We start from the raw sequence: 111,591 nt of genomic DNA on the forward strand, positions 1-111,591 counted from the left end.
TTCCGGGGGGGGGGCTCCCCGGCCCCGCGCGGCGGGGGGGGGCCCCCACCCCCCGCGTTGTGGGGCCCCCGGCGCCCGCGGGGGGGGGGCCCGGGGGGGGGGCCGCGCCCCCCTTCCGGTGCTGCGATCAGCTGCAGCTGATCAGCGGATCCGCCCAGTCGGCGCGGTCGTTGTATCCGCCGTCTCCCGCGTCTCCGACGTGGAGCACGAGCTCACGGGCGGAGGTCAGGTCGACGTCGAACGGAACGGCCGTGCCGCGGCTGACCACGCCGCTGTCCCAGACCGTCTTGCCGTCGGCGACGATCGAGAACGTCGCCGTCCCGCCCTCGGGGCCGACGTTGTTGACGACGTCATCGATCCCGACGACACCGGTGAGCTTCGTGCACGCTCCTCCGATGTAGTACCGGATGTCCGACGGGCTCGCAACGCCGATACCCGTCGGATGCACGGTTCCCGCCACCGCAATCGGGTTCCCGCCGCCGACGCTCTGGTCGATCGTGGGCTCCATCCATCCGCTCGTGCCCGAGATCCACGGCTGGTGCGACAGCGGTTGGTCGGCGCCCGACGGCGGCGCCGGAGCGATCGTCACCTGGAGGGCCGGCGACTGCACCGTCACGGTGCCGTGGAGGCCGAGGAAGCGAACCGCGGCCGTGACCGACTGGCCTCCTGCAGCAGCGGACGCGGGCACGGTCACGACGAAGTCGAACCGCGCGGTGTGCCCCGGGTTGACGAGCAGGGGTGGCCGGCCTTGGGCCGACACAGCCCATCCGGACGGGACTGTCAGCGTGACATTCGGAGCCCCCGCCGGTGTGCTGCCGTCGTTCCGGACGGTCACACTCGTCGTGAGCTTCGCGCCGGCGGAGACGAGCGCGTTCGAGGTCGGAGCCACAGCGGCACCGTCGATCGCGGTGACGGTCGGTGCACCGGCGAGAACGCGCGGCGTCTGCGGCATGCCCTTCGACTTCGACACGACGACGAGCCCGACACCGTGCGCCGGGACCTCGGATCGCACGTTTCCGACGGCCTCGGTGACCGCGTGCGTCCAGGCATCCTTGACGGTGACACGGTCGGCCATGACGCCGACCGCCGCGGGCGTGGTCGCGATCTCCGCCGGAGCGTCGCCCCGGTTGACGAGGGCGACAGCGACGGATCCGTTCGCGAGCGGCTTGGCCCAGGTCTCTGTGGTGCCTGCGGCGCCGACCCGCACGGCCTGCTTACCCAGCGGGTCCTGGTCGATCGCGAGGACATCCGGGTTCTTCAGCGTGCTCAGCGTGGAGGCGGTGAGCGTGCGGGGGTCGCTTCCGATCACCAGGGGCGCTGCGGAGATCGACCACAGGGCCATCTGCGAGCGGAACTCCTCATCGGTCATCCCGAGCTGGGGACCGAGGTAGTCCGGGTCGTTCCAGTGGCCGGGGCCGGCCGCCTCCGGATGACGCGCGTTCGCGTCGAAGTTCCGGAGCACGTCGCTGTACTTGATCAGTCCGACGAAGCCGACATCCGTGTAGGTCCGCCACGACTGCGCGATCTGGGGCGCGAACGACCACGAGTTGGTGGACTGCTGCGATTCGGGGTAGTTGCCCCAGTCCGGTGAGGTCACCGGGTTGCACAGGTTGAAGATGATGGGCCGGCCGCTGCTGTTGTGCCGCAGCGCGTCGGCGAACTGGGTGTAGACGGTCTTCGGATCGAGTCCGGCCGTGATCCCGCACAGGAAGTCGACCTTGACCGCGTCGTACCCCCAGGAGGCGAACGTGTCGGCGTCGGTCTGGTAATGGCCGTAGCTTCCGAGGCCACAGCTCCCCGGAATGTACGGACCGGCGTCGGTGTAGATGCCGGCCTTCAGGCCCTTGGCGTGGATGGCTGCCGCCAGCGCGGCCATGCCCTCGGGGAAGCGGGTCGGGTCGCCCCGGAGGAGGCCGTCTGCGCCGCGTGGGTCGGAGGCCTGCCAGCCCCCGTCCAGCCAGACGATGTTGTAGCCGGCCTTCGCGAGCCCGCTCGAGACAAGATAGTCGGCCACGTCCAGCACTTTCGCGCTGGTGTAGTCGCCACCCAGGCCGAAATAGGTGTTCCACCCCTGGTACGGCGTCTGGCTGAGGGCCGGATCCGCCGTCGGTGTCGGCGTCTGCGCCTTCGCCGAAGCGGGCGACGCTTTCACCGGATCCGCCGCTGCAGGGGGCGCCATCGACACCGAGGTCCCCCCGACGACGAGGAGCGCGGCGACGCCCCAACTCACCAATTGCTTGACTGACATCGAACACTCCTGACTTCGTTGTCTTCCCACGAAAGGGGGTGGGAAATCGATCACCTCCATGAAACTGCGGGGCGGGGCGGCAGCGGTATGCAGGTCCGACGGAAAACCTGGACATACTGACGACCTCCCCGGATCGGGCGGCAATGCGGGTCCGGGGTTGCCCGCGGGCATCCCCGTCAGCGACACTGAACTGCTGGGGAGGTTCGCATGAGCCAGTCGGACGTGCAGCGGGTGTGGGACGAGATCGACAGCGCCCTCCGGGAGGAGAGCGGCCTGAAAGACCTGTGGGCTCAGAAGCCGGACTGGTACGGCCGGCTACTCACGGGGCTCGTGCTCGCGGCCGGTGACGACCCGATCTCGTACATCGACGCCGGAGTCCAGCAGGGAGCCGACGGGATGGCGTTCCGGGCGGTCATCTTCACCGAGCGTTCGGTGGTGCTCGGGACGGCCGACAGCCGTGCATCCGGCCCTCGCGTGAAACTCGAGACGCGGCTCTACGCCCGCCGGGGGCTCGCGTATCTCAACATCGCAGGCAGCGCCTCCGAGTACTCGACGAGTGCGGACGCCTGGCCGGGCAGGGTCACGGTGCATGCGGTCTTCGAGTCCGGCGTCGAAATGACGATGCCCGCCGGCGACATCACGTCTCCCGAGAAGCGCGCGCGGTTCCTCGAGCTGCTCGAGTCGTTGCGCGTCGACCTCCTCCGTTAGCCGTTAACGACCGCTGAGCTCTCCTGCCGCGAAGAGTGCGGCCGTGGAGGCGCTCAGCAGCGCAGGCCGGCGCCGCCGTGCGTCGACGGCGGCAAGACCCACCATCGACGCTGCGTGCGTGAGGTCGACCATGCCGCCCAACGGCCCCAGCCGGCCCCGGGTCGCCAGCGTCGCGACGCCCTGGACGACGTTCCGCGCCCCCAGAATCCGCAGCGCGATGAGCATCCGCTTGTCGGGAACGTCCTTGAGCACGGCGCCGGACAGGGTGCCGGGCATGGTCAGTTCGGCGAGCCCGTAGGCGATCCGCAGAAACTCCAGGAACATCAGCGGGCCGCTCGTCTCCACAGGGCCGCCGTGCCGATGAGGGCCGTCGCGGCGGCGCTGCCGAGTGCGAGGAACGACGCGCCGTGGTGTTCGGAGAACCACGATTGCGTGCTCCGGGCGAGCGAACGGTCGCCGAAGATGCCCCGGAAGCCGAGGTCCTCCTTCTCGTCGGCCGGCTCCCACAGGTTCGCGGGCTGATCCTCCGGACGCTTCTGGTCGGTCTGCTGTGCCGAGAATCCGGTCTTCGCCAGGTAGCGGTCGAGCAGGCCGGGCACCACGGAATTGACGATCATCGTCGCGACCGTGCTCGCACCGACCCAGTACTCACGCCGCTGCGGATGCGCGGCCGCCCAGACGATGGCACGCGCGGCCACCTCGGGCTGGTAGATCGGGGGGACGGGCTGCGCCTGGTGCGGCAGCCGGGAGAGCACCCAGGTGAACTGGGTCGTGTTGAGCGCCGGCATCTGGACCATGGTGGTGCGGATGGCGCTCTTCTCGTGCAGGAGCTCGCAGCGGAGGGACTCGTTGAACCCCTGGATCGCGTGCTTTGCTCCGCAATACGCGCTCTGCAGCGGGATGCCGCGGTACGCGAGCGCGGAACCGACCTGGACGATCGTTCCCCGGCCGCGGGTGCGCATCCGTTTCAGTGCGGACATGGTGCCGTACACATAGCCGAGGTAGGTCACCTCGGTCGCCCGTTTGAACTCGGCCGCCGTCACGTCTTCGAACGTCGCGAACACCGACGAGAACGCCACGTTGACCCAGACATCGATCGGCCCCAGCTCGTCTTCGACCGCCTGGGCCGCGGCCTCGACCGCCTCGGCGTCCGCGACGTCCACGCTGACCGTCATCGCCCGCCCGCCTGCCGCCTCGACCTCGCGGGCGGCGCCGTCGAGTCCGGCTCGTCCGCGCGCCAGCAGGGCGACCTGTGCGCCCTGCCGCGCGAATTCGATGGCGGCCGCCCTCCCGATGCCTCCGCTGGCGCCCGTCACGACCACCGTCTTGTCCCGAAGTCCGTCCATCCTGGCTCCCATCGTCGATCGGGCGCGCCGTGCTGCGCGACCGTGCGCGACGGTACGCCTCAGCGGCCGTCCTGTGTACGGGTCGAGCATCCGGATGCCGGCTGCCGCTTCGATCTCAGCCCGGGCCCGGACGTACCCTCAAGGGTGACCGAATCCACGCCCGCCCTGCCCAAGCAGGTTCGGCGGCTCCGAACGGCCGGGATCGGCCTGGAAGTCGTCACACTCGCGTGGAACGTCGTCGGTGTGGTGCTGATCGCCGTCCTCGCTGTCCAGAGCGCATCCGTCGCACTGGCGGGCTTCGGGTTGGACAGTCTCATCGAGATCGGAGCGAGCGTCGTGGTCATCTGGGAGCTGACCGGCTCGGGAGCGGAGGCCCGGCAGCGCTTCGCCCTGCGGCTGATCGGCTGGGCGTTCGTCGCTCTGGGCGCCTACCTGTTCGTGCAGTCGATCGTGGCGCTGGCGGTCGGGCACCGTGCGACGCCGGGGGTCGGCGGAGTCTGGTGGACCGCGGCGACGGCGGCCGTGATGTTCGCGCTCGCTTTCGGCAAGTGGCGCGTGGGGCGCGCGCTCGACAATCCCGTGCTGACGACCGAGGGCCGGGTGACCCTGATCGACGGGATCCTCGCGTGCGCCGTGCTCGCCGGTCTCGTCCTCGATCTGGCTTTCGGCTGGTGGTGGGCCGACCCGCTCGCCGGTCTGGTGATCGTCTTCTACGCGAACCGCGAAGCCGTCCAGATCTTCCGAGGCTGACGGATGCTCCGCTGAGCGTCATCCGGCGCTGGATGCCTTTCAATCGGTCGCACCCGGTACTAACGTCGCCTGTGTCAACCCGGGAGGAACAAGACCATGAGCATCATCGACGACGCGCTGAGCGCCAATGCGACCATCGCCACCGATCGCGATCCCGACCGCGAGAAGCCGCCGGCCCCTCGAATCGCGATCGTCACCTGCGCGGATCCCCGGCTCAGCGACATCGTCCGGATGCTCGGACTGGACGACGCCGATGTCGACATGATCAGGAACGTCGGCACCGTCATCGACGACGATTCGATCCGGTCCCTGGTCATCTCGACGCAGGTTCTGGGCACCAGGGAGATCATGATCATCAACCACAACGGCTGTGGGCTTACCACGTTCACCGACGACGAGCTGGAGGACCGGCTCCGCACGGAGACCGGGATGTCTCCGATCGCGCCGGCCAGGTTCTACAGCTTCACCGACGCCGAGCAGAACACGAGGAAGCAGCTTCAGAAGGCCCGGTCGCATCCGTGGATCTCTGCGGATGTGCCGATCAGGGGGTTCGTTTACGACCTGGCCTCTCGCCGGCTGAGCGAGGTGCTCCCGCTCGAGGCGACCCACTCCGACCCGTCGCACTAGCGGGGGCGTCGAAATGCCGAGTCAGGCGATGGGGGATGTGATGGGGGTGTTGCGTGACCGGCAGCACTCCAGCGCCGCCGGCGCTCCTGTGCCCGTCGCCGAGGCGCGCGCGGGCTTCACCCCGGCCGGCTTCGTTCACCCGCTGCCCGACGATGTGCTGGTGAGCGAGGTGTCTGCCGGCGGGGTGCCGGCGCACTGGCTCGATGCCCCAGGGGTGGACGCCGAAAGGGTGCTCCTCTTCGTGCACGGCGGCGGCTATCAGTTCGGGTCGCTGCGAAGCGACGGTGAGCTGGCTGCCCGGCTGGGACGGGCCGCCGGGATGCGGGTGCTGTTTCCCGAGTATCGATTGGCGCCTGAGCATCCGTTTCCTGCCGCCATCGTCGACGTGCTGGCCGTGTGGCAGTGGCTCCGCGTCGATCAACACGTACGCGCGCGCTCGCTGGCGGTGGCCGGCGACTCGGCAGGCGGAGGACTCACCGTCGCGCTGCTCGTGGCAACGCGCGATGCCGGGGACGAATTGCCCGCAGCCGCCGTGCTGATGTCCCCGACGGTGGACCTGACCAGTTCGGGCACGTCCATGACCGAGCGCGTCGATCAGGATCCGATCTCGACCCCGGCGCTGCTGCGCCAGTTGGCCTCCGACTACCTGGCCGGCGCCGACCCGAGAACGCCCCTTGCGTCGCCGTTGTTCGCACCGCTTTCCGGTCTGCCGCCGCTGCTCGTGCAGGTGGGGACAGCCGACCTCCTTCTCAGCGATGCGGAACGCCTGGCACAGGCGGCGATCGAGGCGGGGGTCGATGTGCGGCTGGAGATCGGCGACGGCCTCCCGCACGTGTACCAGTTGATGCTCGGCACTCCGGAGGCGGAGGAGGCGACAGAGAGGATCGCGGCGTTCCTTCGGGACCGAGTCCGCTGACCGGCGGCGCCGACGGTTGCGGCCTAGTCGGGCGCTCGCCGGGGGAGTGAGACGACGGCGAGGTACAGTTCGGCGGACTGGCGCGGATCGGACAGGCTCCTGAGGGTCAGTGTCTCGAGCCGCCGCAGACGGTTGCGCACCGTGTTGGGGTGCACGAACATCGTCCGGGCGGTCTCCGCCACCGAGCCGCCCGTGCCGAACCAGGTGCGCACGCTGTCGAGGATCGTCTCCTGTTCGGGTTCGGGAAGTTCGAGGACCTTCTCGAGCACGATCGTTGCGAGTTCGGACGCCACATCGGGCGCACCGGCAGCCATCGTCTGGATCGCGGAGTCGGAGAAGAACCTCACGTGACCGTCGTCCGCCGCGGCGAGCGAGGTGCGCGCAAGCCGGACGGCCTGCGGGGTGTGGCCGAAGTCCTGGGTGACCGGGCTGATCCCTGCTCGCACCTGATACTGCTGCAGGGTTTTCCGCAGGGACCGGATCTGTGCCTCGTTGCAGGACACGATGCCGAGCTCGACGTCGGACCGCAGCAGCCAGGCAGACTCGATGTCTTCGTCCCGCAGCCGTCGGTCGATGCGCGGGGTCGGAACGTGGCCGCCTCCTTGCGCCTCGACCGCGACGACGACATAGGGCCGCTGGCGGGGGAGTCCGAGCCGGTCGACGGCCTGCCAGAGCGTGGCGTTCGGCTGGTCGTGTCCGCTCAGCACGGTGTCGATGAGTGCGTAGCGTTCGCGCTCACCGTTGACGAGGCGGACCTCTTCTTCTTCGCGGTACCCGGCGCTCATGAGGCTGAAGAACTCGTCGCTCATCGACCACACCTGTCCGGCAACGGTCACGAGCTCGGCGTCGGATGCCGTCCCGGAGGATTGCGCGTGGTCGACGATCTCACCCCAGATGAACTCGCAGCCCACCCGGATCGCGTCGAGGACGTCGGAGAGCGGGAAGTTCGCTTGCGCACGGGACGCCCCGATCGCCCGAATAGTCGTGTCGCGTTCGGGATCGGGCCCGCCCAGCGTGGAGATGAAGCCAACGTGCGCGGTGCAGGAGTCGAGGAGTTCCTGATCGGTGACCGGCGACGGCTGGCGGTAGCCAGGGACGCGTTGCGCGACGGATGCGGCCAGCCGAGCCGGAAGGTCGGTGGCGGTGCCGAGCAACGTGGCGGTCAGTCGCCGCAGGAGTTCGGGCTGGGATTCACTCATGGGTCGTCCATCCGGAGCGATCGTGAACGGGTGAGTGGGCGTGCACCGAAACAGTGCACGCCCACCCGCCCGGTCGACTACCCCTGCTGGCCCTGGAGCCGGTCGGCCTCATCGCGGGCGTATGCGGCGTCCAGGATGGCGTACTCCGCTTCCTGCAGTGCGTAGGTCGCGAAGTCGACGGCGTCTTCCGCGTCGAGTTCGGCGTCTTCCGCTGAGCGCTCCGCCTTCTTCGCGGCACGCGCCGCGCGCTTCTTGGCGATGTCGTCCTGGAGCGAGTCGAAGCCGTCGGAGACGGACTTCTGCATTGCCGCCCACGAGGCGGAGAAGTCGTCGGCGTCGGCGTTCATCTGGTCGCCGATCTTGACCTTCGTCGCATCGAGCGACTTCTTGGCTTCCGCACGCTTGGCGCTGATCTTCTCGGCTGTGTCCTGGTTGAACGAGTTCACCGAGTCTTCGACCGACTTGGCCTGCTTCGAGAGGGTTGCGAGGTGATCCGAGAGTGCCATGGTCTTGCCTTTCGTTTCTTGTGGTGTGGTTCGGGGTCTGCGGGTGGTGAAGGGTCAGTTGGTGGTCTGGGTGAGGTGGCGGATGGTGAAGGCGGCGCTGATCTCGGCGATGCCGCGGAAGATGGCGAGGACGCTGACGTAGGTGACGAGGACGAGGACGCTGGAGGAGAAGGAGGAGGAGGCGAGGAAGCCGAGGATGAGTTCGGCGATGCCGGAGAGCAGCTGCAGCCACCAGATGGGGCTGATGGCGATGCTGAAGAGGCTGGAGATGATGTCGTAGGTGCCGATGAAGACGAAGTAGAGGCCGATGACGAGGGCGAGGGATTCGAAGGTGGCGCCGGGGTTGACGAAGGCGATGATCGCGGCGATGACGAGGAGGATGGCGAAGATGGTGTGCCAGACGCGCCAGCCGCCGGGGGTGATCACGGCGCGGAAGACCTCGTTGCCGGCGGAGAGGAGGAGGAGGATGCCGAACACGATAGAGATGACGTAGACGGTGGAGGTGTCGAAGCGGAGGACGACGAAACCGATCACGATCCAGGCGATGCCCACGATGGCCAGGATCCACCAGGAGCTGCCGATCTTCTGGGCGGCAGTGGCGAGGGGGCTGGGGGCGGAAATGCTCATACTGAAAAGGCTCCGATCACAGGGGGGTTAAAGGTGACAGAACCGATATTGGCTGCCCCCTGGCCGGGGGGCAATGGAATCGTTAACACGATCCGGTGCCTCAAAATGTACGCCCGAACAACCGGCCTTGAACAGGTGGAACGGCCAGGTGCTCAGACCGCGGCCAGTTGCAACTCGGTGAGCTCTGCTCGGTCGGAATCGTCCAGCGACACGGTGGCGGATCCGAGGTTCTCCTCGAGGTGATCCACCGAGCGGGTGCCCGGGATGAGGAGGACGTGGGGACCGAGCTCCAGCAGCCAGGCCAGCGCGACCTGCGCTGGAGTCGCGCCCCGTTCCCGGGCGATGCGCTGCACGGTCGGATGGGCCAGTATGCGGTCACGATCCGATCGCGGCCACCCCAGCGGGCAGTAGGGCACGAAGGCGATGCCGCGCTCGGCTGTCAGCTCGAGCACGTCGAGCGATTCGCGGTTCACGAGGCTGAACGAGTTCTGGACGCAGACGATCGGCGTGAGCTCGAGGGCGCGCTCGAGTTGTGCGGCGCTGACATTGCTCAGGCCGATCCCGCCGATCAGACCGTCGTCGCGCGCTTCGATCATCGCCGCCACCTGGTCGTCGAACCGGGTGTCCGGCGCGGCAGTGGGGTCGGGCATCCGCAGATTCACTGCCGCCAGGTGGTCGACGCCGATCGTGCGCAGGTTGTCCTCGATGCCCGCGCGGAGTTCGCCGGGCTCGTCGTAGGGGAGGATCTCGCCTGCGGAGCCGCGTCGAACGGCGACCTTGCTCACGATCGCGATCTCGTCGCGGATCGGGGTCAGGGCCTCGCGAATGAGTTCGTTGACGACGACCGGGCCGTAGTACTGAGCGGTGTCGATATGGTCGACACCCAGTTCGACAGCGGTGCGGAGCACCCTGATGGCCTCGGGGCGATCCGCGGGCGGTCCGAAGACGCCGGGACCCGTGAGCTGCATCGCACCATAGCCGACCCGGGCGACAGCGCGTGATCCGAGGGGGAACCGTGAATTCTCGATCATTGAATTTCTCCTTCAGGCGTTCGCCATATGGTTGCTTGCCGAAGCAAGCGATACTGTGTGCTCATGCGTGATTTCACGGAGGATGAGGACCGACTCTGGCGTACCCTGATGCGCCTCAATGGGGCGCTCCCTCGGCTCCTCGACGACGATCTCCGCGGCTCGGGGCTGACGCTCTCGGAGTTCGCCGTACTGCTGGTCCTGTCCGACGCCGAGCACGGACGGCTCCGGATGGGGGACCTCGCCACCGCGTCGGGCCTGTCGCCGTCGAGGACGACGAGGGTGGTCTCCGAGTTGGAGCGTCGGGGGCTCGCCGGCAGGGCCAAGAGCGACCTCGACGCTCGAAGCGCCGTCGCGACGGTGACGCCGCAGGGACGGAACGCGGTCCGCAAGGCCTACCCGATCCAGGTGGACCGCGCCCGGCGGTTGCTGTTCGACCAGCTCGATCCTGCCCAGGTCACGGCCGCCTCGGAGATGCTCGAGCCGTTCCTGAGTCGTGTTCTGCAGTCGAGCCGCCCCGCGTGATCATGGATGGACTTGGGAGCCCGCGCCGCGATCGAGCCGCATCGACTGCATGATCATGAAGGTGGTCGTGTAGGTCAGTTCCTTCACGTCGGCAGACGCGAGCACGCCCGTGTAAGCGGCGATCACCGGTTCCGCAGCGGCCGCTGTCACGGCGTCGAGGTATCCCCTCACTCCCGCCCAGGCGTTCTCGCCGTAGGTGACGAAGTACGGTGTGGGGTCGACGGAGCCGAGGGCGGTCTGCGCACTGGCGATGATGTCCGCGATGTAGCGCTGGTGCAGTTCGATGTCGGCACGTGTGCCGAGCCTCCCCAGGTGACCGCCGATGTAGTGGGTCCAGGGATACTCCAGTGCTTTCGCGGCCGAGTCGATGTAGCCCGGGGCGTCCTCCGTCAGGTTGAGGTTGTAGATCGGCACCCAGCCGGGGTTCACGATGTCGACGAGCATCAACGCATCATGATCGGGGAAGTGGATGAAGATGTTGTCCGGGGAGTGGTTCGGTCCGTGAAAGCGGAGCTCCGCCCGCTCGCCGCCGACCTCCAGTGTGAGCTGGTCGGCGAACGTGATCTCGGGCGCGGGTCGAGCCGGGTCATCGTCCCGCAGGAGCAGGCGGCGCGTGTCCTCGTGACCGATGCGGACCACGTCGTCTCCGAACAGGCTCGACGCGCCCGCATGGTCGGCATGGTGGTGCGAGTAGACGAGGTGTGTCACCTTGTTGGTCGTGCCTTCTGAGGCTGTGACCTCGTCGACCGCCCGCTGAAGGTTGTGGCCGATCGTGGGCGGCGCGTCGAACAGCACGACGCCTTCTGCGGTGGCGAGGAATGCCGACAGGTAGGTGCCGTCTGTGACCCAGAACAGGTTGCGCTGCACTCGGCCGACGTAGTAGCCGTGCTCGTTGAGTGCCGGACCGAGGGCCGATGCGGGCACCGGTGCGTAGGTCGGCAACACCAGCTCGGGGGATGGTTCGTTGGACATGATGCTCCCTTCTCAGCAGTGGAATCGGGCATCTGATCCGGATGCTCGCTGATACCGTCGAGGCTACTCCGATTTATTTGCGGGCGCAAGCAAATAAAATGTCCTCAGACGGTTGCCGCGGGGCCGATCGCCTCGACGAGCTGAACGATCGTGGGGAGGCCGGCGACTCCATCCGCCGTGAAGTAGATCCGGCACGCGAGCTCCGAGGCGCCGCCCTGGCTCGGGAACAGGTCTTCGCCGTCGAGCATGATCGTCGGGGAGCCCACGAAGTGGACTTCGGCGGCTTCGTCCGCGCTCGTGATCAGGCGGAACGTCACCGGTGTCGTCGCGTCTCCGAGTTGAGCGAGGGCCGCCCGCACGTTGGAGCCGGCCGCCTCCCAATTCGTGCAGTCCTCGATATGCAGCACTTCGATCCTCATGAGCGTCTGACGATGGCGAGGAGTTCGTCGACCGCGGGCGTGCGTGGCGCCGTGCCGCTCCGCCAGACGGCGGTGAGCGGTCGAAGGATGCGCAGCCCGCGCAATCTCACTTTGGCGAGCGTCCCGTCGGCGAGCTGTTCGCGAACGGCCAGGATGCTCAGCACGGCCGGAGACCGCCCGGACGACACCGTCGCGCGGATCGCCGCGGTGGTCGACAGCTCGATCGCGGGGTCGACGGGGGGATGCCCGGCGTTCGTCATCGCCTGCTCGTAGGCGAGCCGGGTTCCCGACCCTCGCTCGCGCGCGATCAGCGGCACGGCGGCGAGCTCCTCGACCGTCACGCCCGACCGCCTTCGGACCCACGGGTGGTCGACCCCCACCACGATGACGAGCTCGTCGGTGGCGAACGACTCGTGCGCGAGGTCGTCCGGGATCTCGGGCGTCTCGATGAACCCCACGTCGGCGGAGCCGGATCGGACCAGCTCGGCGACGTTCACGCTGTTCGCTGCGATGAGTTCGATCTTGGCGGCCTCGTTCTCCGCCCTGAGCGCCAGCAACCAGCGCGGAGCGAGATGCTCGGCGATGGTCATGCTGGCGGCGACCCGGATGCTCGTCCCAGCCGTCGCGCGGAGTGAACGCGTGACCGAGGCGAACCGATCGGCCTCGTCGAGCAGCGGCGTCGCCCATTCCGCCACGAGTGCGCCCGCGTCGGTGAGCCGCGTTCCCTGGGGTGTGCGGCGGAGGAGCGCGACGCCGAGCCGCGACTCGAGCGCGGTCATCCGGGAGGAGACGGCCTGCTGCGACACCGCGCTCTCGCGGGCCACCGCGGACAGGCTGCCCGTCGCCGCGACGCGCACGAGCAGGCGAAGGCTCTCGAGGTCGAGCGGGCGCTCCACGTCACCTCCTGGTACAAGCGACAGTTGTGACCCCACAACCGTATCCCTCTCGCGCGCTCCGAGCACTGTTGCGACGATCGAAGACATGAACGCGACCACAGTCCCGACCGCCCGCCCGCCTGCGCGGCGGTTCTTCGTGCGCGAGCTCTCGCATCCGGGGCTTGCGGTGTCGAACATCACGCCCAACTGGTTCGCCTCGGTGATGGGCACCGGCATCGTCGCCAACGCGGCCGCGACCCTGCCGCTGGTGGCGCCCATCCTGCACGTTCCCGCAATGCTGATCTGGATGCTCGCCGCGCTGCTGCTCGTGGGCCTGCTGGTCGCGACCGCAGCGCACTGGATCCGGTATCCGCAGACCGCGCGCTCGCACCACACGAACCCGGTGATGGCGCACTTCTACGGTGCGCCGCCGATGGCCATGCTGACCGTCGGCGCCGGAACGCTGCTCCTCGGGCAGAACGTCATCGGCCTGCCGGCTGCGGTGATGGTGGATGCCGCGCTCTGGGTCGCAGGGACCGCGCTCGGTCTGCTCAGCGCGGTCGCCGTCCCGTACCTCACCTTCACGAAGCTCGCGACATCGGACGATTCGGCCTTCGGCGGCTGGCTGATGCCCGTGGTCCCACCGATGGTCTCCGCGGCGACCGGTGCGCTGCTCATCCCGTTCGTGCCCGCAGGGCAGGCGCGCCTGACTCTGATGCTCGCCTGCTACGCGATGTTCGGGCTGAGCCTGCTGGCCTCCCTGATCGTGATCACGTTGATCTGGGGCCGCCTCGCCCGCTACAAGGTCGGGGCCGCCGCCGCGGTGCCGACGCTGTGGATCGTGCTCGGGCCGCTCGGGCAGTCGATCACCGCGGCCAACCTGCTCGGCGGCAACGCCCACCTCGTCGTGCCCGGTCCGTGGGCGGAGGCCCTGCAGCTCTTCGGCGTGATCTTCGGCGTCCCGGTGCTCGGGTTCGCGCTGCTCTGGGCGGCGCTCGCAACGGCGATCACCATCCGCACGGCGCGGGAGAGGCTGCCGTTCTCGCTGACGTGGTGGTCGTTCACCTTCCCGATCGGAACCTGCGTGACCGGCATCACCGGACTCGCCCTCCACACGGGTTCGGTCGTCCTCCAAGTGTTCGCGGTGGCCGCCTTCGTGGTTCTCGTGGGCGCGTGGGCGACGGTTGCGATCCGCACCTTCCACGGCAGCGTCATCCGGGGCGGTCTGCTCGCCCCCGCGGCCTGAGCCGCGGGTCAGGTTCCGGCCGCAACCGAACGCCGGAACCGTGCCGGGGTCGATCCGGCTTCCCTCCGGAAGGCCCGGGCGAAAGCCGACTCCGACGCGTAGCCGACTTCGGCGGCGACACCGGCGACCGTTCGTGAGGAGAACACTGCACAGCGACGAGAGGATCGCTGCGGTTCCTTCCCCCTCCTGGGCGGCCGCAGGAACTCATCAACACCGTCGCCCTGGCGATCCGGCAGAACGTCACCGCGACCGAACTCCGCAACGCCATCTACACCCACCCCAGCTCCACCGAGGCGTTCAACGAGGTGTTCGGCAAGATCGTGAGCTGAGCCGGGTTGTCGCAGGTCAGAGGCTGTCGGGGTCCAGGTTCAGTTTCGTCGACGTGTACAGGTACTGGTTGCCGCCGTCGCCCGGCAGGTCCGGGTTCAGCCAGATGAGGTCTTCGACCGAGATCCCGAACCTCTGGGCGACGATCGTCGTGGTGTCGCCTTGGGCGACGAGGTAACCCCTCGGTGCGCCGCCGGCGGTTCTCGAGGTAACCGATCCGGCGGCGAACTGCCGGGCGCCGCTGTCGACCGGGTGCACGTTCGACTGCCGGACCGGGACCGACCAGTGCACGGTGTCGACGGCGAGCACCTTGTTCGGCCCGAGCTCCACCGGGACGCCGTCGGCAGAGGCCACCGACGAGTATGTCACGAGGGTGCTCAGATACGACGGCTGGCCGAGGTCGAGGGATGCCGACGACGCCGGAGCGGTCGACCGGGTCGGGCCGCCCAGTGGATGATCGCCGATGCCGTGGTAGGTCAGCCCGTCACCCACTCTCGGTGGGATGTCGATGAGCGTGACGGACACCGGCACGGGCACGGTCGATGTGAAATGGGAGTACTCGGCGGTGTACGTGTTGTCGCCGTCGGCGATCATCCGGTAGTGGAAGTGGATGCTGCCCTTCGGTGAGGCGACATCGCCCTCGGCCACGACAGTGCCCTTCGGGACCGACGTGATGGTCGGGATCGGGGTGGGCGTGATCACCGGCGTCGGTGTCGCCGAGCCGATGGCGACGCCGGGTCTGATGGCCGACGGCGTCGGGGATGGGGTCGGGGTGGCGTGCCGAGTGCGTGCCGGCGAGGGGTGGCCGGCGCCGCCGAAGAGCGCGCAGCCGGTGAGGACGGCGAGGACCGTGACCGCGACTCCGGCGGCGGCCACCAGCCGGTGCCTGTGCGTGAGTTGCCCGTTATGACCGACGTTTCCCGCCACTGGCCCACCTTTCCCCCGCCCGAGCATACAACACGGTCTACCGCGATCCCGGCAGAAGATTCCCCTCCTTGACGTCGCCGACTCCGGTGCGGCAGGATCGCGACGGGCCCGCGGATCGCCGCGCCCACTTGGGGGGAAGATGAGACGCGCAACAGTCGGTATCACGCTGACTCTGACGGTCCTGGCGCTGGCCGGATGCTCGGCGACCGGGTCCACCGCGCTCGAGCCGTCTGTCACGCCGGTGCGCTACACGATCCCGAGCAGTTCGAACCGGCCGCCCGACCCGGTGAGACACCCGCCGCCGACGGCTCGGTGACACCCCAGGATGCGCCGCTCGCGCAGCTGTGGGCGCTCGTGGACTCGAGTCTGCGCGATGCCGGGGGCTATGCCGACAGCACCCGTGGGGCAGGCGTGATCCCGGCGGACATCCACGACTTCGGCTCGGCCATCCAAACCCGCTGCGTGCCGAAGCGCACGCCACCCGAACGCGCTGAGCTGACCTCGCTCTGGAACGCGATCGCAGCGGAAGCCAAGACGGCGGGAGCCGACCTGACCCCGGCCGTGCGGGCCTACTTCGCCCGCGCATCCGCCCTCTGCATGTGACGGACCGCGCCGAGCCACACGTCGATGAAGAGCGCGACCGGATCGATGCGAGCAGCCAGTAGCCGTAGCGACTGTGGGGCGCCGCGGACCCGTCGGTGGGTGCGTTGCTCACTTCAGCGGCGGGCAGGCCTTCGCCACTGCAGCCGCCTTGTCGGGGTCGGCGATGCCGCCGGCGGTGGGGAACCAGTTCTGATGCGGCCACTTCGCGATGAAGTCGGCGCGTGAAGGTGCCGGCGGAACGACGATTCCGTTCGCCTCGTAGCACGGCACCAGGAACCTGGTGAAGTAGTCGTACGACCAGCCGAGCTGCTGAGGAGTCAGCGGAGAATTGGGCCTGCCCGGGTGTCCGACCGAGCAGACATATAGTCCGATCGCCTCGTGCTCGTCGTCGGCCTCGGCTCCCACGGAGGTCGGCCTGTCGCCCTTTTCGGCGCCAGCGGGGTAGCCATATCCGAACGGCACCCCCTGCTCGGTGTAGCAGCCTTTGAGAACGTCCATTGCGGTCGCCGGGCTGGTGTACCCCTCGAACGTCACCTGTGGTCGAACGGCTGACGGGTACTGAAGCAGGACTTGCTGCCAGGCCTGGTCAGCGTCTTGCTGCCGGAGCTGTTCCGTCCGGGCAGGGGTCTGAGGTGCGGGAGCAGGTGACGGCCCGAGGTCCGGCATCGGAACCGTGACGGCGAGCTGTGTCGGGGTCGGCGTGGGTTTCACCGCCGCGGCGGTGGACGACGAGCATCCAGCCAGCGCCAACAACGCCGCAAGCCCCCCGATGCACATCCCCCACCGCCCCCGCGTCTGTCGACTGACAGCTGCCCCCATCGCTCCCCCTTCGCTGTCGCAAACATACCACAGGGTCTGTTCTTATCGTCTAGCGTGACTTGGCGCTTGAGGCGACGAGCGCCCAGAGGCGTTCGACATCGTCATTCAGGGTCTCGAGCCGTCCCAATTCGTGACCGATCATGTACGCGCCGAAGAAACCTTGGACGGCGACAGTCGCGACATCTCGTGAATGCGTGGCCGGATCCAGGTCTCCGTCTTCGATTCCTTGCTGAACGAAGCCGGCGATCAACTCGATCCATCTGTCATACGGGTTCTCTTCGACGGCTGGAGGCAGAACCGTCTGAGAAAGTCGCATCGCCGCTCGCACTCTCACGTCAGTCACGAATTGCTGACCGACGCGTCTGGTGATCTCCGTCGCGGCGTCGATTCCGCGTAACCCGGTGCTGGTCACCTCGGCGATGAGCACCGGCCAGTTCGTATACTTCCCGGCCACGAGCTCGGCAGCGAGATCGAGCTTCGATGCGAAATGAAAGTAGACGGCACCTTTCGACAGGCGGGTTCGCGCGATGATCCGATCCAGACGGGCAGCGTCGAAACCGACCTCGTCGAACTCAGCTGCGGCAGCATCGAGGATGACCCGACGGGTTTCCTCTGCTCGTTCTTGCCTGGCCAAACCCATCACCTCTTCCCACTATCCGCACTCAGCAAGATACCGTTCGGCCGCGACTCCCGAACTGCACCGCGGCGACCGGGCCCGTGCGGCGTAGAGTGACACCATCGATTGGTTCGTCAGCGCCTGTCGTCCGGGAGACCCGGATCGGACGGACGAGGAGAAGCGGCCACACACCGGCAGATTGCGTTCGCGCGGCCGAGCTCCCACCCTCGGAAGCACTACGTTGCCGTCATTCGGCACGACGCGGCCGCTGTCGCGTCCTGGACGGGATGCTTCCGCCACCGCTGAACCCACGCCCGAGGAGGCGTTCCCCATGCTCAAAGAAGCGCACGCAGTGCTGCCCGCATCCGATCTCAAACGCGCACAGGACTTCTATCACAATGCTCTCGGATTCGATCCGGATGCCGAAGAGAACGGCAACCTCATCTATCGCCTGAACGCCGGCTCGTCTTTCGAGATCTACGAGACGACCAATGCCGGAACCGCGCAGAACACCCAGATGTGTTTTCTCAGCGACGCGTTCGACAGCGACATGGCGCAGTTGCGCGGCCGTGGCGTCACATTCGAGGACTACGACTTCCCCGGTTTGAAGACCGAGAACGGAGTGGCCACCCTCGGCGGCAGCAAGGCCGCGTGGTTCAAGGACACCGAAGGCAACTTCATCTGCCTGACCGAAGCGATGTAGCATCCGGGCCGGTCACGGCAGTGCGCTCTTCTCTTTCGATGGTCGCCCGGGGGAGGCGAATGCACGAGAGCCTGCGCAGTCGTGCGCCCACTATCGAACGGTTGATTCAAGGAGACTGAAATGACTATGACCTCACGCGGCGCCGTCGACGCGCCGTTCGCACAGCTTGCAGCCGAGTTGAGCGGGAGCCTGACGACACCCGATCATCCGGACTTCGACACGGCCCGTGCCGTGTACAACGCCATGATCGATAAGCGGCCGGCCGCGATCGCCCAATGCCAGGACGTCGCCGATGTGATCGCGTGCGTTCGCTTCGGACGCGAGCACGGCCTGGACATCTCGGTGCGGGGCGGCGGACACAATGCCGGCGGGCTCGGGATCTGGGACGATGCCCTCGTCATCGATCTCTCATCGTTGCGCACCATCACGGTCGATCCTCAGGCGCACACGGTCCGCGTCGATGGGGGATGCACGTGGGCTGAAGTCGACGCGGCGACCGTCGCGTACGGGATGGCCACCCCTTCGGGGATCATCTCCTCGACGGGGGTCGGCGGACTGACGCTCGGCGGCGGAATCGGCTACCTCGCGCGTCGCTTCGGCCTCACCGTCGACAACCTCCTCGCTGCCGACGTGGTCCTCGCCGACGGAACCCTCGTGGTCGCGAGCGACACCGACAACAGCGACCTGTTCTGGGCTCTGCGCGGCGGTGGCGGTAACTTCGGGGTCGTTACGTCATTCACGTTCCGCTGCCACGACATCGGCGACAATGGCACGATCATCGGTGGACCGGTGCTCTACGACTTCGCCGACACCGCCGAGGTGATGCGCTGGTACCGGGAGTTGCTGCCATCCCTCCCGGAGGAGCTGAACGGCTGGCTCGGGCTGCTCACCATCCCGCCGGGGCCGCCGTTCCCCGAAGAGCTGTGGGGCCGGAAGTCGTGCGCGATCATCTGGTGCTATACAGGCTCGCCGGATCGCGCCGATGAGCTGCTCGGGCCGATCACCGGCTACGGGTCGCCGTTGCTCGTCGGTCTCCAGCCCATGCCGTACAACATGCTGCAGGGCGCGTTCGACGCCATCTACCCCTCCGGGTTGCAGTGGTATTGGCGGGCCGACTTCTTCAACGAGATCACCGACGCGGCGATCGACGTGCACGTCAAGTACGGCGCACAATTGCCGACCGAGCAATCCTCGATGCACCTGTACCCCATCGACGGCGCCGTGAGCCGGGTTCCCGAGGACGCCACCGCGTTCGCCTACCGCGACGGCGGCTGGGCCGGTGTCATCGTCGGCGTCGATCCCGACCCGGACAACGCGGAACTCATCTCGACGTGGACCCGCGACTACTGGGAAGAATTGCACCCCACGTCGGCCGGCGGCGGCTACATCAACTTCTTGATGGACGAGGGCGCCGACCGGGTCAAAGCGTCGTACCGTGGCAACTATGAGCGGCTCGCGAGGGTGAAGGCTCAGTACGACCCCGATAACATCTTCCACATCAACCAGAACATCCCGCCGGCGTAGGGGCCGGCCTCCGAAGGGGAGAATCCATGGCGCAGTACCTGGTCCTGATCTATGCACCGAACCCCGCCGACAGCGATACCCTCTCCGCCGAGGAGCGCGACGCGCACGGCCGGTACGCGGATGAGCTCATCGAGTCGGGCGCCATGGTCGCCGCGTTCGCGCTGCATCCGGTCGCCACGGCGGCCACCTCGATCCGCGGGGATGGAATCACTGACGGTCCCTTCGTCGACACCAAGGACACCGTGTCGGGCGTCTACGTGATCGAGGCCTCCGATCCGGATGCTGCGCTGGAGGTCGCGCGACGCAACCCGATCACGCAGCAGGGCGGTGGCGTCGAGGTGCGCCCCGTCGAGTCGAGCTTCATCGTCGACCGGGCGGTTTACTCGCCGCCTCAATCCTGAGACGACCGACACGGCCGATGCTGGGCTGGCCTTGAAAGTGGGACCGGAACGTTATTGATGGTCCGATGCACGCGTCTAACCATGCATGGGGAGTGCCGGCCGAAGTCCCTCGGCACAGTCAACTCCCCCGTGTAGGAGTTCGCGGATGGTCGTCAATCCCAGCCTTCAGGTGGTCGCCGAAAACGCTTGTCCACGCTGCGGCTCCTTCGCCGCGTTCCCAGCAATCATCGCCGCGCGTGCCGGTCCCCAATTCGTACTCATCTGCGGCAATTGCGGAATCGACCGCCCGTACTACTACCGAGCACGGACTATCGGCAGCTTGCGGTAGTACCCGTGGGCGCTCCGCGGCCGTCGCCGCCGCTGTCGGGCGGCTGTCAGGGGTGTTCCCCCGGTTTGCGCAGACTGAGGGTCGTTGCCGCACCAGTGGAGTCGTCGAGAACGAATTCCTGTGCATCCCGTCAGTGACTTGCCGCTGTATCCCACGTTACAAACGTCCCCGGAATCGGTCCTTAAGGTGTGGGCACCGGAAAGCGAAGAGCTCGATGCTTCACGAAACGATCGCAGCGGCGAGGTGGGAGAAGATGTCAGAAACAATCGGACGCGTGTCAGCTGAGCAGGTCCGGCGAGCCTCGAACACGCTCCGGCGGGTAATCGTCGGCGAATACATCGCGAAGCTTCCCGAGCAGCTCTCCATTCACCAGACCGGCTACCTGTTGCAGGCATCGGACCACGAAATCCTCAAGCTCATCTTCCGCGGACACATCATCGCCCGAAGGAGCAGGGATGGGATCGTCATCGTTCCGGCGGATAACGCTGACCTGCTCATGGCTACGTCATTGCTCAGGCTGCCGCTGCCGGAACCGGCTGACCTTTCGGACCCCGTCTGGGTCGAACTGGCCCTGACCCGCCGCGCCTGTAAGGAGTTGAACCGCCGGGCTGCACACCACCAGGTCACGCCGTCCGAGCTGGTCGAAGGCATGTTGGGTCGTGACTGATTGCCGATCAGTCACCTTCCCATCAGTGCCGATAAATCGTTTCACGCCTTCTCGATGTCTATATCGTCGGCATGCTTGATCGGGGGTTCAGACCTCGAGCTTTCCGGGCGGCTTTCAGTCGGTCCCAAAGGGGATCGTGTGACGGGATGGAGGATCGATTGAGCGAACTGTGGGAGCAAGCCGTGGCTTTGGGCGAGGCCAGACATCAGGTCGTCATGGTCCTCCTGGCCGGCACCCTTGCGGATCCGAAGAGCATTGGGGAACTCGAAGTCTTCACCGCGGTTGACGAAGTCAACAGGTTCGTCGATGGGATAGACCGCACGAATTCTGCGGCGATATCCAAGGCTCTCGACATACTCAACCGCAAGCTGATGCAACTTCATCGTGAGGCGCGAACTGATCGCGTCTATCGATCAGGCACTCCGGCGCGGAAGGTCAGCGACCCTTGAGCCCGGCTGGAACCGGCGGTGGACCGGTTGTGCTGACGGTAGTGCGCGGGATGGTTTCTCCGAACTCGTGGGTGTAGCGGCGTGATTTCGGCCGCCATCCGTTGTCTGAGCTATGAAGCGGGTCGCACAGGCTGAGCCGGCCCGAAGCCACGAATGGAGAAGCCACATGAAGAAGTTGACAACGGGTCTCGTAGCTGCGGGATGCGGCCTGATCCTGCTGATCGGAACGTCCGGTTCGCTTGCGCTATGGAACGACGCCGCGAACGTCGACGCCGGCAACATCGACTCCGGTGTTCTGACGATCGCCGAGACCGGGGGTGCCTGGACGCAACCCATCCAACAATGGGTTCCTGGCGATTCGGACACGTACACCGCCCAGGTGTCGATCGTTGCGCAGGGCGACAACCTGCATTCGCAGGTGACCATCGACCCCGCCTCCATCACCGGTGATCCCGAGTTGCTGGCAGCGCTCCAGATCGGCCTCAGCTTCGGGACTGTCACAGGTGGCACCCTGACGCCCGTCGCCGGACAGCCGAACGTGTACGACGTCTCACCGACCGATCCGAACTCGGCCACCCCGATCACCGCTCCCGTGACGGTAACTGCGACGTTCCCGCCGGATTCGGTCACCGGCACCGTAGCGCAAGGCCAGACCGTTCAACTCGGCGGAATGCAATTCGTCCTTCAGCAGGTCACCCCCTGATCCCCTGGCTATCACAGTGAGCCACCTGCCGGTGTCATTCTCGCTGAACGGGGGCCGCGGCAATGAGGAACCGCCGCGGCCCTCCAGGAGCGGGATCGTGCGCGTCATCCTCACGCTCACGGTTGCGCTCGGCTCGGTTCTGGCCCTGACCGACACGAGTCTCGCTCTCTGGAACGTCTCAGCCCCGATCGCCTCTACAACGGTCGTGTCAGGCACTCTGGCCGCAACCGTCGCGGAGGGAGCCGTGCCACCTCGATCTCGCGGTCGGGGTCTGTCCGGGGCATCATTCGAACACGATATATCGTGAGTCTGGGAGGTTGCGCGACTGGATGGTGGGCGGGTATCCGATGCGGGTCTCCACAGCATCAGCACTCGGATCGAGGAGACACGCGCTAGTTCCGTCCCGCCATTACGCCGCCATCGGCATTCCAGATGGCGCCGGTCACCCATCCTGCCGATTCGGAGAGGAGAACAGCCACGACGGTGGCGATATCGTCGGGCGTTCCAACCCTGCCGATGGGGTGGAAGGAGTCGAAGCCTGTTATCGCTGCATCCACCTCATCTTTGGGAATGAATCCCTCGTAGATCGGGGTACGCACTACCGCAGGGGCAACGGCGTTCACCCGAATTCTGTGGGCGGCGAGTTCCATCGAGAGGTGCTGAGTCAGCGAGTGGAGGCCCGCCTTCGCCATGGAATATGCGGAAGACGGGGTGGCAGCTATAGCCTGATGTGCCCACATGGACCCAATGTTGACGATGGAGCCGCCGTTGCCGGCCGCGATCATATTAGTGACGATCGTCTGCGTGATGAAATAGGTGGCCCGGTTGAGTCCGAGGTAGCGATCGTAGTCGGACTCAGTGTGGTCAAGGAACTTCTGGGGCGCGAAGACTCCGGCTGAGTTCACGAGAAGTGTCGTATCAGCGTGCTCGGTGGTCAGTTCTTCCCGGAGGCGGGTGACAGCTTCGGGGTCAGAGAGATCGGCGGAGATTCCTTCAACCGATCCGTGTTGACTCAACGCGTCGACGGCAGCGGCGGTTTTCTGCGTATCGCGTCCGACGATCACAACTTCACCCCCGCCCTTCACTACTCGCTCGGCCGTGGCGTATCCCATCCCGCTTGTGCCGCCGACGACGACGAGCTTCTTTCCTGCAAATTCCATGGTGGACATAGTTGTGCCTATCTGTTTGGTGGTCGATGTTCACGGGGGAGACCCCGGAGCATGAAGGTGGATCGTTGGTTCAGGCCTTCAGGCCTTCAGGCGGGAGAGCCCGTCGGTGACCACACGGTCGAAGAACGTGATGTCACATTTGCGGGCCTCGGTGCGACTGCAGCGCTCGCCTCGACTACCGGGGAGATCGAGTACTACGGAAGACGTAGTGTCGTCTGGCGTCCACCCGGTGATTTGCTGGTAGCCATCAGGGGCTACACCGGCGGCATGTACAGCTGGCGCTGTGACCATCACTCCATCAGTGATAACCAGGGCAGCGGCTACGCCAGCGGCACCGATTCGACGCCTTCGATGTCGAATCGGCGGGGCCGTCGTGCTGGAATCCCGCCCTCGTTGAACGTGAATCATAGGTAGTTACTCCCGAGAGGCTCGTGCGAAGGCTCCGAGTATGCCTCCCACTATGAAGACCCAACATTCCGGATGCCATAACGCCGGTTCCTGAAGAAGGCGTGCAACGTAGGGCGGGGAGCTGGGGGTCCTCGAAGGAAGTGAAATTGTCGAGTCCAGCGTCGAGTGGGAGAGAGTGGACGAGGACGACTGGGAGCCGATCGTGACGCTCACCGTTGGGTCTGGCTGTTTCAGCTGCGAGTAGGGCGGCGGTCCCCCGGATTCAGTGCCAGGGTTGCGAAGTAGTCCGCGGCAGATTCGACACAGTCCGGCGCACGCTGGAACCCGCCGCCCGACGTGGTCAGTCAGCGTCTGCTGACTTCGCAGCACGGCGGGTTTGCCACCATTGCCAGAAACTGGCCAGCTGCCGCTTCGTGAATGCCGCAAGTCGCTTGGCCCATGTGAACTGATCGCGAGGCCGAGGAAGACGATGAGCCAGCCCGGTCCGGGCAGCGGCACGAGCAGCAGGCCGAGCATTGCGATCGCGCCGCCGAGCACTGCAACTCGTTCGCCGCCCCGGATCTCGCGGTCGGGGTCTGTCCGGGGCATCATTCGAACACGATGTATCGTGAGTCTGGGAGGTTCGCGTGGACTGCGCTTCCGCGGCTGCGGAGCTCTGGGAGACCTCGACTCCTGCGATAATCTCAGACATGAAGTACTCACCTTCGGGTGTCGGCGGGGTGCACTCGGATGAATCGTCCGACTTCCACACTGCCGATGCGCGACCGGTCGACGCCACCTCGGCCAGGTCATGAACCACCCGTATGAGGACACCCGCGCGCAAGCTCGAGTGACCGGCAGCGGCAGCCACGTGGTCGCGATCCTGGTGTACGACGGGGTCAAGCTGCTCGACGTCGCCGGCCCCGCCGACGTCTTCGCGGAGGCCAACCTGCTCGGCGCCGACTATCGGGTGGTCCTGCTGTCCCCGACCGGCGCAGACGTCACCACCTCGGTCGGCATCCGGATCGCAGTGGACGGCGGTCCGGACTTCCGACCGGAGCCGCGCACCTTCCTCATCGCCGGTGGTGACATCTATCCGCGAACCGCAGTGCCACGAGACCTCATCGATACGGTAGCCGCCGTCGCGCCGGGCGCCCGGCGGGTCGCCTCGATCTGTACGGGAGCGTTCATCCTGGCCGCCGCCGGCCTTCTCGACGGCAAACGCGCCACCACGCACTGGAAGGTCGCTCACACCCTGGCCTCGAAATACCCGGACACGCACGTCGAGCCGGATGCGATCTTCGTCCGCGACGGCTCCGTCTACACCTCGGCAGGGGTGAGCGCCGGCATCGATCTCGCCCTCGCGCTCGTCGAAGAGGACCACGGGCCCGACCTCACCCGGGAGGTTGCGCGCGCGCTCGTCGTCTACCTCCAGCGGTCGGGCGGCCAGTCGCAGTTCTCGGCGCCCCTGCAGGGTTCAGCACCGCGTACGCCCGCGCTACGGCACGTCGTCGATCTCGTCACGGCCGATCCCACGGCACGCCACTCCCTCGCAGACCTCGCAGAGTCCTTGAACCTCAGCCCACGGCATCTCACGCGTCTGTTCCGCGACGAGCTGTCGACGACACCTGCCCACTATGTCGAATCGATCCGGCTCGACATCGCCAAGGCGTTCTTGGACCAGGGCTACACGGCCACCCAGTCGGCGGATCGCGCAGGATTCCCCAGCTACGAGAGTCTGCGCAGGGTCTTCGCGCGCGAGCTGGGCATGACACCGGCTGCCTTCCAGCGTCGCTTCCGCACGGCACGGCGGGTGGAGCTGGAAGGCCGGGCTAGCTGACGAGCACGATCGTCTTGCCCGGCGCGGGCTTCGGGAGTGCGCCACTCGCGTAGGCCGCCCGACCGTCGGACAGCGGGAACGTCTGAGCGATCGCCGCCTCGATCTGCCCGGCGGCGAGAAGGCCGGCCAGCTCCTCCAGCCGTGCGCGATCCACGCGCACGACGAAGAAGCTCGCGGTCACACCGTATTCGTCGGCCAGTTCCCGGCTCGGGGGCTCCTGGAGCGCGACCACTCGACCGCCCGGGCGGACCGAGGCGTACAGCCATTCCGGCAGGTCGGCGCCCACGGCGTCGATCGCAGCGTCGAAGGCCCCTCGGTTGCGCGCATCCGATTCGGAACCGGCCACGATGACGTGGTCGGCGCCGAGGCGCCTCGCGCGATCCTCAGCAGCCACCGACGTCACCGTCACCGTGACCTCGGCGCCCAGCCGGTGCGCGAACTGCGTGAGGAAGGCCCCGACCCCGCCGGTTCCGCCTCTGATCAGGATGCGCTGACCGGCGGTCACGTTCAGCTGGTCGTTCAACGCCTCCCAAGCCGTCAAGGCAGGCAGGGCGGCGGCGGCCGCTTCAGCGTCCGAGACGGTCGGCCCTTTGCGGGCGACGAATTCTTCCGGGACGACGACGAACTCAGCCGCGGCGCCGTTGCGATTGAACGGCACGAGCCCGAATACCGCGTCGCCGACGGCCAGATCGGTCACCCCCGGGCCGACCTCGACGACCACGCCCGCGAACTCGTGCGACGGGATCACCGGCGTTCGGTCGGCGCCGTCGGATTCCCAGGTCTCGGGCCACGTCAGTTCGGCGAACGTGATGGAGGCTGCCCGAACGGCGACACAGATCTCCCCCGCGCCGGGCACCGGTCGAGGTGCTTCCTCGTACACGAGCTGCTCATACCCACCGCGTCGGTGAGCTCGAAGCGCCATCATCGTGCGGCGCGCATCCGAGGTCGTCTGCTCAGCATCCACTGTCGTTCCTCCATCTGCCTGGTCCACGTCGCCGGAGCTGAGAACTCCGGCTCGTGCCTCATGCACCCCATTCTTGCGGCGCGGGCGCGCTCGTGCAGCGCTGATCCGGTCGCGAACCACGCGGATCCGGACACCGGTTCGCTCCTCGTGTTGTAGTGAACCGCGGCCTCCGACGCCGACGCAACCCGCGGCGAGTCACCGCGGCGCGGGGACCCGGTTCTCGGCGACGCTGTTGCCGCCGTCGACCGAGATCACCTGCCCGGTGACGTAGGAGGAGCCGGGCGAGGCCAGCCAGGCGATCGCGGAGGCCACCTCGTCGGCCGTTCCGCTGCGTCGCATTGGCACCAGGTACCCTTCCTCGGCTTCGCTCGCGAGTTGGGAGCCGGTTGCGATCCATCCGGGTGCGACAGCGTTCGCTGTGATCCCGTTGCCCGCTTCGTCGACGGCGAGCGCCCGGGTCAGCCCGACGACTCCGGCTTTCGCGGCGGCGTACGCCACGTCGGCTCGGGCGGCCATCACCGCTCCCGTGATGCTGGACACGTTGACGATGCGGCCCCAGTGCGCGGCACGCATCGCGGGGATGACCAGACGGGTCAGCAGAAAGGTGGACGTCAGGTTGATGTCGAGGCTCTTCGTCCAGTCCGCGAGCCCGCTCGTGACGTCGCCCGACGGCATGCCCGGATCGGTCACGCTCACCATTCCCGCGTTGTTCACGAGGATCGCGGGCTCAAGAGACGCCGCGTCGAGCTCGTTGCCGAGCCGCTGGACGGCGTTCTCGGTGTCCAGCCGCGCGACGAAGGATGTCGCGTCGATGCCGGCACGCCGGAGCTCGGCCGCCCGTTCGTGGATGCGCTCCGTCGTGGCCGTGATGGCGACGCGCGCACCCATGCTCCCGAGTGCGCGCGCAGCGGCCATCCCGATTCCCGTCGCGCTGCCGGCGCCACTGACGAGCGCGAGCCGGCCCCGGAGGTCGAGCGCTGAAGGAGGCTGGTCGCCGGCAACGTTGGTCATACCGGTCACGTTAGCTTCCGGACCCGGGCTACGCGCCTCAGTGGCGGCCGGTGTGCAGCGCGTCCAGCGCCGCCACGTCCTCCGGCGCCAGCTCGAAGTCGACGTCGGCGTTCTCGACGATGCGGGTCGGCGTGGTCGACTTGGGCAGCGGCAGAACGTCCTTCTGCAGCAGGTACCGGATGCTCACCTGCGCCACCGACTTGCCGTACTTCTCAGCGATGGCCGCGATGTCGCGGTTGCCGAGCAGGCGACCCGTGGCGAGCGGCGAATAGCCTTCGACGAGGATGTCGCGGTCGTGGCAGTACGCGGTCGTCTCAGGCTGCGTGCTGCCGACGAACCAGCGGATCTGGTTCGCGTGGGGAACGACGCTCGTCGCTGCGGTCAGCGACTCCAGGTCGTCCACCTCGAAGTTGCTGACGCCGATGGAGCGTGTGCGGCCGGCCTGGTAGAGCTCTTCGAACACCTTCCAGACTTCGATGTTTCCGGCGCGGTGGTCGCTGCCGATCGCGTTCCAGGGCCAGGGCGCGTGGATGAGGTAGAGGTCGATCGTCCCGAGGTCCAAAGCAGCTGTGGACCGTTCGAACGCGTGGTGCGCGCCCGCCGCATCCTTGACCTCGGCCGGGCATTTGGTCGTGATGAAGATCTCGTCGCGCGGGATGCCGCTGTCGCGGACGGCACGGCCGACGCTCGCCTCATTGCCGTAGGCGCGCGCCGTGTCGATGTGCCGGTAGCCGGCGTCGAGCGCCGCGCGCACCGAGTCATAGGTCACAGGACCGTCGGGGATCTGCCAGGTGCCGAAGCCGATTTTCGGGATCCTGACGTCGTTGGAGAGCGTGAACGTGTCGGTCAGCGCGGGCATTGGGGTGTTCCTCTCGAGATGTGCGGTGCCGGTCATGCTAGCCCTTGCGCCTGCAGAGCGTCGGCGTCGGTCCCGAGGAATTCGGAGATCCAGCGGGCGCTCTGCTTCGGGATGCGCTGCTGCGTCTCGTAGTCGACGTACACGATCCCGAATCTGCGCGAGTAGCCCCAGGCCCATTCGAAGTTGTCCATCAGCGTCCACAGGAAGTACCCCTGGAGGGGCAGCCCGAGCCGGATCGCCTCACGCGCGGCTTCGAAGTGCAGCCGGAGGTAGTCGACTCGTTCCGTGTCGACGATCTCCCCGTTCAGGTCGACGTGATCCTCATACGCCGCCCCGTTCTCCGTGATGTAGAGCGGGAGCTCCGGCGCGAGCTCGTTCGCCATGCGCAGCACGTCCGTCAGGCCATCCGGATGGATCTCCCAGCCCATCTGCGTCACGGGAGCACCGGTCGTGACGAACTGCACCTGCTCGCTGCCGGGATACGCGCTCGGCGTCGCACCGGAGTCGTCGCCGGCGGCCACCGTGTGGCGGCTGTAGTAGTTGATGCCGAGGAAGTCGATCGGCGCGGAGATCAGCCGCAGATCCTCCTCGGTGGCGTGCTCGGCGAACCAGGAGGTCTCCCCGAGGTCGTCGAGCACGTCGGCCGGATAGCTGCCGCGCAGCACCGGGTCCAGGAAGAGGCGGTTGCTCAATCCGTCGATCCGGCGCGCCGCGTCACGGTCGGCGTCCGAATCGCTCGCGGGCCTCACCGAGTACAGGTTGAGGGTCGTGCCCACCCGCGCTTCGGGCATCCCGGAACGAAGCGCCTCCAGCGCGAGGCCGTGGCCGAGGAGCAGGTGGTGGGCGGCGTGAGACGACCGGGAGCCGAGCGTGCGGCCGGGCGCGTGGTGGCCGCTGGCGTAGCCGAGGAACGAGGAGCACCAGGGTTCGTTGAGGGTGATCCAGTCCGTGACGAGGTCGCCGAGTCGATCGCTCACGCGTGCGGCGTAGTCGGCGAAACGGAGGGCGGTGTCGCGTTCGAGCCAGCCGCCGCGATCTTCGAGCGCCTGCGGCAGATCCCAGTGGTAGAGCGTCGCCCAGGGTGTGATGCCGCGCTCGAGGAGCGATTCGGCCAGTCTCCGGTAGAAGTCGATGCCGTCCAGGTTCGGTGCTCCTGTCCCGTCGGCCTGGATGCGCGGCCAGGCGATCGAGAACCGGTAGGCGTCGAATCCGAGATCGGCCATCAGCGCGACGTCCTCCGCTGCCCGGTGGTAGTGGTCGTCGGCCACATCGCCGGTGCTGCCGTCGGCGATGGCGCCCGGCACTCGGGCGAACGTGTCCCAGATGCTGTCGCCGCGGCCGTCCTCGCGGGTCGCTCCCTCGATCTGATAGGAGGCCGTGGCGGCGCCGATGACGAAGCCGTGCGGAAGGTCGCTTCGACGCATGGTCAGTTCTCCTTGGACGGGGCGAGCCAATCCCCGTCGCCGTTCTCGTGGATGGAGATGAGGATGTTGTCGCGCTTGATGCCGAGGGCTGCGAGGCGTTCCACGATCAGTTCGGCGCCGCGTTGCTTGATCTCGGGGGAGTAGCCGTTGTAGGCGAGGATGCTGATGAAGACGATATCCGTGCGATCCGCATCCGGGAAGGTCCGGCTGTAGAACAGGTCGCCTTGCTCGTGCAGCTGGAAGATCTGGAACAGGTCGTCGGCGGGCATCCCCCAGCCGTCGACCAGGGAGGAGTGGATCGCGGCGCTCAGCTGCGGCCGGAGCCCGGCCAGCGGCGAGTGCATGTCGATTCGGACGAGTGGCATATGGACCTCGATTTCGAAGGTGGGTGCGTGGTCGGATGCTCAGCGCGCGGACTGCGCGTCGAGCCAGTGCTCAGGTTCTGGGACGAGCTCCTCGAGCTCGTCCCAGAACCGGTCGGGCCGGTCGAGCGTGGCAGCCTCCAGCGTCGGCTGGATGCGCGCAGGACGGCTGATCCCGACGATGGTGCTGGCGATCCGCGGATCGCGGGTCGAGAACCGGATGGCGGCAGTCGCCAATGTGGTGTCCCAGCGCCGGCAGACCTCCCGCATCCGGGCGATGGAGTGCAGCGTCTCCGGCGATGCGCGCCGATAGCCGTAGGTCGTCGAGCGCCCGCTCTCGTCGGCGAGGATGCCGCCGCCGAGCACGGCCGCATTGACGATGCCGACGCCGAGTTCGGCGGCGCGCTCGAGAAGAGGGCCGGCGCTGCGGTCGACGAGCGTCCACCGGTTGTGGACGAGCAGCACCTCGAACACGCCGAGGTCGAGGTAGCGGCGCATCTCATGGACATCGCCTCCGGCGAGTCCGAGGTGCCCGATCTCGCCTCGCTCCTTCGCCTCGACCAGAGCTTCGACCGCGCCGCCCCGTGCCGTCATGGCCTCGAAGTCGTGGAACTCCGGGTCGTGCAGGTGCACGAGGGGGAGCGGTGCGATGCCCAGTCTGTTGCGGCTCTCGGCGAGCGACCGGCGCACGCGCTCGCCGCTGTAGTCGTCGGCGTGGGCATCCACTTTGGTGATCACCGTCACGTCGGCGGGCAGGCCGCCGAACTCGCCGATCGCGCGGCCGATCCGCTCCTCGCTGCGACCGTCCGAGTAGCCGTTGGAGGTGTCGATCGTGCGGATGCCGCTACGCAGCACCTCGCCGACCAGTGCGATCGCGTCGGCCTCCGCGACCTCGTACCCGAAGTTCTCCGGCATGCTGCCGAGGGGTGCGCCGCCGAGTGTCACGGTGCTCACCTCGATTCCCGTCGCGCCGAGCGGGCGAAGCGACGACGCGCCGGTCACGGCTTCGCGATCAGGTAGTGCAGGCCGTCGGGGTCCGCATAGACCTCACGGCCGAGTGCGGTGCCGATCGCGGCCCCCGGAGCTGTCGTGCCGTGGAACTCGACCGCGACGAAGCCCGTCGCGTCGAGCTGCGGCGCGCGCTGCTCCTTGTCGGCGAGGCCGTACGTGAACACTTCGAGCGAGCTGTCGCCTGAACGGAGGAAGTTGATCTCGAACCCGCGGTCGTCGCTCGGCTGGTGGATCCCGGACATGAGCACGTAGCCGAGCTCGGCGAAGTGCGCCTTGGTCGCATCCAGGTCGTCGACCGTTGTGGCGACGTGGTCGAAGCGCGGCCTGTCGGGTGTGCCGAGCGCCCAGTCCTGGTCGACCGCGGCGCGATCGTAGACCTCGTGGTACTGGAGCGGACCCTCGACGAGTTCGAGGAGCGTGCCGTCCGGGTCGTAGAAGAACGTGATCCGCACATCCCCCTCGGCGTGAATCGGCTCCAGGTGGAACGGCACGTGCGCCTCGTGCAGCGCTGCCACCCGGGCGTCGAGATCGCCGACCTTGAAGCCGACGTGGCGGAAGCCGCGCTGGAGGTCGTCCCCGATCCAGGTCGACTCCGCAGGCGAGTCGATGCGGGTGAGCAGCAGGCGGGCGGTCACGAGGTCCAGCTCGGCCCGGTTCTCGCCGGAGTCGAGGACGACCGCGTCGAGATGACGTCGGTAGAACTGCACGGATCGCTCGATGTCATGCACATTCAGGAGGACGGATTCGATGGCCAAGGGGAGGGTCCTTTCTACGTTGAAGCGGCACCCAACAGTCGGAGCGCGTCACCATTGCCGACTATCTCAACATGCGCAACTAAGTGACTGGCCCTGTGAATGTGGGAGATCAGCGCCCACTATAGCCACAAAGAACAACTTTATGACAAAAAGGTTTTAACTCTTGCTTGGATGCGGTCACCCTGGGTATGCTCGCCCCGAACGAGCGCCACAACCCGACCGGCCGACGGTCACATCGAAAGCGTTCGCAGTCGTCGCTCGTTCACCGATCAGCACAACGAGGTGGAGGAATCACATGATGCGTAAGCGGTTCGCAATCGCAGCGGCGGTGGCTGCTGCCGCCGCCCTGGCGATCACAGGCTGCACCGGCCCTTCCGGCGGCGAGAGCTCAGACGTCAAGCCGGCCAAGTCCGGGGCGGTCACCTGGTGGGGCTACACGCCTGACACGCCGGTGGCCGAGCACTACATCGCCGAATTCAACAAGCAATACCCCGACATCAAGGTCACCTACAAGAACTTCGAGAACGTCGACTATCGGAACACGATCACACCGGCACTCGATTCGGGCAAAGGACCGGACGTGTTCGATCTGTCGCCAGCGGGCGGCTCCCCGGACACCTGGGGCCCGTACGCGCTCGACCTGACGTCCCTTGCGAAGGACACTCTCGGTTCGGGGTGGGAGGACAAGATCGGCGGCAGCTACGTCAAGCAGCTGACGAGCTCCGACGGTCGATTCGTGTCGCTCCCGCTCGGCGGGATGTCGGCCGGGTTCCTCTGGTACAACAAGGACATCCTCGACAAGGCGGGAGCCGAGGTTCCGACCGACTACACGTCGTGGGTCGACACCTGCAAGAAGGTCACGGCCATCGGCAAGACGTGCTTCACGATGGGCGCCGGCGGAAAAGACACCTTCCCGACCGAGATGTACCACTCGATCGCCAACACGGTCGAGCCGGACTACTTCATCAAGGCGGCGACCGGCAAGGCGAAATGGAACGACGCCACCGGCGTGAAGGTGCTGGAGATCATCAAGAAGATGAAGGCCGACGGCATCATCGCCTCCAACGCCCTCGACGGGCCGCAGTACCCCCTCGCGAACAACCAGTTCATGAAGGGCGACGCGGCGATGGTCCAGATGGGCTTCTGGTACACGCAATACGCGGGGGCCGAATCCTGCAAGACCTCAATGGAGGCGGCGGGAGTCAGCAACCCGACGTGCTTCGTTCAGCTGCCGGCCCAGTTCCCGGATGTCGCCGGAGCGGGGAACAAGTCCACCTACTTCGGTGAGGCGGACTACGGCCTGGCGATCAACTCGGGGTCGAAGAACATCGGACCTGCGAAGACCTTCGTCGCGTGGATGACCTTGAACGACAAGGGGCAGCAGAACGTCGCCAACGCGCTCGACCTGCTGCCGACGCTCAAGGGCGTGGCTCCGGACTGGTCGTCGATCAAGCTCGTCGACGACTCGGTTCAGCGCCCCGCGATCGAGGCGCTGATCAAGGACAGCGCCGACACGACCGAGACCCGGCAGTGGCAGACCACGGAGAAGTCGCTCGACGCCATCGTGGTCGCCATTCAGCAGGTGCTCGACCCGTCGGTGAACAAGTCGCTCCAGAGCATCGCCGACGACCAGCAGGCCGCCTCCGTGGCCAGCACCGTCGGCACGAAGTAGCCGCACAACCAACAGGAAACGGATCGACGTACTGATCATGATCGATACCGATCGCATCGTCGGATCCGACCGACCGACACCTGCTCTGCAGGGAGGCGGGCGCCCCAACCGGCGCGCTCGCCTCCTGCCGGGCGGGTTCCGCTGGATCCTTCCGGCGTTCGTCATCTCGGTCGGTCTGATCTACTACAGCATCATCTACTCGGGGTACCTCTCGTTCTTCGATTGGCCAGGTGGCCGGGCTCTCATGACCCCGGTCGGACTGGGCAACTACATCACCGCCCTGCAGGACCCTGTTCTCTGGACGTCTCTGCGGAACACGCTCATCTACTTCGTGGTCGTGTTCGTCATCCAGGTCGCAGGCGGCACGCTGTTCGCGGCGGCGATGCACTCGAAGGTGCGCTTCGCGAACGTCTACAAAGTCCTCGTCGTCATCCCCGTCGTGGTCGCGCCTGCCACCCTCGCGCCGGCGCACATCGAGGTCTGGCAGAGCGACGGGACCATCAACCACATCCTCGGCTGGTTCGGCCTGTCGGGGCTCGAGCAGTCATGGATCGGCCAGTCGACGACCTCGTTGCTGGTCGTGACGCTGGTCGGCTGCTGGGGTGCGATCGGCTACGGCTTCATCCTTCTCTACGCGGGCATGTCGCAGATCGATCCGGAACTGATCGAAGCGGGTCGCCTGGACGGCGCCGGCAACTTCCGCGTGCTGTTCTCGATCGTGCTCCCGACCCTGCGGCCGATCATCGTGTCGCTCGCCATCCTCAACTTCATCACCGCGCTCAAACTCTTCGACAATCCGTGGCTGATCACGCAAGGCGGACCGGCGCACTCGTCCGAATTCCTCGGCACCATGATCTACGCCGAGACCGCCAGCACCGACAGGAACCTCGGATACGCCTCCGCGCTCTCGATACTCGTCCTGGTGATCGCCGTCGCGGTGTCCATCGGCATGCAGCTGAGAGGCCGTGAGCGCGTGAAACTCACCAAGCGCCGTCGCAAGGAGACCGCCGATGTTTGAAACCAGGTCCCGCCGTTCCCGGATGCTCCTGCAGCTCGTGCTCACGGTCGCGGTGGTCCCCTTCGTGGTGCCGCTCATCGCGATGCTGCAGACGAGCTTCGAGGGCGCTGGGTGGGGAAACTATCTCGCTGTCGTCCAGGTGCCCGGATTCCCGAAGTTCTTCCTGAACACCATCGTCATCGCGGGGGCATCCATCGTCATCGTCTACCTCGCGACGCTGATGGCGTCCTTCGCCTTCTCGAAGCTGCGCGTGCGAGGCAAGGAGGTCTACTTCTGGCTGATGATGGCGGCGTTGACGCTCCCCGAGGTCGTGCTCATCGCGCCCCTCTACACCACGGCGGTTCGGCTGGGACTGCTCGGCACCTACTGGTCCGTGATCCTTCCGATCGCGGCTTTGCAGATCCCTTTCACCGTGCTCATCGCGCGCGGCTATGTGGACGGCATCCCCGACGCCGTGTTCGAGGCCGCCCGGATCGACGGTGCCAACACCTGGCGGATCTTCTGGTCCATCCTGGTGCCCCTCTCGCGCCCGATCGCGGTCGCGCTGATGGTCCTCGTGCTCATCTACGCCTGGAATTCGTATCTGCTTCCGAAGGTCTTCCTCATCGACGACGGGATGGGCGTGGTGACGCAGCTGCCCGAGTTCTTCAGGAGGCAGTACAACGACGACACGCCGAAGATCCTCGCGGCATCGGTGATCACCGCGATCCCGACGATCATCGCCTACATCGCTCTTCAGCGGCAGTTCGAGCGCGGCATGGCAGCAGGGGCGATCAAGTGACTCGCAGGCCCGCACTCGTGGGGCGGTACGTCGATCAGGCAGACTGCACTACTGGGGTTCGCACAACGGGTGAACGGGAGGAGGCCGGCCGATGACAGATCCGAGTGCATCGATCGGTCTCGTGATCCGGCACGGGCGCGACGACGACCCGGTCGCCGACGCCGTCGTGCGGGCCATCGCCAGCCCGCTGCTGGCCGCCGGCATGCGGTTCGTCACCCGATCCGTCACGGACGAAGAGGCGGAGCTGGGGACGTATCGTCTCTGGGCGAGGGCGGGGGGTATCGCCGGTGTCGTTCTGCTCGGCGTCGGGGAGCAGGATGCCCGCATCCGCCTCCTCCGTCAGATCGAGATGCCTTTCGTGGCTCTCGCACCGGCCTCCATCGAGGTCGACTACCCAGCGGTGACGGTGGATGCGACGGCCGCCTCGACCGCCTTGACGGCGTTCCTCGACACGCACCATTCGAGTCGCTGCGTCTACGTGACCGGGCAGCAGCATCCGGAACCGTTCGGTGGCGACGCCGTTGCGGGCGACCGGGCGATCGAGGTCGTGCAGACCGACGACGTTGTGGGAGAGTCCGTGCGGATCGGCGTCAGCGCGTCGGAGGACGCGCCGCTGACCCTCGTTCTGGACAGCGATCACGACGCGGACCTAATACTCGGGGCGCTCGAGGAGCGCGGTGTCCGGGTGCCGGAAGCCGTCGCCCTGATCTGTTGGAGCGACTCACTGGTCTGCCAGAGCGCGAGCCGTCCGATCACCGCGATCGACCGTCGCGGACGCGAGATCGGGACCGAGCTCGGGCTGGCTGCCATCGCCGCGATCCACGGCGAGCCGTTCGGCTCGGTGGCCGCGCCCGCACCTGTGGTCGTCATCCGGGAGACGACATGACCGCGCAACGGCGGCTGGGGCCGTCGTCAGCCAACACCCGGAGCGTCGTGCTCGACATGGTCCGCTCCGGCGGCACGGTCACTCGAACCGAACTGGCGGAGAGATCCGGCCTGACCCCCACCTCGATCACCCGGATCGTCAAGTCGCTGCTCGAAGACGGACTCGTCGTCGAGACCGGGTTCAGCGAGTCCACGGGCGGCAAGCGCAGCAGCCTGCTCGAACTCAACACGACCGGGCGCTTCGCGGTGGGGGTCTCTCTCGACGCGGGCAGGCTGACCTACGTCGTCACGGATCTCGCGGGCAGCGTCATCGGCCGGCTCGTCTCGCCCGGAATCGAACAGGCGGGCCCGAGCGACGACGTCGTTCGCATTTCCCGCGAGCTCGGCCAGCTGCTCGTGCAGCTCGAGATCACCCTGGAGTCCGTCGTCGGAGTCGGCGTAGCCGGTGCCGGCCTCGACCTGGGCGCCGGCGCCGAACGCTTGTCGCTGACCGCCACCGAGTGGGAGTCCTTCGCGCTCAACAAAGCACTCGAGCCGCGCATCGGGCTCCCCGTCGTCAGGGACAACGATGCCGCCTGCGCTGCCCTCGGCCAGTACTGGGCGGGCCGGATTCCGGCGACCCAGGACTTCGCGACGCTCTACATGTCGAACGGTTTCGGACTCGGCCTGATGGTCGGCGGAAGCATCGCCCGCGGTGCATCGTCGAACGTCGGGGAGATCGGGCACCTGGTCGTCGACATCGATGGCCCGGAGTGCTGGTGCGGGGCACGGGGATGCCTCGAGATACTGGCCGCTCCGCGAGCGGTCGTCGCCGCTGCACTCGAGGACGGCGAACTCGCCGATCAGCTCGGGCTCTCAGGGGACCCGCACCGGTTCCGTGCCGACTTCGAGGCGATCGCGCGGGCCGCAGCCCAAGGCGAGGCACGCTGTTGCGCATTGATCCAGCGCTCTGCCCGATATGTGGCGGCCGCCGTTCTCTCGATCGTCAACGTGCTGGATCTCGACCGGCTCGTGCTGGCCGGCCCGGGCTTCGCCGACGCCGGCGCGATCTACGTGCGCGAGATCCGGGAGCAGGTGGCCCGCTACGCGCGGACGCGCACCATCCACCCCGTCATCGTCGAGCTGGCCGATCCGGGTCTGGATGCGGCCGCAGGCGGCGCGGCGACGCTCGCGCTGCAGCACGCGCTCACTCCGCACGCGGCCTGGTCGGGACCCAGCTTCCGAGTATCCGGGATGATGGAGTCATGAGAATGAGCGAGATCACTGCCCCGGACACCGCGGCCGCCCGCGCTGCGCTCGAGATCGCGACGGCGTATCACACGCCCTCGCTCCTGAACCACGTGCAGCGGTCCTGGCTGTGGGCGGTCGGGTTCGCGCAGGTCCGAGACCTCGAGCCTGATCATGAGTTGCTCTACGTCGCCGCGCTCCTCCACGATCTCGGCATCGTGCGCGAGTTCGACAACCACACGCTCGCGTATGAGGATGCGGGCGGGCACGTCGCGATCGCGCTCACTGCGGGCGCCGGCTGGCCGGCCGAGCGCCGCGTGCGCGTCCACGACGTGATCGTGCGGCACAACTGGCCCGAGGTCGATCCGGCGTTCGACACCGAAGGGCACCTGCTCGAGATCGCCACCGCCCTCGACATCGCCGGCGCGCGGCCGGACGAGCTCCCGCTCGCCTTCCGGCGTGAGGTCCTCGACCGGTATCCGCGGCGAGAGCTGGCCGCCGAGTTCACGCTCTGCGTGACGGATCAGGCCGCCCGGAAACCAGACACGTCCGCACGGCGCCTGGTCGACGGCGGGGTGGCGCGCAAGCTGCGGGAGAACCCGCTTGAAGGACTGACCGAAGGCTCAGAGTGACCTGCGCCGGGCGACCGCGCCGAGGGCTCTGCGTGCGCGCCGTCACGCCCGCCACGGAGTGAGCCGCGGCCACCAGCCCGGGACGTTGCGCCGATAGTCGAGGTACTGCTCGCCATAGGTGTCGGTGAGGGTCGGCTCCTCGTAGCCCTTCACGAACGCGACGACCGCGACCAGAACGATCACGGCGTAGAGCACGAGCCACCAGCTGCCGAAGAGCAGCGCCTGACCGAGGATGATCGTGAGTACGGCGAGGTACATCGGGTTGCGCACGAAGCGGTAGACCCCCGTAACGACGAGCGTCTCGGTCGGTGCGACCGGCGCGGGCGTTCCGCGGTGCAGGGCGAACAAGGCAAAGGCGTGCAGGAGGAAGGCCACCCCCGCAGAGATCGCGATCCAGGCGATCGGAACGACGACCCAGGCCGCCCCGCCCCAGTCGTACCACCGCCAGCCGGAGATGAGCCACGGAACGAGCCCGGCGACGACCCCGGGCGCGAGTACGAGGAAGACGATCGTCCCGATCCATGCGCGTGCGAGTGAGGCTGCCTGGACCATGCGCGTCAGGCTAGCCCGAATCCTCCGGCCGTGGGGCGAATCGCAGGCCGCTTCCGGAAGGGTCCTTGGCCGCCGCTGCCGTCAGGAAGATCTCCGAGCTCCTCGAGGAATGCCGTGATGTCGATCGGCTGAGTAGGCGGTAGCTCCAGGGCCGCTGGGTCGATCGTGGCCATGTGCATGCCTTTCGAAGTGGTGGGCGTGGATGGGCACGCGCGATCAACCGCCGGCGAGTCTGACCTTCGCGAGAGCCGCGAGAACGGTCGCACGGTACTTCTCGTTCGCACCGCCGACCTGTTTGAAAAGGTCCGCGTCGTGTTTCGGCACGGACGCTTGACGTTTCCATTCAGCCTCGTAGAGTGCGTCGCGGTAGCCGGATGAAGCCTGACAAGCGACGTCCTTCAATGCGAGGTCGCGTTCGTCCTGGCTGACGGTCGAGCCGTCGAGGTTCGTCGCGAAGTGGTCCGCGACGGGCGGTGACGGCATCCGGGCAGGCGAGTCGGCCAGGGGCATGTGCGAGAACGTGCCCATGCACTCTTGCCACTTATGAGTGGCCGCGACGACAGTTCCGTCGTTTTGCGCAGCTTCGTAAGCGGAGTTGCTGAGCGCCACTGCTTCCTGGCTCGCCTGCCACCAGGAGGGCAGCGGAATCCCCCTACGGACCTTCTGCGTGCAAACAGTGAGTGCGTGGTCTTCCGCATCGCTGATCGAGCTTGCGTTCAGCTCCTGGGTTGCCAGCTGACCCGGATCGTTCGTCGGCGCAGGGTGGTATCCGCGCTGCTGGGCGATCGCCGCGGTCAACGGCCGTGACACTGTAACGTCGCCGGCTCGATTGGCCGCTGCTTCGATGTCGCGCTTGGGAACGTCCCAGGTGTAGCCGGCCGCGGCCATGCAAGGAATCGTCAAGCGGTTCTCGACGTAGTCCGACATCACCGTGCTTACGCCGATGTAGCGGTCGAGCGGCATCACCCACGCATCCACGTTCTTTCGGGGGAGGTTCGGCGTCGGCCCGGTCGCCCACGCCGGGAGGCCGGCGAGCGCTACTCCGGCGACAGCGAGCACGGCAACGCCGGCTGTGATCACTTTGGCTATTCCCTCTCGGCTCATCCGCCGGCCCTCCGGGTCGGGGTGGCTCGGATCGGTTGTCGTCACTGGGGTCTCCTAGCTGACTCTGCGCGGGCGGTGATGAGGCCGTTCTCGTACACGTAGATGACGTTGTGCACCCGGCTCCGGAGGTTGAGTTTGTTGAGCACGGAACGCACGTGCGACTTGACCGTGGCCTCGCTCAGGTGTGCTCCGGCCGCGATCTGCGAATTGGTCTGGCCGTCGGCGACAGCCAGCATGACTTCGTGCTCTCGAGGACTCAGCCGGTCATGAAGCACGTCCTGCGATCGAGCGAACTCGGCTGAGCCGAACTCACGGACAAGCCCGATCGCCGCGACATCGCTCACGGTCGGCTGCCCGCCGTGGGTGGCTCGAACGGTGGCGAGCACGTCCGCAGGAGTGGCGTCTTTGGTGAGGAAGGCGGAAGCACCGGCCCGCAGGGCGGTATAGACGGCTTCGTCCCGCTGGATCGTGGTCAGCACGATCACCCGCGGAGTCTCCGCCGACCCGCGGCCGGCGAGGATGAGCCTGGTGGCCTCGATGCCGTTGAGAACGGGCATCCGCAAATCCATCAGCACGATATCGGGGCGAACCCGCTCGACCAGCGTGAGGGCCTCCTCACCGTTCGCCGCGGTCCCGACGCAGACGAGATCGGTCTGGGCCTCGATGAGCATCAGCATGCCGGACGTGAAGAGCGGCTGGTCGTCGACGATGGCGACCCGGATGCGGTCGGCGCTCATCCCTCGTGCCCCGTGCCCGAAGTCGTCAGCGCACGCGCCTGGGCGGGAATCGAGGCGGACACGATGAATTCGTTCTCTGCCGACCGCGAGGTCGTGAGCCATCCGCCCGCCAGTCTGGCGCGCTCCTTCATTCCGTGGATCCCGACCCCAGCACCCAGGGCAACTGCAGACGGATCGGACAGAGCCCGACGGACCGACGACACGGACACGTGCAGGTCCTTCTCTTCCCAGGTCAGGGCCACGCGCACTGCTACCCCGGCGCCACCGTACTTGAGTGCGTTCGTCAGGCTCTCCTGGACGATCCGGTAGACAGCGAGTTCGTGGGATGGCGTCAGCTGCCCCGATCCCTGGATGTCGAGGACGGCATCCATCCCGACGGTGCGCATGTGGCTGACGAGCCCCGCAAGGTCGGCGATCGTTGCGCGCGGCTCGACCGCCTCGTCGTCGTTCTGGATGCGCTCGACCAGCCCGCGGACGTCGAGCAGAGCTTCTCGTCCAACCTCCGCGATCGCCTCAACGGACTCGGTCAGAACGCCGGGACGAACCGGCGCGAGGGCGACAGCGCCCTGCGCCTGCGAGACGATGATCGCCAGAGAATGGGCGAGGGCGTCGTGAACGTCGCGTGCGATCCGTGCGCGATCCTGGGCGAGCCGCAACTCCAGGTCGGTCTGTTCATACCGGATCTCCGACTCGCGGAGCTCGACCGCCACCTCGCGTCGGGTGACGAACTCACGCAGCGCCATTCCGACAGCCCACGCGGCCGTGAAGATGCCGAATGCCGCGAGGGCGACCAGAATCGCGACACTGCGCAGCGATGCTCCCGGACCCTGATCGAGCGGGTTCGGTGACAGCGGTGCGATCAACGCCAGCGCCATCAGTATCGAGGCGGCCGCCCCGGCCGGTAGTGCGAGATAGCGGGTGACCTTTGTGCCCCGGAACCCGGCGAAGAACGCGACGATCGCGGCCGCCAGGTAGGCCGCCCACGTGGTGTTGCTGGGTGCTGCCGCAAGCCCCGCGCTCTGCAACGCCGTCACCGCGACGATCATGGACAGGGAGAGCAGAGGCATCCAGGTCGCGAGCCCGATCGCGAGCGCGAACAGTGCGAAGACCGCGGTATTCGCAGCCAGCTCCGAACGCGCCCACTCTCCGGCTACCCAGAGCACGAAATAGCCGATCGCCACCGCCGGGGCGAGCCAGGAGCGGCCCAGCCGCGTCAACTCCGTCATATCGTCACGGTAGGGGACGGTACCCACCTGGCAGTGCCTGCGCATGCCGAATTCATCCGAAGGGATGAGTCGAGAATGACGCGAACCGGGTGCGTCGGGCGGCGTCGCCGGCCCTGACCGCCCGAGTTCAGCCGCTTCCGGAGGGGTCCTTGATCGCCGCTGCCGTCAGGAAGATCTCCGCGGCGTCGATGCCGTCATCCGCCGAGCGCCGCAGATCCCGGTCGAACACGCGCCGCACCGAGTTGCCGGCGAGATCCTCCAAACGGGCATCGATGCGGAGCCTCCAGTCGCCGCTACGCGCGGTGGGCATGAAAACCCACACCCGGGCATCCGGATCGAGTGAGGCGTGGCCGGGCACCGGATGCCCGCGCCGGTCGACCACGCGAAGGCAACGCTGCACGAGGGCACGGTCGAGCGGCCGGTCGAAACGAACGACCAGCGGGTCCAGCTGTTCTTCCGGCCACTGCACGTCCCACCGGGTCGGATCGACGCGTGATCGCACCGGTGCCCCGACGCGATAGGTGCGACGCCCGCCGGCGAGCAGGGGAGCTCCCTCGGCGTCGCGAAGGCCGGGATCGACGACGAGGGTGATCGTGCTGCCCTCGCGAAGCGGGGCTCCCGCCTGCACGTGAGGCTGAAGGCCTCGCTTGATCCGGCCGGGCTCCACCAGGACGGTGAGCCGGCGCCGGCGCCGATCCCAGAGCTCCGGGGTCTCCAAGAGTGTTCCGGGCATGACGGCGCCGGCCTCGTCGAGCAGCTGAACGTGGCCCGTGGCCGACCCTTCTTCCATGACGGACGAGAACGTCACCGAAAAGCGCAGCAGATTCGCCGGCACCCATTCGGTTCCCGGGTCGATCGTCTCGACGACGGTGCGCGGGGCCAGCTCGGCTTCAGGGACGCTCACTCTCGTCAGTTCGCGCCATCCCTCCTGCTCGTCCCGTCGCCCGACGACCGCGTACCCGGTTCCCGGCACGGCGGCGAATCGAGGCGTGAATCGCGCCACGTCTCCGGATCGTTCCCAGGTTCCGGCCGTTGTGACAAGGTTCGCCCCGAGACCGAGCGCGCCGACGGGAACGAGCGCGAGCGCATCCGGAAGCCCGGGACCGCGCACGAGAGCGGTCCCGTCGCGCCATTCCGCCTGAATGCCCGTCAGAGCTCGTCCGCGCGGAAGGTGCGAAGGCGGGTGTCGTCCCCGTCGTGTTGAACGACCACGATGCTTCCCCGGTCGAGGTTCGCCATCCACGTGACACCGGCGTGCGGGAGGCTCTCGCGCGGAATCCCGAGAGACGAATCGGGCTCAGACGCGGGCACCGACAGCGGATCCTGTCCGGCGACCGCCGCGGCCGGGATCTTCAGCAGGGGATGCCGGGTGTTGGAGACGAGCAGGAACTCCTCCCCGTCGCGGTCGTACGAGACCAGGCTGAACGGCTGGTTCATGGGGCCGAGCTCGGCGACCGTACGCCCGCGCACCAGACCCTCCCCGCGCAACTGGTCGAGCGAGAACTGCACCACCGGGGTGCACGTATAGGTGGCGAGGATGCTCGAACCACCGTCGAACGAGGTGAGGGCGCGAATCGGCGACTGCGTCTCGTATTTGCCGTGATCGACGTGGAAGATCTCGACCGACGTCCCGGTCGCCGAGCCGTCGAAGGGGTACGCGACCTGGCGCAGACGGGAGCTGAACTCCTCGTTGCTGAGGCCCGCGACGAACAGCGAGCCGTCGACCCATGCGAGGCCGGTGATCGTCGAACGCTGCACCGGAACCATCGCGATGTTCAGCGTCACACCGTGGATCTCCCTCGGCTGCGACGTCGACTCATTGCCGTCGAGCCAGTGGTCCATGCGCTCATCGTCGGCTGCAGGGGCATCGTCGAGCTCGAAGGAGGTGACCGGCAGGTCGTCGAGTTCGACGATGCTCAGCTCACCGTCCGTGCCCGCGCGCACGACCACCGGGCCCGCCTCCGGTCCGCGACCGCGAGCGATCGACAGGTAAACCGCATGCGAGGTCGGATGCACGGCCATGCCCCGAATGACCGCATCATCGCGCTCGACCCCGAGCAGTGAAGCGACCTTCGCTCCGAGCTGGTCGACGCGCACCTCGGCCGCCTCGCCCGCCGGCTCTTCCTCCGGAAGCTCGAACGCGAAGATGGTGGCGCGAGAGACATCGGCGACGAATAGCACCGCAGTGCCGTCGACGGAGATATCAGGGGCGAAGAGGGCGGGTCCTGCAGAGAGCAGTGTCGAAGTGGCGGTGGACGGCATATTCGGTCTCCTGACTGGGGCGGCGCCGAGGCGGCATTCATCGCCCGATTTCAGAATACGCAGCACGCTGAGAACAAGCTGGGCGACCTGGCGACGGTCCGTGTCGAGACACGGGGCTCGGCTACGTCTACCCATTGATCGCGCCAGTCAGGCACGATTGGTCACGAGACAGGGAAGAGAAGAATCATGAAATACCTCCTGATGATGCAGGTCGACCGCGAGGTGCTGGATGCGCTCAGCGCCGAGCAGATGGACGCGATCGGAGCCGGCCATGGTGAGTTCATGGACGCGATCACGGCGTCGGGTGAGTTCATCCTGACCCAGGCGCTGGGCGACCCTTCGGTGAGCACCGTGGTCCGCAGCGCAGGCGGCGTGCCGCAGGTGCACGATGGGCCGTTCCTCGAAGCGAAGGAGTTTCTCGGCGGCTTCTACCTCGTCGACGTCGACTCGAAGGAACGCGCGCTCGAGCTGGCCACGCTCATCCCCGACGCGAAGATCGACGGCCTGGCGATCGAAGTGCGTCCGGTCGCGTTCGAGAAGGCGGCGGATTTCTGAACGAAATGACATCCATCGAGGGCCTGCTGCGGGAATTCGCGCCGCAGGTCCTCGGTCGTCTCGTGCACCGCTACCGACAGTTCGACATCGCTGAAGACGCGGTCCAGGATGCACTGGTCAAAGCCACGACCCTGTGGGCGGAGCAGGGCGTTCCCGACAACCCCTCTGCGTGGCTCTACACCGTGGCCTCCAATCGTCTGGTCGACATCATCCGCAGCGAGGTCGCGCGTCGCGGCCGGGAACGGGACTACGCCGTCGCCGTCATCGACCCGACCGAATGGGTCGACGAACCGAGCGACGCCGACGACGACGACGACACGCTCGACCTGCTGTTCCTGTGCTGTCACGAGTCGCTGTCCGTCTCGTCGCAGATCGCTTTGACGCTTCGAGCTCTCGGAGGCCTCACCACCGCCGAGGTCGCCCGGGCGTATCTCGTGCCGGAGGCCACCATGGCGCAACGCATCAGCCGGGCGAAGCAGACGATCAAGGCGGCGGGGGCGGAGTTCGGCCAGGTCGCCCCGGCCCAACGGCACGAGCGGCTCGACGCCGTCAGGCGCGTGCTCTACCTGATGTTCAACGAGGGGTATGCGGCGACGGCCGGCGACGAGCTGACTCGAGTGGACCTGTCGACCGAGGCGATCCGGCTCGCCAGACAGCTGGTGCGCATCGTGCCCGATGACGGCGAGACCGTCGGCCTCCTCAGCCTGATGCTCCTGACCGACGCGCGCCGACCGGCGAGGACGACACCCGCCGGGGACCTCGTTCCGCTCGAGGAGCAGGACCGCGCCGTCTGGAACCAAGCCGCGATCGCCGAGGGCACGCAGTTGCTGGTGGCGGCACTCAAGACGTCGACCGTGGGGCCATACCTGATCCAGGCGGCGATCGCGGCCATCCACGACGAATCAGCCTCGACGGAGACCACGGACTGGGAGGAGATCCTGCACCTGTACAGCCTCCTCGACCACATGGTGTCGAACCCGATGGTGAAACTGAATCGAGCGATCGCGGTGGGGATGGTCGAGGGGGCGCCGTCCGCCCTTCGCCTGCTCGATCAGTTGCAGGCCGACCCCGCTATCGGCGGCCACTACCGGCTGACGACTGTTCGGGCGCACCTGCTCGAGATGGCCGGCGACGAAGCCGCAGCGCGCGACGCCTACCGAGCTGCCGCTCGCGCCACGCTCAGTTCGCCTGAGAAGCGTTACCTCCTCCGGCGCGCGACTCGTCTCTGACCGGGCTCCATTCCCACTCGGTGCGGGAGCGGAGTCTGCCCACTTTGGGGGGTAGACCGGGCTGGTCGCCAGCGGCTACGGTCTCCACGTGAGGAATGCTCAGTGAACGACCGGATGCCCGCGACTCGGCCGCACCCTGTCGGGGCGCCCACTTCGCCACGCCGGACCCGGCAAGGGCGGGAGCTCCCGGCGATCAGGAGCCACTCGATCGCTTCACCAGAGGTCGGGTCCCAGCGCCTGTCTCACATCGACGGGCTCCGGGCGATCGCCGTCGCCGCGGTCGTGTTGTACCACTTCGGGATTCCCGGGGTGCAGAACGGTTTCCTCGGGGTGGATGTGTTCTTCGTGGTGAGCGGGTACGTCATCAGCCGATCGCTCACGACGGCGCACGCGCACCACCGAGGCGGTCTGCGGAGCTGGTTGCTCGGGTTCTACGCTCGGCGCGTCTGGAGAATCGCGCCGGCACTCCTCGTCATGATCGCCGTCGTCGGCAGCATGTTCGCGCTCTTCGAGCCCCGGGGGTATACATCTGCGCCGATTCTCTGGACGGGCATCGGCGCGTCGGTCGGGGTGTCGAACCTGGTACTGCTCGGGAGTGAGCAGGGAGACTATTTCGGGTCGACCACGCGCTTCAATCCGTTTCTGCACACGTGGTCGCTTGGTGTCGAGGAACAGTTCTATCTGATCTTCCCCTTGCTGCTCTGGCTGCTGCTCAGCGCCGGCTCCCTGGTCACGCATCGTCGCGCACGACTGCCGATCATGGTGCTCGCGATTGCTTCACTCGCGCTCGCAGCCTGGCTCTGGCGAACGGATCCGGGCGGGTCGTTCTACCTTCTGCCGACTCGCTTCTGGGAGCTTGCGGCGGGCGCGCTCGCCTTTCAGGCTGCGAGGTGGGCAGACACGCGCATTCGCCGCCCCGTTCCGCGCGTACTTCTCGGCTGGCTCGGGATGGCGATGCTTGTGGCGTCGATGGTGGGAGTCGGAGGTGCCGACAGTCCTTTCCCGTCGGCACTGCTTCCGGTCGCCGGCACCGTGCTTCTGATCTGGCTCGCGCCCGCCGAGCGTGCGGGATGGGCCGCCTCGGGGCGATGGCTGCGCACCCCGCCGATGACGTGGCTCGGACGGGTCTCCTATTCGCTGTACCTGTGGCACTGGCCGGTCATCGTCATCTGGCTGTGGGTGTTCGGGTCCCGCGGGCCGGTCGACATCCTGCTTGCGATCATTGCGGCCGTCGCCCTTGCAGCGCTGTCGTACTACTGCGTCGAACGTCCCGTGCTCCGCAGCCGTCTGCCACACGCGCCGCTGAGGCGGACGCAGTGGTTGCTCGGCGGGGGCGCAATTCTGATGACGCTTTCCCTCGTGTTCGTCATCGGATGGCAACATGACGGCTTCTCGCGGGCGTCGCCGGTATCGCTTTCGGTGACGAAGCAATCCGGTTGGGCGAATGACCGGATGCCCGACGAGCCCACGCAGACGGCGGCCGGCGTTGCCGGTGCGGCACGACTGATCGACATCGGCGACTCGCATGCGAGCGCCTACACGGCGATGGTGACGCGAGCCGCGAAAGAGAACGGGCTCGCGCTCACGGTCGCAAGCCATTCGGGGTGCGGTTTCACCCTGCTCGCGCCCGTTCCGACGGACGGGAGCTGCCGCGCGACGTGGAAGGCGATCGACTCCGCACAGCGCGGCGACGTGGCGTTGTTCATCGGGCTGCGCGCCCCTCGCATCGCCGACTCCGGCGAGTTGGAGCCCGAATACACCAGTGAGAGCGTGGCCAATGTCGCCGCGCGGACGAAGGCCCTTGCTCAATTCCAGCCCATCGCCCAGCGATTGAGCGCTCGGGGAGTGAGCGTCATGGTCAACAGCCCGGAGCCGTTGTTCGCACGTTCCCCGTACTTGTGTGCGGACTGGTGGTTCAGCGCCAACACCGGATGCGCGTTGCCGGCCACGATGTCACGTTCGAGTGAATTGAAGCGGTCGGAGCCTGCGAACAAGAACATCGACGCACTCGTGGGAGCCATCCCCTCGGTGGTGGTCTGGAACGCCTTCGACGCTCTTTGCCCTCCTTCTCAGGACACCTGCAGCCAATACGACGCTCAAGGGCACGTGCTGTTCGTCGACACCGACCACGTCTCGGGCTGGGGAAACGCTGCCGCGCTGCCGAGCTTCCGTGAGGCGCTCGATCGCGCGCTCGACCGCTCGCAGACGGGACCGTCACCCGTCGCCGCTCCGTAGTCGTTCGGCGTGACAATGGCGGTATACTGCCGATCAACGCGATAAGAGGCAATACACCGACAGGAGAGACGATGGCACGACGACCACACACGTTCTCCCGCGCGACCAGGGATGTGCTCGATATCCTCGGATCACAGATCGCGGCAGCCCGGCGTGAGAGCCGATGGACAGCCAATGAGCTCGCCAGTCGCGCCGGGATCAGCCCGAAAACCCTCAGGGACATCGAACGCGGTGCACCGACAGTGTCCATCGGCTCCGTCTTCGAGGTCGCCGTCCTCCTCCGCATACCGCTCTACACGGACGACGACGACGCCCGGGCCGACCTCCGCTCGCTCGCACGGAATCGCCTCGCCCTTCTCGGCCAGCGCGTCCGACCACGCCAGGAGACCGTCGATGACGATTTCTGAGACAACCCAGCCCACCACCGCATACGTGTGGGTCTGGCTCCCAGAAGCTACCGAACCTGTCGTCGCCGGCCGCCTCGACCTCACCGACCGAGGCGTCTACGCCTTCACCTACGGGCGGAACTATTCGACGCACCCCGGCCGAATCCCGCTCTACCTTCCCGAGCTCCCGCTCGTCACTGGGAGGCAAGATCCGCCGACGGGATTCGACATCGCCGGCGCCCTCTCTGACGCCGGGCCGGACTCCTGGGGCCGACGAGTCGTGCTCGCCAAGCACCTCGGCCACCTCGATCGTGACAGTAATGTCGACGACCTCAACCGGATCACGTACTTCCTCGAGTCCGGCTCTGATCGCATCGGCGCACTCGACTTCCAGACGTCAGCGACGACGTACGAGCCCCGCCTCGCCGATCATGCCGCGACACTCGACGAACTCGCCGAAGCCGCTGAAAGGATCCAGCAGGGTATCCCCCTCTCCCACGCCCTCGAGCAGGCGCTCCTCCGTGGCACTTCTATCGGCGGGGCCCGCCCCAAGGCTCTCATTGATGACAATGGCCGACAGCTGATCGCCAAGTTCTCGTCCACCAACGATGTCTTCCCGATGGTGAAGGCAGAAGCGGTGGCGATGGACCTGGCTCGTCGAGCCGGCGTCAATGCCGCCCAGAGCAGAGTGGCCACCGCTGCGGGAAAGGATGTCCTTCTCGTCGAACGGTTCGACCGCACCCCTGCAGGCGGTCGCCGTCTCATGATCAGCGCACTCACGATCCTGGAACGGCCCGAGATTCTCGCCCATCGGGCCACCTACTCCGAACTCGCGGAAGAGATTCGGAAGCGTTTCACCGACCACGAGCAGACACAGCGGGAACTCTTCACCCGCATCGTCGTCAACATCGCCGTCGGTAACACCGACGACCACCTGCGGAACCATGCCGCGTTCTGGGACGGAACCGACCTCACGCTCACGCCCGCCTACGACATCGCGCCCCAGCCACGGTCAACGCCCGAGACGAACCAGGCGATCGGGATCAGCCGGCCCGACCAGCGCGAGTCTCTCCTCGCCAACGCACGAGCAGCCGCACCCGATTTCCAGCTGACATCGAATGACGCCGACGAGATCATCGATCACGTCGTCGACACGATACGCAGCGAATGGGACAAGGCTGCCGACGAAGCGCGACTCACCGCGCTTGAGAAGAACCAGCTCTGGGGGCGTCAGATCCTGAACGAGTACATCTTCAGCTAGTCGCGAAGCGCGCCCCCGCACCCTACGTGTGACGGGGGAACCCCAGGTTGATGCCGCCGTGGCTCGGGTCGAGCCAGCGTGAGGTGACTGCCTTCTCGCGGGTGAAGAAGTCGACGCCGTGCGGGCCGTACGCCTTGGCGTCGCCGAAGAGGGAGTCCTTCCAACCGCCGAACGAGTGGTAGGCGACCGGCACCGGGATGGGCACGTTGATCCCGATCATCCCGACCTGCACCTCGCGCTGGAACCGGCGTGCGGCGCCGCCGTCGTTCGTGAAGATCGCGGTGCCATTGCCGTAGCGGCTGGCGTTGATGATGCCGAGACCCTCGTCGTAGCCCGAAACCCGCACGACCGAGAGCACCGGCCCGAAGATCTCGTCGATGTAGACCCGCGAGCCCGTCGATACGTTGTCGATGAGGGTCGGGCCGAGCCAGAAACCTTCGGCCGCCCCATCGGGCACGACATCGCGCCCGTCGACGACGACCGTGGCCCCGTCCGCTGCGGCGATGTCGATGTAGCCCGCCACCTTGTCGCGGTGCGCCTCGGTGATCAGGGGCCCCATGTCGCAGGAGCGGCGCCCGTCTCCGGTGGTCAGCCCGGCCATCCGCGTCGTGATCTTCGAGACCAGTTCGTCCGCGATCGTGTCGACCGCCAGCACCACGCTGATGGCCATGCACCGCTCGCCGGCCGAACCGAACCCCGCGTTCACGGCCGAGTCCGCGACCAGGTCGAGGTCGGCATCCGGAAGCACCAGCATGTGGTTCTTCGCCCCGCCGAGCGCCTGCACGCGCTTGCCGGCCCGGGTCGCGGTCTCGTACACGTAACGCGCGATCGGGGTCGAGCCGACGAACGAGATCGACTGCACGTCCGGGTGGGTGAGCAGTGCGTCCACGGACTCCTTGTCGCCGTGCACGACGTTGAGCACGCCGTCGGGCAGCCCGGCCTCCTGCATCAGCTTCGCCAGCCAGATGGATGCCGACGGGTCCTTCTCGCTCGGCTTCAGCACGACCGTGTTGCCGGCCGCGATCGCGATCGGGAAGAACCACATCGGCACCATCGCCGGAAAGTTGAACGGGCTGATGACGCCGACGACCCCGAGCGGCTGGCGCAGCGAGTAGACGTCGACCCCGGTCGACACGTTCTCCGAGTACTCGCCCTTCGCCAGTTGCGCGATCCCGGCCGCGAAATCGACGACTTCGAGCCCGCGCGCGATCTCACCGAGCGCATCCGACAGGACTTTGCCGTGTTCGGAGGTGAGGATCTGCGCGAGCTCCTCCTTGCGGGCGTTCAGCAGCTCGCGAAAAGCGAAGATGACGCTCGATCGCCTGGCCCACGACGTGCCGCCCCACTCGCCGAACGCCGCGAGAGCGGAGGCGACGGCCGTGTCGACGTCGGCCGCGCTGCCGAGCCGCACCTCCTTCGTCGAGGTGCCGAGCGCCGGGTCGTAGACCGGTTGCGTCCGGGTGGAGACGCCCGCGTCTTCGCGGCCGCCGATCCAGTGATTGATGATGTCGGTCATGGCTCGACCCTTTCGATGGAAGTGAGCACTTCGTCGTACGCGGCCATCGCCTGGCCGACCTCGTCGGCGGTCACGACGCACGGCGGCACGACATGGATGCGGTTGTCCTGGATGAACGGGATCACGCCGCGTTCGAGCAGCCCGGCTTTGATGCGCCCCATCGTCGCCGCGGTCACCGGTTCGCGGGTCTCGCGATCGGCGACGAGCTCGATCGCCCAGAACACCCCTTCACCGCGCACCTCGCCGACGAGCGGATGTGCGGACGCGAGGTCGGCGAGGGCCGGCCCGATCGCCTCCGCCCCGATCTGCGCGGCGTGGGTGACGATCCCCTCGTTCTCCATCGCATCCAGCGCCGCGACGATCGAGGCCATCGCGAGCGGATGCCCGCTGTATGTGAGCCCGCCGGGGAAGACCCGCTCGTCGAAGTCGCTCGCGATCGCATCCGGGATCACCACACCCCCGACCGGGACATACCCCGAGTTCACCCCTTTGGCGAAGGTGATGAGGTCGGGACGGATGTCGTACCCGTCGAACGCGAACCACCGGCCGGTGCGACCGAAACCGGCCATCACCTCGTCGAGGATGACCAGGATGCCGTGCTGGTCGGCGAGCGCCCGCACTCCGGCGAGGTAACCGGGCGGCGGCACGAGGATGCCCGCAGTGCCCGGGACCGTCTCGAGCACGATGGCCGCGATCGACGCCGGCCCTTCGCTCTCGATCACCCGGCGCAGGTGGGTGAGCGCGCGCTCGGATTCCTGCTCGGGCGTCTGGGCCCAGAACTCGCTGCGGTAGAGGTATGGGCCGAAGAAGTGGACGTGACCACGCGCGAACTCGTTCGGCACGCGACGCCAGTCGCCGGTCGCGACGATGGCCGCACCGGTGTTGCCGTGGTAGGAGCGATACGTCGAGAGCACCTTGTCGCGCCCGGTGTGGAGGCGGGCCATCCGGATGGCGTTCTCGTTCGCATCCGCGCCGCCGTTGGTGAAGAACACTTTGTTGAAGCCGTCGGGCGCGTGCGAGACGATGCGTTTCGCCGCCTCGCCGCGGGTCAGGTTCACCGTGGCGGGTGCGATGGTGGTCAGGATCTCGGCCTGCTCGCGGATCGCGGCGACGACGGCCGGATGCTGGTGGCCGATGTTCACGTTGACGAGCTGGCTGGCGAAGTCCAGGTAGCGGCGTCCGTCGAAATCCCAGACCGTGGTGCCGCTTCCGCCCGCGATCGCGAGCCCGGTGAACGGGCCCTGCGCCGACCAGGAGTGGAATACGTGGGCACGGTCGAGCTGCTGCGCGCGGTCTCCGTCTGCGGGGTCGAGGGGTGTCGGATCGAGGGGTGCGTTCATGGTCGGCCTTCAGCCTTTCGCTCTGACGTGCTCGGTGAGCGCCGGGATGACCGTCTCGCCGTAGACGCGGAGGGTCTCCTCCTTGTTGTCGTGCTGCAGGTAGCCGGCGAACTGGTCGACGCCGAGCTCGGCGAGTTGTTTCAGTTTCGCGATGTGGTCGTCCGCGGTGCCGAGCACGCAGAACCGGTCGACGATCTCGTCGGGCACGAACTGGGTGTGGGTGTTGCCGGCCCGGCCGTGCTCGTTGTAGTCGTAGCCGTCGCGTCCGGCGATGTAGTCCGTCAGCGCTTTCGGCACCGCCCCACCGGTTCCGTACTTGGCGACGATGTCCGCGACATGGTTTCCGACCATCCCGCCGAACCAGCGGCACTGCTCGCGCATGTGCTCCCAGTCGTCGCCGATGTACATCGGGGCCGCGACACAGAATTTGATCGACTGCGGGTCGCGTCCGGCGCGCTCGGCGGCCTGTCGGACTGTGCCGATCATCCACTCGGCGATGTCGACATCGGCGAGCTGCAGGATGAAGCCGTCGCCGACCTCACCGGTCAGCTTCAGGGCGAGCGGTCCGTAGGCCGCGACCCAGAGCTCCAGCTCGGATCCCGTGCTCCACGGGAACTGCAGCGTCGACCCTTTGTAGTCGACCGACCGGCTGTTGCCGAGTTCGCGGATGACGTGGATCGCCTCGCGCAGTTCGGCCAGCGTCGTCGGCGCGCCGTTGATCACGCGCACCGCCGAATCGCCGCGCCCGATGCCGACGACCGTGCGGTTGCCGTACATCTCGTTCAGGGTGGCGAACACGGATGCGGTCACGGTCCAGTCGCGGGTCGCCGGGTTGGTCACCATCGGCCCGACCGTGATGCGCCGGGTCTCGGCGAGGATCTGGCTGTAGATCACGTACGGCTCTTCCCAGAGCAGGTGCGAGTCGAAGGTCCACACATGGCTGAACCCGTACTGCTCGGCGAGTCTGGCCAGGTGGATCGTGCGCGAGGCGGGCGGATTGGTCTGGAGTACTGCGCCGAAGTCCATCGCGTGCCCCTATTCGTCTTCGCTCATCAGGCCAGGTACTGCGACAGGCCGCGCTTGAGGAAGCGCCCGTCGCCCTTCGCTCCGAGGTACTGGTTGTCGTCGACGACGACCTTTCCGCGGCTCAGCACCGTGTCGACATGTCCGTCGATCTCGAACCCTTCCCATGCTGAATAGTCCATGTTCATATGGTGCGTCTTGCCGGCGCCGATGCCGATGCTGGTGTGACCGTTTGGGTCGTAGAGCACGATGTCGGCGTCGGCCCCGGGCTGGATGACGCCCTTCTGACCGTAGAGTCCGAACATCCGGGCCGGGGTCGTGCTCGTGAGCTCCACCCATCGTTCGAGCGTCAGTTCACCCGTGACCACGCCTTGGTACATCAGGTCCATCCGGTGCTCGATCGAGCCGATGCCGTTCGGGATCTTGCGGAAGTCGCCGAGGCCGAGCTCCTTCTGATCCTTCATGCAGAAGGGGCAGTGGTCGGTCGACACCATCTGCAGGTCGTTGGTGCGCAGCGCCTGCCACATCGAGTCCTGGTGGCCTTCCTCGCGGGAGCGCAGCGGCGTGGAACAGACCCATTTCGCGCCCTCGAAGTGACCCCATTCCGGGCTCGAAGCGCCGAGCTGGTCTTCGAGCGACAGGTACAGGTATTGCGGGCAGGTCTCGCCGTAGACGTTCTGGCCCTTGTCACGGGCCCAGGCGACCTGCTCCACCGCCTGCTTCGCGCTGACGTGCACGATGTACAGGGGAGCGCCGGTGAGGTTCGCGAGCATGATCGCCCGGTGGGTCGCCTCCTCCTCCATCTGCCAGGCGCGCGCGATGCCGTGGTAGTAGGGGTCGGTCTTGCCCTGCTCGACGAGCTGGGCGGCGAGCACGTCGATGGCCGGTCCGTTCTCGGCGTGCATCATCGTGAGCATCCCGGTGTCGCGCGAGACCTGCATCGCCTTCAGGATCTGGGCGTCGTCCGAGTAGAAGACGCCGGGGTAGGCCATGAACAGCTTGAAACTGGTGATGCCCTCGTCGGGTAGCGACCGGAGGGCTGCGAGCGAGTCCTCTGTCACGTCGCCGACGATCTGGTGGAAGCCGTAGTCGATCGCGCAGTTGCCGGCGGCCTTCTCGTGCCATTTTGCGAGGCCGTCCTGGATGCGCGTGCCGTACGTCTGCACGGCGAAGTCGATGACCGACGTGGTGCCGCCCCACGCGGCAGCCCGGGTGCCGGACTCGAAGGTGTCGCTCGCCTCCGTGCCGCCGAACGGCAGCTCGAAATGGGTGTGGGCGTCGATGCCGCCCGGGATGACGTACCGGCCGGTGGCGTCGATCACGCGGTCGACGGCTGCCGCGAGCTCCGTTCCGAGCAGCACGGAACCCGGCTGCAGTACGGCAGCGATCGTCTCGCCGTCGATGAGCACGTCGGCGAGGCCGCGACCGGTGGCCGAGACCACGGTGCCGCCGGTGATGAGGGTGGTGGTCATGGAGCTCTCCTTCGCGGTTTCAGGGCTTCGGGATGGACGTGTAGGAGTCGGGGCGGCGGTCGCGGTAGAACTGCCAGGCGTTGCGCACCTCTCGTACCAGGTCGAGGTCGAGGTCTCGGATGACGACCTCCTCGTGCTCGCCGCTTCCGTACCCTCCGATGACGTTTCCCTGCGGGTCGGCGAACTGGCTCATGCCGTAGAAGGTGACGGCGAGGTCGCCGTACTCGTTGTCCTCTCTGCCCACCCGGTTCGGGGCGGCGACGAAGTAGCCGTTGGCGGCCGCGGCCGCCGGCTGCTCGAGCTCCCAGAGGCGGTTCGACAGGCCGGGCTTCGTCGCGTTCGGATTGAAGACGATCTCGGCACCGTTCAGACCCAGCTCCCGCCAGCCTTCGGGAAAGTGCCGGTCGTAGCAGATGTAGACGCCGATGGGGCCAACCGCGGTCTTGAACACCGGGTAGCCGAGGTTGCCGGGGCGGAAGTAGAACTTCTCCCAGAACTTGTCGAGGTTCGGCAGGTGGTGTTTGCGGTACTTGCCGAGGATCGTGCCGTCGGCGTCGACGACGACGGCGGTGTTGTAGTAGACCCCCGGCATGTCCTCTTCGTAGATGGGGAGCACCATGACGAGCTTCAGCTCTTTCGCGAGCGCGGCGAACCGCTGGACGATCGGGCCGTCGGCCGGTTCTGCGTAGTCGTAGTACTTCGCATCCTCGGTGATGCCGAAGTACGGCCCGTAGAAGAGTTCCTGAAAGCAGATCACCTGCGCGCCGTCTGCGGCGGCATCCCGTGCGAACTTCTCGTGCTTGGCGAGCATCGACTCTTTGTCGCCCGTCCACGTCGTCTGGGTGATTGCTGCTCGAACGATTGCCATGTGCTGCCTCCGGGAGGGTTGGAACACTTCGCTGATGTTCTCTATGACTACTGCCTCGGACCCGCGAAGGCAATGGTGGGCGTATGCGAAATCGAGCAACGCATTCGACACATTCGAGAGGTACCCTGACGCAATGGATCGCGGGCAGCTCGCAGGGGATCTCCAGACCGCGATCGATCGCGCCCTCGGCGGCGAGCGGCTCACGGTCGATGAGGCCGAGACCCTGGTGGGCGCGACCGGTGCCGACCTCGAGCGGCTGCTCGACGCATCCGCCCGCCTTCGCGACGAGGGGCTGGCCCGAGCGGGCCGCCCGGGCGTGATCACCTTCTCGAAGAAGGTGTTCCTGCCGATCACGACACTGTGTCGCGATCGCTGTCACTACTGCATCTTCGTCGACACCCCCGGGAAGCTCGCGATCAAGGGCAAGCCGCCCTACATGTCGCCCGACCAGATTCTCGACGTCGCCCGGCTCGGCGCCTCGATGGGCTGCAAGGAGGCCCTGTTCACGCTCGGCGACCGGCCGGAGGATCGGTGGCCCTCCGCGCGGGCCTGGCTCGACGAGCACGGCTACGAGTCGACGCTGCACTACGTGCGGGAGATGGCGCAGCTCGTGCTCCACGAGACGGGACTGCTCCCGCACCTGAACCCGGGTGTGATGACGGCCGAGGAGTTGGCCTGGCTCCGCCCGGTCGCCCCGTCTATGGGGATGATGCTCGAGACGACCTCGCACCGGCTCTGGGCCGAGAAGGGCGAGGTGCATTTCGGCTCGCCCGACAAGGATCCGGCGGTGCGGCTGCAGGTGCTCGAGGACGCCGGTCGGGCGCGTGTGCCGCTGACGACGGGCATCCTGGTCGGCATCGGCGAGACGGCCCGCGAACGCGCGGAGTCCTTGGTCGCGCTGCGCGACATCCAGGACCGCTTCGGTCACCTCCAGGAGGTGATCGTGCAGAACTTCCGTTCCAAGCCGGCGACCGCGATGCAGAACGACGACGACCTCGGCGTGCGCGAGTACGCGGCGACCGTGGCGGCCGCGCGTCTCGTGATGGGGGCGGATGCGCGCATCCAGGTGCCGCCTAACCTTTCGGATGCGAGCGAGCTCGGCCTGCTCCTGCGCGCCGGAGCCGACGACTGGGGCGGCGTGAGCCCGCTCACCGCCGACCACGTGAACCCGGAACGGCCGTGGCCGCAGATCGTCGAGCTCGCCGAGCTCACCCAGCTTGAGGGCTTCCGGCTGACCGAGCGGCTCACGGTGCATCCGCCGTACATCCGGGACGCCGGCCAGTGGATCGACCCCGCCGTGCGTGCGTATGTCGACGCCCTCGTCGACCAGTCGAGCATGCTCGCCGACGAAGGCGCTCGTGCGACAGCGCGGGATGCCCAGGACGGGTGGTCGTCGCGGGCGCGGTCGGTCGCCCTCCACACCTCGCCTGTGCGGTCGGCGCTCTCCCGCGCGGCATCGTCTCCCGCCGCCCTCAGCGATCGCGACTACGCGGAACTGATGGAGGCCGAGGACGACGACCTCGAGTCCCTCGCCGGACTCGCCAACGACCTGCGTCGCTACACGGTGGGCGAGGCGATCAGCTTCGTCGTCAACCGCAACGTGACTTCGACCAACCTGAGCTCGACCGACCCCGGCCACGCGCCGGACCCCGCGGCCCTCACCTTCGACACGCTGGCCGAAATCGTCGACGACGCGTGGGCGCTCGGCGCGACCGAGCTGTGCGTGCAAGGCGTGATCCCGGATGCTCTTCCCGCCGACTCGTACCTGCGATTGGCCCGCGTCGTGAAAGCCATCCGGCCAGAGCTGCACCTGCACGCGTTCCGCCCGGCGGACATCGCCGACGGCGCCGCACGGCTCGGTCTCGACGACGCCGACTACCTCGCGGCCCTCCGCGAGGCGGGCGTCGACACCGTGCCGGGCACAGGCGTCAAGATCCTCGACGATGCCGTACGTCTGCGGGTCGCGCCCGGCGACCTCCCCGTCGACCGCTGGACCTCGATCGTCACCGCCGCGCACCGGGCAGGGTTCCGGTCGACCTCGGTCATGGTCTACGGCAACGGCGAATCCGCCGCCGACCGGGTCGGGCACCTGCGGCGGCTGGTCGAGGTCCAGAGTTCGACCGGCGGCTTCACCGAGTTCGTGCCGATGCCGGCGATCGGCCACGCCGGCCCCGCGGGCAGGGAGTCCGATGACCACCGCCGCGTCCACGCGGTCGCCCGCCTCATGCTCCACGGGCACATCGACCACATCCAGGCGCCGTGGACACGGCTCGGGTTCGCGGAGGCCGCGCTGATGCTGCAGAGCGGGGCGGATGACCTCGGTGGCACACTCTTCGACGGCCGCGTCCTGCCCGAAGCCGGAGTCGAGCACGGGCACGAACTGCTGCCGTCCGATGTCGAACGGATCGCCCGCTCGCTCTCCCGACCCGTGCGCCAGCGCACCACGACCTACGGCGATCCGACGGACGAGCGCAAGCGCGTGGCCCGCTCATGACCGAACTCGATGTCGCGATCGTCGGCGCGGGGTTCGCAGGTCTCGGCCTCGGCATCCGGCTGAAGCGCCAGGGCGTGAGCTCGTTCCTGATCTTCGAGCGCGCGAACGCGGTCGGCGGCACCTGGCGCGACAACACCTACCCCGGAGTCGCCTGCGACGTGCCCTCGCACCTGTACTCGTGGTCGTTCCGACCGAACCCGCGATGGTCGTCGTTCTTCTCCGAGGGCGCGGAGATCCGCGACTACCTCGTCGCCGGCGCCGACGAGGAGGGGCTCGGCGATCACCTGAGGCTCGGCACGGATGTCGACGCCATGAGCTGGGACGAGTCGCGTTCGCGCTGGCTGCTCCACACCAGCCGCGGAGAGTTCACCGCCCGGGCGCTCGTACTCGCTTGCGGCCGCCTGACCGAACCCCGCATCCCGGACGCCCCGGGGCTCGACACCTTCCGGGGTCCGCTGTTCCATTCGGCCCGCTGGGATCATGACGCCGACCTGCGCGGCAAGCGCGTCGCGGTGGTCGGGTCGGGGGCCTCGGCCATCCAGCTCGTCCCGCGGCTGGCGGAGATCGCAGGCGAGTTGGTGGTGCTGCAACGGAGCGCGCCCTACGTCATCCCACGGGAAGAGCACCAGTACACCGAAGCCGAGCAGGCACAGTTCGAGCGCGACCCCGAGGAACAGGACCGGCTCAGGTCGACGCTGTTCTGGAGCGCCGAGGAGGCCTACGCCCAGCGCGCGGGCCTGCCGGCGGCGGTCGAGGCCGCTCGCACACGCGCGCTCGATCACCTCGCGTCGCAGGTGCCCGACCCCGAGCTGCGCGCGAAACTCACACCGCACTACGAGATCGGCTGCAAGCGCGTGCTCATCTCGAACGAGTACTACCCGGCGCTGACCCGCCCGACGGTTGTGGTCGAACCGTCGGCGCTCGAAGGGGTCGACGGCAACACGCTCATCACCGCCAACGGTGCGCGGCACGAGGTCGATGCCGTGATCTTCGCCACCGGGTTCCATGCGGCCCAGCAGCCGTATGCCCGCATCGTCCGGGGCGTCGGCGGCGAACTGCTGGCCCGGCACTGGGCCGGGGGCATGACCGCCTACGCGTCGACGGTCGTCAGCGGCTTCCCCAACCTGTTCGTCGTCAACGGCCCCAACGCCGGGCTCGGCCACAACTCGGCGATCTACATGATCGAGACGCAGCTCGACTACATCCTCGGCGCGCTCGATCACCTCGAAGCCGACGCCGACCTCGTGCTCGACGTCAGTCGCCGAGCCGAAGTCGAGTACACCGCACTGATCGACGAGCTGGCCGCCTCGACCGTCTGGATGACCGGCGGCTGTGAGAGCTGGTACCGCGACAGCCGCACCGGCAGGCTCACCCTGCTCTGGCCGGGTTACGCGCACACGTTCCGTGAGCGCAACGGCGCGTTCTCGTTGACCCCGTATGCGCCGAGCCCGAGCCCGAGCCCGTTCTCGCCCACCCCGCTGATCATCACCTGAGGAGTACCACCGTGCCCATTCCCCTGCGCTTCGGCTACAAGGCCTCCGCCGAACAGTTCGGCCCCGGCGACCTGCTGCGCTACGGAGTGCTGGCCGAGAAGGCCGGCTTCGACTCGGTGTTCGTCTCCGACCACTTCCAGCCGTTCGTCCACGAGGGCGGTCACGCGCCCGCCGCCATCCCGTGGCTGGGCGCTCTCGGGGCGAGCACGGAGCGCATCCTGATCGGCACCTCCGTGCTGACGCCGACGTTCCGCTACCATCCGGCGGTCGTCGCGCAGGCCTTCGCTACACTCGGGTCGCTGTTCCCAGGCCGGGTCGTTCTCGGAGTCGGGACGGGCGAGGCCCTCAACGAGGTCGTTCTCGGCATGGAATGGCCCGAGGTGAAGGAACGCTTCGCTCGCCTCAAAGAAGCAGTCACTCTGATCGAGAAGCTGTGGACCGAAGACGGCGTGACGTTCGCGGGCGAGTTCTACCGAACCGACAACGCGACGATCTACGACAAGCCCGACGTCGCGGTGCCGATCTACATCGGAGCATCCGGGCCTGCCGCGACCCGGCTCGCCGGCCGGATCGCGGCCGGCTACATCACCACGTCGGGCAAGGAGCGAACCCTCTACACCGAGACACTCCTGCCTGCGCTCGAGGACGGCATCGGGAAGGCCGGTCGCACCCGGGACGACGTCGACACGCTCATCGAGGTGAAGGTCTCGTTCGATCGCGACCCCGAACGCGCGCTCCAGGACACTCGCCACTGGGCGCCGCTCGCGCTCACGCCCGACGAGAAGATGAGCGTCGACGATCCCCGCGAGATGCAACGCCTGGCCGATGCGCTGCCGATCGAGCGGATCGCCTCGCGCTGGATCGTCGGCGCCGACCCCGACGAGCACGTCGAACGCATCGAGGAGTACATCGACCTCGGCTTCCGCCATCTCGTGTTCCACGGTGCGGGCCCCGACCAGGAACGGTTCATCGAGCTCTACGGCGCGGAGATCCTGCCGCGCCTGCGCGAGCGGCACGGCTCGGAGCTCGCCCGATGACGGGGATCACCGTGCTGGCCGGCGGGGTCGGCGGCGCCCGCTTCACGCGTGGGCTGCTCGCGCACCTCGCCGCGGAGTACCCCGCTGCAGACGGGAAGGGCTCCGCGGTGCCGGTCACCGTGGTCGTCAACACCGGAGACGACATGTGGCTGACCGGCCTGCGCATCTGTCCCGACCTCGACACCGTCATGTACACGCTCGGCGGGGGCATCGCCGAAGAACAGGGGTGGGGCCGCGCCGACGAGACGCGCCGCGCGTCCGGTGAGATCTCGGCCTACGGCGCCGGCTGGGACTGGTTCACCCTCGGCGACCTCGACCTCGGCACCCACATCGTGCGCACCGACCTGCTCCGCTCCGGTCGGACGCTCAGCGAGGCCACGGAGCTCCTCGCGCGACGGTGGCGCCCGGGCGCCCGGCTGCTTCCGATGAGCGACGACCCCGTCGAGACGAACGTGCGGCTCGCGGCCGACGTCGACGAGCATCGGGCCGGCGACCTCATCCATTTCGAGGAGTGGTGGGTGCGTTACCGCGCTCAAGCCGCGGCCACCGAGTTCGTACAGATCGGTCTGGGGCAGGCGCAGGCCGCCCCCGGCGTGCTGGAGGCGATCCGGGACGCCGACGTCGTCATCATCCCGCCGTCGAATCCGGTCGTCTCGGTCGGCACGATCCTCGCCGTCCCGGGGGTGCGCGAGGCGCTGCGCGACACCGACGCACGGGTGGTCGGGGTGTCACCGATCATCGGCGGCAACGTGGTGCGCGGAATGGCCGACCGATGCCTCGAGATCGTCGGGGTCAGGTCGACCGCCCTCGGTGTCGGCCTCTTCTACGGCTCGCGGGCCGACCACGGCATCCTCGATGCGTGGCTCGTCGACGAGACGGATGCCGGGCTCGTCCCCGACCTCGAAGCGGCCGGGATCCGCGCCTCAGCCCACCCGCTCTGGATGCACGACGTCGCGGCGACCGCCGCGATCGCCGCCCACGCGCTCCACGCCGCCCACGCGCTCCATACTGTCCACCACCCCGGAGGAACCCCATGACCGAACGCCCCGTACGCATCGGCGTCCAGCTCGCGCCGCAGCATGCGACGTACGCCCAGCTTCGCGACACCGTTGCCGCCATCGAAGACCTCGGTGTCGACATCGCCTTCAACTGGGACCACTTCTTCCCGTTGTCAGGCGACCCGGACGGCGCCCACTTCGAATGCTGGACGATGCTGGCCGCCTGGGCCGAGCAGACCAGCCGGATCCAGATCGGCGCCCTCGTCACCTGCAACTCGTACCGGAACCCCGATCTGCTGGCCGACATGGCCCGGACGGTCGACCACATCAGCGCGCGCGGCGGCGACGCCGGGCGGCTCATCCTCGGCATCGGGGCCGGCTGGAAGGAACTCGACTACGTCGAATACGGATACCCGTTCGGCACGCCGGGCACGCGGCTCGACGCGCTGGCCGAGGCGCTTCCGCGGATCGAAACGCGGTGGGCGACCCTGAATCCGGCGCCGACGCGCTCCATCCCCGTGCTCATCGGCGGCGGAGGCGAGAAGAAGACGCTGCGGATCGTCGCCCGGCACGCCGACATCTGGCACAGTTTCAGCGATGTCGAGACCCTGGAGCGCAAGCTGGCCGTGCTTCAGGAGTGGTGTCACCGTGTCGATCGCGACATGTCCGAGATCGAGATCTCCACCGGCGTGCGTCGCACCCACGACGGCACGATCGGTTCGCTCGAGCCCATCGAGGCGCAACATGCGCTCGGCGCGCGCCTCTTCACGCTGGGGATCAGCGGGCTCGACCTCGACCTGCGCCAGGCGCGTGAGCTGGTCGCGTGGCGGGATCGGATGAACGCGGCCTGACCCGCTGCTCCAGTACGGCCCGCGTCGCCGCGCCGACGCCGAGCAGCCGTGCCCGCTCGAGGTCGTCGGCGTCGTCGATGTCGAGCCGCAGCGACGACTCGGCAGGCACCGCCAGGGGGAGGTAGCCGGCGGCCGTGTGTGCGGCGCACGACCCGATGCCGAACCGCGTGGGTGCGTGGGCGCCCGGTGTGAACGCCACCATCGTGGTTCCGGAACCCTCGCGGTCGGGAACGAACGCGAGCTGCGCGCCGGTCGTCGCGGCCGCTTCGGCCAGTGCGAAAGCCTCGGCGAGGTCGGCCGGGCGCAGCGCGGCGAGGTCGCCGGTGATGGCTGCGGTGTCGACATCGGGGGCGTCCGCGCGGGCGAGGGCGAGACCGGATGCGACAGCCGCGTTGATTCCGCCGCCCGGGTCGGCGATCACCCGCGTCTCCGAGCCGAGGAGTGCGGCGAGACCCGGCTGGTTCGAGACCACGATCACGCTCGTCACGGCGGGCACTCGACTCACCGCGCTGACGGTGTCGACCAGGAACGCGAGCGCGATCGCGGCCCGCTCGCCGTCGTCCAGCGACCCGGAAAGCCGGCTCTTCGCATCCGCCGCCCCTTTGAACGGCACGACCATCGCCCAGCGCCTCACCCGGACACCTGTCCAGCCTCGGAGGCCCGCCCCGCTTCGAAGCCGCGTGCGTAACCTTCGGCGAGCGCCTCATCCGTGCCCAGCCGGAACATATCGGTGGGGCCGGTGCGCACGAGCGATCTCGCGCCGGGGGCGTCGAGGTCGGTGACGAATCGACCGAGCCCCCGCACCACGGCGACCGGAAGCCCGCTCGACTTGCCTTTCACGAGGTCGGCCAGCGCGGCGATCTCGTCGGCGACGACCGGCTGGGTCACGCCGAGAGGCCGGCCGTGAGCATCCGTCGACCCCCGCAGGTCGTCTGTCACCAGCACACCCGCCGCACCGATCGCGACATCGGTCTGGCCGATGCGCCAGGCCCGTCCGAGCGTGTCGGTCACGATCACGCCCAGGTCGACACCGAACCGTTCCCGCAGGGCCAGGCAGAGCGCGCATGCCGAGGCATCCGGATCGAGCGGCAGCAGCAGCACCGTCCCCTCGGGCGTGTTGCTGGCATCCACCCCGGCTGCGGCGCCGACGATGCCGAGGCGGTTCTCGACGATGCGGATGACGTGGTCGCCGGCGACACGGCTCGCCACGACGCGCACCGTCTCATCCGTGATCGCCTGCTCACGGTCATCCGCCCGCATGAAGCGGCCCTCGGCCTTCGAGACGATCTTGCTGGTCACGACGACGATGTCACCGGCCTGCGGCTGCTCGTCGGGTGCGGCTGCGGCGAGCACGTCACCGATGAGCAGGGTCAGGTCGTCGCCAGCGGTGACCTCCGGGATGCCCGCCACCGCCCACGCCGAAAGTCGCGCCGTCATCATGGCCCAACTGTAGAACGGCCGGGGCCCTTCAGAGCGCCAGCCCCTTCACTGCAGGCAGAATTCGGTCCCCTCGGCATCTCGCACATCCGGTTGCGCTGCCGACGCTCGTGGCGATAGCGCGTGAAGAAGATGCGCCGATGGTTCGGGGACCGTTGAGCGGTCAGTCGAGTTCATCGAAGTCGATGGTGCCCATCACCTGGCCGAGCTCCGGTTCCTGGGACAAGTCGAGCGGCGTCAGAGTGCGCGCCGCGCCCTTCTGATTGATGAGAAGCTCGTCACTGATGTCGCTGAGGATCGTCGGCGCGTCCACGGTCGCCCACTGCACCCCGTCGAGCCGCTCTCGGTGGACGCGACCGGCCAGAAGAGCTTCCCCGCGCTTCTTTCCGAATGCATCCGTACTGTTCGCGCGGACGGCGATGATGCGGACGCTCCTCAGCGATGGGGCGACTGCGAACGCCTCCTTAATGGTGACGAGCGTGTACCCAGCGGCGACGACGTTGTAGAAGGCGTCATGTTCCTTCTTCGACATCTTTTTCAAGCTGAGATTCCCCGCCGGCGTCAACGTCGGGTAGCGCTCGGGAACTGAGTCCTCATCGGGGAGAAGTACAACAAGACTGGCTTCGCCGTCGCTGACCCCGAGCGGCGCGGCAGACGCTTCGTTGTCTTCGAACGCGCTTGCCAACTGCTGGAGAACGACGTCCGGGTCGTTCGCCAGCAGTTTTGCCCACTGTTCGTTGAGTTCTTCCTGGTAGCCGTCGTACTTCTGGCGAAGCTGGGCCGTCTCCCATTCGATACGGGCATCGGCGTCGGAAGCGGCCTTCGCTTTGGCCGCCTTCCGGCCGGCGCGATCGAAGAAAGGCAACCCTTTCACCGCCGCTGCAGCGAATTGCCGACGAATCGTAGCCGCATCCGCCGGCGGCGGGGGCGGACACAACGGCTTCACCGCGGGAGCGAAGGATTCCTGGTGGATCTTGGTGATCGCGTCGATCGCTTCACGAAGGCGTTCAGCTTCGTGCGATTTGGCTGCCTGGGCGAGAGTCATCGTGGTGCGCGACGTTGACTTGGCGGTGGTGCGACGCGAAGTCGTACCGCCTCCCACATTTGTGTAGTAGGTGAATGGACCCGCGCCTGTGGAGACGCCGGTCCCGCCACCGCCGATATGGATGCGTGCCGCGCGGGGTCCGATGCTGGTGCGCACGCCGCGGGAGGACGCGCGGACACGGATGCCGGGTGCGATGCGGACGGAGAAGCCCATGTTCTCAATTCCTTACTTGTAGAACGTTGCGACACCGCCGTGATGCGAGCAGGCCCCTTGGTGGTGTGCGGCAAATGACAAGGTGCCGTCGTTGCAGAGCGCTGTGGCGCCGTTGCCGGGCGACACCGGCGGGGCAGGCGCGGGCGCAGGTGCTGGAGCCGGCGCGGGTGCTGGTGCGGGTGCCGGAGCCGGCGCTGGTGCTGGTGCTGGTGCGGGTGCTGGAGCCGGCGCTGGTGCTGGTGCGGGTGCGGGTGCTGGAGCTGGCGCAACCGTCGGTGTCGGTGTCGGCGCGGCCGGCGCGAACTTCGACGATTCCGCCATCTGCCCGCTGCAGCTTCCGAGAACGTTCGCCATCGCGTCGTGCTCCGCCTGAGTCACCCACAAGCCATAGGTTGCTTTCACGGAGATCTGGCGAGCAACGTATTCGCACCGGAACGACTTGATCGGAGGCAACCAGGTCGCGGCGTCGCCGGACGACTTCTGTTCGTTCGAGTGCGCGTCGACAGCGATCAGGTTCAAGGGGTCGTTGGCGAAGCTGATCCGTTGCGCCTGCGTCAGTTGCTGACCGCCGGTCACCCACGCGTTCTCGAGGGGGACGATGTGGTCGATCTGCACGAGCGCGGATGTCTTGCTGCCGCGCAGGAAATCGATGGTCTGTCCGGTGTACTCGTCGTCGAGCGTGCCGGAAGTGATCCTGCAGGCGCCCTGCTTGACGGTGTCGGTCAGGTCGCGCGCGAGGATGTCATTCCTCGTGTCGCACGAGTTGTGGTCGACGTCGAGCCAGGCGGCACCGAAGTCAACAGTCCGCGCATAACCGGTGGCGGCGGCCTTGCCCTTGACGGAGAGGGTGGCGAGCACGTCGACTGCTGCCGCCGTAGTCGTGCTGTCGTTGGCGATGACAACAGACGGGCCACTGTCTGAGGCGACAACAGTGGATGGATCGAGCGGCTCATCCGTATCGCTGGGTGTCGGCGATGGTGTCGGTGTTCTGGTCGGTGGTTCGGAATGGATGATCGCGGTAGCGTTCTCCGCCGGCGTCGGATGGCCAGCCGAGTACACACCGGTGCCGATAATCAGGAGGACAAGTGCGCCGGCGGCAATCCCGCCAGCGATCGGCCGGGACGTGGGCAGGCGCGCCCAGCTGCGTCGCCGCGTGATCAGGGTGTACACAGCGGTGACCCCGGCGACAAGAGCGATCATGATGAGGACGGAGCCGATGCCGCCGGATACGGCTGAGAGTATGAGGAGGAGAAGGAGCGCCCCGCCGATCCATGTGCTGATCGGAATCTTTCGCCGAACCTTCGACGGCGTAGCGGCCGATGCCGACGGCGCTGTCGCAGGTGGTGCGACCTGCGTGCTCCACGCCTTCCCATCCCACCAGCGCATCTCGGCGGTGTTCTCTGGGTTCGGGTACCAGCCTGCGGGAGGCAGAGGAAGGTTGCTGCTCATGTGAGTCTTTCTCGGGATGGGTGAGAGCAGACTATCGAGCAGTAACCCGGGCACAACCCAATAAGCCCTCACACTGGGGGTGGGGAGGGAGCCTTCCCTTTTCGCCCCTCGTCGTCGATGCGGGAGATCGCTGGCACACTGACTTGGCCGGCGAACACGAGATTGCCACGATCACTTCTCGCGCTTGGACTCGTCCACGATCCGCTTCGTGAACTCGTCGGTGATCCGCGTCGTCTCGGCCTTCTTCTCGCCCACGTTCTCGACGGTCGCGCCCTCCCACTCGGTGGCCAGTCGACGCTCGAGATCGTGGATCTGGGCTCGGATCGCTTCGTTCGTCTGCTCGTTCGCGGTGCGGACCAGGCGCGCCGCGCTGTCGATGATCCGCCGCTCCAGCAGCACCACGATTCCCACCAGCAGCAGCGTGGTTCCGACGTTGGCCATCACGCCGGCGAGGTAACCCCGGCCCGCAGACGCCGGTACCACCAACCACCCGACCAGGATGGCGGCGAGGCCCAGGAGGATGCAGGCGATGAACCAGCCCCAGCGGATGCGGACGCGGGTCGGTGTCGGCGTTTCGCTCATGCCGCCAGCGTAGACAGTCGCCTCCGTTCGGCGCTTGATCCGATGACCTCGGCTGCCTACGCTCGTTGTGAGCGGGCGTCGCTGATGTCCGGTCACCATCCGATCGGAAGGTGCGTCATGGACCTCGAAGAAGTCCTCGGAAAAGTCGCGGAACTCAGCCGCGAGGAGCTTCATATCGTGCGCAAGCGGGCCGAGGAGAAGACGCCTGCGCGCGATCACGGTCAGGATTTCCACGACATGCAGGATCGGGCCCGGCGACTCGACGAGTACGCGACCCACCTCCGCAAGCTGCACGACGACACGTTCCAGGACGGCTGGCGCGACAAGCAATAGCTAGGCGTGGTCGTTCTCCTTTTGGGAGGTCGGCACGGGTTGTCGCTGGGTGGCGGCCCAGCTGGCCAGCAGCTTGAGGGCATCCTCAGAAGGCGTTCCGGGGTCTGCGGTGTAGACGTTTACGCGCAGGCCGGGGTCGCCGGGGAGCTCGAGCGCTTCGAACGCCAGATCGAGGTCGCCGACGATGGGGTGGTGGATGCGCTTGCGTCCGGTGCGGTGGTAACGCACGTCGTGGCGGGCCCAGCGGACGCGGAATTCCTCGCTGCGCGTGCTGAGCTCGCCGACGAGGTCGGTGAGGTCCTTGTCGTAGGGATTCCTGCCCGCAGCCGAGCGCAGGATGGCGACGATGTCGTCGGCGGCCTGTTCCCAGTTCGAGTAGAAGGCGCGGGCCTTCGGGTTGAGGAACGTGAAGCGGGAGTTGTTCGGAGGCTGAACTGTCTCCGCCATCAGGTCGAGGTAGAGGGCGCGGCCGAGCTCGTTGACGGCCAGGACGTCGCCACGGTCGTTGCGCACCCAGGCCGGCGCCGTGACGATCGCGTCGATCACGCGTTGCAGGCTGGGACGGACGGTCTTCGGGCTGCGCTTGCGTCGCACGCGCGGCGCGACGCCGGCGGCGCGGGCGAGATCGTAGAGATGCGAGGTCTCGGCGCCGTCCAGTTGCAGCGCTCGGGCGAGCGCCTCCAGGACGCCGTCGGATGCACCGGAGAGGTTTCCCCGTTCGAGACGCGTGTAGTAGTCGACGCTCATCCCGGCGAGCATCGCGACCTCCTCGCGACGCAGGCCCTTCACCCGGCGATTGCCGCCATACGCGGGGAGGCCGGCCTGCTCCGGGGTGATCCTTGCGCGGCGGGAGGTGAGGAACTCCCGCACCTCATCGGTGTGGGCCATGTCGACGACCCTACGCCGCGGCCCGACGCCGAGGGAGGCACTGACGTGCCCTCCCTTCTTCGCGCATCGGCCCGTAGCGTGGATGGCATGGTCATGGAACTCACACTCAACAACGGCATCACGATGCCCGCCCTCGGACTCGGCGTCTTCCAGTCCCCGCCCGAAGAGACCACCGCCGCCGTGCAGGCAGCCCTCGCCACCGGCTACCGCCACATCGACACCGCCGCCGCCTATGGCAACGAGCGCGAGGTGGGTGAAGGCATCCGACGATCCGGCCTCGACCGCGACGATGTGTTCATCGAGACCAAGGTGTGGGTGTCCGACTACGGCTACGACGAGACCCTCCACGCCTGGGAGAAGGCGACCGGCAAGCTCGGCGTCGACCAGCTCGACCTGCTCATCCTGCACCAGCCGGCCCCCGACCGATTCGACAAGACGATCGCCGCCTACAAAGCGCTCGAAACGCTCCTCGCCGACGGCCGGGTCCGCTCGATCGGCGTCAGCAACTTCATGCCCCACCACCTAGAACGGCTGCTCGCCGAGACCGACGTCGTGCCCGCCGTCAACCAGGTCGAGCTGCACCCCTACTTCAGCCAGCCGGAGGTGCGGGCCGCCGACGCAGCGAACGGCATCCTCACCCAGGCCTGGTCGCCGATCGGCGGGATCACCTTCTACCCCGGCTGGGGCGACGACCGCAGGAGCGTGATGCAGGATGCCACGATCGCCTCGATCGCGCAGGACCACGGCAAGACCCCGGCGCAGGTGATGCTGCGCTGGCACCTGCAGCAGGGCCGCTCCGCCATCCCGAAGTCGGTCAACCCCTCACGCATCGCCGAGAACTTCGCTGTCTTCGACTTCGAACTGACTGCCGATGAACTCGGCCGTATCGACGCCCTCGACACGGGTGTGCGCAGCGGCCCCGACCCCGACGTGCCTCGCGTCGACCGGTTCTCGATGGTCATTCCCGAAGCCTGATCCGAAAGCCTGATCCGAAAGAAGGAACAACGAATGGAATACCGCTCACTGGGCCGCACCGGCGTGCAGGTCAGCCCCCTCTGCCTCGGAGCGATGATGTTCGGCCCGTGGGGCAATGACGATCGCGCCGACAGCATCCGGATCATCCACCGCGCGCTCGATGCGGGCATCAATTTCGTCGACACCGCGGACGTCTACTCCCGTGGTGTCTCCGAGGAGATCGTGGGGGAGGCACTTCAGGGCCGTCGCGACGACGTGTTCCTCGCCACGAAGTTCTTCATGCCGATGAGCGACGACCCGAACCAGCGCGGAGGCTCCCGTCGCTGGATCATGCGCGAGGTGGAGAACTCGCTGCGCCGCCTGAACACCGACTACCTCGACCTCTACCAGGTGCACCGGCCGAGCCCCGACACGGATGTGGAGGAGACGCTCAGCGCACTCACCGACCTGGTCCGGCAGGGGAAGGTGCGCTACCTCGGCTCCTCGTCGTACTCGGGCTCCCAGATCGTCGAAGCGCAATGGGCGTCACGAGACCGTAATCTGGAACGGTTCGTCACCGAACAGCCGCCGTACTCGATCCTCGTGCGCGGAATCGAAGAGGACGTGCTCCCGACCATCCAGCGGCACGGGATGGGATCGCTCACCTACAGCCCACTGGGTGGCGGATGGCTGTCGGGTCGCTGGCGCAAGGGTGCGGCATCCGCGCCCGCCTCATCCGCTCGACCCGGCGCCCGCTTCGACATGAGCAGCCCCGCCAACCAGCGCAAGCTCGACATCGTCGAGGAGCTCGCGCTGCTCGCCGAGCAGGCAGGCTTCACCCTCATCGAGCTTGCGATCGCATTCGTCATCAACCACCCGGCCGTGACCGCGGCGATCGTCGGACCGCGCACGATGGAGCAACTCGAGTCGTATCTCGCGGCACCGGAGGTCGTGCTGACCGCCGACGTGCTCGACCGGATCGATGAGCTCGTGGCACCCGGGGTGACGATCAACCCGGATGACAACAGCTACGGCGCTGCGGAGTTGACCCCGGATGCACGCCGCCGGCACTGACCCGTCGGAACCGGCGGCTCGTCACATCATCAGGCCGCCGGGCCTGCACCGGCTGTCGAGTCGGCCCGAGAGCTGGGCCGACTCCGAGGGGAACACGGTCGTCGACGCGGCGGTCACCGACCGATTGCGCCTCCTGAGAATTCCTCCGGCGTGGACGCACGTCTGGGCCTCACCGGATCCCACTAGCCCGATACAGGCGACCGGCGTCGACTCCCGTGGCCGCACCCAGTACCGCTACTCCGCCGAAGCGGCGGTTGCGGCCTCCCAGGACAAGTTCGACCACCTGCTCCAGTTCGCGGCGTCCCTTCCCCACCTGCGGCAACAGGTGAACGCGGATCTCGGCGCGGTGCCGCTCGCATCGACGGAGGAGCTTGAACCCAGGCGGGTCACTGCGGCCGTCATCCGGCTGCTGGACCGTGGGCTCTTCCGCGTCGGAAACGAGAGGTACGCCCGCGACAACCACACCTACGGACTCACCACCCTGCGACGCAACCAGGTCTCCGTCGCGGGCGACACTGCCACGTTCGACTTCATCGGCAAGGAGCACATCGGGCATCACCTGGTCGTCACGGATTCCGGCGCGGCAGCCGTGGTCACCGAACTCCTGGAACAGGAGGCCGATCCGGAGATCCCGGTGTTCGCCACGGCCGATCCGCCACTCTGGCGTCGAATCGACAGCGTGACGGTCAACTCCTACATCCACTCCCACGGCGCCGTCACTGCGAGCGCGAAGACTTTTCGCACGTGGGGCGCCACCGTCGTCGCAGCCGCTGTCGTCGCCGGCGCCGCGTTCCACGATGTCGCTACGACCCGGCGAAGCCCTGATCTCGTTCCGTACGATGCCGCCGCCCACCTGCTCGGCGACACGCGCGCGGTGGCACGGCGATCGTATGTGCACCCCCAGGCGGTCCAGGCGGGCCGTTCGGAGAAAGTCGCGGTAGCCGTGGGTATCGCGACGTCCGAGTCCGACTCGGATGACGTGCGTGACATCTTCCACGACCATCGGGTCCAAGCTGCCGTGCTCGACTTCTTGATCTCGAATGCGCGAGCGGGGGAGTCGTCATGACCGGTCCGGATGCCGGTGCCGACGCATCCGCTGTCGCGACGGTTGCACGCGAACTGTTCGGCTGGACCGAACCGCGCGCGGGCCAGGAGCGAGAAGGGTATGGACGCGATCCGGGTCCCGAGACGAACCTGATCAGGGCCGTCAGGCGGCGGCGTGCACGCTGAGGCGGCCGCCGTCGACGTCGAGCACCGTGCCGTGCACGAACGCGGCGTCGTCGGAGGCGAGATAGACGGCTGCGGCGGCGATCGCGTCCGGATGCCCCGCTACACCGGCAGGCGATCCGGCCATCAGCGCCTCGCCGGGGAACACCGCGTCGGGACCGATCTCCGGCGGTCGGATCACGCCCGGCGAGATCGCGTTCACCCGTACTCCCCTGGCGCCGAATTCGGCCGCCCACGCCCGCGTGAGCGTCTCGATCGCTCCCTTCGACGCGCTGTACAGCGGGCTGGAGGCAACGCCCCGCGTAGTGATCCACGAGCCGAGGTTGATCACAGTGCCGCCGCCGGCGGCGATCATAGACGGCGCGACCGCCTGCATCAGGAAGAAGGGCGCCTTCACATTGACGCCGAAGATCCGGTCGAAGAGGTCGCCGTCCGCCGACAGGGTCGTGTGCGGCGGGTACACGCCCGCGTTATTGACGAGGATGTCGAGTCGCCCGCCAAGCAGAGTGAGCGCCCGCTCCGCCACCTCCCGGCTCTGCTCGGGCGAACCGTCGAGTTCGGCCTGCGCGAAGTCCGCCCGTCCGCCGGACTCTCGGATCTCCCGCACGACCTCTTCGCCCCTGCCCGAGTCGCGCCCGGACACGATCACATGCGCCCCCTCGACGGCGAGCGCGGTCGCGATTGCCCGGCCGATGTTGCTGGTGGAGCCCGTCACGAGCGCCGTTCTGCCATTCAGTCTGTGCGTCATGGCGGCGACTCTACGGATCCATTTCTGGACCGGCAAGTCCAAAATCGGAGTAGACTCACCGAGTGGCACTTACACGGAAGGGCGCGGCGACCCGAGCGCGGATCATCGACGGCGCGGCAGCGTATCTGCGCGAGATCGAGTTCTCCGCGATGACCCTCGACGACGTGCGCGCGGCCACACGCACGAGCAAGGGGCAGTTGTTCCACTACTTTCCCGGCGGGAAGGACGAGCTCTTCCTGGAGGTCATGCGCCACGAAGCCGATCGTGTCCTCTCCGACCAGCAGCCCTATCTGGGTGAACTCACATCGTGGGCGGCGTGGCAGCGCTGGCGGGAGGTCCTCGTCGCCCGCTACCGCGCCCAGGGAGCGCACTGCCCCCTGAACTCGCTCGTCGGCCAGCTCGACACCACCCCCGGAGCCGGCGATGTCACCCGCGCGCTGCTCTCGCGGTGGCAGGGTCACCTCGCAGCGGGCATCCGGGCGATGCAGGACGCCGGCCGGATGCGGACCGACCGGCCGGCCGACCAGCTCGCGGCAGCACTCCTGGCCGGCATCCAGGGCGGGGTCGTCACCATGTGGTCGACCGGGACCACCGAGCACCTGGAGGCGGCGCTCGACGTGCTGTTCGACAGCATGCGCGCGCCGCACCCCGTCATGGTGTGACGAACAGCCCGAGATCGGGCCAGATTGAGAACCCCCGGCAGCGCCTGAAGGCTTACCGGGGGTTCGCCGCGGAGGGGTCTCCGTCCTCGTCATACTCCGCCGCTGGATTATTCTGCGCAAGGGGTCATGGAGCCCTTCGCGTAATGCTCCTCCAGGGTCGTGGGATCGTCAGTCGAAATGGACACGAAGTTCGTTCTCGTCGAAATCGGAGTCCTCGTCGAGCGGCAACATCTGTCGCGGGCCGAGAGCGAGGATCAAGCGTTCGTATCGCTCGACGAATCCGTCGTCTTCGAGTTCGTCGTCGCCCTCCTCGGCGGTGGCGAGGAGTTGACTTGCCGGCCCGACGAGCAGGAGGGCATCATCCCTCGTGCCGGAAGGTGTCAGGGACGGTACTCGAATTTCCTCCGCTGTCGCCCGTTTCGCGAGCGCTTGCGCGTACCGCAACACGACGTCGGCGATCGCGTCGCCGGTAAGCAGCGAGCCGCCGGCATAGTGGATCCGTTTCACTGTCTTCCTGCGCTTTCCATCCGTTTCCTCTGGTCCAAGCTGTGGGCGCCACCGTCCGTGCCGATGGCCGGCTCAGCGGTAATGATGAGGCCCGTCGGTCCGTCTGCAGAAGCGTAGAGTTCCTCGAGCCAGTGAGTGTTGATGGCTGGCACGCGGGACCCGTCGAAATGAAACATCAGCGGGATGGAGGGGTGCACCCACACTGTTGTACGCCCGCCCCCGGTATCACGCGAGTCGCGCCACGACATCGCGAAGGGCTGTTCGCGCTTCAAACGGTTGATCGCGACAACCTGCAGATGTGTCAGAAGCCGATCATCGATGTCGATCTCGCTGGCACCATAGATGAGCTTTCCCATTCTCTCCTCCCACGAAAGCTCAGGCAGCCACAAGAGTGCTGGCTCGCCTGCCGCAGCGTCAGGGACACACCGTCACTCCTGCCCATCCAAGAGCAGCCCTCAGCAATTCGTTCTGCCTTGATTGCGACGGGTGCGTCAGGCGGAGACGGCCTTCCGACCGTCCTCCGACACTGACCCGACGGCGATCCTTCGCGGCTTCGCCCGTTCCGCGATCGGGATGACTACGCTGAGGACGCCGTTGTCATAACTGGCGCTGATGCCCTCCGAGTTCACGTCGTCACCGATCGAGAACTGCCGCATGTACGACCCGAACGGACGCTCCTGGGCGAGCCACCGGGCGTTCGCGCGATTAGCAGCCGACCGCTGCGCGCGAATGGTCAGCAGGTGCCCGTCGACGTCCACGTCGACCGATCCAGGGTCTACTCCCGGAAGGTCGGCATTCAGAACGTATTGGTCACCCTCCCGGAACAGCTCCACGGGCATGATCCGCGGCTGCCTGCTGGTGTCGAAGACGCTCTGGGCGATCCGATCCAACTGGCTGAAAGGATCAAATGACATCGACATGGTGAGAATCTCCTTTCTCTTGGCGGCCCTCACGCCGCCCCTGGGCTTATCGCATTCGGGCAAGTACGAGGGCGCAGCGGAGGGGAACGAATCATCGACCGAGTTCGATGAGACCAGACTCGTCGGGCTGGAGACCGCCGATCGCGGTTCCCGAATCGTGCGCCGCGGAGCGAAGGCTGCGGCGACACGACGCGGGTCGACTTCACGGCGCTGTAGAACCCGGCGACCATCGCCTCGAACTCGAGGTCGACCCAACCCTGGTCGGAATAGACGATGTCGGCGAACATCTCCGCCGTTCGATCATCGGCGCCTGTAGCCACTGTCCACCACCTCCCCGCGGCTCTGCTACAGATAACCTGAGTCATTGGCTGCATATTTTGTACATCAACTGTTGACATGGATCAAGGGCTTTGAGCAAACTTCAAGAGTGGTTCAACGGTCCGAGGACACCCCCCTCTACAGCATTGCCGTCGCCGCCGACCTTGCGGGCTTACCGCAAGCGACGCTTCGGCTTTACGAACGCAAAGGACTGATTCGACCTGCCCGCACCGACGGCGGAACGCGCCGCTACAGCGAGGATGACCTTGCTCGAATCCGACAGGTCGCTGCTCTCCAGGGCGACGGCGTGAATCTCGCAGGGATCGGAATGGTTCTGAACCTGCAAGGGGAGAACGAGGTACTCCGTCGCGAAATCGCAGACGCTGCCGCTGATGGGGAGTCCAGCCGGCGCGAGTGACTGCCGCACGGTCAGGGCGTCAGCATGACCTTGACGCACCCATCTTGCTTACCGCGGAAGAGGTCGTACATCCGGGGTGCCTCTTCCAGGCTCACTTTGTGGGTGACGAGATCCTCCGTTCCTAGCGGATCAGCCGGGTCCTCCACGAGCGGGAGGACGTCGCCCCGCCAGGTCTGCACGTTGCACTGTCCCATGCGCAGCGTCACGTGCTTGTCGAACAAGTTCATGAACGGCACCGGGTCGGCGACACCGGCGTAGACGCCGCTCAGCGAGACGGTGCCGCCCCGCCTTACGGCATCGAAGGCGAGCATCATCGCCGCGAGACGATCGAAGCCCACCGTCGTCATCAGCTTCTTGGCCATGGCGTCGGGCAGGAGTCCGACAGCGGACTGTGCGACAGCGGTGGTCGGGTTGCCGTGGGCTTCCATTCCGACGGCGTCGACGACCGCATCCGGGCCGCGGCCATCCGTGGCCTCACGCAGCCAGGCGGCGGCGTCGTCGCTGAGGTCGAACGTGTCGACGCCGTGTCGTTCAGCCATCGCGCGCCGTTCGGGCACCGGATCGACCGCCACCACTCGGTGACCCAGGTGCACACCGATCCGGCTGACGAACTGTCCGACCGGCCCCAAGCCGATCACACCGAGAACGCCGCCAGCGGGGAGCTGCGCGTACTGCACGCCCTGCCACGCAGTGGGAAGGATGTCGCTGAGGAACAGGTAGCGCTCGTCGGGCAACTCCTTGCCGACTTTCAGTGCGTTGAAGTCCGCCATCGGCACCCGGAGCCGCTCGGCTTGACCCCCCGGAACGGAGCCGTAGAGCTCGGTGTACCCGTAGAGGCTCGCGCCGGTGCCGTGTTCGCGATTCTGCGTCGTCTCGCACTGCGTGGTTAATCCGAGCCTGCACATGTAGCAGTCGCCGCAGGCGATCACGAACGGGATGACCACCCGATCACCGACGTTGAGAGAGCGGACGGCCCCTCCGATCTCTTCGACGATGCCCATCGGTTCGTGGCCCAGGATGTCCCCCTTGGACAGGAACGGCCCGAGCACGTCGTACAGGTGCAGATCCGATCCGCAGATCGCAGTGGAGGTGATTCTCACGATCACATCCGTCGGCTTCTCGATCACCGGATCCGGGACATCCTGGACTTCGACCCGCTTCGTTGCCTGCCAGGTCAGGGCTCTCATAGGATCGGCCGCCCGCCGGTCACCGCGATGCGGGCGCCCGAAATGTAGCTGCCCTCATCCGAGGCCAGCAGGACGTATGCGGCAGCGAGCTCGGCCGGCTGCCCGGCTCGCCCGAGCGGCGTGTCATCGCCGAAGTTGGCAACCTTCTCAATCGGCATGGTCGATGGGATGAGCGGCGTCCAGATCGGGCCGGGTGCGACACTGTTGGCACGGATGCCCCGGTCGCCGAGCAGTTGCGCAAGAGAGGCTGTCATGTTGGCGATCGCCGCCTTGGTCGCCGCATACGGCATGAGGGTCGGCGACGGCGAGTCGGAATTCACGGACGACGAGCCGATGATCGACGAACCCGGTCCCATGTGCGGCAGCGATGCCTTGATCAGGTGGAAGAAGGCCGAGATGTTGGTGGCCACCGTGTGATCCCATTCCTCGTCTGAGATCTCTTCGATCGTGTCGTGACTCATCTGGTAGGCCGCGTTACTGACGAGCACGTCCAAGCGGCCGAACTCGGCGACCGTTCGCGCCACAACCTCCCGGCAATGCGCAGGATCGGCCAAGTCCCCCCGAATCAGGACCGCGTTGCGGCCCGCTTCCCGCACCCACTTGGCGGTGTCCTCGGCATCGGCATCCTCGTCGAGGTAGCTGATCGCCACGTCGGCGCCCTCGCGCGCATACGCGATCGCGACCGCCTTGCCGATGCCACTGTCCGCTCCGGTGATCAACGCTGTCTTGCCGGCGAGCTTTCCGGACCCTCGATAGCTGACCTCACCGTGATCGGGACGCGGATCCATCGCGTCGGTCGAACCCGGCGGTTGCTGCTGCTGTTCAGGAAACCCCATGTCGGTTCTCCGTTCAAGGTCGTCGCGTGGCGACTCCTGCCGCCTTTGCATGAGCATCCACTGCCCGCCGGAGGAAGACACCCCATTGACCGCACGGGTTCGAAGGGTTAGCGGCACGGCTTCACCATCGAGGTTCCCGGGCGCAGACGTTGGTCAATTTCTCCACCCATCTCGCCGCGCTGTCAATCGGTTAGCGATTCGGAACTTTCGGGGTTGTGTGCAGCTGACAGGGCACGGAGCCCAGCCTTCCGCGGAGCAGTCGATCGGCGGAAGTCGAATGCAAGAGAAGGGCACCCAGATGTCAGACACATCAACATTTTCCGGCGGCAGCGACCCCGGTGCCGGTGGCGTGAGCACGGCGAGCGTGGCGCGGGATCAGGCGGCGCACGTCGCCGAGACGGCACAGGAGTCGGGACAGCACGTCATCGATGTCGCGAAGGACGAAGCGGCGAACGTCACAGAGGAGGCGAAGGTCCAGGCTCAGCACCTGTTCGCGCAGGCGCAGGCCAGTCTGCGCGACCAGGCCGCCCAGCAGCAGGAACGAGTCGCATCCGGTCTCCACTCGGTCAGCGACGAGCTGTCGCAGATGGCTGCAGCGTCGGAGTCGCGCGGGGTGGGAAGTGAGCTCGCGCGTGCGGCGTCGGAGCGGGCATCCGGAATCGCCGCCTGGCTCGACCACCGCGACCCGGGTTCGCTCCTGGGCGAGGTGAAGTCATACGCGCGACGCAACCCCGGAACGTTCATCGCCGCCGCCGCCGTGGCAGGAGTGCTCGCCGGCCGGCTGACCCGATCGGTCGCGGGCGGAGCGCCTGCAGCGGATGGACCGACCCAGAAGCAGCCGGATGCCGGCCAGTCGGCCGCGGACCCCTTCTCCGCCGAGACGCGTGAGAGGGCGCCGATGAGGCCACCGACCGCTCGGGTCATTCCTGCCGACGACGGCGACGACACAAGCTACGGTGGCCGGCTATGACTGATCAGCCGACCCCGTCGGAGGCCAAAGCGGCGTCGACGTCGCTCGGCGATCTCCTCGGTGAGGTGACCCGCGATCTGTCGACGTTGATCCGGCAGGAGATCGAGCTGGCGAAGGCCGAGCTCAAACAGTCCGCAACACGTGCCGGGAAGGGAGCGGGACTGCTCGGAGGCGCGGGTTACGCCGGACTGATGGTGCTGTTCTTCTTGTCGGTCGGCCTCTGGTGGGGACTCGGCTATCTGGTCGGTAACGCCTGGTCGGCCGTGATCGTCGCCGTCATCTGGGCGATCATCGGCCTCGTCCTGTACGTGGTCGGCCGAAAGCTACTCGAATCCGTCAAAGGTGTTCCTCAGACCGTGGAGACGGTCAAGGAGATGCCAGAAACACTGAAACGTAATGGAGAGAACCGATGAGTGACGACCCCGACGTGATCCGCGCCGATATCGAAGAGACCCGCCGCGAACTGAGCGGCGACGTAGACGCGTTGGCCGACAAGGTCACACCGTCGAAGATCGCCCACCGCCAGAGCGAGAAGGTGAAGGCCGCTGTCCGCTCCGTCACCGACCGCGTGATGGGTGCTGCCGACTCCGGCAAAGGAGCGGCCGGATCCGTCGGCGACTCGGTCTCCGACGCCGGCCGGGCTGTCGTCGACAAAGCGCAGGGCAACCCGCTCGCCGTAGGCCTCATCGCCTTCGGCGTCGGCTGGCTCGCCGCCTCGCTGATCCCGGCCAGCGAGAAGGAGCGAGAGATCGCCGCAAACGTCAAAGACGCCGCGGAACCTCTCATCCACGAGGCGGCAGCGGCCGCCAAACAGGTCGCCGACAACCTCAAGGAGCCGGCCAAGGATGCGCTCAATTCGGTGGCGGACACGGCGAAAGATGCTGTCGGAACCGTGAAAGACGAAGCGACCGACTCCGCCCAGACGGTGGCCGACGAGGCGAACGAAGCTCGTCACGTCATTGGTGAGAACAACCCATAACCCTTACCCCGGGGCGCGAATCGCACGAGCGCACAGACATCGCGGTTCGCGCCCCGGCTCAGCCTGGAGCAAGACGGCACCGGTTCTCAACCTTCGCAGCTGAGCGAGCCCCGCAGAACTCGGAAGCCGGGAGTCGCCACCGGCGCCCACGCCGACACCTTCGAGACGCGCCCTGCGGTCCGGGGCTGACCCTGGGATCGTCAGCGTCCCGAGTTGCTCATAGGTGCCTGACGCAGCTGATGAACGCAGTAGGCATTCGTCGACTGCTTGGCAGCCTCAGATCGTTGATTTCGCGCCCCATCAGGAAAAACCGAAACCCTCGCACTGAGGTGCTGTCCCCGCACAGAAGAGGCCGAGAGCTTAGTGATAGCCGGCGTCTCCGCGGTCTGGAAGCAATGCACCGGGCGTGTCCGTCGGCACGGAACCCCGGCATCAGTAGTGTCCTGCCATGAGCCGTTTCCGACGTAAGCCTGCACTGCGAGAAGTCGATCCGGCCGGAATCGCTCGCCGGTCGGCGGAAGCCGCAGCAGGGGTGATTCAGACTGTCTACGGCCACACCGTGACGTACGAGCTCGACGATCTAGTGTTCGTTGACCAAGCGCTCTCAGATGTGGCCGCGAGTGGGGACCAAGAGAGCAAGGCTCAAACGATTCAAGCGTTCGGCTGCCTCCTCGGTGAGATCCTGGTTCGCCAAGATGGCGGGCGGTGGATCGCGTTCGACGCAGAGAACGCGTCCGTTTTCGGGGTGGCAGTCGGCGTCGAATTGCCCAACGGTCGCCAGACCAACCCGATCGGCGCAGCATTCAGGCGAGTGACCGGCGGCGCGGAAAGGTCGGTCCTTCGCTTTCGCGATGGAGTGCTCGGACCTCTCGACGGCGACAACGTGAGGGAACGGAACTAGCGGAAGCGTCGAAGGCTGCAACTGGTCCACAGTAGCCTGAGACAAGTCGTAGATAGCGTGAGAATTCACAGCGGTTTGTCGTTTCGCATCCGACCCGAGACCGGTTCTCATCCGTGAGACTAAGTGAACGCGGGAGACGTTGATTTTCGACCGGGTCTGGTTCTCTCAATCGGAGTGAGACCTTTACCGCGCCGGCATACAGAAAGGGCGGAGGAGTCTTTTGACTCCTCCGCCCTTTCGATTGGTCAGTGGATCTGGTTGAGAATCCGGTGTTCTGGCGGACATTCGGTGCATCCCTTTGACTTCCGTCGGTTGGGAACGCTCTGGGTGGTGACATGTTTTGCGGCAAGGCATCTCCAAATGAAGTGGCCGTTGCCGGGGAAGATTTCGTCGGGTTCTTTAGGCCCGTTGAGGTAGGGATGAAATTCTTTGACGAGGACGGGCTCCTGACTTGCGAGGTCGGTGACGCCTGGGACCAGTTCTCGGCGGGAGCAGACTTTGCAGCCGGCGCCGGCGGTGCGCCGTTCTATTCGCATTTGGTACGAGTGGCCGATCGAGCACAGCCACATCGCGTCTTCTCCCGATCCGTGCGAGAAGTGCTCGGGGCGGCGTCCGTCGTTCTTGGCGAAGTCCCATTCGGCCGCGATGGCGGGGTGGGTGATTGTGATGTTCTGTCCTCGGGAAGCGTTGAGTTCTTTAAGGCATTCGGGGCATCGGTCCAGCTGGACCCGCTTGCAGACACGCATCCGGTAGGTGTGGCCGGTGGCACATTTCCATTGGGCTTTGTAGTCGCTCCCGGCGGACAACGCCGTGGCCGGTCGTGACTGGGGGTAGGCGACGAGTTCGTCGACGAGCGGCGGGTGGGTTGTGGACAGGTCTGTGATGCCCGCCTGGATGCGGCCCCAGCAGTAGGGGCAGTTCATGTGAGCGGCGGTTCGGTTGGACGCGGTCGCCCAGTACCGGTGTCCTGCTCGCGGGCATCGCCAGCAGAGCTGTTGGTGGGAGGCGGGAGTGATGTCAGCACCGGTGAGGCCGCGATTTAGGTCGGGGTCCAATTCCGCCGCGATCGCCGGCGCAACGGTCGCGAGATCGTTGTAGCCCGGAGCGAGGACTGATCCGAGGCAAACGGTGCATGCAGGCGCTTTGGTCACCTCGCCGGTTGCTTTTCGGGCGAGGGTGTCGAACTGATGCCCGTTGTCGCAGATACAGAAAGCCCGTTTGCGTGCGCCAGGCCTTGGATGCTCGGGCGCGGGCGGGGTGCGGCCGTCGTCGATGTGCGACTGGATCACCGACAGGGTGGTGTCGCCACTGGCGACGAGATAGTTCTCGAATGGTTCCAGGTCACCGCGTCCCAGCCCCGCCGTGTATTCGTCGGCGACGGATGTGCGGACGACGAAGTCGTGAATCAGGGCCGGGCAGTACAGGGAGCTCGTCAGAATGCTGTGCCGGAGCGCCCAGAATGACGGGCGCAGATAGATCCAGAGCGCCCGTGTCACCTCGTCAGTTCGGTGAGCACTGGTTGCCCCGAGGAGATAGGCGTGCAGCACATCGAACGAGCGCGAGAATGTGTGCGTCGGGTCGAAGAATGACCGCTGGAAGTCTTGGCTGGCGATTGTGGCGATGACGTGAACCACGGTCGGGAAGACATCACATTCGGGCTGGCCCAGGCCACCGGTTGCAGCTCCGATGAGGCTGTCCCGGACCAGCGCGTACAGCCGAGGGTCGAGCTGGTTCGAGCGGCGAAGCCGGGCGAAGGTTCGTGCGGCCGCGATGTGCTCGTCCCCGATCGTGTGCTGGCCGCCCGGTGAGGTCAGAAGTCCGATCCAACGCTGATGCCGGATACAGACAAGGTCGTCGAAGTGGCGGACCTGGCGAACGTCGGCGCCGTGTGCGCAGAGCGTGCACATCCACCGTTCGGGGAGGACGGACGTGCAGGTCGCGCACTCGAACCCTTCGGAATAGTGGCTTGCGGGCTCGCCACTATTTCGAAGGAACTGGGTACGGCCGGCAGTCTTCGCTTTCAGGATCGCGCGCCAGACGTCCGCCTTGTCCGACTTCTTCAGCGACGGCGATGCCTGCCGGACGAGGTAGCGGCGGTGTTCCAGCGTTTCGTAGTTGGCTGGGAGCATACGATTCGTGTAGCTCTCGATCGTCTCCCGGTGCAGGGGGCGGAGGACGGTTCGGTAGGGGCGGGGGAGGTAGCCGTTCATGCGAGGAGTCCTTCGAGGATGTTTTCGGCGCTGAGCGGGTTGGCGTTTTTTCGCAGCCGCTGGGCGCGCGCGGTTTCAGCGGCGAGGTCGAGGCGCTGTATGTCGAGGAGCTCTTGGGTGAGTGCCTCGTTGGTGACGGTCGGGTTGCTGATGGCTTCGATTGCTCCTCCAGTGAGTAGGCGCCCGAGACTGCCGATGGACCCGTTGGTGCGCTCGAACAGGTAGTCGCCGAGCTGGGTTAGCGTGCCGGTCTCGTGGTGGCGGAGCGGCAGGCACTGTTCGAAGCTGCTGATCAGCCCATTCCAAGTGCGTCGGTCGCTGTCGCGGGAGGGGTTGAACCGGTGCATCGGCAGCATCGCGAACCTGCCGCCGATCTGCTGTGAGCGCTCGCCCGAGAGCATCTTCTGGATGTTGATGCCGGCGTAGAGGAACGTTGCCGCGAGGTCGTTGTGCAGGTTCTTCAGAACGTCTTGAGACTCTCCGTTGCCAGCGGTGCGGGCGGCGAGGTTGTGGAGTTCGTCGATGACCACGAGTTGGGTGCCAGCGGCATTGAGGGTGTCGACGACGCGGTTGCGGATGCTGACCATCGTTTCCGATGGAGTGACCGTCAGGCCGAAGAAGTCGGCAAAGGTACGCATCAGGAGTTTGCCGGTGGAGCCGGCAGGGACTTCGATGTAGACGACCGGCACGTGACCGTGCTTGCGGAAGTCCGGGAATTGGTTGCGGTAGTCCTTGTGGACGTGGCGCATCAGGGTTTTGCAGATCGTTGTCTTGCCGAGGGTGGAGTCGCCGCTGATCAGCAGGCCGGAGTGTCCGGAGTTGCGTCCGATGTTCTCGGCGAAGCACTGGGTCAGCATCAGCTTTGCTCGGTTGTACTGCGGGGTGCCGAGGACGATGCCACCGGAGAGGTAGAGGATTCGTGCGCGGTCGTGTCGGGCGCGCTCCAAGTCGCTGAGCTTCGTGTAGGCGCGGTCAGTGAGCATGGCGGGGCGTTCGATCGATGATTCGAGGTACTTCTCGAGGTCCTCGCGGTGGTGCAGGGCGGTGGGGCGGTCGGTGTTGTGGAACTGGATCATGGTCTTACTCGTTTCCGTCGATGACGTACACGGTGTCCGTGTCGTCGGGGTGGGTGGGGGTGTCGAAATTGGTGGTGGGCTTCTGTACGAGCTCGCGGTGCAGCGGAGATCCGCTGATCGCAGCGCCGATGACGGCGACGGTCTCGCGGTCCCCAAGCTCGGCGGGTTCGATGACGGAGGTGCTGTCGAAGGCCGGGTGGAGCATGACTTCCATGTCGCGGAGCTGGCATTCGATCCATCCGCCTGCGGGGTTGCGAACCCAGGCGTAGAACGGGTTGTACGGGTCGACTTTTACTTCGTGTTTGCCCTTCTTCTTTGTGAGGTTGGACTTCGTGTTGCGCAGCGGGTTGAGGTCGATGGAGTCGTATGTCCGGTACTTGTCCTGAACGCCGGTGGCGCCGATCACTCGGTAGATGGTGGGCAGCATGTCGATGTAGTCGTCGCGGGTGAGTGTGACTTCCAGGTGGCTGCTGACCTGCTTGCTGGCCAGGAACATCTGGTACGGGCTGAGAACGACCTCGGGGTGCATTTTGTCGCGCAGTCCGCTGTGCGGGCGGTGGTTCCAGACCTTGAGAAGCCAGTCATCGAAGAGTTCGTGCAGTGCGAAGATGTCGATGACGCCGTCTTCCTCTTCGACTTTGTAGCCGCGGAACTCGGGGGACCGTCCGGTGTATCCGGCGAGGTGCTGGACGAAGAGGGTGTTGATCGACCCGAAGTTGCGCTCGACGAGGGGTTTGCTGGTGGGGGTGTGCGGGGCGCTGAAGCGGACGTCGATGTGGTGCTTCTCCAACGCGGCGATGAACGCGTCGGAGATGTAGTCCTTGCCGTTGTCCATCACGATCGTGCGCGGGTGGATGTACGGCCGGGTCTCCTCATATTTGGTGCGTTCGTCCTGGCTCAGCAGCGTGATCTGCGGGTTCGCTCGCTGGACGGCCTCGCGAAACGCGGTCTTGTCCGGCCGGTTCTGCGGAGGCGTCAATGCTTGACCGAGGAGAGCTACGTGATCGACTGCCTTCGTGGCCGTCAGCCGAAGGGTGAATGCCACGACAACGCGGGTGGCGCGATCCATCAGCACGGTCAGGATGGGGCGCGTGTACAGGCCCAACGGAGTACGCACGAGCACGTCGAGTGTGGTGGAGTCGACCTGCAGTTCGCTGCCCGGAAGCAGGTCGACCCGCTTGGCGTAGGGCGGTGTAGGCCGGTTTGCGAGCGACTGTCGGGTCTTCGCGCTACCGGTGGTGTGCTTGCCGACGGTCAGAAGGTCGATGTACCGGTACATCGTCGCGGTCGAAGGAAGTGCGGGCGCCTCTGACCCGAACCGCGTGCGCAGAAGTACCCCGGTCTCGTTGATCAGTCGCTGCTTGGTTCCGGTAGACCGCTTCACCTGGTCCTCGATCACCCAGCAGAGCGCGTCCTTGATGTCGGGATGGATGTTGTCGAGCGGTCCTGCCTTCGGCAGGGTGCGGTGGTCAATGAGCGCGGAAGCTCCGCCCTCGCGATACGCCTTGATGTCGCGCATAAGTTTCGCTCGTGAAGCACGCTGGCCCTTCGCGTTCAGCTCGTTCACCTTTGCTTCGATCCGCTTGTTCTGTGTTGTGGTCTCGAGGTCGTACTCGAGTCGGGGCGACTCGGCGCGGTTCGGGTTGATGCCGGTCAAGATCTCCTGGATGTGGTCGGCCATCGTGGTGGCCCGTTTCCGCTGCTTCGCCGGCAGCTGCTCGAAGAATCGGATCGACGGGGAGAAGCTCTTAGGTAACCCGACGACGTTCTGGCTGAGGGCGGCGATGTGCATGTCGCGGTAGTTACCATCGGCGGCGCGAAGCCGGATGACACTGCCAGACTGTTCGACGAATTGGTAGGTTCCGTCGGTGAGTTCGATCGGTTCGTTGACGCTGAGGGTGCTCATTTTGCGGTCCTTTCGATGAGGGTGTTGTCGGTGAGGTGGTGGGTGAGGTCGAGCGTCAGGAGACCGGCCCAGATCAGGTGGAACAGGGCCGACCTGCCGTGTGCCAAATCCGTCATGCCGAGCGTGGCTGCGGCCACGCCCAGCGGCATCGGATTCTGCAGCGCACCGAAGAGCCGCTCGGCGGCAGCTTGTCCAGGGTGGTAGCCGGGATGCCGAAACGCGGCCAGCCAAGACAAATTGATGTCAACCTGGCGGGGAAGCTCGGGGTGGACTTCATACCCCCAACCCACCACTTCGCACAGGCGTCTGGTCTTCTCGAACTGCTCGGCATACTTCTCGATAAGCCGGAGCGGTTTGACGTCGTAGAGCACCTGCCGGTGATCGGAGTGAAGGGCAAGGAAGTCTGGCGTGTGCTCGCTGCCGTCGGCGAACAGGATCGTCGCCGGCTGGGCGGCGATCGCGACGATGTCCTCGCTCATGTCCAGCCAGCGCATGACTGCTGCTTCCAGCAGTGACTCGTGCCACACGTGGTGGCCTGTTGCGGAGAAGTAGTAAAAGCCCTGAACGTTCTTCTGGCGCGGGTAGCGCTTGCCCTTGCGGATCGGGGCGGCCAGGTAAATCTCTTCGTCGAGCAGAAGCGGCGTCGCGAACTCGGCGCGCGCTTGTGCCCGCTCGACGTTCGGGATCCAGCTCACCTCGGCGGGAAGCACCTTGGCCCGGTCAACGGTGGTGGTCAGAGTTGATGCGTACATATGGGAGTGGTCCTGTGTCTCGAATGTTGGGGAAAAGCTGTTCACAAAAGGGGTGTGAACGGGCGCCGTTTCAAATACCGAGCATTCGGGCTAAAAGCCCGAAGGCGGTACAGTGGGCTTATGTCAGACCCTCGTTATCGGCCCTGCGACTGGGTTCTCGTGCCTCGCGACTTCGGCGAACAGGAGGACCCTCGGTGGGAGAAACGCCCCGAGAAGGCGGGCGACCGGGCGCGGTATGACGCGTCGGTGCTGCAACACATGGTGGCGCTGCGTGTCCGCTATCGGACCGAGCGGGCGTCGATGAACTGGAAGGCGGTCGCCTTCGCCAGCGGCATCTCCTACGACCGGCTAGTTCGGGTGCTTCACGGTCAAGTGGTGATGCGCCTTGAGGACGTCGCCCGCTTGGAGGAGGTACTCGGTCCCGTCCTCCACATTGACCGCGTCTCCGTCCGCGGATACCGCAAAGGGCGGGCCGAGCGGGTGGGGACGGTTTGGCCAGAAGCAGCAGGTCGATAACAAGTCAGGTCCCCGTGTGATGGGTCCCGATTGTGCTCCGCGGCCGTCTCCGTACCGCTAATCTCCGGGCTGTCGTTGGGGCTCATCATTTGTCCGAACTGCGTGCGGAGAAAGCCTGCGGCTGGACGCCAGTGATCATGACGATGACGGTAGTGGTACGGGTTGTGAACGCAACTCGCTTGGGGTCGCCGAGCGGTTCCAGGCGGAAGATAGCGGGTCTGCCAACCTCGAGTTGCTGGATTGAAAGGATCTTGATCGGCTTGTAGTCGCGGCGCAGGTCGCTGGGTTCGGGAAAGTCTGCTTCCTGTGGGGGCAGGAGACCGGGCATCCGGGTGAGGAACATCGTCGCGAGATCGATCTGATAAATCGTTCCGCTCGCGGTGTAAACCTCGATCGCCCGTGATGCCGGCAGCTGCTCGCGGGTCGCACCGGAAGCCATCAGGAGGCTCAGGCGGAGCGTTGATTCGAGTTCGCCGACCCGATCAAGCGGTACGAAGAACTCTTTCAGCACCTGAACAAGCGAAGACACTGTTCCGTCGCCGTGATTAGCCGCTATGACCGTCTGTTCGCCATGGCGTACGACGCCAAGCGTCACGACGTTCTCGGTTCCTTCGCGAGCGATCCACGCCAGTCGATGAAAGTCGGGGTCGTCGCCGGTGGCGGCGAACTTGACGCGGGGATGAGCGTCGATTACGTCAAGCGCCTCCCGCCAGGACGCAAGGAGACGCGGCGCCTCGTCGCCTGCACTGTAGGTGACCTCGACGGGTTCGCTCGGCCCTGTCATGACTGCTCCTCCGGTTGAGCACCGGCCGGTCCGCGCTTGCTCCGGCCGGTGTATCTCACGACGGTAATCCCGCGCCGGAAGCCGATGTTCCCGCGCCGGCATACACCTTCAATTCGAGCGGCGGGATGCCGCGCATAGGGGTCCGACACTGCACCGTGCCGTGTCGGAAAGGTCACCGTGCGCCCTCGACTTCGCGCCCTCCACACCGAACATCGCCGACTTGCTGAAGGGGATCTTTCCGAACTCTCCGACGACGAGCGACGGTCGGTCCTTCACTACCTGATCGATCACGCCCTGCTCACCGGCACCGACATACCGTCACATGCCGGACGCCGCGATCGAGCCTGGATGCTCCGCCTTCACCAAGTGGAACAGCACCTCGCCGAAACCGGAGAGCTCCCCCACGAAAACACCCGACTGCCCCGTGGCGCGCGCCGAAAGGCCCGTCAAACCGGGGCCGAGTGGCTCCGTCACCAACGACGCGCAGCAACACGAGATCTCCATTCCGGCTACCAACGGCGCCGACTTGAGACATTGCCCGGGTTCCGTTGGCAACCCCTCGCGGACAGATGGATCGACACCCTCCGCGCGTACGCCGCATTCGTGGAAACCCATCGACGGTCCCCGGCTTATCGAAGCATCGACCCCGCCGAGCGAGCCCTCGCCGGATGGGCGGCGAAACAACGCCACGCCCGCCGTCATGGTCGGCTCAGCCCCGCCCGCGAAGCCGCACTAGAACGAATCCCCATCTGGGCATGGGGCTCGCTCAGCGAATCGGAGGAACCCTAAGACGAAGCACGGCTCACCCAAGTCGTGCAATCATCCGCTCACTAGAAATGCGAGAGGTGGTCCGTGACCCGTGAGCGACGAAGCGTGCAAAGCCGCCGACGAAACAGCCGAGTACCTTTCTCGCGCTCGCGAGATGGTCGACGAGTTCGCGAACGATTACCCAGAGGTGACGGTCTACCCCTGCACGATGACCTTCGTCGCCTACACGGAAGAGCCGGCAGTCGCGTTCCTCATCTGGATCCGAGAGTTCACACACGGGGCAGCGGCCCTCGAACTGAACCCGACCGGCACCGCCGAGGAAATGCGTGCCGACCTCATCCGGTCGATGCACGCAGCGCGCGTCGGTCTGAAGAACCTCTGGTTCGACACCCACGAAGACGACAACGCACGACTACAAGCCAAAGTATTCGCCGTTGCGGACGAGCTCACCGTGGCTCTCAACTCCGCCCACTACGGCGCACCAAGCGGAACGCTCACACTCACCGAGGGGGCCGACCAACACATAGCCGAACTCACGATCTCGATCTTCGTCGCCGACGAATCGTACGACATCGAGGAGTCCGTCGATCTCCGGGCATCTGCCGCCGACGCTGTGGCCGAGTTGATTGGTCGCCTCGACGAGCGCCGGCAGCGCCTGGTCGAGGCAGCGGCGCAGAGTTCGTCCAGCGACCCGAGCACACCAGCATGAGTAGCGACGAACCGATGGACGTGCCAGCGTGGTTGCGGAACCAACCCATCGGCACCGTTTTTGCCCATGCGAGCCCGGGCCACATGCCAGACAGCTGGGTAAAGGAGGAACGCGGCTATCGGCGCACCTACGACTGGGTCCGGTTCAAGGCCGAAGACTTCAAATGGCACCACGTTGAGCCCACCGCCCCGATCGAAGGATCAATCACCGAAGAAGAAGCCGACGGGCTAGGAGAACGCGCCCGGCTCCTCTCTCCGCATCTGGCTGCCCTACTGCTGGACCCCGAACTCGCAAGCGGAGGATCGACGACAATTGTCCGCTCCCGGAAACCCCCGAACGATGGCGCGACTCTAGGACAGGGAGGCCAAGGAGCCGTAGATGACTGACGAATCACACGAGTATCGGACGCCAGGGGTGAGTTGGGGTTGGCGGCAGCTTGCCCGGTACCTCCTTGAGGACGTGATTCGGCAGCTGCCGGCAGACAAGTACGCGATCCATTTGGGCACACTCTTCATCAGACGTGACGTGGAACCCGTCATTGCCGTGGTCGGCGCAGGCATGCCGGACTTTCGTAAAGCGATCACTGTTATCGAATTCGACATGGAGCAGTACACCCACGACGAGAACGTGGAGCGGATCATCGACGCGCTGCAACGATGGCGACAACGTCACGTCGACGCGGAGGGCTGACGTTGCTGCAGAGCGACCCCCCAGCTCCATGCACGCTCTCGATGGAGTTCAGTGCATCCGCGTTCCGCTCCCAGTCAGCTCGGCAGACCCCACGTTGAGAGCCTCTTCGCGTCGGCTAGTCGTGGCGGCCTCGCAGCCGGCACCGGAGCCGAAGACCAAGCTTGAACGCATGCGCCGGTGGACGCCCACACCGCTGCACCTGCAAGCGGAGCGTGCTGAGACTTTATCGCTGCGGCTCCGCGACCGGTTCTCGTTTCCCTCTAACAACCCAACCGCGGAGACCGATCCAAGCGCCTTCGCCTCCAAGCTGATCGGTTTGACTCGGCTTGTTAGCGCTCCACACGCCGTCTTGACCGCGCTGGACGCCGAGCCCTGGCGCGAAGTGTGACGTCTTAGCGACCCCACCTTCGTGTGCGCCTCATATCCCGGCCGGTTGTGGTCAGGTAACGTCCAAGCATGGGATTCGGCGCGACGAAAGCGCAGCAGCAAACAGCAGTCGGCGAAGGACTTGCGCTCGGAGCGATCATGCTCGAGTTGGAGGGGGTGAACGGGAACAAGGGCACTCTCGAACTCGACTTCAGACGAGCCTGGCGCGACTGGAAGTACGCAGAGCTCTTCCCCGCGGTGAAGGCGGACTTCACACGCGACGACGTGCTCCGCATCATGCACGACTCGTCGAGGCGCCGAGGGCCAGTCGTCGCGCACTGGGAAGGATCATGGCCGTTTGTCCCCGTCCTTCGCGTTGAGCAGTGGACTGCGGACGAGGTCGCAGAAAGCATCGATGCGCCTGTGCCGGCGCAGGCATGGGCCGACCTTGTTCGAAATTGGCTCTCGCCGTCGATCCTAGGTTGAAATTCCAGGAACGGGTCCGCGAGCTCGTTGCTGCTCGCGGGCAGTGAGGACCACCAGCTCTCACCGAGGGTAACGATGCGTACTGCGAGCGGCGTGTCCGCGTCTATCGGGAGTCCATGGTCGAGTGGTGTGCACGCGTATGTGTGAGCAGAGTGTTCTCGAGCGTTTTGGGCTTTAGGGCGCTCTATTGGATTCGGATACAGCTGGCTGACGCCTTTGCGCGGGGTGGCCCTTGGCACGCCCTCACCGCGGCAGTCAGGCCACCGAGCCGTTCGCGCTAGGAGTCTTCATCCTTTCGATCGCGCGCCTAGCAGTGGCTAATTCGGTGCGGCTAGGGTATCGCCGCTCTTGCGTGGCAGATCATCACGCAGGCGAGGTGCGCATCGAATGCGCCACGTTCGCGCGTACCTGGCTCAAGTAGTCCGGTACGCTCTGACCGAGTTGCCGCGGCAACAGAATGGACAATGGAGTGCCATCACCTCAGTTGAAGTCGCTCAGGCTTGTTAGCTACAAGGGATTTCAGGACCACGCCATCACGTTTCGTGCATCGAACATTCTTGTTGGGGCCAACAATGCCGGGAAGTCAACGGCTCTCGGCGCTCTGAGATTGATTGTTGCGATGCTGCCCCAGGCGAGGCGGATCAATCCCGACACCGCAGGTAGCCTAGAAGGACGCACACATCGCGGATGGGCGGTCACTCGCGCCGCGGTTGAGGCCGCGGGCTTCTCGGCAGAAAATCTCCGGCACGATTTTCGTCCGGCCGAGACAAGAATCGAAGTTACGACGAACGCGGGTGTTCGGCTTGTGGCATCCTGGCCAGAATTAGACGATCCAGATGAGCCGGCGCCCAACGGCGTTTTCTTCGTTTTCGCGCCTGACGGTTCGTCCTTGACGCCGCGGGGCGCGGCCCGTGACCTCACGCCGAACGTGGCGATGTTGCCGAGCTTGACACCTCTCGACGATCGCGAATCCGCTGTCACCGCGGAAACCTTGAGGCGCCATGCCTCGGGACGACGATCCAGCAGATACTTTCGCAATGTTCTCTGGCAATTGTCGGAGGATCAGTGGATCGACTTCACATCCTTTGTTTACGAGCGGACCCCAGAACTCACCAATCTGGACATTCGTCGCGACTACGGGAACCGCGACAACGACTTCGACCTCTTCTACGCCGAACCCGATACTGGTCATGAGCGCGAGATTGGATGGGCCGGCGACGGAATCCAAATTTGGATCCAGATCCTTTATCACCTGTGGCAACAGAAGAACGCTGACGTGATCTTGTTGGATGAACCCGAAGTCTTCTTGCACCCAGATCTCCAACGTCGCCTTGCGAGGACACTGTTTGACGGTTCGTCGCAAGTGATCCTGGCCACTCACAGTATCGAGATGCTCGCGGAGAGCGAGCCAGGAAGCGCCGTCTGGGTGGATCGGTCGCGGCGCAATTCTCAACGCCCCAGGTCGGACGGGTCCCTTGGGCAGATGGGTCGCCGCCTCGGGAGCGGCTTCGAGCTGGGGATCGGTCGGGCGTTGCGAAGCAGTGCCGTTCTTTTTGTTGAGGGTGACGATGCCCCGGTGCTTGCGCACCTAGCGCGGCGCGCGGGCAAACTCGTTGTAGCAAATGCCGACGCATACGCGACAGTGCCCCTCGGTGGCTTCAGTCGCAACTGGCGAGCCGCGGCGTTCGCGGAAACCATGCAAGCCCTGGGCACGTCAGTCGGAACATTCGTGATACTCGATAGCGACCTTCGCGCGCCCGAAGTCATCGAGACGGAGGTCGCTAGCCTCCGCACCGCCGGGTCTGAAGTACACGTGTGGCGTAGGCGCGAGCTCGAAAACTACCTACTCGTTGCCGCTGCAATCGCACGAGCCTCCGGGCTGCCGGCGCGGGCCGCTAGTGACCTGCTTGCTGACACCCTCGAGGAGCATCGCGAAGAGGCTCTCATTGCACTCGAGGCACAACGCCTTTCAGAGCGTGGCCCGCTCGCCGAGCGCACGGTCCTCGAGCGAGCGAAAGCTGAGTTCACAGCGCGATGGGCAACAGCCGACGGTCCCGAAGGACTCGTCGATGCCAAGTCTGTTATCCGCTCACTCAATTCGCATCTGCAGCGCCGCAAGGCGAACACGCTGAACGTCCACCGCCTAGCAAAACATCTCACCCGGAGTGATATGGCAGAGGAACTTACGACTGTTATTGACGAATTAGCGGAGTTTGTTCTGCGAAACGGCGGCCGCGATCTGGGCCGGCGCCCTGCGGGCAATTAGCTTCGACAATCACAAACGACTGCGTAACTGCCATATGGCTTCAGTACGAAGACGCCATTCCTCCGGGACTAGAAGTAGTTGTCGCCACCGACAAACGGTGCCTGGACCCAACAAGACACGTTGGACGCGCCCCCTGACTCCTGACCCCTGATGAACATGCGCAAGTCGTCCGCGCCCCGGGTTCACCTCGCGATTTGCCGGTCAAGACCTCAGGAAGTCCCCTGACGGCCAGATCTCGATTGCGACCTGTGCAAGGTTGGAGGCGCGAATGTCAATGTGGGTCTCGTCCCAAACGTCGGCGGTGGCGATCGGAAAATTGATCACGAGAGTGTTTTGTTTTGCAAACTCGTCCTTCTTCGACAACCACGGGCCATTCGACAAATGGCCGTTGAAAGACCCGGTGACGAGCGTCAGATTGCCCAAATGGTTTACCGCGCGGCCGCGCTCCTCGCTTGCAGTAAGCCAGGCGACGTCACTCTCGTCGTTCGCCACAAGCTGCCCGTGCAGAACTATAGGCCAGTTTTCTTCCCAAGATTGCGGCATCACATGCTCGATCTGGAGGTTTGAATAGTCGATACTCGCGTCCGGTTGGTGAGGATCGTTGGTGCGAAGGTGTGCATCGATGGCCGATAACAGCAGCGCTATTCTGGGCTGGCCGATTACGCCGTAGTAGCGATTGTGGCGGAATCCATCAACGACTTCTCTGTCGGTGGGCCACGTAAGAGCACCCCGTTGCAAGGAATCGACAACGGCGTCCGCGATGTCGGCGCCAGTCTCGAGGGCGGACTTGGCCGCGCTGAGCACGCGAGCCAGATACGTTCCATACCCGCGTGTCTGAAGTCCGAGGAATGCTCGTCGCAGAGCCCAGGATTCGATTGCACGCACGGCGCGTATATGGTCAGGGAGACTCAGCGTCGCGGCAGGCACGGTACGCAGCCAAGCAAGCAATGGGACGACTGTCGCAAGTTCGAGCCTCTGAATCCTCTCGTATGCCGTCCGGAGGCCATCTTCCGCGACAACAGCATGTGAGTAGATCGCCTCGTAGGCGTCTGAGTACGCCGTAAGTTTCCGCAGCACCGCTTCGGTGCTTGGTCCGTCGTTGAGGTACGCACGTGCTTTTGCGTATAGGTGACCTACGCTCGCCTCTTTACCGGTCTCGGCAGTGAGCCAAACCGAGAGCAGAACATCTCGGCGACCACGTTGCGCATGGCCTCGGCCGACCTCTTCCTTCCACCATGCGCCATCGAAATGTGCCCAATACTTTTCATAAAGGGTCTCGACATCATCGGCAGCCAACTCGCCTCGGAGAAAGAGGAGGTTCTTCACCAGATCGATGGCAGACAGGGGCGTTTGCCTGCCGTTCAGCACCTCAAAAATGACCTGGGCGTCGTCGTTGTCCTCAAGGTCGATAACAACGAGTTTGAAGAGCGTTGACAGCGCATCGGCAAGCGCGTTCATTCGCTCAGGCTGGATCTCCCCACCTTCAGAAACGTACTCGCGTGTGCTCGCAGCGAAGTATGCGCGGGCCTCGAGGTATAGATGATCGTCAGTTGCATAGTCGGGCACGATGTCTTCGGCCGCTGTCGGCCACACCATTCGATCGTTGCGACGTGGCCACAGCTTGTACTTCTCTTCGGGCTTCCCGACCCCGACGAGGTACGGCTTGTTGTAGAGCATGTCGCGGAGTTGATGCTGCTTGGCGGACTCCTCCGCGGTGAGTACATCAAGCACGCCGCGAACCAGTAGCTGTGTCGTGGTTAGACGTTTGAGTATGTCAACTTAACTCAGGACCGCCGGGGCAATCTAAGCGGGACCCACCTCGGTCAGGCGTTCTGGAGTTGGTTCATGGTGTGGGCGAGGCGGTAGGAGTCAGTGCCGGTCTCGATGATGGTGCTGTTGAAGGTGAGCCTGTCAACGATCGCGGCGCAGAGCCGGGGGTCGGTGAAGGTCTTGGTCCAGCCGGAGAAGGACTCGTTGGAGGCGATCGCGATGGAGTTCTTCTCCTCGCGCTCGGTGAGGACCTGGAAGAGCAGCTCGGCGCCGCGGCGATCGAGTTCCATGTAGCCGAGCTCGTCGATGATGAGCAGATCGACGCGGCCGTAACGGGCGATCGTGCGAGCCAGCTGCTTCTCGTCGGCGGCCTCGACGAGCTCGTTCACGAGCCTGGTGGCGAGCGTGTATTTGACCCGGTAGCCCTTCTCGGCGGCGGCAGTGCCGAGCCCGATCAGGAGGTGGGACTTCCCGGTGCCGGAGTCGCCGATCAGGCAGAGCGGTTGGCTCTTGCGGATCCACTCGCCGGTGGCGAGCTGGTTGATGGTGGCCGGGTTGATGTTGGGGTTCGCGTCGTAGTCGAAATCGCCCAACCACTTGTCTCTCGGGAACCCGGCGGCCGAGACGCGGCGGACGGACGAGCGGCGGTCGCGGTCATCGCACTCTGCCATCAGCAGCTCCGCGAGGAACCCCTGGTAGGACAGCTGCTCCTTCTCGGCGACCTTGACCGCCTCGTCGACGACGGCGCGGATCGTGGGCAGGCGTAGCCGGCGGCAGGCTTGATCGACGGCCGCGGTCGCGGCTTCCTCGGTCAGCCCGCGACGACGTCGGAGAGTGGTGGTGACGGTGGTGGTGGTGACGGGGCTCATGTGCCGGTGTCTTCCTTCTGATTGGATGCTGCGGGGAACTGGGGTGTGCGGCGGGTCAGGAGTTCGTCGTAGCCGGCGACCGTCGGCAGTGGACGTTTGTCCGGTGGCAGGCCGGCGATCACTGCGGTCGGGTCGGCAAGCCGGCGTTGGGTGAGGCTGACAACGCGGGGGTGGGTCTGAGCGGATTGTCCGTCCTGTTGCTCAGCGTCGGTGGGAAAGCGAACGCGATGACGGCTTGCGTCAGACCCACTGGCTTCGTGGCGGCGCGCTTCGACTGCGACAACGTCGGCGGTGACAGCGCCAACTGTCAACGCGGCTCGGAGACCGTGCACGACGTCTGCTGTGGCCATTGTCCGGTGGAGCAGGAGCACGTCGATCAGTTCTCGTGTGGCGGCGGAGTCGCCATCGGTCTTGCGTGCGGCAGCCCAGAATGCTTCATGCGCGGCGGTGAAGGCCCCGGTTTCCCGGGCGTGAGCCAACGCCGTTGAGCCGGGCAACGCGCCCGGTTTCAGCTTCAGCACCTCGAGGTAGTGGTCCAGGTTCACGGATTCCCCGCCACGGGCGACGACCCGTTCGTGCCGGGCGACTTCGGTCCGACCATCGAAAACGACGACCTCGGCCGCCCGTAACGACACCCGAACCTGTCGACCGATCAGATGAGCGGGGACGGAGTACTTGGCCTGCCGGACCGTGATCAGACTTGATCTCGACACTCGCGGGTTCAGAACCAGGCCAGGGTCGAACTGTTCTTGCGGGACCGGAGCGAGCAGCGGCTGCTCAAAAGCAAAGTCTTGGCCGACCGTGTGGACGCGGTCATTCACTCGACGAGCACTGTCGGCCTCGTCCCAAGCACGGAACCGTTCGTTGAGCTCTGCCAGCGAATCCGCTCTGGGCATCGGAGACAGGCGATTGCGTCGGAACCGGCCCACCTCGCCCTCGACCCCGCCCTTTTCATGGGCGCCCGCGATTCCGGGTTCGCAATAGAACGCGTCGAAGCCGTAGTGCGAGCGGAACAGCACCCATCGGGCGTTCTCCTCACGCTGCCGGCCGAAGACGACTTTGGTGACCGCCGACGTCAAGTTGTCGTAGCGGATGTGCCTGGTCGGGACCCCGCCGATCGTGTCGAACGCATCGATGTGGCCCTGAAGGAACGCCTCTTGCGACTGCGTCGAGTAGATCCGGTGGACGGCCTTGCCGGAGTTCGAGAGCCGGAACACGAACATGTGGCACTTCGTCTTCACCCCGCCGAGAATGATCCACACGTCACCGAAATCAACCTCGGCCTCCGCGCCTGGCGCGTGGCCTTGCGGAATGAAGGCATCCACCCGGCGGTGGCCGGACTCGATCTCGATCTCGACCCGGCGGACGCGAACATAATCGCGAACCGTCGAATACGACAGCTGCGCCCCGTGTTCCTCGATCAGGCGAGCGAACACGCGCTTTGCGGTATGCCGTTGCTTCTTCGGCGCCGTCAGGTCCTCGACCAACATTGCGTCGATCGCGGCCTTGCAACCATCCAGACGAGGCGCGCTTCGCACGCGTGGCTTCTTCGCCGGTGGCATCGCTGACTCCAACGCCAACCGCACCGTGGTTCGCCCGACCCGATACTTCCGGGACAACGCTCGGATCCCCAGCCCCTCGACCCGCGCGTCACGCCGGATCTGTGCGAACAATTCCATTCTCGGCCTCATCGTTGCCCTTCGCCGCTGGCAACAAAACCACCAGACAAACAACGATGAGACGGGCACCGATCACAACGTCGCGGCCACTCCGACAAACCGCAGGTGGGTCCCGCTTAGATTGCCCCGGTGGGTCCCGCCAACGCTGCCATAGTCAGACGTTGTTGACCATCGATGACCGATCGCAATGTGATTCCACCCGTCGGCGATAGGACGGGCGCTACCACAATCGCTCCAAGGAAATGGGGCGAAACCAGCGCTTCTTTCGCCAGCAGCGCGGAACCGGCTTCGCCGCTTGAGCGAACATCAAGCAGGCGATCTGCCGTCGCGGCGAGATCCTCAAAGAGGAGCTCCCACTGGCCTTCGCGGGTCCATTCATAGTCCCGCTGAAAAGTAGGGATCAAATAGCGCCGGTCAGGCAGCAGGATCTGACTCAAGGGGTAGGTGTTTGCTTGCACGCGTCGACCATATCGGGAGCGAGCAGCGCTGGCATTGCGAGAAACACTGTCACTCCCGTCGTCGGGCGCGCTCTCGCCGACGAGGAGCGAGCGGACCGTGTCGGGCTTCCAGCGAGCGCGCCGGTCGGCGTACCAGGATCCTCGCTGCTCATCAGGCAGCCATCGCACGGAGGCTGGGCGCGCCACATTACTTAACAGCGTCTGCCGGCAGGTACTGAATCACCTGGTCCGGAGGCTCAAAACACGCGGCTACTCGGGCGCTCCGCGGTAGCGACCGATTGGGTTGCGAGGAGGGCTGCGGCGGTCGGCACAAACGCCGGACGGATGGAGCGTCAGGGCATGATGCATTTGACGTGTCGGCGGACTGGCGGGCCGACTTCAAGGCGTACGTGGCAGCAAGCGCGGCGACGATCACGCTGGCGTAGTGTTCGGCAATGGGGTCCATCGACGAATACGACACCGCTCACGGGACGAGGTATCGCGCACGGTACCGCTCACCCGATCGCAAACAGCGAGACCGGCGAGGATTCCTGACCGAGGACGAGGCACGCCTATTTCTTGCGCTGGTCGAGGTTCGAAGAGTGCGCGGCGACCTGCGTGACGGAGCGTCCGCTTCCGTCACGATTGGGACACTCGGTCGTATTTGGCTGAAGAATCAAATCCAGCTAAAGCCCTCAAGCCTGCACTCGCTTGAGATCAGCTGGCGGGTCTTTGTCGAACCCGTGTTCGGAAACACTCCGGTCGGACTCGTCCGTCACACTGACGTCCAAACGTGGGTGGCACGATTGTCGACGAAGAAGGCTGCAGGCACTGTGATACGCGCTCACGGAATTCTGGTCGGCATCATGGACGTGGCGGTTCGGGACCGCCGAATCGCTGACAACACCGCACGAGAGATCCACCTTCCCAGACGCGTACCCAAGCCTCGCGTCTATTTGACCCACGCCCAGGTCGAAATGCTCGCAGTCGAGGCGGCAGCGCATGGGACGCTAATCCGGCTGTTCGCTTTCACCGGGCTGCGGTGGGGTGAGGCGGTCGGGTTGCGGGTCAAGAACGTCGACGTGAACCGCCGCCGCATTCGTGTTGCCGAGAATGCTGTCTATGTGGGCGGCAAAATAATCGTGGGTACTCCAAAGAGTCACGCCGTAAGAAGCGTGGCATTCCCGCCGTCACTTTCGGCGCCATTGGAAGTCCAATTCGCGGACAAGGCGCCCGAGATGTTGTTGTTTGGGGACGGAGTCAACCACCTTCGGCCGTCGACAATCAGGAACGGATGGTTGACCCGCGCCGTCGAACGCTGCCAACGGAAGGACGAGACGTTCCCGCGAGTGACGATTCACGACCTCAGGCATACCGCCGCGTCGTTGGCGATCTCTGCGGGTGCCAATGTGAAAGTCGTTCAACGGATGCTCGGGCACGCATCGGCCGCAATGACCTTGGACTCGTACGCGGGTCTGTTTGACGATGACCTCGACTCGGTTGCGCTGGCATTAGATCGAGCCAGAGCGGACGCCTCCGCTTCACCGCGGCTACTTTCAACCTCGAGCATCCCGGTAAACTCGGGGAGCCAGCCTCTGTAGCTCAACGGAAGAGCAGTTCCGTCCTAAGGAAACGGTTGGGGGTTCGAATCCCTCCAGGGGCACCCTAGAACGCTTGCTAGAACCGAAGGCCAAGTCCGGCCGGCCTTTGTCTGTCCTCCACGGCTCCCCTAGCGATCGCGTCGGTGGTTTCGAGCGACGGGCGAAGTTCCGTCTCTGATCTGAGTGTTGCCCATTGCTGCTGCACGTGGGATGTAGAGCGTGCCGTCTCGGTGAGCTTGGAGTCCACGAGGTCAATATCTATGACCCAGATGCGAACAAAATCGCCTGGTTTGACGCCCTCCGTATCGCGTCGTAGCGATGCGGTAAATGTCGTGGGGATCGCTGAGAAACTTGAGCCATCCGCGGATGTACTCAGCCCCCACGCTGATGGCATCGGTGACCGCGGAAGTATGGTGGAGATCTGGGCTCGTTCACGTTCGATTGCTCGGATGCGCTCGCGCGCATTCGAAGCGGCGAGCCCAACGTCGGCGGCCAAATCCGCGAGGTTGTCCGCCTTCGCAGACAGCCGGTCCAGGCGCTTCTACCTAGATTGAATGATCGTGACGGCGCGGCCATCTGGATCGATGAGCTGGATGTGCATGCCCCGTTCCTTGGTTTCGCGCGTGTTCTGACCGATTCGCTTGGCGCAGGCACCTAGGTCATCGACGGACAGGGTGATTCGAGCATCCGGCAAGCTGAGCGTATCGGAGTCCTGACCGGCCTCGAACCGTACCTCGTCTGTCAACCACGCGCTGCGTCCGTCACGCTCGAGGGTCACCCCGAGGATGTCCTCGTAGAAGGCGGAGGTAATTTGAAGGTCGCCGACCGTCAGCGAGATGAAGACATTCAAGCCCCCGCTCGACGCATCCGACCGTATGGCACTCTTGCGTTCGGCAGCATTCAACTTGGACACCGGGGAACCGGCACTTTGAGGCGCCGAGTGCTCTTTTAGCCGACTATTTCGTCGCAGCCGGTCAACAATGACGGACTGACCGTCCTCGAGGCCAAGTCGAAAGCGCGTGACATCGGGTGATTCGGAGATTGCCGACGCGCCAAGGACGAGATAAGCCCGTCCATCGACAAAAATTCCAGCATCCGTGCCTTGGTCGAGTTCGCGGTACAAAGATGTTGAGGAGATTCTCCCAACGGGTGGCAGCATCGGAACCCCTTCAACCAAAGCCGAAGCGACGCGGGCTATGTAGGGCGCGTCCTGCACATCGCGGAGGCGCCCAAGCCAATGGGCGCCGTGGACGGCGCCTAACAGGGCCCCAGTCATCGATGCCAACGTGTCTGTGTCCGCGCCGTGCTCGAAGGCAGCTTGAAGCAATCCGCTAATGGGGCGTGTGCCTGCACGACTCGCGAGATAGATTGCCGCGGCTGCTGACGCCGTTCCGGACCCTGAGTACTTCCCAATCGCGCCCAGGTCGCTAAGGGTCGCGGTGACGTTCGACATACTGCCCTGACGCAGCGAACGTCGCGCCGTCGCCAGGAGGGCGTACATCTCGGCGTTGACGCGGTTCCACTTCTCGACGTAGCTCGCCCGGTTGTCGGGACGGACCCACTCCTGCGGGACAAAGGAAAGTATCGCGCGGCCATCAATGAGTCCAGCCTCCGCTGCGTGCAGGAAGGATTCGGGTTCGACGACGGATTCGGTCTTAAGCGCGAACGCAAGCGCAGTTCCAAAGCACATCGCACCAATTAAGGCGCGCGGATGTCCGTGGGTGGTGATTCCGTCGCGCACAATCCGCTCGAGGAGCTGCTCCAAAGAGAGACCTCGCGCTGCCGCCCAAATGACATGCGGTCCGATACGCATGGCGACACCATTCGCACCGGCTTCAAAATACGACTGCGTATCGCCAGACCGACTTCCGTGCCACGGTGCGACTTTGCCGCCCCACGAGTTCGCGGCGCTCAACACGGCTCGTCCGCCGCCGCGCTGGTACGTCGGCCAGGCCGGAAGTTCGACCGAGGTGAAGTACCGTTCCCAATCATCGGACACCAGACAGCTGCGCGCGACGGCGAACATGAGCTGCGTGTCGTCGCTATAGGCGCCAGCTTCCACCGTCTCTTGGTATCGGGCATACCGAGAACCGCTGTTGCGCTGCCACGAACTGAATTCAGGGTCGGGGCGGCGGGCGAGGCGTGCCCGTTTGCCCCCAACCAGTCCACCGCGATCTTCCTGAGGCCAGCCCAGGGCGTCGCCGGCTGCAGCGGCAAGCAACAGCGCGTGCGCTCGCTCCTGAAGGCCACCTGCCACGGCTATGCTCCGATCCTGTTTGTGTCTGTCCACGGTCCCTCAAGAGGAATCGATCTGCCCGTCGTGACGGCCGATATGACCCTATCTCGCCGGAAGAGACCCGACGAGGTAAACCAGGGCAGCCCGAGGTCGTCGATCCCAAGGTGTTGGAGTCGGCCACGATCTCGTTGCAGACTGGCGCGATCAGGGACAACGATGCCAGTCACCGCCGACAGGGGAATGGGCGAGGGGATCAAAACCTCCGCCTGAACGTCGGTGGGTGAACTCGGGTTGTGGCTTCGCCCCCGAGGGCGTGAGAACACCGTACTGGCGAACATTTCGTTGAAGGCGTTAGCGCCGGGAGCGAGGTACCGACCGGATCCTTTTGCGGCGTTGACCGGAGAGAAGAGAACGCCGGGACGGGCGGCTTGTATGGGATCGATCAGAAGGATGACCCAGTCGGAGTAGTTGATCGTCGCAGGCCGGCCTGACGCGAGGAAGAAGTAGTACATGTTCGGATACTCGACACTGCAGCACACGTGCCCGAGGTGGCCGTCATATCGGTCCTCGTCCGTGAGCTCATAGGAAGCGTTGCGGCGATCGAGTTCGGCTGTGGAGAGGATCTCCCCAGTGCGGAGGATGCGTCGCAGGTTCCGGCTGTTGGTGAAGTGCGTCAGCCGCGTTATGCCCCGCTCTCGCAGACAGCGTTCGATTTCGGAACCGGCGGTCATGCGGTGATCCCTGAGTTAAGCCATAGCCCACTCGACGGCGAGGGAAGTACGGCGGTGAACTCCTCCGTGTACGTTGCAAGGAGCTCGTCGCGGGCGCGGGTAATACCAACGTACAAAAGGCGAGCGTCACGCTCCATTGCCTCATCTGTACCGAACGCGTCCACCGCTTTCGGCTCAGGATGGGCGGACGCATTCAGGCCGGGCATGATGATGGCATCGAACTCAAGGCCCTTCGCCGAATAGTAGGTGCCGACATATATGCCCGGCTTGTCGGACCAGGGGCTGTCTTCTTTTAGCCCACGCACGTTGGCGATGCCCGACGCGTACCATCGGGCTTCGTGCCAGGTTGGGGCCAGGATCGCGACTCGGCTCGTTGCGCCAAGCTGCTGCGCTTGCACGCGGATCGCGTCTCGTTCAGCTTGCACGTCCGACGCTCGAAAGAGGGTCGGCGGGGTTCCGGCGGCGGTCGGCCTCGTGGGTACTACCAAGTCAGCTGAGTCCGAGAAATGAGGCAACGCTGAGGTGCCGATGGCCAAGTTGGCGATACCGACGCTGTTGCGAAAGTTCTCCTTAAACTCCTCGGCTCTGCGCACGCGTAGGCCACAACTGGCATACGACGTTCGCTGACCGTACAGCTGCTGCGCATAGTCCGCGAAAAGCGTGACGCTGCCCTCGCGGTCTGCCATCTGCACGAGGGACCTAATCGCCTCGGGCGGAAGATCTTGCGCCTCGTCGATGACGATATGACGATAGAGCGGCTCCTCGTCGTCGTCAGCCAATTCCGCGAGCACCGCAGACGGAAGCTCCCACCAGTCGTATCTGTAGCCAGCAATCGCCCGTCGCGCGAGGTATTCATTGCGAATGTCCCACAGGAGTCGCCGCTGGCGCGGCTGCAGCGGCGCAAGCCGCCCGCGTCGCTCCGCGCCCAGGTACGCGTCTCGGTCCGCGAAACCGTGACCCGAGATCCAGTCGAACTCATCCAGGAAGAATTGCAGGGGGCGGTCCAACAGCGTGCTTGAGGCGCCGCTGGAAGCAACGTGTTCGATGGCGCGACGCGCCGCAACATCGCGCGCGTGACCGTCGATGACGACGTTATAGCCAAAACGGCCGCGACGGTGCAGATACCCCCTTGCTACTCGGTGGTAGTTGCGAATATCCACGCCTGCCGAGGCACTACCGACAAGATGCGTGAGGTACGAGACGAGCGCGGTGTTATAAGTGACGAGAAGCGTCCGCCCGGCGTGTTCGTATTGTTCGTCGGCTAAGTACACCGCCCGGTGCACCGCCATGAGCGTTTTTCCAGATCCGGCTGTACCGAGCACGACCTGGTCACGATCTGCGTCGAGGTAGATCACATCTTCTTGGAGATCATTCGGCGTGGGCAGCGTATGTCTCAGCTGGTCAATTGGCACGCCGACGCACCCCCTATAAGGACATCCGATCCAAAGTAGCCGCACCGCGCTTCGCGGCAACACCCTCCCGTTCAGGGGCCCATAATCACGTTGACGATCGGCTCACGTGGGACCGACCAAGCGGTCTCCGAGAAAGGCTTCAAGAGCCCTCCTGTCCGACTTCAGGCGGGAGGGCTCCTGGTTGTTGAGTTGAAGCTAGGCCGCGTCCTCCACGTCCCCTGGAGCCTCGAGTTCAGCGAACTTGGTCTGCATCGTCAGGTTGCCCTTCGTCAGCTTCTTGATGCTGAGGGCCGACGCCTTGTCGTTGGCCAGGCGGAGGTTGTTCTCCGATCCGAGCAGGCTCTCCTTGATCTTCTGGAGGCGATCGATGGTGGTGTCGATGCCCTTGATGGCGTCGTCGAACTTGCGCTTAGCAAGGTCGTAGTTCCGGCCGAACGCCGCCCGGAAGTCATCAAGTTCCGCCTCGAAGTTGGTGATGTCGACGTTCTGCTTCTTCACCTGCTCGAGCTCGGCTTTGACGAGGATGGTGTCCTGCGCGGCGTTGCGGAGCAACGCGATGATGGCGAGGAAGAACTGCGGGCGGACGACGAACATCTTCGGGTAGAGGTGCGACATGTCGGTGATGCCTGTGTACAGTTCGGAATCCTCCTCGAGCATCGAGACGAGCACTGCATACTCGCAGCCCTTGTCGTTCCGGTCCTTGTCGAGCTTGGCCAGGAAGTCGATGTTCTTCTTCTTGCTCGATGAGGCGTCGGCCTCGTTCTTCATTTCGAACATGATCGAGATGTACTCGACGTTGTCGCTTAAGTCGCGGAAGACATAGTCCCCCTTGGTTCCACCCGATGCATCATTGTCCTTGCCGAACTCTGCGTTGGGAAAAGCGAGGGACCGCGCGCGGTTGAACTCGTTTTCGCAGTGAAGTTCGAGAGTCTCCCCGAGCAACTTGACGGAGAGCTTCGCCTTCATATCCTTGAGTCGTTCGATGAGCTCATCCTTCAGGGCGAGTTCCTTCGTGTGCGTCTCGCGCAGTGCGGCGTCCTTGACCTTCTGCTCTGCCGCACGCAGGGCGAGCTGGTTCTCGGCATCGCCGACCTGCTTCTCCGCGACCGAAACCGCCTTCGTGATAGCAAGCTCCTGAGTAGCGGCCGCCATCTCAAGTTCGCCCTTAAGGCGCTCGATGAGAGCGTCCTGCTCTGCGGCAGTCTTCTGCGCCACCTGGGTGACCTTCGTCGCTGCGAGCTCTTTGGCCGTATCCGCATTGATGAGTTCGGTCTTGAGCCGCTCGATTTCCGCGTCCTTTTCAGCAGCAGCCTGCTGTGCTCGCTGCGCGACCTTCGCCTCCGCGAGTTCGATTTCCGTCTGCTTCGCCTTATCTGCCTCAGCCAGGCGGGCGTGCAAATCGCTTTCGAACTCCGCCGTACGGATCTGCTGCGCGATGTCCGCGTATTCCGCCTCATCGATAGTGAATGCCGTCCCGCAGTGGGGGCACTTGATCTCCTTTGCCTTCATGTTGACCTCCGGTTTCGTGTGAGTGGGCCGCTGTGGCAGCCCGGCGGACTCACTGCGGCGACGACTGCTGCCGTCGGTGCAACCTTGGGGCCATAATGGCCGACTCTGCAATCAATTGCCTGATAACCCCTCTTATCAGAAACAACCATTGCCTGAAGTCGCACTCTGCCAATACGTTTGCTCCATGTCCACGACCACACCCCTACTTATCGACCTGGCCGGCGTCGCCCGGCTGGCCGGTGTGCGGCGACCGGTGGCATCCGTCTGGCGGGCGCGATTTGCGTCCACGGACGATCCGTTTCCCGGCGTCGTCGAGAAGCGGGGTGGTCGCGCCCTCTTCGACGCCACGTCGGTAGCGCAATGGCTGGCGCGCACCGATCACGGCAACAATCAAGAGGCTGTCGCCGACGCCGCGGCAGCCGCTGCGCCCAGCGACTTCGACTTCTCCAACTCGGCGCACGTCGCAGGAGTCGATGCGCTGCTCGCCCTGCGCGCCGGGTCTGGGAGACCATTCGGTGATGCGTCGATCGACGAACTCGCGCGCCGGGCTGTACTCATCGACCCTGACGACGAGTGTCTGGCAACGGAGGTGTCGACCAGTCGCGAATCTTGGCCGATGTGGGCGGACCTGCTGACTGACGCAGCGTATTCGCCGACGGGTGCATCGCAACTTCTGGAACGGCGACATCGGGCGACACAGCCCTCCGCGGGATCTGCCGGTCCGCTGACAGCCGATGCAGAAGCCCTTCTGGTGGCGCTGGGCCGCGCGCTCAGTGCCGGACGTCGTCCCGAACTAGTCGCAAACGCCGGGGTCGCCCCGTCGCTCATTTCCGAGCTCGTCGCAGAGCTTGGCGACGACATTGAGGTTTCATCCTCATCCGACGGGCGCGGCATCCGCCGGCGCCTCCTCTGTGACGGGGTCCTAGTGCCGATCAGTCATGACGCTTCGGACACGCCTCGGCTGTGCATCAAGCGCCTCCCGTCAGGCAGCGTAGTGTCCACGACCGAAATCTTGCATGCTGTCGACGAAGTAGCGCTCGAGATGCGAGATGACGACCGCGCGATCGTTATTGCTCCAGCTGCCGCGCTGGTCAGTCCGGTCGCACTGTCCGACGCTCTGACTCGCACAGATGTGCTGCGATCGGGACGGGTACGGGCGATCGTGAAGCTCCCCGCCGGGCTTGTCACCTCGGCCCCACGCGAGCCACTCGCTCTCTGGATCCTCGGGCGCGAGGCCGACGACATCCCAGTGGCAGACCGCTTCACGGCAGTCGCGGACCTTACCGACGTCAGGCTCACGCCCGCCACGAGGATCGATCTCACAAACGATGTTCTCGCAGCGCTCGGAAGCGGCGGAGATGTGCGTTCTCACGCGTTCAGGTTCGCGCGGCTAATGCGCACCACTGCTTTGCAGGCCACCAGAGAGTCACTTGTGAGCAGCGCGACCGCGCCCTCAGCACCCACGCGATCAGCAAAGGATCTCCCGGCTCTCCTCGATCACGCGATCGTGAACCTCGGCCAAGACGCACCTCAGGCTCGACCAGCCGCCGGGCCGGCCCCCACCATGCCGCCAGCACGCGTGGAAGAGCTCCTAGAGATGCGGCACCTCCGAATCCTCGCGGGCACCCGAGTCGAATCTGAAGAGCTCTCCGAATCCGGCCTCGTCGTCGTCGCGGCGGAAGACCTCGACGCGCCAGCGAGGATCGGCAGTCGCCGCATTGACCCCTTAGCGTTCGCGGCTGGGCACCCCTCGGCCCGACTCACTGTTGCAGGGGATGTCGTATTCCGCACCGCACCGACGGCCAAGGCATGGGTTGATCCTGACGGCTCGAAGATCGTGGCCTATCCTGCCAGAGTGCTGCGGATCGACGGGTCGAACCCCGGCGGCCTCGTCTTGGAACTCGTCGTCGCCGACATCAATCGGTCGATCGGCGGGCCCTCCTCCTGGCGACGCTGGAGACTCCGACGGCTGGCAGCTTCGGTAGCTGGACCGCTTCGCGAAGCCCTGTCCGACCTAACAACCCGCCGGGAGGCTCTGGTGCGTCGCATCGCGGCTCTCGACTCCTATACCGAATTGCTCACCGACGCCGTTGTCGCCGGTGCGGTGACATTGCCCCACCACGCTGCTGATGCGGCACCCGAAAACTGAAGGACACTATGTCTCGCACTACTGCAGTCCCGCAGGTTCCATCCACGATGAAGGAGCTGAAGGACACTCTCTGGAAGGCCGCCGACAAACTGCGCGGCTCGATGGATGCCTCTCAGTACAAGGACGTGATCCTCGGTCTTGTCTTCCTGAAGTACGTGTCGGACGCATTCGACGAGCGCCGGGGCCAGGTCCGGGCTGAACTGGCCGCCGACGGTTACGACGAGGATCAGATCTCCGAACTCATCGACGACCCGGACGAGTACACCGGTCGTGGCGTCTTCTGGGTGCCGGCTGACGCCCGATGGTCGTTTCTTGCCGAGCACGCGAAGGGGACCGGGCCGTCGCTCATCGCGCCCGAAAAGTCGATCGGACTCCTCATCGACGAGGCGATGGACGCAGTGATGCAGACCAACCCGCAATTGACGGGAACCCTGCCTCGCATCTTCAACCGCGACAACGTCGATCAGCGCAGACTGGGCGAGCTGCTCGACCTGCTCAACTCCGCCCGCTTCGCCGGACAGGGCAAGGCTGGATCATCCGGCCGGCGCGCCCGGGACCTTTTGGGCGAGGTGTACGAGTACTTCCTCGAGAAGTTCGCGGCCGCCGAGGGCAAGCGGGGCGGCGAGTTCTACACTCCGGCGAGCGTGGTCCGCGTTCTCGTCGAGGTGCTCCAGCCCGACCACGGACGCGTCTACGATCCGTGCTGCGGATCGGGCGGTATGTTCGTGCAAGCAGAGAAGTTCATCGACGCCCACCACGGCGAGGGGGCGGACATTTCTGTCTATGGGCAAGAGCTCAACGAGCGAACCTGGCGAATGGCGAAAATGAACCTTGCCATTCACGGGCTGTCCGGCAACCTCGGCTCACGGTGGGGCGACACCTTCGCGCGTGACCTGCATCCAGAGTTGCAGGCGGACTTCGTCATGGCGAACCCTCCGTTCAACATCAAGGACTGGGCACGCAGCGAGTCCGACCCCCGATGGAAGTACGGAGTGCCGCCCGCGGGCAACGCGAACTACGCGTGGATCCAACACATTCTGTCGAAGCTCGCGCCTGGGGGTCAGGCCGGTGTGGTGATGGCGAACGGCTCGATGTCGTCGAACTCGGGCGGCGAGGGTCAAATCCGCGCCGAAATCGTCGAGGCCGACCTCGTCTCATGCATGGTCGCGCTGCCCACCCAGCTATTCAGGTCGACGGGTATTCCCGTGTGCGTGTGGTTCTTCACTAAGGACAAGGGGAAGCGCGCCGGGGAGGTGCTCTTCATTGACGCCCGCAATCTGGGCTACATGGTCGACCGCGCCGAGCGGGCTCTCTCGGACGAGGACATCACGAAGATCGCGGGTACCTATCACGCGTGGCTGAGCGACTCAGATATTGACGGTTACGAGGACGTTCCCGGCTTCTGCCGCTCTGAAACGCTAGTGGGCATTAAGGCCGCGGAGTACGTGCTCACTCCCGGGCGGTATGTCGGCGCCGCCGAGCCAGTCGACAGTGGTGAGCCGATCCAGGACCGTCTTATAAGGCTGCGTCAAGAGCTAGAAGCCCAATTCGCGGAGTCAGCGCGGCTCGCCGAAGAAGTAGGCGCGCAATTGGACAGGATCTCATGGTCCAGCAACTGACCCTGGGGGCTCTTCAGCGCGACGGTGTCATGGCTTTTGGCGACGGGTACCGCACGAAGCAATCGGAATTCGGCGTTGCAGGGTTTCGAGTCATTCGTGCGGCCGATGTCAGAGAGGGAGAGGTGCTCTTCACCAGCGAGGATCTGATTCGTCCCGAGTTTGAACGGCAGATCGGCGCGAAAGCAGTAAGGGAAGGCGACGTCGTGCTAACGACGAAAGGCACAGTCGGGCGCGTTGCGCTCGTGCGTGAGCTGATTGGCAAAGCAGCATACTCGCCCCAGCTCTGCTGGTTCCGAGTTGCTGATTTCACCGTCCTGGACCCGAGCTACCTGCTTGCATGGCTTAGATCCTCCGAGTTCAAACTTCAGGCTTCTCATATGCAAGCGAACAGCGACATGGCACCGTACATCAGCTTGAGCGACCTGCGATCGACGCGAATATCGCTGCCCGCATTAGAAGTTCAGCGGTCGATCGGGCACGTTCTGCTCGCATTCGATAACAAGATGGCGGCTAATGCACGGGAAAATCGAAAGCTGGCGGAGTTTCGCGACTCACTCTTGCCCGAGTTGATGTCAGGGCGCATTAGGGTTAGCGACATTCAGGAAGGGGTCACGAACATGACGTCCGACATCTCTCGAGGTCCCTATGCCTGAGTGGCGCAAGTGTGCGTTGCGAGAACTTGGGGAGATATTCGATGGGCCGCACGCCACGCCGGCGCGTAAGCGTACAGGCCCATACTTCCTAAACATTGCGAGCCTTTCAAATGGTCGGTTGGATCTCGCCGCTTCGGATCACGTCGATGAAGACGACTTTGCGAGATGGACGCGGCGAGTCCGGCCGCGCGCTGGAGACCTGTTGTTTTCATATGAGACACGCCTGGGCGAGGCAGCTCTCATGCCTAAGGATGTTGAAGCGTGCCTCGGTCGGCGGATGGCCCTAATTCGTCCTAACCGCGAGTTCGTTGATCCACGCTTCCTGCTGTACGCCTATCTCAGTCCTTATTTCCAAAACGTCATCGAGCAGAACACCGTTCACGGCGCGACAGTCAACCGGATACCCCTGAACCGGATGGGTTCGTGGGAGATCCCCCTGCCCGAGCTGTCAGAGCAGAAGGCGATCGCCGAGGTGCTGGGCGCGCTCGACGACAAGATCGTGGCTAACGACGTTGTTGCGGCGTCGACCGCTCAGCTGAATCGCGCCGAGTACCGTGCCGCGCTGAGGGCCGGCGGCTCATCGACGACTATCGGAGATGCCGTAGTGCTGCTGACCCGCGGCATTACCCCCAGGTACGTGCCGGACGGCGCGGGTGTGCTCGTTATCAACCAGAAATGCGTTAGGGACCAACGTGTTCTGACAGAACCTGCGCGGTGGACCGATGTCGCAAGGGTGAAGCCGGAGAAGCTGCTTCAAAGTGATGACATTTTGGTCAACTCGACTGGCCAAGGCACGTTGGGTCGGGTGGCTCGTTGGGTCCAGGGGGACAGCGCCACCGTCGACTCCCATGTCACAATCCTTCGCCCCGACGACTCCAAGTGGGACAGAACGATCATCGGCCAGGCGATTCTCGATCGCCAGACGGAGATCGAGGCTTTGGGCGAGGGCAGCACAGGTCAGACCGAGCTGAGCCGTGTCGACCTGGGCCAAGTAAGAATCAGCCTTCCTGACGCAGGAGCATCTCGCCGGCTCGGCGAACGACTGCGCGCGGTAGACGCTCTGGGAAGCGCCGCCTTGCAGGAGAATCGCACCCTCGCCGCCACCCGAGACGCCCTCCTACCGTCACTGATGTCAGGCACGCTACATGTCCGCGGCGCTGAGGCGCTCGCCTCCACGGCTGGCGCTTGACCGACACCGCAACGAAGCACCGAACGAGAAATGGGACGATCCAGAAATGACGACAGCGCCAGACGAGCCCGCCGACGACGCGCCCGAGATCGATGACCGCCCGTTCATCGAAGCGAACTCGCAAGCGAAGTCCAAGTACGGCCGATTCAACCTCGCGTTGATCGGCGGGACGGGCGTGGGAAAATCTTCACTCGTCAACGCCGTGTTCGGGCGCGACCTCGCGAAGGTCGGCATGGGGCTCCCCGTCACCGAGGGCGTGAACTACTACCACGACGAATCGCTCGGTATCTGGGACATCGAGGGCTTCGAGATCGGGTCCGCGATGACCCCGGCTGAGGCGCTCAGAAAGAACCTCAAGACCATCGCCGGCCATCCCCCGGTCGAGCAGATTTCGGTCGTCTGGTATTGCGTGGCGTCTAAAGCCCACCGCCTGACTCGAGCGGATATTGACATGATCCGCGAGCTCGAAGCCAAAGGCTTGCCCGTCGTCCTCGTCCTCACCAAGGTCGACTGGGACACTCCCTTCCCGGGACGGCGGACAGTACCGAAGTCGGTCGAACAATTCCGGAGCTGGCTCGAGAACCCGGACGACAACGGCCAGCCGATCGACATCCCTTTCCAGCGCGTCATTCTGACCTCGACCCAGGACAAGAACGGGAAGGGTAAGGGGCACGGCCTCGGTGAGCTCGTCACGGAAACCCTCGCCCTCTCGCCGGAGAACGAGAAGGATGCCTTTCGCATCGCACAGCGGCTCAACCTCCCCTGGAAGCGTGAGATGGCTCGCCCGATCATCGCGGCAGCCGCAACCGCGGCGGCCGCAGCAGCCGCAGTCCCCGTTCCTGTCGCGGATGCGGCGATTCTGGCG

The 111,591-nt window shown here is 65.9% G+C and carries 114 protein-coding genes and 1 tRNA gene (1 of these 115 cut by a window edge); 55 read left to right on the forward strand and 60 right to left on the reverse strand.

The window, feature by feature from the left end; translation table 11 throughout:
• Positions 1-127: 127 nt before the first annotated feature.
• Complete coding sequence (locus tag ACFVV5_RS01480) at positions 128-2,248, reverse strand: NPCBM/NEW2 domain-containing protein (RefSeq protein WP_387237851.1); 2,121 nt, start codon at positions 2,246-2,248, stop codon at positions 128-130.
• A gap of 207 nt (positions 2,249-2,455) precedes the next feature.
• Between ACFVV5_RS01480 and ACFVV5_RS01485 the strand changes: the two genes are divergently transcribed.
• Positions 2,456-2,956 (forward strand): hypothetical protein, encoded by a 501-nt coding sequence (locus ACFVV5_RS01485; RefSeq protein ID WP_387237854.1) that lies wholly within the window; start codon positions 2,456-2,458, stop codon positions 2,954-2,956.
• A gap of 3 nt (positions 2,957-2,959) precedes the next feature.
• Here ACFVV5_RS01485 and ACFVV5_RS01490 read toward each other — a convergent pair whose 3' ends face one another.
• Together ACFVV5_RS01490 and ACFVV5_RS01495 are read right to left on the reverse strand one after the other, a co-directional pair.
• Complete coding sequence (locus ACFVV5_RS01490) at positions 2,960-3,280, reverse strand: hypothetical protein (protein WP_387237857.1); 321 nt, start codon at positions 3,278-3,280, stop codon at positions 2,960-2,962.
• Entirely contained in the window at positions 3,280-4,302 is a 1,023-nt protein-coding gene (locus ACFVV5_RS01495) for an SDR family oxidoreductase (RefSeq protein WP_387237860.1), read from the reverse strand. The genes ACFVV5_RS01490 and ACFVV5_RS01495 overlap by 1 nt, the downstream gene beginning before the upstream one ends.
• A gap of 144 nt (positions 4,303-4,446) precedes the next feature.
• On the opposite strand from ACFVV5_RS01495, the gene ACFVV5_RS01500 reads away from it, so the two are divergent.
• From ACFVV5_RS01500 to ACFVV5_RS01510, 3 genes are all read left to right on the forward strand, one after another.
• Positions 4,447-5,052, forward strand: a complete 606-nt coding sequence (locus tag ACFVV5_RS01500) for a cation transporter (protein WP_387237863.1) — start codon at positions 4,447-4,449, stop codon at positions 5,050-5,052.
• A gap of 96 nt (positions 5,053-5,148) precedes the next feature.
• Positions 5,149-5,679: a beta-class carbonic anhydrase gene (locus ACFVV5_RS01505; protein ID WP_387237866.1), complete on the forward strand. Its 531-nt coding sequence runs from the start codon at positions 5,149-5,151 to the stop codon at positions 5,677-5,679.
• Positions 5,680-5,692: 13 nt separating this feature from the next.
• A complete protein-coding gene (locus ACFVV5_RS01510) occupies positions 5,693-6,595 on the forward strand; it encodes an alpha/beta hydrolase (protein ID WP_387237868.1) in 903 nt (300 codons plus the stop codon).
• Positions 6,596-6,618: 23 nt separating this feature from the next.
• On the opposite strand, the gene ACFVV5_RS01515 is transcribed toward ACFVV5_RS01510, so the two are convergent.
• The 4 genes from ACFVV5_RS01515 to ACFVV5_RS01530 form a co-directional block, all read right to left on the reverse strand.
• Entirely contained in the window at positions 6,619-7,794 is a 1,176-nt protein-coding gene (locus tag ACFVV5_RS01515; RefSeq protein ID WP_387237871.1) for a PucR family transcriptional regulator, read from the reverse strand.
• 77 nt (positions 7,795-7,871) lie between these two features.
• Positions 7,872-8,300, reverse strand: a complete 429-nt coding sequence (locus ACFVV5_RS01520) for a hypothetical protein (protein WP_387237874.1) — start codon at positions 8,298-8,300, stop codon at positions 7,872-7,874.
• A gap of 54 nt (positions 8,301-8,354) precedes the next feature.
• A complete protein-coding gene (locus ACFVV5_RS01525) occupies positions 8,355-8,927 on the reverse strand; it encodes an HdeD family acid-resistance protein (RefSeq protein ID WP_387237876.1) in 573 nt (190 codons plus the stop codon).
• 152 nt (positions 8,928-9,079) lie between these two features.
• The gene (locus ACFVV5_RS01530; RefSeq protein ID WP_387237879.1) at positions 9,080-9,958 is read right to left on the reverse strand and encodes an oxidoreductase; all 879 of its coding nucleotides are present in this window, start codon (positions 9,956-9,958) and stop codon (positions 9,080-9,082) included.
• Positions 9,959-10,021: 63 nt separating this feature from the next.
• Between ACFVV5_RS01530 and ACFVV5_RS01535 the strand changes: the two genes are divergently transcribed.
• Positions 10,022-10,480 (forward strand): MarR family winged helix-turn-helix transcriptional regulator, encoded by a 459-nt coding sequence (locus ACFVV5_RS01535; protein ID WP_387237882.1) that lies wholly within the window; start codon positions 10,022-10,024, stop codon positions 10,478-10,480.
• On the opposite strand, the gene ACFVV5_RS01540 is transcribed toward ACFVV5_RS01535, so the two are convergent.
• The 3 genes from ACFVV5_RS01540 to ACFVV5_RS01550 form a co-directional block, all read right to left on the reverse strand.
• Complete coding sequence (locus tag ACFVV5_RS01540; RefSeq protein WP_387237885.1) at positions 10,481-11,452, reverse strand: MBL fold metallo-hydrolase; 972 nt, start codon at positions 11,450-11,452, stop codon at positions 10,481-10,483.
• Positions 11,453-11,556: 104 nt separating this feature from the next.
• Entirely contained in the window at positions 11,557-11,871 is a 315-nt protein-coding gene (locus tag ACFVV5_RS01545) for a thioredoxin family protein (protein ID WP_387237888.1), read from the reverse strand.
• The gene (locus ACFVV5_RS01550) at positions 11,868-12,767 is read right to left on the reverse strand and encodes a LysR family transcriptional regulator (RefSeq protein ID WP_387237891.1); all 900 of its coding nucleotides are present in this window, start codon (positions 12,765-12,767) and stop codon (positions 11,868-11,870) included. Before ACFVV5_RS01550 ends, ACFVV5_RS01545 begins: the two co-directional genes overlap by 4 nt.
• A gap of 85 nt (positions 12,768-12,852) precedes the next feature.
• Here ACFVV5_RS01550 and ACFVV5_RS01555 point away from each other — a divergent pair, with 85 nt between their 5' ends.
• Complete coding sequence (locus ACFVV5_RS01555) at positions 12,853-13,992, forward strand: TDT family transporter (RefSeq protein WP_387237894.1); 1,140 nt, start codon at positions 12,853-12,855, stop codon at positions 13,990-13,992.
• An 8-nt stretch (positions 13,993-14,000) separates the two neighbouring features.
• Here the strand turns inward: ACFVV5_RS01555 and ACFVV5_RS01560 are convergent, their stop codons facing one another.
• Positions 14,001-14,138, reverse strand: coding sequence for a helix-turn-helix domain-containing protein (locus ACFVV5_RS01560; protein ID WP_387237897.1), 138 nt, complete (start codon positions 14,136-14,138; stop codon positions 14,001-14,003).
• Positions 14,139-14,198: 60 nt separating this feature from the next.
• Here ACFVV5_RS01560 and ACFVV5_RS01565 point away from each other — a divergent pair, with 60 nt between their 5' ends.
• Positions 14,199-14,321 carry a hypothetical protein gene (locus ACFVV5_RS01565; protein ID WP_387238790.1) on the forward strand — a complete coding sequence of 41 codons (123 nt, stop codon included), beginning with the start codon at positions 14,199-14,201 and terminating at the stop codon, positions 14,319-14,321.
• 16 nt (positions 14,322-14,337) lie between these two features.
• Here ACFVV5_RS01565 and ACFVV5_RS01570 read toward each other — a convergent pair whose 3' ends face one another.
• Positions 14,338-15,195 (reverse strand): LysM peptidoglycan-binding domain-containing protein, encoded by an 858-nt coding sequence (locus tag ACFVV5_RS01570; protein ID WP_387237900.1) that lies wholly within the window; start codon positions 15,193-15,195, stop codon positions 14,338-14,340.
• Positions 15,196-15,441: 246 nt separating this feature from the next.
• On the opposite strand from ACFVV5_RS01570, the gene ACFVV5_RS01575 reads away from it, so the two are divergent.
• A complete protein-coding gene (locus ACFVV5_RS01575) occupies positions 15,442-15,849 on the forward strand; it encodes a hypothetical protein (RefSeq protein ID WP_387237903.1) in 408 nt (135 codons plus the stop codon).
• Between the two features lie 108 nt (positions 15,850-15,957).
• On the opposite strand, the gene ACFVV5_RS01580 is transcribed toward ACFVV5_RS01575, so the two are convergent.
• A complete protein-coding gene (locus tag ACFVV5_RS01580; RefSeq protein ID WP_387237906.1) occupies positions 15,958-16,347 on the reverse strand; it encodes a hypothetical protein in 390 nt (129 codons plus the stop codon).
• Between the two features lie 370 nt (positions 16,348-16,717).
• A complete protein-coding gene (locus ACFVV5_RS01585; protein ID WP_387237909.1) occupies positions 16,718-17,308 on the reverse strand; it encodes a ScbR family autoregulator-binding transcription factor in 591 nt (196 codons plus the stop codon).
• A 307-nt stretch (positions 17,309-17,615) separates the two neighbouring features.
• Here ACFVV5_RS01585 and ACFVV5_RS01590 point away from each other — a divergent pair, with 307 nt between their 5' ends.
• From ACFVV5_RS01590 to ACFVV5_RS01615, 6 genes are all read left to right on the forward strand, one after another.
• Complete coding sequence (locus ACFVV5_RS01590; protein WP_387237912.1) at positions 17,616-17,987, forward strand: VOC family protein; 372 nt, start codon at positions 17,616-17,618, stop codon at positions 17,985-17,987.
• A gap of 120 nt (positions 17,988-18,107) precedes the next feature.
• A complete protein-coding gene (locus ACFVV5_RS01595; protein ID WP_387237915.1) occupies positions 18,108-19,511 on the forward strand; it encodes an FAD-binding oxidoreductase in 1,404 nt (467 codons plus the stop codon).
• A gap of 26 nt (positions 19,512-19,537) precedes the next feature.
• Positions 19,538-19,912, forward strand: a complete 375-nt coding sequence (locus tag ACFVV5_RS01600; protein WP_387237918.1) for a YciI family protein — start codon at positions 19,538-19,540, stop codon at positions 19,910-19,912.
• Positions 19,913-20,514: 602 nt separating this feature from the next.
• Entirely contained in the window at positions 20,515-20,907 is a 393-nt protein-coding gene (locus ACFVV5_RS01605; protein WP_387237921.1) for a hypothetical protein, read from the forward strand.
• A gap of 158 nt (positions 20,908-21,065) precedes the next feature.
• Positions 21,066-21,356 (forward strand): hypothetical protein, encoded by a 291-nt coding sequence (locus ACFVV5_RS01610; protein WP_387237924.1) that lies wholly within the window; start codon positions 21,066-21,068, stop codon positions 21,354-21,356.
• A gap of 166 nt (positions 21,357-21,522) precedes the next feature.
• Entirely contained in the window at positions 21,523-22,059 is a 537-nt protein-coding gene (locus ACFVV5_RS01615; RefSeq protein ID WP_387237927.1) for an alternate-type signal peptide domain-containing protein, read from the forward strand.
• Between the two features lie 392 nt (positions 22,060-22,451).
• Here the strand turns inward: ACFVV5_RS01615 and ACFVV5_RS01620 are convergent, their stop codons facing one another.
• Together ACFVV5_RS01620 and ACFVV5_RS01625 are read right to left on the reverse strand one after the other, a co-directional pair.
• Complete coding sequence (locus tag ACFVV5_RS01620; protein ID WP_387237930.1) at positions 22,452-23,228, reverse strand: SDR family NAD(P)-dependent oxidoreductase; 777 nt, start codon at positions 23,226-23,228, stop codon at positions 22,452-22,454.
• A gap of 414 nt (positions 23,229-23,642) precedes the next feature.
• On the reverse strand, positions 23,643-24,428 hold the full coding sequence (locus tag ACFVV5_RS01625) for a PGPGW domain-containing protein (protein ID WP_387237933.1): 786 nt from the start codon (positions 24,426-24,428) through the stop codon (positions 23,643-23,645).
• Here ACFVV5_RS01625 and ACFVV5_RS01630 point away from each other — a divergent pair.
• On the forward strand, positions 24,427-25,455 hold the full coding sequence (locus tag ACFVV5_RS01630; RefSeq protein WP_387237936.1) for a GlxA family transcriptional regulator: 1,029 nt from the start codon (positions 24,427-24,429) through the stop codon (positions 25,453-25,455). The genes ACFVV5_RS01625 and ACFVV5_RS01630 overlap by 2 nt on opposite strands.
• Here the strand turns inward: ACFVV5_RS01630 and ACFVV5_RS01635 are convergent.
• The 7 genes from ACFVV5_RS01635 to ACFVV5_RS01665 form a co-directional block, all read right to left on the reverse strand.
• Entirely contained in the window at positions 25,448-26,419 is a 972-nt protein-coding gene (locus ACFVV5_RS01635; RefSeq protein WP_387237939.1) for an NADP-dependent oxidoreductase, read from the reverse strand. The two genes, ACFVV5_RS01630 and ACFVV5_RS01635, sit on opposite strands and share 8 nt — an antisense overlap.
• A 195-nt stretch (positions 26,420-26,614) precedes the next feature.
• Positions 26,615-27,430, reverse strand: a complete 816-nt coding sequence (locus ACFVV5_RS01640; RefSeq protein WP_387237942.1) for an SDR family NAD(P)-dependent oxidoreductase — start codon at positions 27,428-27,430, stop codon at positions 26,615-26,617.
• Positions 27,431-27,467: 37 nt separating this feature from the next.
• Positions 27,468-28,289, reverse strand: a complete 822-nt coding sequence (locus ACFVV5_RS01645) for an aldo/keto reductase (RefSeq protein ID WP_387237945.1) — start codon at positions 28,287-28,289, stop codon at positions 27,468-27,470.
• Between the two features lie 32 nt (positions 28,290-28,321).
• Positions 28,322-29,713 (reverse strand): GH1 family beta-glucosidase, encoded by a 1,392-nt coding sequence (locus ACFVV5_RS01650; protein ID WP_387237948.1) that lies wholly within the window; start codon positions 29,711-29,713, stop codon positions 28,322-28,324.
• Between the two features lie 2 nt (positions 29,714-29,715).
• On the reverse strand, positions 29,716-30,078 hold the full coding sequence (locus ACFVV5_RS01655) for a tautomerase family protein (protein ID WP_387237951.1): 363 nt from the start codon (positions 30,076-30,078) through the stop codon (positions 29,716-29,718).
• Between the two features lie 39 nt (positions 30,079-30,117).
• Positions 30,118-31,029 carry an aldo/keto reductase gene (locus ACFVV5_RS01660; protein WP_387237954.1) on the reverse strand — a complete coding sequence of 304 codons (912 nt, stop codon included), beginning with the start codon at positions 31,027-31,029 and terminating at the stop codon, positions 30,118-30,120.
• A 44-nt stretch (positions 31,030-31,073) separates the two neighbouring features.
• Positions 31,074-31,841: a VOC family protein gene (locus ACFVV5_RS01665; RefSeq protein WP_387237958.1), complete on the reverse strand. Its 768-nt coding sequence runs from the start codon at positions 31,839-31,841 to the stop codon at positions 31,074-31,076.
• Positions 31,842-32,136: 295 nt separating this feature from the next.
• Between ACFVV5_RS01665 and ACFVV5_RS01670 the strand changes: the two genes are divergently transcribed.
• The 6 genes from ACFVV5_RS01670 to ACFVV5_RS01695 all read left to right on the forward strand — a co-directional run bounded on the left by ACFVV5_RS01670 (position 32,137) and on the right by ACFVV5_RS01695 (position 38,056).
• Complete coding sequence (locus ACFVV5_RS01670; RefSeq protein WP_387237961.1) at positions 32,137-33,513, forward strand: ABC transporter substrate-binding protein; 1,377 nt, start codon at positions 32,137-32,139, stop codon at positions 33,511-33,513.
• A 37-nt stretch (positions 33,514-33,550) separates the two neighbouring features.
• Positions 33,551-34,531, forward strand: coding sequence for a carbohydrate ABC transporter permease (locus ACFVV5_RS01675; RefSeq protein WP_387237964.1), 981 nt, complete (start codon positions 33,551-33,553; stop codon positions 34,529-34,531).
• Positions 34,524-35,312: a carbohydrate ABC transporter permease gene (locus tag ACFVV5_RS01680; protein ID WP_387237967.1), complete on the forward strand. Its 789-nt coding sequence runs from the start codon at positions 34,524-34,526 to the stop codon at positions 35,310-35,312. The genes ACFVV5_RS01675 and ACFVV5_RS01680 overlap by 8 nt, the downstream gene beginning before the upstream one ends.
• Before the next feature lie 91 nt (positions 35,313-35,403).
• Positions 35,404-36,198: a substrate-binding domain-containing protein gene (locus tag ACFVV5_RS01685; RefSeq protein ID WP_387237970.1), complete on the forward strand. Its 795-nt coding sequence runs from the start codon at positions 35,404-35,406 to the stop codon at positions 36,196-36,198.
• Positions 36,195-37,445: an ROK family protein gene (locus tag ACFVV5_RS01690; RefSeq protein ID WP_387237973.1), complete on the forward strand. Its 1,251-nt coding sequence runs from the start codon at positions 36,195-36,197 to the stop codon at positions 37,443-37,445. The genes ACFVV5_RS01685 and ACFVV5_RS01690 overlap by 4 nt, the downstream gene beginning before the upstream one ends.
• The gene (locus tag ACFVV5_RS01695; RefSeq protein ID WP_387237976.1) at positions 37,442-38,056 is read left to right on the forward strand and encodes an HD domain-containing protein; all 615 of its coding nucleotides are present in this window, start codon (positions 37,442-37,444) and stop codon (positions 38,054-38,056) included. The genes ACFVV5_RS01690 and ACFVV5_RS01695 overlap by 4 nt, the downstream gene beginning before the upstream one ends.
• Positions 38,057-38,098: 42 nt before the next feature.
• On the opposite strand, the gene ACFVV5_RS01700 is transcribed toward ACFVV5_RS01695, so the two are convergent.
• The 6 genes from ACFVV5_RS01700 to ACFVV5_RS01725 form a co-directional block, all read right to left on the reverse strand.
• The gene (locus ACFVV5_RS01700) at positions 38,099-38,608 is read right to left on the reverse strand and encodes a methyltransferase family protein (protein ID WP_387237979.1); all 510 of its coding nucleotides are present in this window, start codon (positions 38,606-38,608) and stop codon (positions 38,099-38,101) included.
• Between the two features lie 216 nt (positions 38,609-38,824).
• On the reverse strand, positions 38,825-39,574 hold the full coding sequence (locus ACFVV5_RS01705; protein WP_387237982.1) for a hypothetical protein: 750 nt from the start codon (positions 39,572-39,574) through the stop codon (positions 38,825-38,827).
• A 179-nt stretch (positions 39,575-39,753) separates the two neighbouring features.
• Positions 39,754-40,449 (reverse strand): response regulator, encoded by a 696-nt coding sequence (locus ACFVV5_RS01710; protein WP_387237985.1) that lies wholly within the window; start codon positions 40,447-40,449, stop codon positions 39,754-39,756.
• The gene (locus ACFVV5_RS01715) at positions 40,446-41,675 is read right to left on the reverse strand and encodes a sensor histidine kinase (RefSeq protein ID WP_387237988.1); all 1,230 of its coding nucleotides are present in this window, start codon (positions 41,673-41,675) and stop codon (positions 40,446-40,448) included. Before ACFVV5_RS01715 ends, ACFVV5_RS01710 begins: the two co-directional genes overlap by 4 nt.
• Before the next feature lie 127 nt (positions 41,676-41,802).
• Positions 41,803-42,786, reverse strand: a complete 984-nt coding sequence (locus tag ACFVV5_RS01720; protein WP_387237991.1) for a hypothetical protein — start codon at positions 42,784-42,786, stop codon at positions 41,803-41,805.
• 38 nt (positions 42,787-42,824) lie between these two features.
• Positions 42,825-43,937, reverse strand: a complete 1,113-nt coding sequence (locus ACFVV5_RS01725; RefSeq protein WP_387237994.1) for a hypothetical protein — start codon at positions 43,935-43,937, stop codon at positions 42,825-42,827.
• Between the two features lie 186 nt (positions 43,938-44,123).
• Between ACFVV5_RS01725 and ACFVV5_RS01730 the strand changes: the two genes are divergently transcribed.
• From ACFVV5_RS01730 to ACFVV5_RS01750, 5 genes are all read left to right on the forward strand, one after another.
• Entirely contained in the window at positions 44,124-44,492 is a 369-nt protein-coding gene (locus tag ACFVV5_RS01730) for a YciI family protein (RefSeq protein ID WP_387237997.1), read from the forward strand.
• A 5-nt stretch (positions 44,493-44,497) separates the two neighbouring features.
• Positions 44,498-45,721 carry an RNA polymerase sigma factor gene (locus ACFVV5_RS01735; RefSeq protein WP_387238000.1) on the forward strand — a complete coding sequence of 408 codons (1,224 nt, stop codon included), beginning with the start codon at positions 44,498-44,500 and terminating at the stop codon, positions 45,719-45,721.
• Positions 45,722-45,835: 114 nt separating this feature from the next.
• A complete protein-coding gene (locus tag ACFVV5_RS01740; RefSeq protein WP_387238003.1) occupies positions 45,836-47,956 on the forward strand; it encodes an acyltransferase family protein in 2,121 nt (706 codons plus the stop codon).
• A gap of 71 nt (positions 47,957-48,027) precedes the next feature.
• Entirely contained in the window at positions 48,028-48,363 is a 336-nt protein-coding gene (locus ACFVV5_RS01745; protein WP_387238006.1) for a helix-turn-helix domain-containing protein, read from the forward strand.
• A complete protein-coding gene (locus ACFVV5_RS01750; RefSeq protein ID WP_387238009.1) occupies positions 48,350-49,603 on the forward strand; it encodes a type II toxin-antitoxin system HipA family toxin in 1,254 nt (417 codons plus the stop codon). The genes ACFVV5_RS01745 and ACFVV5_RS01750 overlap by 14 nt, the downstream gene beginning before the upstream one ends.
• A gap of 22 nt (positions 49,604-49,625) precedes the next feature.
• Here the strand turns inward: ACFVV5_RS01750 and ACFVV5_RS01755 are convergent, their stop codons facing one another.
• Genes ACFVV5_RS01755 through ACFVV5_RS01775 form a run of 5 tightly spaced genes read right to left on the reverse strand, consistent with a single transcriptional unit; the run spans position 49,626 to position 55,822 of the window.
• Positions 49,626-51,119 (reverse strand): CoA-acylating methylmalonate-semialdehyde dehydrogenase, encoded by a 1,494-nt coding sequence (locus tag ACFVV5_RS01755; RefSeq protein WP_387238012.1) that lies wholly within the window; start codon positions 51,117-51,119, stop codon positions 49,626-49,628.
• On the reverse strand, positions 51,116-52,459 hold the full coding sequence (locus ACFVV5_RS01760) for an aspartate aminotransferase family protein (protein WP_387238015.1): 1,344 nt from the start codon (positions 52,457-52,459) through the stop codon (positions 51,116-51,118). Before ACFVV5_RS01760 ends, ACFVV5_RS01755 begins: the two co-directional genes overlap by 4 nt.
• A 9-nt stretch (positions 52,460-52,468) precedes the next feature.
• Positions 52,469-53,485: a TIGR03842 family LLM class F420-dependent oxidoreductase gene (locus ACFVV5_RS01765; RefSeq protein WP_387238018.1), complete on the reverse strand. Its 1,017-nt coding sequence runs from the start codon at positions 53,483-53,485 to the stop codon at positions 52,469-52,471.
• A 26-nt stretch (positions 53,486-53,511) separates the two neighbouring features.
• On the reverse strand, positions 53,512-54,954 hold the full coding sequence (gene hydA, locus ACFVV5_RS01770; protein WP_387238021.1) for a dihydropyrimidinase: 1,443 nt from the start codon (positions 54,952-54,954) through the stop codon (positions 53,512-53,514).
• A 19-nt stretch (positions 54,955-54,973) separates the two neighbouring features.
• On the reverse strand, positions 54,974-55,822 hold the full coding sequence (locus tag ACFVV5_RS01775; RefSeq protein ID WP_387238024.1) for a nitrilase-related carbon-nitrogen hydrolase: 849 nt from the start codon (positions 55,820-55,822) through the stop codon (positions 54,974-54,976).
• Between the two features lie 133 nt (positions 55,823-55,955).
• On the opposite strand from ACFVV5_RS01775, the gene cofG reads away from it, so the two are divergent.
• From cofG to ACFVV5_RS01800, 5 genes are read left to right on the forward strand one after another with little or no spacing between them, the layout of a single operon-like run.
• A complete protein-coding gene (gene cofG, locus ACFVV5_RS01780; RefSeq protein ID WP_387238026.1) occupies positions 55,956-58,316 on the forward strand; it encodes a 7,8-didemethyl-8-hydroxy-5-deazariboflavin synthase CofG in 2,361 nt (786 codons plus the stop codon).
• Positions 58,313-59,809, forward strand: coding sequence for a flavin-containing monooxygenase (locus ACFVV5_RS01785; RefSeq protein WP_387238029.1), 1,497 nt, complete (start codon positions 58,313-58,315; stop codon positions 59,807-59,809). The genes cofG and ACFVV5_RS01785 overlap by 4 nt, the downstream gene beginning before the upstream one ends.
• A gap of 11 nt (positions 59,810-59,820) precedes the next feature.
• On the forward strand, positions 59,821-60,846 hold the full coding sequence (fgd, locus tag ACFVV5_RS01790) for a glucose-6-phosphate dehydrogenase (coenzyme-F420) (protein ID WP_387238032.1): 1,026 nt from the start codon (positions 59,821-59,823) through the stop codon (positions 60,844-60,846).
• A complete protein-coding gene (cofD, locus tag ACFVV5_RS01795) occupies positions 60,843-61,883 on the forward strand; it encodes a 2-phospho-L-lactate transferase (protein WP_387238035.1) in 1,041 nt (346 codons plus the stop codon). Before fgd ends, cofD begins: the two co-directional genes overlap by 4 nt.
• Positions 61,880-62,695 (forward strand): LLM class F420-dependent oxidoreductase, encoded by an 816-nt coding sequence (locus ACFVV5_RS01800; RefSeq protein WP_387238038.1) that lies wholly within the window; start codon positions 61,880-61,882, stop codon positions 62,693-62,695. The genes cofD and ACFVV5_RS01800 overlap by 4 nt, the downstream gene beginning before the upstream one ends.
• On the opposite strand, the gene cofC is transcribed toward ACFVV5_RS01800, so the two are convergent.
• The 5 genes from cofC to ACFVV5_RS01825 all read right to left on the reverse strand — a co-directional run bounded on the left by cofC (position 62,622) and on the right by ACFVV5_RS01825 (position 67,421).
• Positions 62,622-63,329 carry a 2-phospho-L-lactate guanylyltransferase gene (cofC, locus tag ACFVV5_RS01805; RefSeq protein WP_387238041.1) on the reverse strand — a complete coding sequence of 236 codons (708 nt, stop codon included), beginning with the start codon at positions 63,327-63,329 and terminating at the stop codon, positions 62,622-62,624. The two genes, ACFVV5_RS01800 and cofC, sit on opposite strands and share 74 nt — an antisense overlap.
• Positions 63,326-64,135 carry a coenzyme F420-0:L-glutamate ligase gene (cofE, locus tag ACFVV5_RS01810; protein WP_387238046.1) on the reverse strand — a complete coding sequence of 270 codons (810 nt, stop codon included), beginning with the start codon at positions 64,133-64,135 and terminating at the stop codon, positions 63,326-63,328. Before cofE ends, cofC begins: the two co-directional genes overlap by 4 nt.
• Before the next feature lie 160 nt (positions 64,136-64,295).
• A complete protein-coding gene (locus ACFVV5_RS01815) occupies positions 64,296-65,390 on the reverse strand; it encodes a DUF4236 domain-containing protein (protein ID WP_387238049.1) in 1,095 nt (364 codons plus the stop codon).
• Positions 65,391-65,402: 12 nt separating this feature from the next.
• Complete coding sequence (locus tag ACFVV5_RS01820; protein ID WP_387238052.1) at positions 65,403-66,839, reverse strand: DUF1524 domain-containing protein; 1,437 nt, start codon at positions 66,837-66,839, stop codon at positions 65,403-65,405.
• Between the two features lie 171 nt (positions 66,840-67,010).
• A complete protein-coding gene (locus ACFVV5_RS01825) occupies positions 67,011-67,421 on the reverse strand; it encodes a hypothetical protein (protein ID WP_387238055.1) in 411 nt (136 codons plus the stop codon).
• Positions 67,422-67,538: 117 nt separating this feature from the next.
• Here ACFVV5_RS01825 and ACFVV5_RS01830 point away from each other — a divergent pair, with 117 nt between their 5' ends.
• Positions 67,539-67,754, forward strand: a complete 216-nt coding sequence (locus tag ACFVV5_RS01830) for a hypothetical protein (RefSeq protein ID WP_387238058.1) — start codon at positions 67,539-67,541, stop codon at positions 67,752-67,754.
• Here the strand turns inward: ACFVV5_RS01830 and ACFVV5_RS01835 are convergent, their stop codons facing one another.
• Positions 67,755-68,642 carry a helix-turn-helix transcriptional regulator gene (locus tag ACFVV5_RS01835; protein WP_387238061.1) on the reverse strand — a complete coding sequence of 296 codons (888 nt, stop codon included), beginning with the start codon at positions 68,640-68,642 and terminating at the stop codon, positions 67,755-67,757.
• Positions 68,643-68,735: 93 nt separating this feature from the next.
• Between ACFVV5_RS01835 and ACFVV5_RS01840 the strand changes: the two genes are divergently transcribed.
• From ACFVV5_RS01840 to ACFVV5_RS01850, 3 genes are read left to right on the forward strand one after another with little or no spacing between them, the layout of a single operon-like run.
• Positions 68,736-69,617 carry an aldo/keto reductase gene (locus ACFVV5_RS01840; protein ID WP_387238793.1) on the forward strand — a complete coding sequence of 294 codons (882 nt, stop codon included), beginning with the start codon at positions 68,736-68,738 and terminating at the stop codon, positions 69,615-69,617.
• A gap of 33 nt (positions 69,618-69,650) precedes the next feature.
• Positions 69,651-70,670 (forward strand): aldo/keto reductase, encoded by a 1,020-nt coding sequence (locus ACFVV5_RS01845; protein ID WP_387238064.1) that lies wholly within the window; start codon positions 69,651-69,653, stop codon positions 70,668-70,670.
• The gene (locus ACFVV5_RS01850; RefSeq protein WP_387238067.1) at positions 70,651-71,736 is read left to right on the forward strand and encodes a hypothetical protein; all 1,086 of its coding nucleotides are present in this window, start codon (positions 70,651-70,653) and stop codon (positions 71,734-71,736) included. Before ACFVV5_RS01845 ends, ACFVV5_RS01850 begins: the two co-directional genes overlap by 20 nt.
• A gap of 141 nt (positions 71,737-71,877) precedes the next feature.
• Here the strand turns inward: ACFVV5_RS01850 and ACFVV5_RS01855 are convergent, their stop codons facing one another.
• Entirely contained in the window at positions 71,878-72,645 is a 768-nt protein-coding gene (locus ACFVV5_RS01855; RefSeq protein WP_387238070.1) for an SDR family NAD(P)-dependent oxidoreductase, read from the reverse strand.
• A gap of 62 nt (positions 72,646-72,707) precedes the next feature.
• Between ACFVV5_RS01855 and ACFVV5_RS01860 the strand changes: the two genes are divergently transcribed.
• Positions 72,708-73,307 carry a TetR/AcrR family transcriptional regulator gene (locus ACFVV5_RS01860; protein WP_387238073.1) on the forward strand — a complete coding sequence of 200 codons (600 nt, stop codon included), beginning with the start codon at positions 72,708-72,710 and terminating at the stop codon, positions 73,305-73,307.
• Positions 73,308-73,475: 168 nt separating this feature from the next.
• On the opposite strand, the gene ACFVV5_RS01865 is transcribed toward ACFVV5_RS01860, so the two are convergent.
• The 3 genes from ACFVV5_RS01865 to ACFVV5_RS01875 form a co-directional block, all read right to left on the reverse strand.
• Complete coding sequence (locus tag ACFVV5_RS01865; RefSeq protein WP_387238076.1) at positions 73,476-73,814, reverse strand: hypothetical protein; 339 nt, start codon at positions 73,812-73,814, stop codon at positions 73,476-73,478.
• On the reverse strand, positions 73,811-74,170 hold the full coding sequence (locus tag ACFVV5_RS01870) for an ATP-dependent DNA ligase (protein WP_387238078.1): 360 nt from the start codon (positions 74,168-74,170) through the stop codon (positions 73,811-73,813). The genes ACFVV5_RS01865 and ACFVV5_RS01870 overlap by 4 nt, the downstream gene beginning before the upstream one ends.
• Before the next feature lie 135 nt (positions 74,171-74,305).
• Positions 74,306-74,734, reverse strand: a complete 429-nt coding sequence (locus ACFVV5_RS01875; RefSeq protein WP_387238796.1) for an Hsp20/alpha crystallin family protein — start codon at positions 74,732-74,734, stop codon at positions 74,306-74,308.
• Positions 74,735-75,098: 364 nt separating this feature from the next.
• Here ACFVV5_RS01875 and ACFVV5_RS01880 point away from each other — a divergent pair, with 364 nt between their 5' ends.
• Positions 75,099-75,470: a MerR family transcriptional regulator gene (locus ACFVV5_RS01880; protein ID WP_387238081.1), complete on the forward strand. Its 372-nt coding sequence runs from the start codon at positions 75,099-75,101 to the stop codon at positions 75,468-75,470.
• A gap of 11 nt (positions 75,471-75,481) precedes the next feature.
• Here ACFVV5_RS01880 and ACFVV5_RS01885 read toward each other — a convergent pair whose 3' ends face one another.
• On the reverse strand, positions 75,482-76,657 hold the full coding sequence (locus ACFVV5_RS01885; RefSeq protein WP_387238084.1) for an alcohol dehydrogenase catalytic domain-containing protein: 1,176 nt from the start codon (positions 76,655-76,657) through the stop codon (positions 75,482-75,484).
• Positions 76,654-77,493 carry an SDR family oxidoreductase gene (locus ACFVV5_RS01890; RefSeq protein WP_387238087.1) on the reverse strand — a complete coding sequence of 280 codons (840 nt, stop codon included), beginning with the start codon at positions 77,491-77,493 and terminating at the stop codon, positions 76,654-76,656. Before ACFVV5_RS01890 ends, ACFVV5_RS01885 begins: the two co-directional genes overlap by 4 nt.
• 298 nt (positions 77,494-77,791) lie before the next feature.
• Between ACFVV5_RS01890 and ACFVV5_RS01895 the strand changes: the two genes are divergently transcribed.
• The 4 genes from ACFVV5_RS01895 (at position 77,792) to ACFVV5_RS01910 (ending at position 80,343) form a co-directional block, all read left to right on the forward strand.
• Positions 77,792-78,463, forward strand: coding sequence for a hypothetical protein (locus tag ACFVV5_RS01895; RefSeq protein ID WP_387238090.1), 672 nt, complete (start codon positions 77,792-77,794; stop codon positions 78,461-78,463).
• A complete protein-coding gene (locus ACFVV5_RS01900; RefSeq protein WP_387238093.1) occupies positions 78,460-78,876 on the forward strand; it encodes a phage holin family protein in 417 nt (138 codons plus the stop codon). The genes ACFVV5_RS01895 and ACFVV5_RS01900 overlap by 4 nt, the downstream gene beginning before the upstream one ends.
• Positions 78,873-79,442: a DUF3618 domain-containing protein gene (locus ACFVV5_RS01905; RefSeq protein WP_387238096.1), complete on the forward strand. Its 570-nt coding sequence runs from the start codon at positions 78,873-78,875 to the stop codon at positions 79,440-79,442. Before ACFVV5_RS01900 ends, ACFVV5_RS01905 begins: the two co-directional genes overlap by 4 nt.
• 448 nt (positions 79,443-79,890) lie before the next feature.
• Positions 79,891-80,343 carry a hypothetical protein gene (locus tag ACFVV5_RS01910; RefSeq protein WP_387238098.1) on the forward strand — a complete coding sequence of 151 codons (453 nt, stop codon included), beginning with the start codon at positions 79,891-79,893 and terminating at the stop codon, positions 80,341-80,343.
• 245 nt (positions 80,344-80,588) lie between these two features.
• On the opposite strand, the gene ACFVV5_RS01915 is transcribed toward ACFVV5_RS01910, so the two are convergent.
• The 4 genes from ACFVV5_RS01915 to ACFVV5_RS01930 form a co-directional block, all read right to left on the reverse strand.
• A complete protein-coding gene (locus tag ACFVV5_RS01915; RefSeq protein WP_387238101.1) occupies positions 80,589-82,553 on the reverse strand; it encodes a zinc-ribbon domain-containing protein in 1,965 nt (654 codons plus the stop codon).
• Positions 82,550-83,536, reverse strand: a complete 987-nt coding sequence (locus ACFVV5_RS01920) for a TniB family NTP-binding protein (protein WP_387238104.1) — start codon at positions 83,534-83,536, stop codon at positions 82,550-82,552. The genes ACFVV5_RS01915 and ACFVV5_RS01920 overlap by 4 nt, the downstream gene beginning before the upstream one ends.
• 97 nt (positions 83,537-83,633) lie before the next feature.
• A complete protein-coding gene (locus tag ACFVV5_RS01925; RefSeq protein WP_387238107.1) occupies positions 83,634-85,535 on the reverse strand; it encodes a hypothetical protein in 1,902 nt (633 codons plus the stop codon).
• Positions 85,532-86,287, reverse strand: a complete 756-nt coding sequence (locus ACFVV5_RS01930; protein ID WP_387238110.1) for a TnsA-like heteromeric transposase endonuclease subunit — start codon at positions 86,285-86,287, stop codon at positions 85,532-85,534. Before ACFVV5_RS01930 ends, ACFVV5_RS01925 begins: the two co-directional genes overlap by 4 nt.
• A 120-nt stretch (positions 86,288-86,407) precedes the next feature.
• Here ACFVV5_RS01930 and ACFVV5_RS01935 point away from each other — a divergent pair, with 120 nt between their 5' ends.
• Positions 86,408-86,803, forward strand: a complete 396-nt coding sequence (locus tag ACFVV5_RS01935) for a hypothetical protein (RefSeq protein ID WP_387238113.1) — start codon at positions 86,408-86,410, stop codon at positions 86,801-86,803.
• A gap of 85 nt (positions 86,804-86,888) precedes the next feature.
• Here ACFVV5_RS01935 and ACFVV5_RS01940 read toward each other — a convergent pair whose 3' ends face one another.
• The gene (locus ACFVV5_RS01940; protein WP_387238116.1) at positions 86,889-87,587 is read right to left on the reverse strand and encodes a hypothetical protein; all 699 of its coding nucleotides are present in this window, start codon (positions 87,585-87,587) and stop codon (positions 86,889-86,891) included.
• 318 nt (positions 87,588-87,905) lie between these two features.
• On the reverse strand, positions 87,906-88,202 hold the full coding sequence (locus tag ACFVV5_RS01945; protein ID WP_387238822.1) for a hypothetical protein: 297 nt from the start codon (positions 88,200-88,202) through the stop codon (positions 87,906-87,908).
• Between ACFVV5_RS01945 and ACFVV5_RS01950 the strand changes: the two genes are divergently transcribed.
• The 6 genes from ACFVV5_RS01950 (at position 88,191) to ACFVV5_RS01975 (ending at position 92,872) form a co-directional block, all read left to right on the forward strand.
• Complete coding sequence (locus tag ACFVV5_RS01950; protein ID WP_387238119.1) at positions 88,191-88,376, forward strand: hypothetical protein; 186 nt, start codon at positions 88,191-88,193, stop codon at positions 88,374-88,376. The two genes, ACFVV5_RS01945 and ACFVV5_RS01950, sit on opposite strands and share 12 nt — an antisense overlap.
• Before the next feature lie 70 nt (positions 88,377-88,446).
• On the forward strand, positions 88,447-89,064 hold the full coding sequence (locus ACFVV5_RS01955; protein WP_387238122.1) for a hypothetical protein: 618 nt from the start codon (positions 88,447-88,449) through the stop codon (positions 89,062-89,064).
• Positions 89,061-89,450: a hypothetical protein gene (locus tag ACFVV5_RS01960; protein WP_387238125.1), complete on the forward strand. Its 390-nt coding sequence runs from the start codon at positions 89,061-89,063 to the stop codon at positions 89,448-89,450. Before ACFVV5_RS01955 ends, ACFVV5_RS01960 begins: the two co-directional genes overlap by 4 nt.
• Entirely contained in the window at positions 89,443-89,754 is a 312-nt protein-coding gene (locus ACFVV5_RS01965) for a hypothetical protein (protein ID WP_387238128.1), read from the forward strand. Before ACFVV5_RS01960 ends, ACFVV5_RS01965 begins: the two co-directional genes overlap by 8 nt.
• A 456-nt stretch (positions 89,755-90,210) precedes the next feature.
• Positions 90,211-90,606, forward strand: coding sequence for a hypothetical protein (locus ACFVV5_RS01970; RefSeq protein ID WP_387238131.1), 396 nt, complete (start codon positions 90,211-90,213; stop codon positions 90,604-90,606).
• Positions 90,607-91,075: 469 nt separating this feature from the next.
• Positions 91,076-92,872 carry an ATP-dependent endonuclease gene (locus ACFVV5_RS01975; RefSeq protein ID WP_387238133.1) on the forward strand — a complete coding sequence of 599 codons (1,797 nt, stop codon included), beginning with the start codon at positions 91,076-91,078 and terminating at the stop codon, positions 92,870-92,872.
• A 201-nt stretch (positions 92,873-93,073) separates the two neighbouring features.
• On the opposite strand, the gene ACFVV5_RS01980 is transcribed toward ACFVV5_RS01975, so the two are convergent.
• The 4 genes from ACFVV5_RS01980 to ACFVV5_RS01995 all read right to left on the reverse strand — a co-directional run bounded on the left by ACFVV5_RS01980 (position 93,074) and on the right by ACFVV5_RS01995 (position 97,648).
• Entirely contained in the window at positions 93,074-94,645 is a 1,572-nt protein-coding gene (locus tag ACFVV5_RS01980) for an HNH endonuclease family protein (protein ID WP_387238799.1), read from the reverse strand.
• A gap of 50 nt (positions 94,646-94,695) precedes the next feature.
• Positions 94,696-95,511, reverse strand: a complete 816-nt coding sequence (gene istB / locus ACFVV5_RS01985) for an IS21-like element ISLxx3 family helper ATPase IstB (protein ID WP_387238136.1) — start codon at positions 95,509-95,511, stop codon at positions 94,696-94,698.
• The gene (gene istA, locus ACFVV5_RS01990) at positions 95,508-97,202 is read right to left on the reverse strand and encodes an IS21 family transposase (protein ID WP_387238139.1); all 1,695 of its coding nucleotides are present in this window, start codon (positions 97,200-97,202) and stop codon (positions 95,508-95,510) included. The genes istB and istA overlap by 4 nt, the downstream gene beginning before the upstream one ends.
• Positions 97,203-97,306: 104 nt before the next feature.
• Positions 97,307-97,648, reverse strand: a complete 342-nt coding sequence (locus ACFVV5_RS01995; protein ID WP_387238143.1) for a DUF262 domain-containing protein — start codon at positions 97,646-97,648, stop codon at positions 97,307-97,309.
• A gap of 434 nt (positions 97,649-98,082) precedes the next feature.
• On the opposite strand from ACFVV5_RS01995, the gene ACFVV5_RS02000 reads away from it, so the two are divergent.
• Together ACFVV5_RS02000 and ACFVV5_RS02005 are read left to right on the forward strand one after the other, a co-directional pair.
• Positions 98,083-99,228 carry a tyrosine-type recombinase/integrase gene (locus ACFVV5_RS02000; RefSeq protein WP_387238146.1) on the forward strand — a complete coding sequence of 382 codons (1,146 nt, stop codon included), beginning with the start codon at positions 98,083-98,085 and terminating at the stop codon, positions 99,226-99,228.
• A tRNA-Arg gene (locus tag ACFVV5_RS02005) sits at positions 99,219-99,290 on the forward strand. Before ACFVV5_RS02000 ends, ACFVV5_RS02005 begins: the two co-directional genes overlap by 10 nt.
• A gap of 479 nt (positions 99,291-99,769) precedes the next feature.
• Here ACFVV5_RS02005 and ACFVV5_RS02010 read toward each other — a convergent pair.
• From ACFVV5_RS02010 to ACFVV5_RS02025, 4 genes are all read right to left on the reverse strand, one after another.
• The gene (locus ACFVV5_RS02010) at positions 99,770-101,485 is read right to left on the reverse strand and encodes an ADP-ribosylglycohydrolase family protein (RefSeq protein WP_387238149.1); all 1,716 of its coding nucleotides are present in this window, start codon (positions 101,483-101,485) and stop codon (positions 99,770-99,772) included.
• A gap of 2 nt (positions 101,486-101,487) precedes the next feature.
• Complete coding sequence (locus ACFVV5_RS02015; RefSeq protein WP_387238152.1) at positions 101,488-102,195, reverse strand: DarT ssDNA thymidine ADP-ribosyltransferase family protein; 708 nt, start codon at positions 102,193-102,195, stop codon at positions 101,488-101,490.
• Complete coding sequence (locus ACFVV5_RS02020; protein WP_387238155.1) at positions 102,192-103,550, reverse strand: 3'-5' exonuclease; 1,359 nt, start codon at positions 103,548-103,550, stop codon at positions 102,192-102,194. The genes ACFVV5_RS02015 and ACFVV5_RS02020 overlap by 4 nt, the downstream gene beginning before the upstream one ends.
• A 252-nt stretch (positions 103,551-103,802) precedes the next feature.
• On the reverse strand, positions 103,803-105,116 hold the full coding sequence (locus ACFVV5_RS02025) for a DUF2130 domain-containing protein (protein ID WP_387238158.1): 1,314 nt from the start codon (positions 105,114-105,116) through the stop codon (positions 103,803-103,805).
• Positions 105,117-105,300: 184 nt separating this feature from the next.
• Here ACFVV5_RS02025 and ACFVV5_RS02030 point away from each other — a divergent pair, with 184 nt between their 5' ends.
• The 5 genes in view from ACFVV5_RS02030 to ACFVV5_RS02050 are tightly spaced (at most 47 nt apart) and all read left to right on the forward strand, a layout consistent with a single transcriptional unit that may run on beyond the window.
• Entirely contained in the window at positions 105,301-107,265 is a 1,965-nt protein-coding gene (locus tag ACFVV5_RS02030; protein ID WP_387238161.1) for a hypothetical protein, read from the forward strand.
• A gap of 47 nt (positions 107,266-107,312) precedes the next feature.
• Positions 107,313-108,884 (forward strand): type I restriction-modification system subunit M, encoded by a 1,572-nt coding sequence (locus ACFVV5_RS02035; protein WP_387238164.1) that lies wholly within the window; start codon positions 107,313-107,315, stop codon positions 108,882-108,884.
• Positions 108,869-109,537 (forward strand): restriction endonuclease subunit S, encoded by a 669-nt coding sequence (locus tag ACFVV5_RS02040; RefSeq protein ID WP_387238167.1) that lies wholly within the window; start codon positions 108,869-108,871, stop codon positions 109,535-109,537. Before ACFVV5_RS02035 ends, ACFVV5_RS02040 begins: the two co-directional genes overlap by 16 nt.
• Positions 109,530-110,726: a restriction endonuclease subunit S gene (locus ACFVV5_RS02045; protein WP_387238170.1), complete on the forward strand. Its 1,197-nt coding sequence runs from the start codon at positions 109,530-109,532 to the stop codon at positions 110,724-110,726. Before ACFVV5_RS02040 ends, ACFVV5_RS02045 begins: the two co-directional genes overlap by 8 nt.
• Positions 110,683-111,591 carry the 5' portion of a GTPase gene (locus tag ACFVV5_RS02050; protein WP_387238173.1) on the forward strand. Its footprint extends 342 nt past the window's final position, so 909 of the gene's 1,251 nt are visible here — the first part of the coding sequence; it begins with the start codon at positions 110,683-110,685; its stop codon lies beyond the right edge, outside the window. Before ACFVV5_RS02045 ends, ACFVV5_RS02050 begins: the two co-directional genes overlap by 44 nt.

Source organism: Leifsonia sp. NPDC058248 (assembly GCF_042881905.1).
Taxonomy (GTDB): Bacteria; Actinomycetota; Actinomycetes; order Actinomycetales; family Microbacteriaceae; genus Leifsonia.

Coding starts and splice junctions, on each gene's coding strand:
- ACFVV5_RS01480 (WP_387237851.1), bottom strand. CDS start 2,248: ATGTCAGTCAAGCAATTGGTGAGTTGGGGCGTCGCCGCGCTCCTCGTC.
- ACFVV5_RS01485 (WP_387237854.1), top strand. CDS start 2,456: ATGAGCCAGTCGGACGTGCAGCGGGTGTGGGACGAGATCGACAGCGCC.
- ACFVV5_RS01490 (WP_387237857.1), bottom strand. CDS start 3,280: ATGTTCCTGGAGTTTCTGCGGATCGCCTACGGGCTCGCCGAACTGACC.
- ACFVV5_RS01495 (WP_387237860.1), bottom strand. CDS start 4,302: ATGGACGGACTTCGGGACAAGACGGTGGTCGTGACGGGCGCCAGCGGA.
- ACFVV5_RS01505 (WP_387237866.1), top strand. CDS start 5,149: ATGAGCATCATCGACGACGCGCTGAGCGCCAATGCGACCATCGCCACC.
- ACFVV5_RS01510 (WP_387237868.1), top strand. CDS start 5,693: ATGCCGAGTCAGGCGATGGGGGATGTGATGGGGGTGTTGCGTGACCGG.
- ACFVV5_RS01515 (WP_387237871.1), bottom strand. CDS start 7,794: ATGAGTGAATCCCAGCCCGAACTCCTGCGGCGACTGACCGCCACGTTG.
- ACFVV5_RS01520 (WP_387237874.1), bottom strand. CDS start 8,300: ATGGCACTCTCGGATCACCTCGCAACCCTCTCGAAGCAGGCCAAGTCG.
- ACFVV5_RS01525 (WP_387237876.1), bottom strand. CDS start 8,927: ATGAGCATTTCCGCCCCCAGCCCCCTCGCCACTGCCGCCCAGAAGATC.
- ACFVV5_RS01530 (WP_387237879.1), bottom strand. CDS start 9,958: ATGATCGAGAATTCACGGTTCCCCCTCGGATCACGCGCTGTCGCCCGG.
- ACFVV5_RS01535 (WP_387237882.1), top strand. CDS start 10,022: ATGCGTGATTTCACGGAGGATGAGGACCGACTCTGGCGTACCCTGATG.
- ACFVV5_RS01540 (WP_387237885.1), bottom strand. CDS start 11,452: ATGTCCAACGAACCATCCCCCGAGCTGGTGTTGCCGACCTACGCACCG.
- ACFVV5_RS01545 (WP_387237888.1), bottom strand. CDS start 11,871: ATGAGGATCGAAGTGCTGCATATCGAGGACTGCACGAATTGGGAGGCG.
- ACFVV5_RS01555 (WP_387237894.1), top strand. CDS start 12,853: ATGAACGCGACCACAGTCCCGACCGCCCGCCCGCCTGCGCGGCGGTTC.
- ACFVV5_RS01575 (WP_387237903.1), top strand. CDS start 15,442: ATGCTCGGCGACCGGGTCCACCGCGCTCGAGCCGTCTGTCACGCCGGT.
- ACFVV5_RS01580 (WP_387237906.1), bottom strand. CDS start 16,347: ATGGACGTTCTCAAAGGCTGCTACACCGAGCAGGGGGTGCCGTTCGGA.
- ACFVV5_RS01585 (WP_387237909.1), bottom strand. CDS start 17,308: ATGGGTTTGGCCAGGCAAGAACGAGCAGAGGAAACCCGTCGGGTCATC.
- ACFVV5_RS01590 (WP_387237912.1), top strand. CDS start 17,616: ATGCTCAAAGAAGCGCACGCAGTGCTGCCCGCATCCGATCTCAAACGC.
- ACFVV5_RS01595 (WP_387237915.1), top strand. CDS start 18,108: ATGACTATGACCTCACGCGGCGCCGTCGACGCGCCGTTCGCACAGCTT.
- ACFVV5_RS01600 (WP_387237918.1), top strand. CDS start 19,538: ATGGCGCAGTACCTGGTCCTGATCTATGCACCGAACCCCGCCGACAGC.
- ACFVV5_RS01615 (WP_387237927.1), top strand. CDS start 21,523: ATGAAGAAGTTGACAACGGGTCTCGTAGCTGCGGGATGCGGCCTGATC.
- ACFVV5_RS01620 (WP_387237930.1), bottom strand. CDS start 23,228: ATGTCCACCATGGAATTTGCAGGAAAGAAGCTCGTCGTCGTCGGCGGC.
- ACFVV5_RS01630 (WP_387237936.1), top strand. CDS start 24,427: ATGAACCACCCGTATGAGGACACCCGCGCGCAAGCTCGAGTGACCGGC.
- ACFVV5_RS01625 (WP_387237933.1), bottom strand. CDS start 24,428: ATGACCTGGCCGAGGTGGCGTCGACCGGTCGCGCATCGGCAGTGTGGA.
- ACFVV5_RS01640 (WP_387237942.1), bottom strand. CDS start 27,430: ATGACCAACGTTGCCGGCGACCAGCCTCCTTCAGCGCTCGACCTCCGG.
- ACFVV5_RS01645 (WP_387237945.1), bottom strand. CDS start 28,289: ATGCCCGCGCTGACCGACACGTTCACGCTCTCCAACGACGTCAGGATC.
- ACFVV5_RS01650 (WP_387237948.1), bottom strand. CDS start 29,713: ATGCGTCGAAGCGACCTTCCGCACGGCTTCGTCATCGGCGCCGCCACG.
- ACFVV5_RS01655 (WP_387237951.1), bottom strand. CDS start 30,078: ATGCCACTCGTCCGAATCGACATGCACTCGCCGCTGGCCGGGCTCCGG.
- ACFVV5_RS01670 (WP_387237961.1), top strand. CDS start 32,137: ATGATGCGTAAGCGGTTCGCAATCGCAGCGGCGGTGGCTGCTGCCGCC.
- ACFVV5_RS01675 (WP_387237964.1), top strand. CDS start 33,551: ATGATCGATACCGATCGCATCGTCGGATCCGACCGACCGACACCTGCT.
- ACFVV5_RS01680 (WP_387237967.1), top strand. CDS start 34,524: ATGTTTGAAACCAGGTCCCGCCGTTCCCGGATGCTCCTGCAGCTCGTG.
- ACFVV5_RS01685 (WP_387237970.1), top strand. CDS start 35,404: ATGACAGATCCGAGTGCATCGATCGGTCTCGTGATCCGGCACGGGCGC.
- ACFVV5_RS01690 (WP_387237973.1), top strand. CDS start 36,195: ATGACCGCGCAACGGCGGCTGGGGCCGTCGTCAGCCAACACCCGGAGC.
- ACFVV5_RS01695 (WP_387237976.1), top strand. CDS start 37,442: ATGAGAATGAGCGAGATCACTGCCCCGGACACCGCGGCCGCCCGCGCT.
- ACFVV5_RS01700 (WP_387237979.1), bottom strand. CDS start 38,608: ATGGTCCAGGCAGCCTCACTCGCACGCGCATGGATCGGGACGATCGTC.
- ACFVV5_RS01710 (WP_387237985.1), bottom strand. CDS start 40,449: ATGAGCGCCGACCGCATCCGGGTCGCCATCGTCGACGACCAGCCGCTC.
- ACFVV5_RS01715 (WP_387237988.1), bottom strand. CDS start 41,675: ATGACGGAGTTGACGCGGCTGGGCCGCTCCTGGCTCGCCCCGGCGGTG.
- ACFVV5_RS01725 (WP_387237994.1), bottom strand. CDS start 43,937: ATGCCGTCCACCGCCACTTCGACACTGCTCTCTGCAGGACCCGCCCTC.
- ACFVV5_RS01730 (WP_387237997.1), top strand. CDS start 44,124: ATGAAATACCTCCTGATGATGCAGGTCGACCGCGAGGTGCTGGATGCG.
- ACFVV5_RS01735 (WP_387238000.1), top strand. CDS start 44,498: ATGACATCCATCGAGGGCCTGCTGCGGGAATTCGCGCCGCAGGTCCTC.
- ACFVV5_RS01740 (WP_387238003.1), top strand. CDS start 45,836: ATGCCCGCGACTCGGCCGCACCCTGTCGGGGCGCCCACTTCGCCACGC.
- ACFVV5_RS01745 (WP_387238006.1), top strand. CDS start 48,028: ATGGCACGACGACCACACACGTTCTCCCGCGCGACCAGGGATGTGCTC.
- ACFVV5_RS01750 (WP_387238009.1), top strand. CDS start 48,350: ATGACGATTTCTGAGACAACCCAGCCCACCACCGCATACGTGTGGGTC.
- ACFVV5_RS01755 (WP_387238012.1), bottom strand. CDS start 51,119: ATGACCGACATCATCAATCACTGGATCGGCGGCCGCGAAGACGCGGGC.
- ACFVV5_RS01760 (WP_387238015.1), bottom strand. CDS start 52,459: ATGAACGCACCCCTCGATCCGACACCCCTCGACCCCGCAGACGGAGAC.
- ACFVV5_RS01765 (WP_387238018.1), bottom strand. CDS start 53,485: ATGGACTTCGGCGCAGTACTCCAGACCAATCCGCCCGCCTCGCGCACG.
- hydA (WP_387238021.1), bottom strand. CDS start 54,954: ATGACCACCACCCTCATCACCGGCGGCACCGTGGTCTCGGCCACCGGT.
- ACFVV5_RS01775 (WP_387238024.1), bottom strand. CDS start 55,822: ATGGCAATCGTTCGAGCAGCAATCACCCAGACGACGTGGACGGGCGAC.
- cofG (WP_387238026.1), top strand. CDS start 55,956: ATGGATCGCGGGCAGCTCGCAGGGGATCTCCAGACCGCGATCGATCGC.
- ACFVV5_RS01785 (WP_387238029.1), top strand. CDS start 58,313: ATGACCGAACTCGATGTCGCGATCGTCGGCGCGGGGTTCGCAGGTCTC.
- cofD (WP_387238035.1), top strand. CDS start 60,843: ATGACGGGGATCACCGTGCTGGCCGGCGGGGTCGGCGGCGCCCGCTTC.
- ACFVV5_RS01800 (WP_387238038.1), top strand. CDS start 61,880: ATGACCGAACGCCCCGTACGCATCGGCGTCCAGCTCGCGCCGCAGCAT.
- cofE (WP_387238046.1), bottom strand. CDS start 64,135: ATGATGACGGCGCGACTTTCGGCGTGGGCGGTGGCGGGCATCCCGGAG.
- ACFVV5_RS01815 (WP_387238049.1), bottom strand. CDS start 65,390: ATGGGCTTCTCCGTCCGCATCGCACCCGGCATCCGTGTCCGCGCGTCC.
- ACFVV5_RS01820 (WP_387238052.1), bottom strand. CDS start 66,839: ATGAGCAGCAACCTTCCTCTGCCTCCCGCAGGCTGGTACCCGAACCCA.
- ACFVV5_RS01825 (WP_387238055.1), bottom strand. CDS start 67,421: ATGAGCGAAACGCCGACACCGACCCGCGTCCGCATCCGCTGGGGCTGG.
- ACFVV5_RS01830 (WP_387238058.1), top strand. CDS start 67,539: ATGGACCTCGAAGAAGTCCTCGGAAAAGTCGCGGAACTCAGCCGCGAG.
- ACFVV5_RS01835 (WP_387238061.1), bottom strand. CDS start 68,642: ATGGCCCACACCGATGAGGTGCGGGAGTTCCTCACCTCCCGCCGCGCA.
- ACFVV5_RS01840 (WP_387238793.1), top strand. CDS start 68,736: ATGGAACTCACACTCAACAACGGCATCACGATGCCCGCCCTCGGACTC.
- ACFVV5_RS01845 (WP_387238064.1), top strand. CDS start 69,651: ATGGAATACCGCTCACTGGGCCGCACCGGCGTGCAGGTCAGCCCCCTC.
- ACFVV5_RS01850 (WP_387238067.1), top strand. CDS start 70,651: ATGCACGCCGCCGGCACTGACCCGTCGGAACCGGCGGCTCGTCACATC.
- ACFVV5_RS01855 (WP_387238070.1), bottom strand. CDS start 72,645: ATGACGCACAGACTGAATGGCAGAACGGCGCTCGTGACGGGCTCCACC.
- ACFVV5_RS01870 (WP_387238078.1), bottom strand. CDS start 74,170: ATGGGAAAGCTCATCTATGGTGCCAGCGAGATCGACATCGATGATCGG.
- ACFVV5_RS01875 (WP_387238796.1), bottom strand. CDS start 74,734: ATGTCGATGTCATTTGATCCTTTCAGCCAGTTGGATCGGATCGCCCAG.
- ACFVV5_RS01885 (WP_387238084.1), bottom strand. CDS start 76,657: ATGAGAGCCCTGACCTGGCAGGCAACGAAGCGGGTCGAAGTCCAGGAT.
- ACFVV5_RS01890 (WP_387238087.1), bottom strand. CDS start 77,493: ATGGGGTTTCCTGAACAGCAGCAGCAACCGCCGGGTTCGACCGACGCG.
- ACFVV5_RS01895 (WP_387238090.1), top strand. CDS start 77,792: ATGTCAGACACATCAACATTTTCCGGCGGCAGCGACCCCGGTGCCGGT.
- ACFVV5_RS01900 (WP_387238093.1), top strand. CDS start 78,460: ATGACTGATCAGCCGACCCCGTCGGAGGCCAAAGCGGCGTCGACGTCG.
- ACFVV5_RS01905 (WP_387238096.1), top strand. CDS start 78,873: ATGAGTGACGACCCCGACGTGATCCGCGCCGATATCGAAGAGACCCGC.
- ACFVV5_RS01910 (WP_387238098.1), top strand. CDS start 79,891: ATGAGCCGTTTCCGACGTAAGCCTGCACTGCGAGAAGTCGATCCGGCC.
- ACFVV5_RS01915 (WP_387238101.1), bottom strand. CDS start 82,553: ATGAACGGCTACCTCCCCCGCCCCTACCGAACCGTCCTCCGCCCCCTG.
- ACFVV5_RS01920 (WP_387238104.1), bottom strand. CDS start 83,536: ATGCTCACTGACCGCGCCTACACGAAGCTCAGCGACTTGGAGCGCGCC.
- ACFVV5_RS01925 (WP_387238107.1), bottom strand. CDS start 85,535: ATGAGCACCCTCAGCGTCAACGAACCGATCGAACTCACCGACGGAACC.
- ACFVV5_RS01930 (WP_387238110.1), bottom strand. CDS start 86,287: ATGTACGCATCAACTCTGACCACCACCGTTGACCGGGCCAAGGTGCTT.
- ACFVV5_RS01935 (WP_387238113.1), top strand. CDS start 86,408: ATGTCAGACCCTCGTTATCGGCCCTGCGACTGGGTTCTCGTGCCTCGC.
- ACFVV5_RS01940 (WP_387238116.1), bottom strand. CDS start 87,587: ATGACAGGGCCGAGCGAACCCGTCGAGGTCACCTACAGTGCAGGCGAC.
- ACFVV5_RS01945 (WP_387238822.1), bottom strand. CDS start 88,202: ATGGGTTTCCACGAATGCGGCGTACGCGCGGAGGGTGTCGATCCATCT.
- ACFVV5_RS01960 (WP_387238125.1), top strand. CDS start 89,061: ATGAGTAGCGACGAACCGATGGACGTGCCAGCGTGGTTGCGGAACCAA.
- ACFVV5_RS01965 (WP_387238128.1), top strand. CDS start 89,443: ATGACTGACGAATCACACGAGTATCGGACGCCAGGGGTGAGTTGGGGT.
- ACFVV5_RS01970 (WP_387238131.1), top strand. CDS start 90,211: ATGGGATTCGGCGCGACGAAAGCGCAGCAGCAAACAGCAGTCGGCGAA.
- istB (WP_387238136.1), bottom strand. CDS start 95,511: ATGAGCCCCGTCACCACCACCACCGTCACCACCACTCTCCGACGTCGT.
- istA (WP_387238139.1), bottom strand. CDS start 97,202: ATGAGGCCGAGAATGGAATTGTTCGCACAGATCCGGCGTGACGCGCGG.
- ACFVV5_RS02000 (WP_387238146.1), top strand. CDS start 98,083: ATGGGGTCCATCGACGAATACGACACCGCTCACGGGACGAGGTATCGC.
- ACFVV5_RS02015 (WP_387238152.1), bottom strand. CDS start 102,195: ATGACCGCCGGTTCCGAAATCGAACGCTGTCTGCGAGAGCGGGGCATA.
- ACFVV5_RS02025 (WP_387238158.1), bottom strand. CDS start 105,116: ATGAAGGCAAAGGAGATCAAGTGCCCCCACTGCGGGACGGCATTCACT.
- ACFVV5_RS02030 (WP_387238161.1), top strand. CDS start 105,301: ATGTCCACGACCACACCCCTACTTATCGACCTGGCCGGCGTCGCCCGG.
- ACFVV5_RS02035 (WP_387238164.1), top strand. CDS start 107,313: ATGAAGGAGCTGAAGGACACTCTCTGGAAGGCCGCCGACAAACTGCGC.
- ACFVV5_RS02040 (WP_387238167.1), top strand. CDS start 108,869: ATGGTCCAGCAACTGACCCTGGGGGCTCTTCAGCGCGACGGTGTCATG.
- ACFVV5_RS02045 (WP_387238170.1), top strand. CDS start 109,530: ATGCCTGAGTGGCGCAAGTGTGCGTTGCGAGAACTTGGGGAGATATTC.